The organism is Tenacibaculum maritimum NCIMB 2154 (assembly GCF_900119795.1).
Taxonomy (GTDB): domain Bacteria; phylum Bacteroidota; class Bacteroidia; order Flavobacteriales; family Flavobacteriaceae; genus Polaribacter; species Polaribacter maritimus.
The window spans coordinates 461,374-576,716 of the sequence record NZ_LT634361.1; the positions used below are offsets into that span (position 1 = coordinate 461,374).

Annotated in this window: 99 protein-coding genes, 4 tRNA genes and 3 rRNA genes (2 of these 106 only partly in view); 52 read left to right on the forward strand and 54 right to left on the reverse strand. The window is 32.7% G+C overall.

Annotation, left to right across the window (positions count from 1 at the left end; translation table 11 throughout):
* The 4 genes from MARIT_RS02160 to MARIT_RS02175 all read left to right on the forward strand — a co-directional run.
* Positions 1-2,938: the 3' portion of a hypothetical protein gene (locus MARIT_RS02160; RefSeq protein ID WP_100210636.1), read on the forward strand. It extends 464 nt beyond the left edge of the window; the window shows 2,938 of its 3,402 coding nt (coding positions 465-3,402); its start codon lies beyond the left edge, outside the window; it ends in the stop codon at positions 2,936-2,938.
* Positions 2,939-2,942: 4 nt separating this feature from the next.
* Positions 2,943-3,434: a hypothetical protein gene (locus MARIT_RS02165; protein ID WP_024742471.1), complete on the forward strand. Its 492-nt coding sequence runs from the start codon at positions 2,943-2,945 to the stop codon at positions 3,432-3,434.
* Positions 3,435-3,534: 100 nt separating this feature from the next.
* Positions 3,535-4,509 (forward strand): hypothetical protein, encoded by a 975-nt coding sequence (locus MARIT_RS02170; protein ID WP_162288601.1) that lies wholly within the window; start codon positions 3,535-3,537, stop codon positions 4,507-4,509.
* A 5-nt stretch (positions 4,510-4,514) separates the two neighbouring features.
* Positions 4,515-4,928 carry a hypothetical protein gene (locus MARIT_RS02175; protein ID WP_100210638.1) on the forward strand — a complete coding sequence of 138 codons (414 nt, stop codon included), beginning with the start codon at positions 4,515-4,517 and terminating at the stop codon, positions 4,926-4,928.
* A gap of 7 nt (positions 4,929-4,935) precedes the next feature.
* On the opposite strand, the gene MARIT_RS02180 is transcribed toward MARIT_RS02175, so the two are convergent.
* Both MARIT_RS02180 and MARIT_RS15375 read right to left on the reverse strand, forming a co-directional pair.
* Positions 4,936-5,439, reverse strand: a complete 504-nt coding sequence (locus MARIT_RS02180) for an endonuclease V (RefSeq protein ID WP_100210639.1) — start codon at positions 5,437-5,439, stop codon at positions 4,936-4,938.
* Positions 5,440-5,541: 102 nt separating this feature from the next.
* Entirely contained in the window at positions 5,542-5,685 is a 144-nt protein-coding gene (locus MARIT_RS15375) for a hypothetical protein (RefSeq protein WP_157926165.1), read from the reverse strand.
* Positions 5,686-5,911: 226 nt separating this feature from the next.
* Between MARIT_RS15375 and MARIT_RS02185 the strand changes: the two genes are divergently transcribed.
* From MARIT_RS02185 to MARIT_RS02195, 3 genes are all read left to right on the forward strand, one after another.
* On the forward strand, positions 5,912-6,160 hold the full coding sequence (locus tag MARIT_RS02185) for a hypothetical protein (RefSeq protein WP_100210640.1): 249 nt from the start codon (positions 5,912-5,914) through the stop codon (positions 6,158-6,160).
* A 226-nt stretch (positions 6,161-6,386) separates the two neighbouring features.
* Positions 6,387-6,680, forward strand: coding sequence for a hypothetical protein (locus MARIT_RS02190; RefSeq protein WP_136437419.1), 294 nt, complete (start codon positions 6,387-6,389; stop codon positions 6,678-6,680).
* Between the two features lie 2 nt (positions 6,681-6,682).
* Positions 6,683-7,135, forward strand: a complete 453-nt coding sequence (locus tag MARIT_RS02195) for a hypothetical protein (RefSeq protein WP_100210642.1) — start codon at positions 6,683-6,685, stop codon at positions 7,133-7,135.
* A 953-nt stretch (positions 7,136-8,088) separates the two neighbouring features.
* On the opposite strand, the gene MARIT_RS02205 is transcribed toward MARIT_RS02195, so the two are convergent.
* The 3 genes from MARIT_RS02205 to alaS form a co-directional block, all read right to left on the reverse strand.
* Entirely contained in the window at positions 8,089-8,991 is a 903-nt protein-coding gene (locus tag MARIT_RS02205) for an LVIVD repeat-containing protein (protein ID WP_024742431.1), read from the reverse strand.
* Positions 8,992-9,064: 73 nt separating this feature from the next.
* A complete protein-coding gene (locus tag MARIT_RS02210; protein ID WP_024742432.1) occupies positions 9,065-9,919 on the reverse strand; it encodes an AraC family transcriptional regulator in 855 nt (284 codons plus the stop codon).
* 10 nt (positions 9,920-9,929) lie between these two features.
* Positions 9,930-12,545: an alanine--tRNA ligase gene (gene alaS, locus MARIT_RS02215; RefSeq protein ID WP_100210644.1), complete on the reverse strand. Its 2,616-nt coding sequence runs from the start codon at positions 12,543-12,545 to the stop codon at positions 9,930-9,932.
* A 153-nt stretch (positions 12,546-12,698) separates the two neighbouring features.
* Between alaS and MARIT_RS02220 the strand changes: the two genes are divergently transcribed.
* From MARIT_RS02220 to MARIT_RS02245, 6 genes are all read left to right on the forward strand, one after another.
* Complete coding sequence (locus MARIT_RS02220; RefSeq protein ID WP_100210645.1) at positions 12,699-13,667, forward strand: M23 family metallopeptidase; 969 nt, start codon at positions 12,699-12,701, stop codon at positions 13,665-13,667.
* Positions 13,668-13,691: 24 nt separating this feature from the next.
* Positions 13,692-14,021, forward strand: coding sequence for a MerR family transcriptional regulator (locus tag MARIT_RS02225; protein WP_024742435.1), 330 nt, complete (start codon positions 13,692-13,694; stop codon positions 14,019-14,021).
* A 14-nt stretch (positions 14,022-14,035) separates the two neighbouring features.
* A complete protein-coding gene (locus MARIT_RS02230; protein WP_024742436.1) occupies positions 14,036-14,641 on the forward strand; it encodes a LemA family protein in 606 nt (201 codons plus the stop codon).
* A complete protein-coding gene (locus MARIT_RS02235) occupies positions 14,641-15,078 on the forward strand; it encodes a TPM domain-containing protein (protein WP_024742437.1) in 438 nt (145 codons plus the stop codon). The genes MARIT_RS02230 and MARIT_RS02235 overlap by 1 nt, the downstream gene beginning before the upstream one ends.
* A gap of 6 nt (positions 15,079-15,084) precedes the next feature.
* Positions 15,085-15,888, forward strand: coding sequence for a TPM domain-containing protein (locus MARIT_RS02240; protein WP_394364678.1), 804 nt, complete (start codon positions 15,085-15,087; stop codon positions 15,886-15,888).
* 74 nt (positions 15,889-15,962) lie between these two features.
* Entirely contained in the window at positions 15,963-16,811 is an 849-nt protein-coding gene (locus MARIT_RS02245; RefSeq protein ID WP_231975182.1) for a hypothetical protein, read from the forward strand.
* Here MARIT_RS02245 and MARIT_RS02250 read toward each other — a convergent pair.
* The 8 genes from MARIT_RS02250 to msrB (MARIT_RS02290) form a co-directional block, all read right to left on the reverse strand.
* Positions 16,808-17,173 carry a DUF423 domain-containing protein gene (locus MARIT_RS02250; RefSeq protein WP_231975183.1) on the reverse strand — a complete coding sequence of 122 codons (366 nt, stop codon included), beginning with the start codon at positions 17,171-17,173 and terminating at the stop codon, positions 16,808-16,810. The genes MARIT_RS02245 and MARIT_RS02250 overlap by 4 nt on opposite strands.
* 11 nt (positions 17,174-17,184) lie before the next feature.
* Positions 17,185-18,072 (reverse strand): mechanosensitive ion channel family protein, encoded by an 888-nt coding sequence (locus MARIT_RS02255; RefSeq protein ID WP_100210647.1) that lies wholly within the window; start codon positions 18,070-18,072, stop codon positions 17,185-17,187.
* Between the two features lie 204 nt (positions 18,073-18,276).
* Positions 18,277-21,963, reverse strand: coding sequence for a metallophosphoesterase (locus tag MARIT_RS02260; protein ID WP_100210648.1), 3,687 nt, complete (start codon positions 21,961-21,963; stop codon positions 18,277-18,279).
* 128 nt (positions 21,964-22,091) lie between these two features.
* On the reverse strand, positions 22,092-22,358 hold the full coding sequence (locus tag MARIT_RS02265; RefSeq protein WP_024742107.1) for a hypothetical protein: 267 nt from the start codon (positions 22,356-22,358) through the stop codon (positions 22,092-22,094).
* A 72-nt stretch (positions 22,359-22,430) separates the two neighbouring features.
* A complete protein-coding gene (locus MARIT_RS15815) occupies positions 22,431-22,964 on the reverse strand; it encodes an N-acetyltransferase (protein WP_231975184.1) in 534 nt (177 codons plus the stop codon).
* 11 nt (positions 22,965-22,975) lie between these two features.
* Positions 22,976-24,382: an FAD-dependent oxidoreductase gene (locus MARIT_RS02280; protein ID WP_100210649.1), complete on the reverse strand. Its 1,407-nt coding sequence runs from the start codon at positions 24,380-24,382 to the stop codon at positions 22,976-22,978.
* 8 nt (positions 24,383-24,390) lie between these two features.
* Positions 24,391-24,942, reverse strand: coding sequence for a peptide-methionine (S)-S-oxide reductase MsrA (msrA, locus tag MARIT_RS02285; RefSeq protein WP_100210650.1), 552 nt, complete (start codon positions 24,940-24,942; stop codon positions 24,391-24,393).
* Positions 24,932-25,393, reverse strand: coding sequence for a peptide-methionine (R)-S-oxide reductase MsrB (gene msrB, locus MARIT_RS02290; protein WP_100210651.1), 462 nt, complete (start codon positions 25,391-25,393; stop codon positions 24,932-24,934). Before msrB (MARIT_RS02290) ends, msrA begins: the two co-directional genes overlap by 11 nt.
* A gap of 207 nt (positions 25,394-25,600) precedes the next feature.
* On the opposite strand from msrB (MARIT_RS02290), the gene MARIT_RS02295 reads away from it, so the two are divergent.
* The 14 genes from MARIT_RS02295 (at position 25,601) to argH (ending at position 40,104) form a co-directional block, all read left to right on the forward strand.
* Entirely contained in the window at positions 25,601-26,791 is a 1,191-nt protein-coding gene (locus MARIT_RS02295) for a Pycsar system effector family protein (RefSeq protein WP_100210652.1), read from the forward strand.
* A 98-nt stretch (positions 26,792-26,889) separates the two neighbouring features.
* Positions 26,890-27,327 (forward strand): RrF2 family transcriptional regulator, encoded by a 438-nt coding sequence (locus MARIT_RS02300; protein ID WP_024742103.1) that lies wholly within the window; start codon positions 26,890-26,892, stop codon positions 27,325-27,327.
* Between the two features lie 56 nt (positions 27,328-27,383).
* Entirely contained in the window at positions 27,384-27,824 is a 441-nt protein-coding gene (locus tag MARIT_RS02305) for a hypothetical protein (protein ID WP_100210653.1), read from the forward strand.
* Positions 27,811-28,536 carry an iron-sulfur cluster repair di-iron protein gene (gene ric, locus MARIT_RS02310; protein ID WP_100211988.1) on the forward strand — a complete coding sequence of 242 codons (726 nt, stop codon included), beginning with the start codon at positions 27,811-27,813 and terminating at the stop codon, positions 28,534-28,536. The genes MARIT_RS02305 and ric overlap by 14 nt, the downstream gene beginning before the upstream one ends.
* Before the next feature lie 2 nt (positions 28,537-28,538).
* On the forward strand, positions 28,539-30,764 hold the full coding sequence (locus MARIT_RS02315; RefSeq protein ID WP_024742101.1) for a nitric-oxide reductase large subunit: 2,226 nt from the start codon (positions 28,539-28,541) through the stop codon (positions 30,762-30,764).
* Between the two features lie 476 nt (positions 30,765-31,240).
* Positions 31,241-31,855, forward strand: a complete 615-nt coding sequence (locus MARIT_RS02320) for a GNAT family N-acetyltransferase (protein WP_024742100.1) — start codon at positions 31,241-31,243, stop codon at positions 31,853-31,855.
* Positions 31,852-33,036, forward strand: a complete 1,185-nt coding sequence (locus tag MARIT_RS02325; protein ID WP_100210654.1) for an argininosuccinate synthase — start codon at positions 31,852-31,854, stop codon at positions 33,034-33,036. Before MARIT_RS02320 ends, MARIT_RS02325 begins: the two co-directional genes overlap by 4 nt.
* Positions 33,033-34,010, forward strand: coding sequence for an N-acetyl-gamma-glutamyl-phosphate reductase (argC, locus tag MARIT_RS02330; protein ID WP_100210655.1), 978 nt, complete (start codon positions 33,033-33,035; stop codon positions 34,008-34,010). Before MARIT_RS02325 ends, argC begins: the two co-directional genes overlap by 4 nt.
* Before the next feature lie 10 nt (positions 34,011-34,020).
* The gene (gene proC, locus MARIT_RS02335) at positions 34,021-34,821 is read left to right on the forward strand and encodes a pyrroline-5-carboxylate reductase (protein WP_024742097.1); all 801 of its coding nucleotides are present in this window, start codon (positions 34,021-34,023) and stop codon (positions 34,819-34,821) included.
* Between the two features lie 5 nt (positions 34,822-34,826).
* Entirely contained in the window at positions 34,827-35,951 is a 1,125-nt protein-coding gene (locus MARIT_RS02340; protein ID WP_024742096.1) for an aspartate aminotransferase family protein, read from the forward strand.
* Positions 35,951-36,886, forward strand: coding sequence for a Rossmann-fold NAD(P)-binding domain-containing protein (locus MARIT_RS02345; protein ID WP_100210656.1), 936 nt, complete (start codon positions 35,951-35,953; stop codon positions 36,884-36,886). Before MARIT_RS02340 ends, MARIT_RS02345 begins: the two co-directional genes overlap by 1 nt.
* A gap of 55 nt (positions 36,887-36,941) precedes the next feature.
* Positions 36,942-37,718 carry an acetylglutamate kinase gene (argB, locus tag MARIT_RS02350; RefSeq protein ID WP_100210657.1) on the forward strand — a complete coding sequence of 259 codons (777 nt, stop codon included), beginning with the start codon at positions 36,942-36,944 and terminating at the stop codon, positions 37,716-37,718.
* Complete coding sequence (locus MARIT_RS02355; RefSeq protein WP_038026009.1) at positions 37,715-38,791, forward strand: M20 family metallo-hydrolase; 1,077 nt, start codon at positions 37,715-37,717, stop codon at positions 38,789-38,791. Before argB ends, MARIT_RS02355 begins: the two co-directional genes overlap by 4 nt.
* Before the next feature lie 32 nt (positions 38,792-38,823).
* Complete coding sequence (gene argH, locus MARIT_RS02360; RefSeq protein WP_024742092.1) at positions 38,824-40,104, forward strand: argininosuccinate lyase; 1,281 nt, start codon at positions 38,824-38,826, stop codon at positions 40,102-40,104.
* A 30-nt stretch (positions 40,105-40,134) separates the two neighbouring features.
* On the opposite strand, the gene MARIT_RS02365 is transcribed toward argH, so the two are convergent.
* The gene (locus tag MARIT_RS02365) at positions 40,135-42,525 is read right to left on the reverse strand and encodes a hypothetical protein (protein WP_024742091.1); all 2,391 of its coding nucleotides are present in this window, start codon (positions 42,523-42,525) and stop codon (positions 40,135-40,137) included.
* Positions 42,526-42,864: 339 nt separating this feature from the next.
* On the opposite strand from MARIT_RS02365, the gene MARIT_RS02370 reads away from it, so the two are divergent.
* On the forward strand, positions 42,865-45,072 hold the full coding sequence (locus MARIT_RS02370; RefSeq protein WP_024742090.1) for a TonB-dependent receptor: 2,208 nt from the start codon (positions 42,865-42,867) through the stop codon (positions 45,070-45,072).
* An 81-nt stretch (positions 45,073-45,153) separates the two neighbouring features.
* Here MARIT_RS02370 and der read toward each other — a convergent pair whose 3' ends face one another.
* Entirely contained in the window at positions 45,154-46,464 is a 1,311-nt protein-coding gene (gene der / locus MARIT_RS02375) for a ribosome biogenesis GTPase Der (RefSeq protein WP_100210658.1), read from the reverse strand.
* A 276-nt stretch (positions 46,465-46,740) separates the two neighbouring features.
* On the opposite strand from der, the gene MARIT_RS02380 reads away from it, so the two are divergent.
* Positions 46,741-47,247: an ABC transporter ATP-binding protein gene (locus tag MARIT_RS02380; protein WP_024742088.1), complete on the forward strand. Its 507-nt coding sequence runs from the start codon at positions 46,741-46,743 to the stop codon at positions 47,245-47,247.
* 3 nt (positions 47,248-47,250) lie between these two features.
* Here MARIT_RS02380 and era read toward each other — a convergent pair whose 3' ends face one another.
* Entirely contained in the window at positions 47,251-48,132 is an 882-nt protein-coding gene (era, locus tag MARIT_RS02385) for a GTPase Era (protein ID WP_024742087.1), read from the reverse strand.
* Between the two features lie 142 nt (positions 48,133-48,274).
* Between era and MARIT_RS02390 the strand changes: the two genes are divergently transcribed.
* From MARIT_RS02390 to rrf, 6 genes are all read left to right on the forward strand, one after another.
* Positions 48,275-48,347 (forward strand) — tRNA-Met (locus tag MARIT_RS02390).
* 886 nt (positions 48,348-49,233) lie between these two features.
* A 16S ribosomal RNA gene (locus tag MARIT_RS02395) occupies positions 49,234-50,753 on the forward strand.
* A gap of 126 nt (positions 50,754-50,879) precedes the next feature.
* A tRNA-Ile gene (locus tag MARIT_RS02400) sits at positions 50,880-50,953 on the forward strand.
* A 91-nt stretch (positions 50,954-51,044) separates the two neighbouring features.
* A tRNA-Ala gene (locus tag MARIT_RS02405) sits at positions 51,045-51,118 on the forward strand.
* A 159-nt stretch (positions 51,119-51,277) separates the two neighbouring features.
* Positions 51,278-54,156: ribosomal RNA gene (locus MARIT_RS02410) — 23S ribosomal RNA — on the forward strand.
* 106 nt (positions 54,157-54,262) lie between these two features.
* A 5S ribosomal RNA gene (gene rrf, locus MARIT_RS02415) occupies positions 54,263-54,371 on the forward strand.
* The 16S, 23S and 5S rRNA genes sit together here with 2 tRNA genes alongside, the layout of an rRNA operon.
* Before the next feature lie 650 nt (positions 54,372-55,021).
* Here the strand turns inward: rrf and MARIT_RS02420 are convergent.
* From MARIT_RS02420 to MARIT_RS02515, 19 genes are all read right to left on the reverse strand, one after another.
* The gene (locus MARIT_RS02420; RefSeq protein WP_024741379.1) at positions 55,022-55,507 is read right to left on the reverse strand and encodes a hypothetical protein; all 486 of its coding nucleotides are present in this window, start codon (positions 55,505-55,507) and stop codon (positions 55,022-55,024) included.
* A 16-nt stretch (positions 55,508-55,523) separates the two neighbouring features.
* On the reverse strand, positions 55,524-55,856 hold the full coding sequence (locus MARIT_RS02425; RefSeq protein ID WP_317042283.1) for a DUF6787 family protein: 333 nt from the start codon (positions 55,854-55,856) through the stop codon (positions 55,524-55,526).
* 68 nt (positions 55,857-55,924) lie between these two features.
* Positions 55,925-57,087 (reverse strand): IS3 family transposase gene (locus MARIT_RS02430; RefSeq protein WP_100210659.1). Its coding sequence is split into 2 segments (ribosomal slippage): positions 55,925-56,847 and positions 56,847-57,087, totalling 1,164 coding nucleotides; the frame shifts between segments, so codons are not numbered across the junction.
* 106 nt (positions 57,088-57,193) lie between these two features.
* Entirely contained in the window at positions 57,194-58,315 is a 1,122-nt protein-coding gene (locus MARIT_RS02435; protein ID WP_100210660.1) for a cytochrome P460 family protein, read from the reverse strand.
* 53 nt (positions 58,316-58,368) lie between these two features.
* Positions 58,369-59,223 carry a helix-turn-helix domain-containing protein gene (locus MARIT_RS02440; RefSeq protein WP_024741376.1) on the reverse strand — a complete coding sequence of 285 codons (855 nt, stop codon included), beginning with the start codon at positions 59,221-59,223 and terminating at the stop codon, positions 58,369-58,371.
* A complete protein-coding gene (ccsA, locus tag MARIT_RS02445; RefSeq protein ID WP_162288602.1) occupies positions 59,210-62,323 on the reverse strand; it encodes a cytochrome c biogenesis protein in 3,114 nt (1,037 codons plus the stop codon). Before ccsA ends, MARIT_RS02440 begins: the two co-directional genes overlap by 14 nt.
* A 54-nt stretch (positions 62,324-62,377) precedes the next feature.
* Positions 62,378-62,878, reverse strand: coding sequence for a heme-binding domain-containing protein (locus MARIT_RS02450; RefSeq protein WP_084339874.1), 501 nt, complete (start codon positions 62,876-62,878; stop codon positions 62,378-62,380).
* Positions 62,854-63,309, reverse strand: coding sequence for a heme-binding domain-containing protein (locus MARIT_RS02455; protein WP_100210662.1), 456 nt, complete (start codon positions 63,307-63,309; stop codon positions 62,854-62,856). The genes MARIT_RS02450 and MARIT_RS02455 overlap by 25 nt, the downstream gene beginning before the upstream one ends.
* A 47-nt stretch (positions 63,310-63,356) precedes the next feature.
* Entirely contained in the window at positions 63,357-64,610 is a 1,254-nt protein-coding gene (locus MARIT_RS02460) for an acetyl-CoA C-acyltransferase (RefSeq protein WP_024741372.1), read from the reverse strand.
* Between the two features lie 529 nt (positions 64,611-65,139).
* Complete coding sequence (locus MARIT_RS02465) at positions 65,140-66,480, reverse strand: lactonase family protein (RefSeq protein ID WP_100210663.1); 1,341 nt, start codon at positions 66,478-66,480, stop codon at positions 65,140-65,142.
* 243 nt (positions 66,481-66,723) lie between these two features.
* Positions 66,724-67,599 carry a transglutaminase family protein gene (locus MARIT_RS02470; RefSeq protein WP_100210664.1) on the reverse strand — a complete coding sequence of 292 codons (876 nt, stop codon included), beginning with the start codon at positions 67,597-67,599 and terminating at the stop codon, positions 66,724-66,726.
* Between the two features lie 27 nt (positions 67,600-67,626).
* Positions 67,627-68,160 carry an N-acetyltransferase gene (locus MARIT_RS15820; RefSeq protein WP_231975185.1) on the reverse strand — a complete coding sequence of 178 codons (534 nt, stop codon included), beginning with the start codon at positions 68,158-68,160 and terminating at the stop codon, positions 67,627-67,629.
* A 2-nt stretch (positions 68,161-68,162) separates the two neighbouring features.
* Positions 68,163-68,648, reverse strand: a complete 486-nt coding sequence (locus MARIT_RS02485; protein ID WP_100210665.1) for a peroxiredoxin family protein — start codon at positions 68,646-68,648, stop codon at positions 68,163-68,165.
* Positions 68,649-68,696: 48 nt separating this feature from the next.
* Complete coding sequence (msrB, locus tag MARIT_RS02490; RefSeq protein WP_024741368.1) at positions 68,697-69,152, reverse strand: peptide-methionine (R)-S-oxide reductase MsrB; 456 nt, start codon at positions 69,150-69,152, stop codon at positions 68,697-68,699.
* 120 nt (positions 69,153-69,272) lie between these two features.
* Complete coding sequence (locus MARIT_RS02495; protein ID WP_024741367.1) at positions 69,273-70,103, reverse strand: helix-turn-helix domain-containing protein; 831 nt, start codon at positions 70,101-70,103, stop codon at positions 69,273-69,275.
* Between the two features lie 102 nt (positions 70,104-70,205).
* Positions 70,206-70,994 carry a DNA/RNA non-specific endonuclease gene (locus MARIT_RS02500; protein WP_024741366.1) on the reverse strand — a complete coding sequence of 263 codons (789 nt, stop codon included), beginning with the start codon at positions 70,992-70,994 and terminating at the stop codon, positions 70,206-70,208.
* A complete protein-coding gene (locus MARIT_RS02505; protein ID WP_024741365.1) occupies positions 70,981-71,433 on the reverse strand; it encodes an acyl-CoA thioesterase in 453 nt (150 codons plus the stop codon). Before MARIT_RS02505 ends, MARIT_RS02500 begins: the two co-directional genes overlap by 14 nt.
* A 90-nt stretch (positions 71,434-71,523) precedes the next feature.
* Entirely contained in the window at positions 71,524-72,600 is a 1,077-nt protein-coding gene (locus MARIT_RS02510) for an ABC transporter permease (RefSeq protein WP_100210666.1), read from the reverse strand.
* 6 nt (positions 72,601-72,606) lie between these two features.
* The gene (locus tag MARIT_RS02515; protein ID WP_100210667.1) at positions 72,607-73,296 is read right to left on the reverse strand and encodes a queuosine precursor transporter; all 690 of its coding nucleotides are present in this window, start codon (positions 73,294-73,296) and stop codon (positions 72,607-72,609) included.
* Positions 73,297-73,377: 81 nt separating this feature from the next.
* Here MARIT_RS02515 and fabD point away from each other — a divergent pair, with 81 nt between their 5' ends.
* Positions 73,378-74,265 (forward strand): ACP S-malonyltransferase, encoded by an 888-nt coding sequence (gene fabD, locus MARIT_RS02520; RefSeq protein ID WP_024741362.1) that lies wholly within the window; start codon positions 73,378-73,380, stop codon positions 74,263-74,265.
* 143 nt (positions 74,266-74,408) lie between these two features.
* Here fabD and galE read toward each other — a convergent pair whose 3' ends face one another.
* The 7 genes from galE to pelF form a co-directional block, all read right to left on the reverse strand.
* A complete protein-coding gene (gene galE / locus MARIT_RS02525; protein WP_024741361.1) occupies positions 74,409-75,422 on the reverse strand; it encodes a UDP-glucose 4-epimerase GalE in 1,014 nt (337 codons plus the stop codon).
* 20 nt (positions 75,423-75,442) lie between these two features.
* Positions 75,443-76,570, reverse strand: a complete 1,128-nt coding sequence (locus tag MARIT_RS02530; RefSeq protein WP_024741360.1) for a DegT/DnrJ/EryC1/StrS family aminotransferase — start codon at positions 76,568-76,570, stop codon at positions 75,443-75,445.
* Positions 76,571-76,671: 101 nt separating this feature from the next.
* Positions 76,672-80,412, reverse strand: a complete 3,741-nt coding sequence (locus tag MARIT_RS02535) for a DUF2194 domain-containing protein (protein ID WP_100210668.1) — start codon at positions 80,410-80,412, stop codon at positions 76,672-76,674.
* Positions 80,409-82,067, reverse strand: coding sequence for a hypothetical protein (locus MARIT_RS02540; protein WP_157926167.1), 1,659 nt, complete (start codon positions 82,065-82,067; stop codon positions 80,409-80,411). Before MARIT_RS02540 ends, MARIT_RS02535 begins: the two co-directional genes overlap by 4 nt.
* A 315-nt stretch (positions 82,068-82,382) precedes the next feature.
* Positions 82,383-83,165 carry an endo alpha-1,4 polygalactosaminidase gene (locus tag MARIT_RS02545; protein ID WP_024741357.1) on the reverse strand — a complete coding sequence of 261 codons (783 nt, stop codon included), beginning with the start codon at positions 83,163-83,165 and terminating at the stop codon, positions 82,383-82,385.
* Positions 83,166-83,175: 10 nt separating this feature from the next.
* Positions 83,176-84,768 carry a polysaccharide biosynthesis protein gene (locus tag MARIT_RS02550; protein ID WP_024741356.1) on the reverse strand — a complete coding sequence of 531 codons (1,593 nt, stop codon included), beginning with the start codon at positions 84,766-84,768 and terminating at the stop codon, positions 83,176-83,178.
* Positions 84,758-86,266 (reverse strand): GT4 family glycosyltransferase PelF, encoded by a 1,509-nt coding sequence (pelF, locus tag MARIT_RS02555; protein ID WP_024741355.1) that lies wholly within the window; start codon positions 86,264-86,266, stop codon positions 84,758-84,760. Before pelF ends, MARIT_RS02550 begins: the two co-directional genes overlap by 11 nt.
* Positions 86,267-86,722: 456 nt before the next feature.
* Here pelF and MARIT_RS02560 point away from each other — a divergent pair, with 456 nt between their 5' ends.
* The gene (locus tag MARIT_RS02560; protein WP_100210670.1) at positions 86,723-89,107 is read left to right on the forward strand and encodes a penicillin acylase family protein; all 2,385 of its coding nucleotides are present in this window, start codon (positions 86,723-86,725) and stop codon (positions 89,105-89,107) included.
* A gap of 77 nt (positions 89,108-89,184) precedes the next feature.
* Here MARIT_RS02560 and MARIT_RS02565 read toward each other — a convergent pair whose 3' ends face one another.
* The 5 genes from MARIT_RS02565 to MARIT_RS02585 all read right to left on the reverse strand — a co-directional run bounded on the left by MARIT_RS02565 (position 89,185) and on the right by MARIT_RS02585 (position 93,572).
* A complete protein-coding gene (locus MARIT_RS02565) occupies positions 89,185-89,925 on the reverse strand; it encodes a nitroreductase family protein (protein WP_038025616.1) in 741 nt (246 codons plus the stop codon).
* The gene (locus MARIT_RS02570) at positions 89,913-91,289 is read right to left on the reverse strand and encodes an aldehyde dehydrogenase (protein ID WP_100210671.1); all 1,377 of its coding nucleotides are present in this window, start codon (positions 91,287-91,289) and stop codon (positions 89,913-89,915) included. The genes MARIT_RS02565 and MARIT_RS02570 overlap by 13 nt, the downstream gene beginning before the upstream one ends.
* Before the next feature lie 170 nt (positions 91,290-91,459).
* Positions 91,460-92,143, reverse strand: coding sequence for an RluA family pseudouridine synthase (locus tag MARIT_RS02575; RefSeq protein WP_100210672.1), 684 nt, complete (start codon positions 92,141-92,143; stop codon positions 91,460-91,462).
* Positions 92,144-92,173: 30 nt separating this feature from the next.
* Positions 92,174-92,785 carry a ribosome biogenesis GTP-binding protein YihA/YsxC gene (gene yihA, locus MARIT_RS02580; RefSeq protein ID WP_024741350.1) on the reverse strand — a complete coding sequence of 204 codons (612 nt, stop codon included), beginning with the start codon at positions 92,783-92,785 and terminating at the stop codon, positions 92,174-92,176.
* Between the two features lie 22 nt (positions 92,786-92,807).
* Entirely contained in the window at positions 92,808-93,572 is a 765-nt protein-coding gene (locus MARIT_RS02585; RefSeq protein ID WP_100210673.1) for an alpha/beta fold hydrolase, read from the reverse strand.
* A gap of 208 nt (positions 93,573-93,780) precedes the next feature.
* On the opposite strand from MARIT_RS02585, the gene mraZ reads away from it, so the two are divergent.
* From mraZ to MARIT_RS02660, 15 genes are all read left to right on the forward strand, one after another.
* A complete protein-coding gene (gene mraZ, locus MARIT_RS02590; protein ID WP_100210674.1) occupies positions 93,781-94,248 on the forward strand; it encodes a division/cell wall cluster transcriptional repressor MraZ in 468 nt (155 codons plus the stop codon).
* Positions 94,235-95,131 carry a 16S rRNA (cytosine(1402)-N(4))-methyltransferase RsmH gene (rsmH, locus tag MARIT_RS02595; protein ID WP_100210675.1) on the forward strand — a complete coding sequence of 299 codons (897 nt, stop codon included), beginning with the start codon at positions 94,235-94,237 and terminating at the stop codon, positions 95,129-95,131. The genes mraZ and rsmH overlap by 14 nt, the downstream gene beginning before the upstream one ends.
* Before the next feature lie 12 nt (positions 95,132-95,143).
* Positions 95,144-95,464, forward strand: a complete 321-nt coding sequence (locus MARIT_RS02600; RefSeq protein WP_024741346.1) for an FtsL-like putative cell division protein — start codon at positions 95,144-95,146, stop codon at positions 95,462-95,464.
* 58 nt (positions 95,465-95,522) lie between these two features.
* The gene (locus tag MARIT_RS02605; protein WP_100211991.1) at positions 95,523-97,484 is read left to right on the forward strand and encodes a penicillin-binding protein; all 1,962 of its coding nucleotides are present in this window, start codon (positions 95,523-95,525) and stop codon (positions 97,482-97,484) included.
* Positions 97,485-98,951 carry a UDP-N-acetylmuramoyl-L-alanyl-D-glutamate--2,6-diaminopimelate ligase gene (locus MARIT_RS02610; protein ID WP_024741344.1) on the forward strand — a complete coding sequence of 489 codons (1,467 nt, stop codon included), beginning with the start codon at positions 97,485-97,487 and terminating at the stop codon, positions 98,949-98,951. It begins immediately after the preceding gene.
* Positions 98,952-98,953: 2 nt separating this feature from the next.
* Entirely contained in the window at positions 98,954-100,180 is a 1,227-nt protein-coding gene (gene mraY, locus MARIT_RS02615; protein ID WP_024741343.1) for a phospho-N-acetylmuramoyl-pentapeptide-transferase, read from the forward strand.
* A 2-nt stretch (positions 100,181-100,182) separates the two neighbouring features.
* Positions 100,183-101,517, forward strand: a complete 1,335-nt coding sequence (gene murD / locus MARIT_RS02620; RefSeq protein WP_100210676.1) for a UDP-N-acetylmuramoyl-L-alanine--D-glutamate ligase — start codon at positions 100,183-100,185, stop codon at positions 101,515-101,517.
* A gap of 29 nt (positions 101,518-101,546) precedes the next feature.
* Complete coding sequence (locus MARIT_RS02625; RefSeq protein ID WP_024741341.1) at positions 101,547-102,737, forward strand: FtsW/RodA/SpoVE family cell cycle protein; 1,191 nt, start codon at positions 101,547-101,549, stop codon at positions 102,735-102,737.
* Positions 102,738-102,791: 54 nt separating this feature from the next.
* Positions 102,792-103,886 carry an undecaprenyldiphospho-muramoylpentapeptide beta-N-acetylglucosaminyltransferase gene (murG, locus tag MARIT_RS02630; RefSeq protein WP_100210677.1) on the forward strand — a complete coding sequence of 365 codons (1,095 nt, stop codon included), beginning with the start codon at positions 102,792-102,794 and terminating at the stop codon, positions 103,884-103,886.
* Positions 103,883-105,226, forward strand: coding sequence for a UDP-N-acetylmuramate--L-alanine ligase (gene murC, locus MARIT_RS02635; protein WP_100210678.1), 1,344 nt, complete (start codon positions 103,883-103,885; stop codon positions 105,224-105,226). The genes murG and murC overlap by 4 nt, the downstream gene beginning before the upstream one ends.
* A gap of 4 nt (positions 105,227-105,230) precedes the next feature.
* Positions 105,231-105,950, forward strand: a complete 720-nt coding sequence (locus tag MARIT_RS02640) for a cell division protein FtsQ/DivIB (protein WP_024741338.1) — start codon at positions 105,231-105,233, stop codon at positions 105,948-105,950.
* A gap of 6 nt (positions 105,951-105,956) precedes the next feature.
* A complete protein-coding gene (gene ftsA, locus MARIT_RS02645; protein ID WP_100210679.1) occupies positions 105,957-107,297 on the forward strand; it encodes a cell division protein FtsA in 1,341 nt (446 codons plus the stop codon).
* A gap of 85 nt (positions 107,298-107,382) precedes the next feature.
* Positions 107,383-109,263 (forward strand): cell division protein FtsZ, encoded by a 1,881-nt coding sequence (ftsZ, locus tag MARIT_RS02650; protein WP_024741336.1) that lies wholly within the window; start codon positions 107,383-107,385, stop codon positions 109,261-109,263.
* Positions 109,264-109,347: 84 nt separating this feature from the next.
* On the forward strand, positions 109,348-109,797 hold the full coding sequence (locus MARIT_RS02655) for a GatB/YqeY domain-containing protein (RefSeq protein WP_024741335.1): 450 nt from the start codon (positions 109,348-109,350) through the stop codon (positions 109,795-109,797).
* Positions 109,798-109,805: 8 nt separating this feature from the next.
* Positions 109,806-109,879, forward strand: a tRNA-Arg gene (locus MARIT_RS02660).
* 179 nt (positions 109,880-110,058) lie between these two features.
* Here the strand turns inward: MARIT_RS02660 and MARIT_RS02665 are convergent.
* The 7 genes from MARIT_RS02665 to MARIT_RS02695 all read right to left on the reverse strand — a co-directional run.
* The gene (locus MARIT_RS02665) at positions 110,059-110,268 is read right to left on the reverse strand and encodes a hypothetical protein (RefSeq protein ID WP_100210680.1); all 210 of its coding nucleotides are present in this window, start codon (positions 110,266-110,268) and stop codon (positions 110,059-110,061) included.
* 439 nt (positions 110,269-110,707) lie between these two features.
* Entirely contained in the window at positions 110,708-110,971 is a 264-nt protein-coding gene (locus tag MARIT_RS02670) for a hypothetical protein (RefSeq protein WP_100210681.1), read from the reverse strand.
* A gap of 418 nt (positions 110,972-111,389) precedes the next feature.
* Positions 111,390-111,674: a hypothetical protein gene (locus MARIT_RS02675; RefSeq protein ID WP_100210682.1), complete on the reverse strand. Its 285-nt coding sequence runs from the start codon at positions 111,672-111,674 to the stop codon at positions 111,390-111,392.
* Positions 111,652-113,127: a hypothetical protein gene (locus MARIT_RS02680; protein ID WP_100210683.1), complete on the reverse strand. Its 1,476-nt coding sequence runs from the start codon at positions 113,125-113,127 to the stop codon at positions 111,652-111,654. The genes MARIT_RS02675 and MARIT_RS02680 overlap by 23 nt, the downstream gene beginning before the upstream one ends.
* Before the next feature lie 6 nt (positions 113,128-113,133).
* Entirely contained in the window at positions 113,134-113,400 is a 267-nt protein-coding gene (locus tag MARIT_RS02685) for a hypothetical protein (protein ID WP_159242863.1), read from the reverse strand.
* 44 nt (positions 113,401-113,444) lie between these two features.
* On the reverse strand, positions 113,445-113,723 hold the full coding sequence (locus MARIT_RS02690; protein WP_100210685.1) for a helix-turn-helix domain-containing protein: 279 nt from the start codon (positions 113,721-113,723) through the stop codon (positions 113,445-113,447).
* A gap of 962 nt (positions 113,724-114,685) precedes the next feature.
* A protein-coding gene (locus tag MARIT_RS02695) for a tyrosine-type recombinase/integrase (protein ID WP_100210686.1) crosses the window boundary here: on the reverse strand, positions 114,686-115,343 show its 3' portion. Its footprint extends 629 nt past the window's final position; the window shows 658 of its 1,287 coding nt (coding positions 630-1,287); the start codon falls outside the window, past its right edge; its stop codon occupies positions 114,686-114,688.

A 115,343-nucleotide genomic window follows, 5' to 3' on the forward strand; every position in this document is an offset into this window, starting at 1 on the left:
TGAACCCAATAATTTAATAGGAATCACCCCACGGCAATACCAGAAATCTTTGCCCGAGGGAGTATATACCTTTTGTTGGGAAGTATATGATGCGTTTACCAACGAACAATTGAATCACCCAACATTAGGCTGTTCTAATATTTATTTGCTTTTAAACGATCCTCCTTTTTTAAACGTTCCCTATAAAGGCGACCAAGTCGTGGCACAAGATCCAATGAATATTATTTTTCAATGGACGCCCAGACATGCCAATGCGAGCAATGTATCATATGAATTTGAATTACGAGAATTATGGGACACTCAAATAGCTCCGGAAGCAGCTTTTTTAACGTCCCCTAATTATTATACAGAAACCACAGCTACTACTACACTATTATACCATATTGGTAAGCCAACATTATTGCCGAACAAACGATATGGTTGGCGGGTAAGAGCGGTATCAAGAACAGGGCTAAGTAAGAACTCGGTTTTTAAAAATGATGGGTATAGTGAGATCTATTATTTTACCTATAATACGGCTTGTTACCCACCTAGATATGTACTTTCAGAAGCAGTAGGTAAAGCGCGTATTCAAATACGTTGGCAAGGGATGCCTGAACATAAAAGATACCATGTTCAGTATAAAAGAGCAGACATTCCTGATGCGGAATGGTTTGAGGTATATACTTACAATACACAGGTGCAAATTAGCAATTTACGAGCAGGCAAAACCTATGTTTTTCGAGTCGGAGGTAGTTGTAATGAGCTGAATGATTTTAACCCTTTGTATGCTTATAGTGCCATTAATGAGATTAGTCTGCCCGCTAAAAATGAAAAGAGTAGCAGCTATACTTGTGGTATTGTACCAGAAATAGAAATAAGCAATACCCAGCCTTTGCAAAATATAGGGATTAATGAAACTTTTACAGCGGGTGATTTTCCAGTAACGATCAAGCAAGTATCAGGGAGTAATGGTCGTTTTAGAGGAGTTGGTTATATTGTAGTGCCTTATTTAGCAGACACAAAATTAGCGGTAAGTTTTACTAATATTCGTATCAATACGGATTATCAATTGATAGAGGGGGTAGTAAGTACGACGTATGATGCTACTTGGGGTGATGTGGAGAGTGCAGATGAATTTATTGATGGGTTAGGAGATTTGATTGATGAAATTGAAGAAACTGTTAACACTCTTTTTGAGAATGGAGAAATAACTTCAGAGGAAAAAGAAGACGCTTTAGGTCAGTTAAATGAAGCTACAACAAACTTACAAGGAGCAGCAGAACAGCAAAACCAAGCAGATGAGAAAAAACAACAAGCAGAAAAAGCCGAAAGTCCTGAAAAAGAAAAACTACAAGAAGAAGCTGAAAAATTAGAAAAAGAAAGCAAAGAAACACAACAGGAAGTAAATAAAGCTCTTAATGAATTACAAAATAAGTTTGGAGTTAAAGGAAAAGATGGCGGTTTAGAAATAAAAACAGATGCCTTTTTTGATGGAGTTATTAGTTATGGAAAAGGGAAAAATGTTATTACCCATAAACGTTTAGATGGAAATGGAGAAATTTCTATTAATACAACTGACCCAAATAATAATATTCCTGATACAAGTGATTATAATTTTACTCATAACGGAAAACAATATAATGTTATAGTAACACATTCAAATTCTACAATTGAAGCTATAAATGATGCAAAAGATAAGGCAGTAAACCCAAGCACAGGAATTGTCATCTATTTTCATTACGATTTAGAAAAAGAAAACTTAGGTTATACTGTAAATTTTGCTCCCGATTACTTTGGTAATTTACCTAATCAAGATTTTTTAGAGGTTCAAGAATTACACAAAGAAGCTTTATTAAACTTGTTAAAGCAATTACAATCATCCGAAGATATAATTAATGTTATTTATAATAATGTTTTAGAAATTAATACTCTTTTTCAAGAGTCATTAAATAAAATACAATTACCTGAAACTATTTGGAATCCTGACGCTGAAAATTATACGAATAATGATTTCCATTTTGAGCCTTTAGAGGCAGGTCTTATAGATGGAGCTATCGAAGAAATTAAAAGTATTCCTTTACTTATTAGTTTGGTAGTAGATTATAGTACCAATCCTAAAACTAGAAAAAAAATAAACAAAGCATTTTCTGATTTTGACTTTACAAATGTTATGGATAAATGGTATGAAAGTAGAAAAGACCTTTATACCTCAGGAACAATACATAAAATTGAATATAGAACAGGAAAAGATGTTGTAGAAGTTGGAACTTTAATTGGTAGAGGTGGCCTTGCTACTTTAGGTAAAATTAAAAAAGGAACAGACCTTGTTGAAGGGGTAACGAGTGCTATTAAAAAAGTGGCTAAGGAGGGGGGGGAAGCTCTGAGTTTTCTAGAAAAATCAAAACTTTTTATAAAAGGTGAGAATGCATTGTTAAGGTATTCTCGAAAAGATGGAACTTTTTTTATGCATAAATCTCCGTCAAATCCTAATTTGACTACAGGGTATTCAAATGAACTTACCTTTAGTTTTAAATATAAAAGTGGTTCAAATGCTAATAGTAAGGATGTTTTTGGTAAAATAGGAGTAACTGATGAAGGTTATATAGTAGGTAATTTGCGAAAGCCAACAGGGATGAACAATCAACAAATTAAAGGTGTTACTGAAGATGCTATGGATATGGCATTACATCACTTTGGAAAAAATAAAGTTAAAGGGATTAAAGCACTTTGGGTTAAAAATGCAGATTTATACCCTAATATGGTAGGAAATAAATCTATAAATTTATCAAAATTTGAAAAAGCTTTAGAAACGATGGATAAAAGTAAAGCAGTTTTTCATACGGTTACAGGTACTTATGCTAAATCTCGTAATTTTACAAAGGTAATAGAAGTAAAAAAATTAGAAGAAGCAATAGATGGTGTGTATGGTTATGAAGTAATTTTTGGAACATTTTAAATAGATGAAGAATATTATAACAAACTTAGAAAGAAATAAAGAAAAGGAATATTCAGATTTCTTTATTGTACATGAATTAATCGACCCTCTTTATGATTCAATAAGAGATATCGTTGGAGAAAATATAATGATCTTGAATCAAAGTAGAATCTTAATGAGGCAGGGACATATAAGTGAAGGTATAAAAAAATATCAAAATTTTAAAGAAGGATGGACTGAATTTAGGGAAATGTTCGATAGACTAAATAAATTAGTTCCTTTGACTTTGAATAAAAATTTATCTGTTATTGAAGAATTAATAACAAATAGCACAGAACGTAATTTACTTTCTAAAATACCAGTTGCTCCGAAAAAATATCTTGAGGACGATAATTTAAACGAAACAGATTTAGATTGGATTATTGGTAAGATTAAAGATTATTGGGGTAAATATTCCCAAATATATTCCTCAAATAGATTAAATTATCTTCTTAAAATTAGTAATGTCATAATTTAATTATTACTACAAAATAAACTGAATTTTTCTTTTAGCGATAAATGCATTAATGAAAATATTATACTACATAAAATATTTGTTTTTTCTTCTGCTAATATTTTTGTTGGGAGTACAAGGTACATACTCCAAAACGGAGCTAGTTTTACTACAAAAAGAAGTTTCTTTTTCAATTGAGAAAGACCAAAGTTTTCAAAGCCTAGAAAAAGAACTACAACCTAACGTTGGCTTTTTAAAAGAAAAAGCTATGTTTGTAACTGTACAGTATAGTCATACTGTGAATTCCTATAATTTATCTAAAGGACATCTGTGTGAAGTGGCTAAGGAGGGGGGTGGGTTAATCAAACGATTAGATGAACTTAATCTTAGTGTATTAACAAAAAAGTTAGATGACTTAGGAGATGCAACTAAAGCTAAGTTTTTTGATGATTTTGCAGATGCTTCTGATGACGCTTTGATTGCGCTAAACAATAAAACGGATTTAATTAATTACTGGAAGACTAATGGTAATTTTTTTAAAAATAAAACTTATTCAGGTAGTAATGTAGATTGGGCTACAACTAAAAATGCGATAGAATCAGGAACAAATAATACTAATAAAGCAATTTTAGAAGCTATTGAAGATCGAGTTTTAATCGAGCCTTTAACAGGCTCTAAACCTGTTATGGCAGGTGCTTATTGCCCTGAATTAGGAGGGGATGTAATCGTAAAATATAATTTAACGACTGCAGAGAAAGTAACTTTTAATTATAATAACCTTGAGCCTGTAATTAAGGATCAAATCGATTATATGAATTTAATTCGTCAAGACGCATTAGATGGAGGTAATCTATATGAAAAATTATACACTGGAGTAACTAAAAATAAAATTATAGCAGCAGGTGATGCAGCTAGTCATGCTGAAGTACTTGCTTTAGATGCTTTAATTAAGGAAATGAAGATAGCAGGTATTTATAGTTCAAAAGCTGATTTAAGTAAAATATCTGTTTTGGTAAAAGGAAAAGGTTCTTGGGGAAATATGTGTAGATGTCCTCATTGTTTTCATTTAACTGATGGAGTAAATATGATTGGACATTAATAAATATGACTGAATTAGAGGTATTAAATAAGCGTTTTATATTTTATGTAAATGATTTTATGTGGTTAGCTCCCTTAAATGAAATTAGTAATGAAGCGACATTTGAAGTTTATAATAAAGAGTTAAATGTTCCTTTAGTATCCAAAATTTTGGATTTTTTAAATACTGAAAAATACCTTTCTTTAGAATTAAAAAGCAAAGATTTATTATCTAGCCTATCAACTCAATTTTGGGATAATACTCTTCTGAGCCCATTATTTCATTTTTCAGGAATTAGATTAAAGGATTTTCAAAGAGAAATAGATTTTCAAATGTTATTTCAAATGAGCTCTAATGATAATGATTTTTATGATTATGCTAATTGGATAGTAGAGGTTAAAGATTTTAGGATTGTAGGGGTTTTTAGAGAGCAACTATAAATAATATTTACTCCCTGCTTTTCTGGTCTACTAACTTTAATATACTTGGCATTCTATATTCACCGTGCATATTTAAGATGTGAAAACTAGCTTTTTCTAAATCAAAGCCAAGAGTAGTAATATATAAAGGCTTTTTACTTTGTCCTCTAAAAACTTCTTTTTTGAGTTTGTTAAGTGTGTGAAAGTTATTTTTGGCAACACCAATTACAGGAGTTTTACCTTTTAATTCGTTAAATAAATAGCCTCCAAGTCCTAGTTTTCCATCATCATCTAAAATTACATATCCATCAATCAAAAGAATATCCTCTTTAGGATTAAGATTTAGTTTGTTAATTACACTCAATAAACAAGGAAGTTCTCTTTTGTAGAAAGCCCCACTTTCATATTCTTGAATATCGGTAGTAATTTCGGTTAGTTCAAAACTAGGTGTTGCATCCCCCCAATCATTTATGCCTACCACAGCAGTATTGGCAAAATTATCGCCATAATATGTATCAAAACAATAAATCAAGAAGAGTCGTTATTATAAAATAGATTGAATTTTTCTTTTGGCAATAAAAGCATCAGTTAGCGTATAGACATAATTTTTATCTTTCTCGGTCATACGAGCTACTTATTTAATTCTATAGATTGGTTTGTCAGTCATTTCTAAATCAGTATTTCCTGCCAAATAATCCAAAGAAACCTCTAAATCTTTATGTTTTAAGTTTTTTTCTTCCTTTACTATTTTGAGTCTATTTCTAAAATTGGTATTCATAATATCTTATTTGTAGCTATTTGGCGGTAGTTTATGCAAATATATAGCATAGTTTGAGCAAAACAAATTCAAAAGCCTTACTTTTTAATCACTGGAATGTCTAGTTTTGTTGTGACGATTTTTAAAAACAGGAAAAATCACCTCCGCTACTTTTAAAGCATTGCAGAAAATACTAGCAACATTATAAAAGACGATAGTTAGCTTTGGTAAGTTTGGTAAAAAACTGTTGGTTAAAATAGACCATGTTACAGGTGAAGTTTTAGTAAAAGGGCAAAAGATAGCGCGTTTAAATAAAGAAAAACTTACCTTGTACGTCAAAGCGTTATCTGAAAGTATTGATGACAATTTACAGCCAGTAGGTCAATTAATTACTCCAGAGGGATATCTAGTAAAGCTTGATGATGGTAGAAGTATTTATGATCGTGTTTTTAATATTATTGAAGATACGAACGGAAAGTATAAAGTCAGTAGCTAAGTTGGTTAATAAAGGGAGTAGGGTTTTTTAAAAATTCCCTAAACCTATAGATTTTGGAGGTGATATAATTAAAAATACAGGTAAAAAGCTTAATATTCTTGGTCGCGCCAATCCTAAAAAAGGTTCTATTGGTACAAAGAAAATATATGACGAATTAATAGCCCAAGGTGTATCTAAAACTGAATTAACTGGATTATTTCAAACAATGCCTAGAGAATGGAATAAAATGAAAATTATCGATATGAATACCAAATATTGGAAAGAAATTAATAGGCCACATATTGATAACGTTATTGCAAATGGTGGAGACATTAGATTTATACATGACCCTAGATTATCAATAAATAAATATTCTATTATTGATGATTTACCAGAAACAAGCCTTATAGAAAAAGCTTTTAAAGCTAAAGCAAAAAGGGAAGGCCTTAAAAAAATACCTACATTTCTAAAATGGGAGTACGATTATCTCTTAAAAAGAGGTTATGTAATAAAAGATAATGGATTAATGGTTAAATTATAAAAATGGATATATCAACTTATAAAGCTTTAAAAGCTGATATCTTAAATATAGCAGGGGATGTATTGAATAATTTTAATTTAGAATACATTCTTACTAGCCAATCAGATTTAATAGAGTTTAGAAATAAGTACTTTAGTATTAGGTTTAAACTAGATTTATCTGGTTTTCCTTATTTTACACAAGTTAAGCCAATATATTTTTTTGTGTTTAATAGTGATCTAATTGAAGTTCAAGAAGATGAATTACTTAAGTTTTTGAATATTGATAAGGACGAATATGATTTGTATTTTCTTAATCATTATGAGTTAAATGAGGGTAAAATAAATGATACAGATAAAGGGGATATTTATTATTGTATTGATAAAATAAAAGATGAAATAAAAATATTTTTTCATGCTGTTTTTGCTGGAGATCTAACCTATATAGATTATAAGAACTCTTCTCAACAATCTTAATTTAATCATGTAGTTCCATATTATAAAGTATTAGAAAGTGTGTCTTTTAAACGTTTTTTAGTAATAGCTAAGCTATATCAATAATATTAAAGATAGAAGCCTTGGAATGTCTAGTTTTGTTGTGACGATCTTTAAAAACAGGAAAAATCACCTCCGCTACTTTTAAAACATTGCAGAAAATACTAGCAACATTACAAAAGACGATAGTTGGCTTTGGTAAGTTTGGTAAAAAACTGTTGGTTAAAATAGACCATACTTCCTTCATTTTTCCTCTCAAAAAATGCAGAGAAATTCACCTTATCAATCTAAAAAATCCATGATTAAGTTCGAATCTCTCTATAAGATTCCAAAAACTTCTTATAAAAAAAAGAGAGAATTATTTCAGTTAAAAAATCATAACCTATTGATATACAATGTGTATCTGTACAAACTTTTTGGAGGTGGTTGAAAAGTTTGTACAGAAAAAAGGGTAGAAAACTTGTACCAACTTTTTGGAGGTGGTTAAAAAGTTTGTACAGAAAAAAGGGTAGAAAACTTGTACCAACTTTTTAGAGGTGATGGAAAAGTTTGTACAGAAAAGAGGAAGCAAAAAACAAACGATTCTTTTTAAAATAAGAAGGATACCATAACAGTAAGAGGCTACTAAATATTTCAATAGAAAATAAAGACTCTTACTAGTTTGCGAGCAAACGCGGCAATAGTAATTCTAGTCATGGCTAATTCGATAGCATATAGAATGCTCTCCGTTAAGTATGGTGAACTAAGAAGGAATAAATAAATTAGTGTAAAGAGATACATAAATAAAAGTAGTGTTTCACTTTAAATAATAACCGATATTACTATTTGCAATAACCATAAAAAAAAAGGAGGAAACTATTTTAGTTTCCTCCATATACTTAAAAAATAAGTAGCCTTCATAGTGGTTTGTAACTGCTATAAAAAGAAAGTATGTACTACTTAACACTAATGATTGTAAGTTCACTTTCAGGAAGGTTTGGAACATATAATTTTCCGTTTAGTAGAGAAATATCCGCAGGGCCAGAAAGCTTCTTCCCTTCAGTATCAATGCTGTTTTTCTTTTGAGTAGCCATATCAATATATCCAACTTCACCCTCGTTAGCCCAATTACTAAAGTATAATTTCGATTTGTATATAGCCAATCCGTCATACATACCGGCAGTTGTAATTATTTTTTCAGGGCTAGGGGCTGCTGCTGTTATATCGTTTATTTTGTAAATGACATTATTTTCAGTAACCTTTCCATCCGCAGGAAAAGAAGCAACATATAAAGTTTTACCATCAAAAGCCAATCCATTTGCCCCTGTAACAGTAGCAACTTTAGTAAGCGTTAATGAATCAGGATTGGTAGGAGTAGCAATGTTTAACTTGTAAATAGCTCCTGTATTGGTTACAGAAATATAAGCGTAATTGTTATAGATAGCAATATCGTTTGCAAAAAGCTCGCCATCAGGAAGTGTAATAATTTTTGGACTTTCAGCTTTGTTTTTTAAATTGTAAACAACTATTTTTTGCACATCGGCAATATATAAATAATCATCAGCTATCGCCATTCCTTTAGGAGCACTTAGGTTTCCATCCGCAGGAATAAAAGGAGTTATTTGCTGGTCTGTAACTTTTACAATATACCCTTTCCCTTCATTGTTAAGTGGGCTTAGCGAATCTGTACCAAAATTAGAAACTAAAACAGAAGTATTGAGATAAGGAACACTTCCTTCGCCAAATTTCAGTCCTTCAGAAATAGTTACCACTCGCTCAACAGCTTTAGTATCGTTTTCTTTACAGCTAGTAAAAAATAAAGCAGTAGCGCCTAAGAATAATAAAAATGCTTTTTTCATGAAATGTGTTTTTTAATGTTATGACAAAATTAAACATCCAAAAAGCCAATTATATTATATATGAAGTTCAATTTTATTTCAAATTGGTTCGTATCTCACTAGGAGATTTACCAAATTTAGATTTAAACGATTTAGAAAAATGAGCATAGCTTTCAAAACCACATTCATACGCAATATCACTAATCCTTTGAGAGGTGTTTTTTACTAATAAAAATGCCTTTTCCAGTTTTTTCAAATGAATCCATTGCATAGGAGAAGCTTTAAATTCTTTAGCAAATTCTCTTTTAAACGTAGATACGCTCATATTGCACATTTTAGCCAAGGTATTTACAGTAATTTTCTTATACAGATGGTCATTAATAACAGAAGAAATAGTTCTTTTATTCGTATTGTAAACACTATACAAAAAGGAAATAGCAGTACTTTTAGTAGTAGGATCGGCAAGTAAAATATAAATAAGCTCCTTAATTTTTAAATCTAGATACTCCTTACTAAAATCATGCGTATTCCAATTAATTTTTTCAAGAGATTGGTAAAAATGAGCAATATTAATATTGTTTTTAATAATACGAATACTATGATGCCCTGTTGTATCAATTGGTTGTTCCAAATGACTAATCATATCAGCTATATGATAATGATTAAAAAAGAGCATGATACTCTTAAACGCTTTTTGAGTATCAGGTAAGTATTCAGACATCATGTAAACCCCTTTAGGAAGCATAAAAAGCTGTCCTCTTTCAATAGTATGGCTTACATTATTTATAGACACTGTTTTAGTACCATCAAAAACGTACACAATAGCATGCTCTGTTAATGTAATTTTATAGTTTTTTTCTTCAGAAGAAATATAATTAACAAGATGAAATTTACGTTTTTCAACGGTAAAAGAATGTTTGTTTTTAAGTTCTTCTGGAGCAACTGTCATCGATAAAATATTAAAGAATATACTCCTTTGCTTTTTCCAACACTTTAGGAATCCCTCCTGGATTTTTACCTCCAGCAGTAGCAAAGAAATTTTGACCACCGCCACCACCATGAATATATTTGCCAAGCTCTCTAACTACCTGACCAGCATTGTACCCTTTATCGTTAGCTAATTCTTTTGAAATATAGCAAGTAAGCATAGCCTTTTCAGAAGAAGGGGCAGTAGCAAACAAAATAAAAAGGTTTTTATATTCTCCACCTAGTTCAAATAATAAATTTTTAATACTATTTGGATCCAAATCTACCTTAGTAGCTAAAAACTGAACACCATTCACCTCTTCCAATTGCTTTTTTAAATCGCCCTTCATGTTCTTAGCCTTTTCTTTTAACAATTGTTCTACTTGCTTTTTTAGAGTAGCATTTTCATCCTGCAAATTACGAACAGATTTAGAAAGATCTTTCGGATTTTTAAGCAATTGCTTTACCTCGGTATAATTTTTTTCAATCGTTTCAAAATATTCACCAACAGCAATATTAGTAATGGCTTCCACACGTCTGATTCCAGAAGCTACAGCACTCTCAGATGTTATTTTAAAATACCAAATATCTCCTGTTTGTTGCACATGCGTTCCTCCACAAAGCTCCATTGATTGCCCAAATTTAATAGCCCGAACCGTGTCACCATACTTCTCCCCAAATAATGCCACAGCTCCCTCGTCAATAGCCTGTTGCATAGGGATATTTCTTTTTTCAATTAAAGGAAGGTTCTCACGGATACGCGCATTTACAAAAGCTTCAACTTCTTCCAGTTGATGAGCCGCTACTTTTGAAAAGTGAGAAAAATCAAAACGAAGGTAATTAGGATGCACTAAAGACCCCTTTTGTTCCACATGCGTACCTAAAACAGCACGAAGCGCCTGGTGTAATAAATGCGTAGCTGAATGATTGCTAGCAGACAAACGTCTAAATTCATCATCAACAACAGCCTTAAAAGTATCGCCTAAATTTTTAGGAAGATTTTTAGCAAAATGAATGATGACATTATTCTCTTTTTTAGTATCCAAAATATAAACCACATCACCATCAGGCATTTCCAAATACCCTTTATCACCAACCTGTCCTCCTCCTTCAGGGTAAAAAGGAGTTAAATTGAACACCAGTTGGTATTGATCACCATCTTTTTTAGTACTAACTTTTCTATAACGCGTTAGTTTAGCATCAACCCTTAATATATCATAGCCAACAAACTCCTCCACTTCGTCATCTTGTAAAACAATCCAGTCACCTGTTTCACTGGCAGAAGCAGCACGTGAACGGTCTTTTTGAGCTTTCATACTAGCATTAAATTCATCTTCATTAATAGAAAAACCTTTTTCGCGCGCAATGAGCTGCGTTAAATCCAAAGGAAACCCGTAAGTATCATATAATTCAAAAGCCTTAGCACCAGAAATTTCTTTTCCATGGGTATTTTCAATAACCTTATCTAGCAAAAGGAGCCCTTGATCTAAAGTACGTAAAAAAGAATGCTCTTCTTCCTTGATAACATTATGTGCCAATGTACTTTGTTTTCTAATTTCAGGAAAGGCATCTCCCATTTGATGTGCTAGCGTTGCTACCAGTTTATAAATAAAAGGCTCTTTTTGATTTAAAAAAGTAAATCCATAGCGAATAGCTCTACGTAAAATTCTACGAATAACATACCCAGCCCCAGTATTGCTAGGTAATTGACCATCAGCAATAGCAAAGGCTACTGCTCTTACGTGGTCAGCAATTACACGAATAGCAATATCAGCTTTTTCATTAGTACCATATGCAATTCCTGTAATGGTTTCTATTTCTCTAATTAAAGGAGTAAAAACATCAGTATCATAATTTGACTGAACATTTTGCAATACCATACACAAGCGTTCAAAGCCCATTCCGGTATCAATATGCTTAGCAGGCAACTCTTCTAAAGAACCATTCGCTTTACGATTGTATTGCATAAAAACCAAATTCCAAATTTCAACAACCTGAGGATGATCTTCATTAACCAATACCTTACCATCAACTTTGGCCTTTTCGGCAGCCGAACGGATATCTACATGAATTTCTGAGCAAGGTCCACAAGGCCCCTGTTCTCCCATTTCCCAAAAGTTATCCTTTTTATTTCCCATCAAAATACGATCTTCAGGAATAATCTCCTTCCATAAATCATAAGCTTCCTGATCCATCGTAGTCCCGTCTTTTTTATCCCCTTCAAAAACGGTTACATATAAAATGTCTTTATCTATTTTAAGAACTTCCGTTAATAATTCCCAAGCCCAAGTAATGGCTTCTTTTTTAAAATAATCACCAAAACTCCAGTTACCTAACATTTCAAACATGGTATGGTGATAAGTATCATACCCTACTTCTTCCAAATCATTGTGTTTACCAGAAACGCGTAAACATTTTTGAGAATCGGAAATTCTGTTACTTTTTGGAGTAGCATTTCCCAAGAAAAATTCTTTAAATGGTGCCATACCAGAATTGGTAAACATCAATGTTGGATCATTCTTTAACACCATAGGTGCAGACGGAACGATAGCATGTTGTTTAGATTTATAGAAGTCTAAAAACTTGGATCTTATTTCTTGAGATTTCATATGATTATTAAACGAAGTTCTGTTAAATTATAATTAAAAAACTACTAATACAAAGCAGTTGTAAAACATTTTGTAATTTTGCAGACCATCAATTGGTATGTTGTTAACCAAAACAGCCTGTATAAAAACCACAAAAATAGTACATTTAGTTGTATGACGAAAGTAAAATATTATTACGACCCAGATACCTTATCGTATCGTAAAATAAAGCCGAAGAAAAGTGAAACATACAAAAAGACCTTTATAGGAATTATGGGGGTGTTATTGATTGCTTTCTTTGGATTTATTGTATTCAGCCAATTTTTAATGTCTCCTAATGAAAGAGCGCAAAGAAGAGAACTTGAAAATTTAAGATTGCATTATGAGCTATTAAATAAACGCATAAAAGAAGGATCTCAAATATTAGAAGAGTTACAAAAAAGAGACAATTATATTTATAGAACCTATTTTGAAGCCAATCCTATACCTGATGAGCAACGAAAAGCAGGTTTTGGAGGAGTAAATAGGTACAAAAATTTAGAAGGATTTGATAATAGTGAAATGGTAAAAAATGTAACCAAAGATCTTGATATCTTATCCAAGCAAATGGTTGTACAATCCAAATCACTAGATGAAATAGTAAGTTTGGCAAAGGCAAAAGAAAAAATGTTGGCATCAATACCAGCAATACAACCTATCAAAAATCAAGACCTAAAAAGAATGGCATCAGGTTTTGGTATGCGAATGCATCCGATATTAAAATCGAGAAGAATGCATAATGGAATGGATTTTACCGCACCTACAGGAACACAAATTTATACCTCAGGAAATGGAACTGTAATTAAAGCAGCTAGAAGTTCTACCTTTGGAAATGTTGTATATATAGACCACGGATATGGATATAAAACAATTTATGCACATATGAGTAAAATTGTAGCAAGGAAAGGGCAAAAAGTAAAACGAGGAGATTTAATTGGATATGTGGGAAATACAGGAAGATCAGCAGCTCCTCATTTGCATTATGAAGTGCATAAAAATGGACGTCCTGTAAATCCTATTTATTATTATTATGGTGATTTAACACCAGAGGAGTTTTTAGCCATGCAAAAAGCCTCTCAAGAAAAAGGACAATCGTATGATTAATTGTTAAAAAAGGCGGTATTAAAAATGCATATAGATTTACCCGAAAAAAGATATTATAAAATAGGAGAGGTGGCAAAAGCCTTTGGGGTAAACTCGTCATTAATTCGCTTTTGGGAAAAAGAATTTGAAATTATAAAGCCTAAAAAGAATGCAAAAGGAAATAGGTTGTTTACTATAGAAGATATAGAAAACTTTAAACTTATTTATAGCTTAGTAAAAGAACGAGGCTTTACCTTAGAAGGAGCTAAGCAAAAATTAAAAAAAAATCCTAAAGGTATTGTTGAAAAACATGAAATAATTAGCCGTTTAGAGCTAGTAAGAGCCGAGTTGATAAAAATCAAAAATCAATTATAACAAAAATCAACATTATGAAAAAATGGTTAGTGCCTGTAATTATACTAGGAATTATCACTTTTGTAGTTTATGGGACTGTAAAAGGATTTTACAATCAGGCAATTAAATTGGAAGAAGGAATAGAAGAAGAGTGGTCAAAAGTAGAGAGCTCATACCAGCGTAGAAATGACCTGATAGGAAATTTAGTAAAAACGGTACAAGGAGCGGCTGATTTTGAAAAAAGTACTTTGGTAGGGGTTATTGAAGCAAGAGCAAAAGCAACTTCGGTAACTATCAAAGCAGCTGACTTAACTCCAGAAAAAATGGCTGAGTTTCAAGAAGCACAAGCAGGCTTAACAGGAGCATTGTCAAAACTATTAGTTTCAGTAGAACGTTATCCAGAAATCAAAGCAAACCGCAATTTCTTAGAATTGCAAAGCCAATTAGAAGGAACAGAAAATAGAATCAATATAGCTCGCGATCGTTTTAATGAAAAAGTGACGCCTTATAACAATCATATAAGACAATTTCCAGGAAATATCATGGCGGGAATATTTAATTTTGAAAAGAAGGAACGTTTTAAATCTGAGAAAGGGGCAGAAAAAGCTCCTGATATTAATTTCGATTTTAATAAAAAATAATGTCTAAAGTAGAAGATTTTCTTTCTGTAACAGAAGAACAGGAAATCGTTGCAGCTATTCAAATAGCTGAGCAAAATACTTCTGGTGAAATACGAGTACATATTGAGGCAACTACCAATAAACCTCATTACGAAAGGGCACTAGAAGTATTCTCATTGCTTAAAATGTTTGAAACGAAACAACGGAACGGGGTATTAATTTATATTGCAGTAAAGGATCATAAATTTGTGGTTTATGGAGACCAAGGAATTCATAAAGTGGTAGCTGCTGATTTTTGGGACGCGACTAAAAATACCATGCAAAAACATTTTAAAAAAGGGAAGTATAAGGAAGGACTAGTGGCGGGAATATTGAAAGCAGGAAATGCATTAAAAAAATATTTTCCGTGGACAATAGCTGATGAGAATGAATTGACTAACGAGATTTCTAAAGGCTAAATAAAATTGAAAGAAGCAATAAAAAAGATTTTTTCTTTAATCGTTATACTAATCGTGCAGCAAACTGTTGCACAAGGTTTTCAAATACCCAATACACCTAGTTTTCAAACGAGTGTGTATGATTATATAGGATTGTTGTCTGCTAATGAAAAGGCTAGTTTAGAAAAAAAATTAATACAATATGCAGATACTACCTCAACGCAAATAGTTGTTGCAATTATTAAATCTACAGAAGGAGCGTATATTAATTATTTGGCGGCTAATTGGGCGCATCAGTGGGGAATTGGAGGTAGCAAGGATAAAGACAATGGAGTGTTTATGCTTTTGGCTAAAGATGATAGAAAAATAACCATTCAAGCAGGTTATGGGGTAGAACATTTGTTAACCGACTTTGTGTCTCGTAGAATTATTGAAAGAGACATAATTCCTTATTTTAAAAAAGGACATTATTATGCTGGTTTAGATAGTGGAAGCAATGCTATTTTTAAAGCCTTAACAGGTGCTTATAAAGGAACTAGAAAGAAAAAGAGTGCTGAAGAAGGGACGGATGTAGGGCTTGTAATATTTATAGTGATTGTAATCATACTTTTTATACTGCTTAGTAGAGGAAATAGAGGTGGAGGTGGAAGCAGCCGTAGAATAGATGCTAGAAGTATTTTGGATGCTATTATTTTAAGCAATGCAGGGCGAGGTGGCTTTGGTGGCGGTGGTTTTGGAAGTAGCTCAGGTGGTGGCTTTGATGGAGGTGGCTTCGGAGGCGGTTTTGGCGGAGGCGGCTTTGGTGGCGGTGGAGCTACAGGAGATTGGTAATAGGTGTTTTGATAAAGGTAAGTATTTTAGACCTTGTACAAATAAGCAATGTTTGAATATAAATTATTAAGCATATGAAAAAAAGTTTTATTTATCTGTTATTTTTAATGTTGATAAGTTGTCATAGCTACGGACAATTGGAGGTGCTAGCAAGTTTACCAAAAGTACTAAAAGAAGTTTCAGGCTTAACAAAAGTAAATGGATCAGATTGGTTATGGATGCATAATGATAGTGGAAATAGAAGCATCATTTATGGGGTGAATATTGAAGGAGAAATCATGGAGGAAATGGATATAAATGCTAAAAATAACGACTGGGAAGATATGACTTCAGATCCATATGGAAACGTATATATAGCAGATATAGGAAATAATAAAAATAAACGTAAAGATTTAGCAATTCTAAAAATTTCACATCAAGATTTTATAGAAAAAGAACGAGTAGATGTAGAGCGCATAACATTTACCTATCCAGACCAAGTAAAATTTCCACCTCCAAAAAAGCAACGTCTTTTTGATGCAGAATCTATATTATATGCAAACGGAAATATATACCTATTTACAAAGTCGAGAGTAAAAGGGCATTTTGGAAAAACAAACTTGTATAAAGTACCAGCAAAAAAAGGCAATTACAAGGCTGCATTTATTTCAACTTTCGAAACGTGTAGTAATTTTGGTTGTTGGATTACTTCAGCAGCAATTTCACCTGATGGAAAAACAGTGGCTTTGCTCAATGAGCGTGCCGTTTTAATTTTTACAGATTTTTTTGAAGATGATTTTTTTAGTGGTCAAGTAAGAAATATTCCTTTAGGGTTTCTTTCTCAAAAAGAAGGAGTTGCTTTTAAAGACAATAATACCTTGTATATCACCGATGAAAAATCTCGTGGAAAAGGAGGGAAGCTTTATCAGCTTAGTTTACATTAAACCCCCTGTATAAATTCCCATATTAAAGTAGCCCAGCCCAGAATTAGCAAGCCTCCTCCTAACGGAGTAACGGGGCCTAAAAGCGTTATTTTTTTTCCCTTGTAATCAGAAAGAATCAGACCGTAAATACTAAAAGAGAATAAAAAAATTCCTATCATAAAACAGCAAGCCATGGTTTGGTTAGGCTCAGAAAATTGATTGCCTATAAATAACAATACAAGCGCATGGTACATTTGATACTTTACGCCAGTTTCAAATGATTTTAATTGTGTTTCTGATAACACTTTTTTTAAGGCATGAGCGCCAAAGGCACCAAAAATAACAGCAAGCATTCCAAAAATAGCAGCTGAAATAAGGATCATTTTCGAAGTCATTATTTTTTTAATTCAATAGGGTTATCAAAAATATTTACACCTCCTTTTACGCCAAAATCAAGCGTTTGTACAGGATAAGCAATACTAATTTGTTCTTCTTCAAAACGTTTTTTTATACGCATAATGGCTTCGCTCATAGCATTTAAATAATCGGTGTTTTTATAAAATCGAATCCAAAATCGAACTTCAAAATTATATGCAGATCCTCCAATAGAAGTAAAGTAAAAGTCAATTTCTTCATTCTTTAATAAACGATCTATTTGATGAATTTCATTTAAGGTAACCTTTTTAACCAGTTCCAAATCATCACCATAAGAAACACCGCTTTGTAAAATAATACGGCGTTTTTTAAAGGTAGAATAATTTATAAAAGAATTGTTGTAAATTAGTTGATTAGGAACAAAAACTTCTTGGCCGCTAACCGTTTTAATAGAAGTGGTAATCCAACCAATTTCTTTTATCACTCCAAAATTATCATTTAAATTAACCCAATCACCTTGCTTAAAAGGCTTTTGCATGTTTACCAAAAAACCAGCAAAAGCATTAGAGGCAATATCTTTAAAAGCAAATCCCGCTACAATTCCTACAATTCCAGCACCAGCAAGTAACTTTGTAAGTAAGCCTTCTAGTTCAAGAATTTCAAGTGCTAGGAAAATACCTGAAAGCATTAAGAGCATATAAATACCCAAAGATATAAATAGAGCAATGTCTTTGCTTCTTGTAAAAATTTTGGAATAAAATTTTAAAGAATATGTTTTTACAGCTTTTGCTAAGTAGTAAAAGGCTAAAAAAACAATTAAGGCCAAAAAAACCTTAGGAAGGTAAGCAACAATATCTTCTCCCCATTTTTTGATAAGTACGTAACTTGATCCAAAATATTTTTCCATGTTTATTTAATTACTCAAGCGATTTAAACTTTTTGTTTTGAAGCGAAAATTTAAGGTTTTTTGCCCTAATACGTCTTTTTTGAGTAACATAGTTCTAGCTATGTTGTAAGAAAAAGCTAAAATTAGGGTAAAATAAGACCAATTTGCAGGCATAAGAAAAAGTTTAAACACTTCACTGTGTAAAAGTATGATAAAATACGAATTTTAAAAAGAAAAACCAATACCAAAAGCAACTCGATTTTCATTATTATTTCCTTGAAAAATAGAAATATTAGCAGTAAATAAATCAATACCACTTACCCAAATACTGCCCCCGTAACTAGTATGCCATTTGTTATTTTGAATATTGGGCATCCAAACCTTACCATAATCAAAACCGCCTGTGATACCTAGTTTTATAGGAATGATGCCTGTTTTAATACGACCTAAACGCAAACGTATATCGCTACTATGATAAAAACTTTCTTTTCCTGTAAATCGTTCACGACTAAAACCGCGTAAACTAGTATCACCACCCAAAGTAGCAGCATGGTAAATTTGGAATTGATTTCCAATATTAATTTGTGTTCCTATTTCTGAAGCAAAAATAAGTGAACGATTTTGCACTAGGTTTTGATAAAAAGCAAGACTACTCTTTAAATAAGCAAATTTATTGTTAAAATTATTAGCAAGAGTTTTTCCTCCTATAGCAGTTTTAAAATGAAGTCCTTTTGTAGGGAAACTAGGATTATCTACATTATGATGGCGAAAACTTATTTCACTCCCTAAAAAGTAGTTTCTGTTAAAAATAGTTGTTGCAACAGGTAAAGCACCAATAAATCTATCAGGCGTATTTTGTACTTTCAATCCCTCAATACTAGTAGAAATCTTAACAATACTTCCCCCTCTAAGCCTTTTTAATAAGGAAGGTGTAATACTTAACTCTTCTTTTCTGACTCTATAATAATTAGCATCAAATAATTGTTGGTTAAACGAAGTAGCATTTCCCCAGCCAAAAAAGTTAAACGCATACTTGTTACTTGTTATTTTAGCCTTTACCTCTAAGCTCCAGTTACCTATAAATTCACTGAATTCACTGTTGTAAGTCATATCATATCCATGAGTAGCAGAGTAATAGTTAGCCATTACAGTATGTTGGCTTCCAAAAGGCTGTTTTTTAAATCCCTGTCGAGTGTATGTTAGTTTAGCTCCAAAGAAAAAACCATCATCAGGATTATTTCCTAAGTTAGGAGAAACTAAGGTAGTATTATTATGAATATCATGATGATTATAGGTGTTTTTAAAATAATTTTCAGATCGTTTATCAGCCGTTTCTGAGTTTGGATTTAGCGTATTTTTTTTTGAGGTATAATCATAGACCTTTGTTTTTTTGCTCCATCCAGTTACGTGAGAAGTATCTGTATAAGTATCATGATCTTGTCCACCAATAAGTCTAAGTAAAACACCTTTGTCAACATTGCCAGAAACTAAGAAAGTATCCTTACCGTTTAAACCATATAGTTGTACTTCATCTGTTTCCTTATTGCTTATCATACGGCTGTAAATGGTATCGTTTTTTTGACGTATGTTAATGTTAGTTGTAGTATCATTAAGCCTTTCAATAGTAAAAACATCATTTTTATCAGTACCAGTAATATAAATAGTTTTTGCATATTTTTTATAGTAGCGATTAGCAATGTTTTTTAACTTATTTCTACGAGACTTAATTTTTTTTATAATGGTTTCTCCATCTAAATTATAAATAGCTTTTGGAAGTTGTTGAATGGCATTTTCTATAATACTATCTGTTAGGTGTTTCTGAATATAATCAGCTTGTTGGTACCAATCATTTAATGTAAGTTCATTTAAAAACTCCGCATCAAAAAAGCGAGGGTAATTGTTGTACCATTTCATATTGCTAATGTCATTTTCAAAAGTCTGCATATTTTTTACCAAAGGAGCAAATTGCTTAAATAAAGGAATCATAATTCCATCAAACTTAGAAAAAGGTTGGTCTCTATCTCTAGGAATAGGGCGGTAGTATCTCTTACCAGATTTTGCTTTAAAAGAAGCCCATCTCCATTGATCTTCATGTCTATCCCAATCACCTATCACCATATCAAATAATCGAGAACGAACTACCCAATTTTGTGCAATTTTGTGCCTGCCATTTTTACGGATTTTTTCAAGAACATCAAAAGTGCTAATTATTTTTTTAGAGTTTCCAAAATTATCAAGTTCCTGTCTATTTCCAGCAGGGCGCTCTTCAAGCAAATACAAACCACCTCCAAAAGCATCGTTATATTTGCCAAGAGCAGGTTGTTTAGGCATATAATATAATTGAGGATTGGTATGGTAAATATTTACAGCCTTTGCCATTGTAGGAATTACAAAAGCAGCATATGGGTGTGACATGGTAAAGATATCTTGAACCACATCTATAAGGATGGTTCCTTTTAAGATACCTCCCATAATTCTATTAGCATCTTTTACCATAGAGCGTAAAACGTATTGCTTACCATTGGAGTTTTCCAAACGTAAAGAATTTGTTTGGTTTCCACCTCCGCGTCGGATAGGGGTTAATCCCCCGTAAACGTTTTCTAGTTCTAAAACAGGTACTTTAATTTTTTGACCATATTTTTTTCGATGTAAATCACCCCATAAAAAAGCATGGAATTTACTTACCTCAGTATCTTTAGGAGCATAAATAGAAGTATTTACAAACTTTTTATGAGCATTGTATTCCGTAAAATCAAAAGAAGCCTTTTTCTTTTTGGGAGCTATGATTTCGGTACTATACAATAAAGTATTGCCATCTTTAATATTAGCGCTGTAAAACTCTACGATGGCAGCCCCGTCAGTATAATAATTTAGTTTTGCGTATCCGTGATTTCCATAGGTGAATAAAGCGCCATATTTAGCCAAAGCAGCGGACTTCTTAGATCCTGATCCACTAATAATTTGTTTGTATTTACCATAGTTTACATTATTTTCATTAACAGGATTCTCCTCAATATATTGTAAGTTATGTTCATGTCCAGAAACAAAAACAATATGTTCTCTAAAATCGCCAGCAGCAGTTTGTAGTTGTTTGATAAACTCCGCATAATTTTTATTAAAAATATCTGTTTGTATTCCTGCATGTGCACGCAATCCATTTTTTAAAGTACCTAGTATAGGAATTGGGCTCATGTGGTCTTTAAAAGAAAAGCTACCACCATGAGGTCCATTTGAAAACATTGGGTGGTGCATTGCTACAACTACATTTTTATACCTGTTTTTTTTAAACAAACTAGTAATATCGTTGATAAAACGTTCGCGAGTTTTTATTTCACAATTTTCATTAATAGTAGGGTGTTCATTCCAGTCTGTAATAAACCACCTACTATCTATGATAACAAGCATTAAATCATCAGTAATAGCAAGCTTTTTTAACCCGCAGCCATTCTCTGGTAAAAAAGCACCTTTACCCAATGCTTTTTCTATGAGCTTTTCTTGGCGTTTTAATCCCTTAACCCCATTATACCAATCGTGATTTCCAGGAATAAAAATAGGGGTACCTTTAAAATTAGCAACAGCATCAATTTGCGTTTGTAGTCGATGCTCAGCTAAAGCCCTTTGGAAATGTCCTTTTTGAGGCATTCCGTAAGGATAAATATTGTCGCCAAGAAAAAGAGCCGTAGTATTTTTAGGAGCTTTTGATAACGCTTCTTTAAAGTAAGTTAGTGAAGGGATTGTTTCTCCCATCTTTGCATTACCCGCATCGCCAATTAAATAAAAAGAATGTAAAAGTTCTTTTTGTGAAGTAACAGTTTTTGGTGCATTTTTATCGGCATAGCTTGCTTTATAAGTAGCACATCCAATGAATAAAATACCGATACTGAGATATAAAAATGATTTTACTGAATTCATAATGCGATTGATGATTAAGTTTCAAAATTACCAAAAGAAATACAGTTAGGAAGTCTTTTAAAAAAATAGTTCCTAACTGTATTGAAAATAAAAGGCTTAGTGTTGTTATAGCCCTAATTGTAAGTGAATTATTTGTGAGATATTTTACATGTTTCACAAATTAAAATATCTTCTTTAAGAGTGATTTTGTCTAACTTTTGAGCTACTTCATTAATAAAACTATTATACGTATTATGCTCGGGGGTAATGTTATTTACTTTAATTTTCGTGTAATATTCACCATCCCATTCTTGTTTTCCCCAACAATTAGGGCAAATACCTTCAGGAGCTTTTAAAGTTTTATCACCTTCAGATTTTTTTTTGAAATAGTTTTTAAGATTTGTTATAATGTTCATGTTTCGTAAGTATTTATGGAACTTATTTTAAGAGTATAAATTATTATAATTGCGCTAAAAGTAAGCATTTATTTATTCAATAATATCTTTCCATTCATCGCTTTCTAAAGCAACTCTTTTTATAAAGCTACAAATGGCCACAGCTTTATAGCCTTCAGCAGTTAATTTTTCAAAAGTTTTTTGAACTAGCACTTTACCAATACCTCTTCCTCTTAGGTTATGAGGAACCTCAGAGTAAACAAGGCGCATTTTATTATCTTTTAGTTCATAAGTTACTTTAGCAACCTCGTCATTTATATTTAAAATAAATTGTTGCTGTTTTTTATCGTGTTTAATTTCCAAAATTTCAGGTATTAATAGTTGAATCCATTTTTGTAAATCTCTATCAGAAGGATTGCGTAGTTTTTTATTTCCAATGGTAATTGTAGGAAAATTTAGCTTTTTATTTTCATAAAGGCTTCGCAGCTCTTCTGCATGAGCTTCATGTTCTTTTACATCTAAAAACTCATAAGTTAAATCATTGTTTTTAAAAAACTCTTTATAATATACAGTTTTATGACAGTGTTTGGTACCATAAAGCTTTATAATAGGGAGAGGCATATACATTAATTAGGTGTTTATTTTAAGTAATCTTTGATACCATAGCTAGCTAAAACTCCTTCACCTGTAGCAGCAGCCACTTGCGCAATAGCACCTTCTCTACAGTCACCTGCAGCAAAAATTCCTTCAACAGAAGTTTGAGCAAGCCCAGTGGTTTGGATAAAGCCTCTAGAGTTTAAGGCTACTAACTTTTTAAAGGCTTGTGTATTAGGAATTAACCCAATAAAAATAAAAGTGCCATCTGCCTCTATAAGGTGTTCATTATTAGTAGCGTTATCTCGAACCGTTAATCCCTTGAAAAGACCGTTATCATCCGCAACAAATTCAAGAGCAGTTTGATTCATATGAGTAGAGATGTTATTAATTTCTTTAAGCTTTTCAACGTAAGTTTCCGAGGCTGAAAATGTTTCGGAACGATGCACTATTTTAACACTCTTACAAAAACCAGCAAGAAAAATACCTTCTTCTAAGGCAGAATTCCCCCCTCCAATTACAATAATATCTTTATCTCTATAAAAAGCACCATCACAAGTAGCACAAAAATGTATTCCAGACCCGATTAAATTCTCTTCATTAGGAATTCCTAATTTTTTATATGTTGATCCTGTAGATAGCACAACAGATTTTCCTAAGTAGGTAGCTCCTTTTGTTTGTATAGAAAAATGGTTTTTAAGTTTTTCAATTGCAACCACCTCTTCGCCTGTTTTAATAACAGCTCCATAAGTTATAGCTTGCTCTTCCATTTTTTCCATTAATTGGGGGCCCGATATAGACTGAAAACCTGGATAGTTTTCAATTTTTTCTGTTAAAAAAGCATTTCCACCAATAGTAGATTTTTCTAAAATTAAGGTGTCAAAGCGATCTCTTTGTGCATAAATAGAAGTTGTTAACCCAGCAGCACCACCACCAATTATAATGGTGTCAAACATTTTACGTTCTTTTTTAATATTGATAGAAAGAAGTGCTGTAAGCTTAATATTATCAGGGTTTGTGTATGGTTTTCCGTCAATTAATATGGTTGGGATAATCCTCTTTCCGTTATTAATCTCCTCTACTTTTTCTGTAGCCCATTTGTATGTATCAACATCAATAAATTCAAAATGAATATTGTTGTCTCTTAAAAAGCTTTTTGCTCTTCTGCAATCAGGACACCAATCAGCACCATATAATTGTACTCTCCCTACTTCATTAATACCTAATACAGAAGCAAGCGTTATATTATCAGGATTTGTATATGATTTTTCTTTGATTATAAGTGTAGGAATAATTCTTTTCCCATTATTAATAGCTTCAACTTTTTCTGTAGCCTTTTCATCTAAATCTACATCAATAAAAGTAAAAGGGATGTTGTTTTCCGTTAAATATGTTTTTGCTCTTCTACAGTCAGGACACCAATCAGCGCCATATAATAAAATATTGTTCATAAGTTTTGTTATGGTTTAGTTGTTTTTAATTTGTCTGCATGAAGCTTACGTAATTTAGTGAGCTTTGGAGTAATTACAAGATGGCAATAGGGTTGCTCTTGATTTCTTTCGTAATAATTTTGATGAGTTTGTTCTGCATCATAAAAATTGATTAAAGAGCTAATTTCAGTTACTATAGGGAGGCTATAATAAGGGCTAATTTCTTTTAAAACGACTTGTGCTATTTCTTCTTGCGCTTCGTTATGATAATAAATAACAGAACGGTATTGGGTTCCTTTATCTGCCCCTTGCTGATTAAGAGTAGTAGGATCATGCGTAGTCATAAAAATAACTAGAAGCTCTTCATACGAAATAATGTTAGAATCAAAAGTAAGTTGTATCACTTCGGCATGCCCTGTCAATCCTGAACAAATTTCGCGGTATGTTGGATGACCAGGAACATTTCCGCCAGAATACCCAGCGATTACTTTTTTGACTCCTTTTACTTCTTTGAAAATAGCCTCAGTACACCAAAAGCATCCTCCACCAAAAGTAGCAACCTGTATGTTGTTAGTGTTCATCTTTAGCTCCTTTCTCCAATTGCATGGAAATAGAGTTAATACAATAGCGTAGGCCACTAGGCTCAGGACCATCAGGAAAAACATGACCTAAATGCGCATCACAAGTATTGCATAAAACCTCTACACGAACCATTCCATGTGTAGTATCTTTTTGATATTGAATAGCATGTTCCGCAATAGGTTGTGTAAAACTGGGCCAACCAGAACTTGAATTAAATTTTATTGTAGCATCAAATAAAGGGGTATTACAACATACACAATTGTATTGTCCTTCATCATAAATAGTACATAATTCCCCTGAAAAAGGGCGTTCCGTACCTTTTAATCTTGTAATTTTAAATTGTTCGGGAGATAATAAACTTTCCCATTCTTTTTGGGTTTTTTCAACCCTTTTTTGAGGACTAGGATTCCCAGTAGTGGCAAAATGAATAATATTTTTCCATGTTAGCATAAAAAATTCCTTTCTTTATTAAATTATTTCTAAAGATATTAAAATTAGTATAAAAAATATAGTACACTCTCTCTCGTGTTAGAAGAGGAATGTACCATATTGAACTTTTAATTACTCACTGAGTCGTAAGAGTAATTAATATCTTACAAAACCGACCTTAATCGAATACTGGTAAATAATTTATAATTTAGCAAAAATATATTCTTTATGGAAAACTTGATAGTAGCGGCAGAAACTTATGTAATAGAATTTCTTAATGAAGGTTTAAAAAAATCTTTTATATATCATAATATAGCTCATACGCAGCGAGTAGTTGAAAAAGCAGAAGAACTTTTAAAGGAAGAAAATATTGAAGAAATAACAAAAGAAAACGTATTGTTAGCTGCTTGGTTTCATGATGTAGGATATGTTGAAAAAGAAGCAGGTCATGAAGAAGAAAGTATTCGAATAGCAACTACATTTTTGAAGGAAAAAGGAATAGAAGCAACTAGGATCAGAGAAATTTCAAAATTAATAGCAGTCACTAAAATAGGTATAAAGCCAACTACTGATTCAGAAAAAATATTAAAAGATGCTGATTGCGCTCATATTGGAAGTAAGAACTTTGAAGAATATACAGCATTATTACGAAAAGAATGGGAATTAGCTAAAGGGAAGGAACTGTCTGATGAAAATTGGCTAGAAGAAAATATTGATTTTTTAACGAATACACATCGTTTTTATAGTAAAGCAGCTTCTAAAAAATGGGGAAAGCAAAAAGGTAGAAATTTAGCAAAACTGCTAAAGCTAGAGGCCAAAACAAAACAAGAAACCGCTAAGCTAAAACAAAAGAAAGAAGCTTTAGACTTAAAAAAAAATAAAGTAGAATTACCGGAGAGAGGTATAGAAACAATGTTTCGTGTAGCATTGCGAAACCATATTACATTAAGTGATATTGCTGATACTAAAGCAAATATTTTACTATCAGTAAATGCCATTATTATTTCTATGACTTTATCTACGTTGATACCAAAATTAGACAATCCATCTAATGGTTATTTGTTAGTTCCATCAATTGTTTTTATAAGTTTTACCGTAGCCTCTATTGTCTTATCCGTGATGGCTACTAGGCCCAATGTTACGGAAGGAAAGTTTAGTAAAGAAGACGTGGCAAATAAGAAGGTAAATCTATTGTTCTTTGGGAATTTTCATAAAATGGAATTGCCAGATTTTGAATGGGCAATGGAAGAAATGATGCAGGATAAAGATTATTTGTATGGATCATTAACCAAAGATTTATATTTTTTAGGATTGGTGTTAAACAGAAAGTATAAGCTTTTAAGAATTACCTATACCGTTTTTATGATTGGAATTATTGTAAGCGTACTCGTATTTGCACTGGCATTTAAAATGCAGTAAAAAAATAACGGTGTTGGTTAATAATATAGGAAATGTTTTATAAAAGATATTTTTGTCTTTTATAAAAATAACATACCTTTGCGAGGTAAAATTAAAATATGTTTTCGAAATCTTGTGAATACGGATTAAGAGCTGCTATTTATATAGCAGAAAAATCTATACTAAAAGAAAAGGTAGGTCTGAAGGCTATAGCAAATGCAATAGACTCACCAGAAGCATTTACGGGCAAAATTTTGCAAATTCTAACGAAAAATAATATTGTGACCTCTGTAAAAGGTCCTTATGGAGGTTTTTTTATAGAAACATCAGATTTAAAAAAGATTCAACTAAGCACTATTGTAAGGGTGCTAGATGGAGAAAAAATTTATAAAGGCTGCGGTTTAGGGCTTAAACAATGCAATGAAAAATCACCTTGCCCACTACATTATAAATTTATTGAAATAAGAGAGCGTTTAAGAACTATGCTAGAACAAAATACACTATACGATGTTTTATATACAAACGAAATTAAAAATACCTTCTGGTTAAAAGTATAAAAATTTAATACAATAAAAGATAAAAATATCTTTTTATCTTTTATCAATAAAAATACATGAAAAATAATATAAAAATCGCTGTAATCTATTTATGGATTGGTTTCGTAATAGCCATTAGTTTTATGGAGGCGTGGATTAAGTTTAGGGCAGAAGGGGTAACATTACCCATTGGTTTGGCAATAGGAAGTTTGGTGTTTTGGGCTTTGAATAAAGTTGAAATTGTTTTGGCAGTTATTCTAGTATCAGTTTTTTGGCATGCTGAGGATGTAAAATTTAATGAAAAGCATCTATATAGGTTAATAGTTCCCTTGGTTATTTTACTAGTACAAACATTGTATTTACTACCAGTATTAGAAGAAAGAGCTCAGTTAATTATTCAGAGTAAAGAAGTAGCTAAAAGCTATATGCATTTGACTTATGTAGTATTGGAAGTTATAAAAGTAGGAACTCTTTTTATTGTAGGAATTGAAATTATTAAAAAAAATGGATATAAATAATAACACGATCATTGCTGATATTGTAACGTATAATTATAAAACAGCAGCAATTCTTAAAAAATATAAAATAGATTTTTGCTGTCATGGAAATAGGACATTAGCAGAAGCTTCTGAGGAAAAAAGAATAGATTTAAGAGCTTTAATAGAGGAGGTGCCTGGTGTAGAAGATAGTGTAGCCTTTTCTATAAATTACCAAGATTGGGATCTCGATTTTATGAGTGATTACATTTATGATAATCATCATGCTTATATAGAGAAGCAAATTCCTGAAATATTACATTATTTGAATAAAATATGTAGGGTGCATAGAGTAAAACATCCTGAATTGTTAGAAATAAGGAGCTTATTCAAACAAAGCTCAGATGAATTAACCAAACATATGAAGAAAGAGGAACTGATACTGTTTCCATTTATAAAAAAAATAGCCATTGCAGAAAGAACTGGGGGGCAATTAAAAAAAGTTCCTTTTGGCAGTATAAAAACTCTTATTGATATGATGCATACAGATCATGATAAAGAAGGAAACCGCTTTAGAAAAATAGCTGAGTTTTCCAATAATTATACCCCGCCAAATGATAGTTGTAATTCCTACAAGATAGCTTTTTCGCTTTTAAAAGATTTTGAAGAAGATTTACATAAACATATTCATTTAGAGAATAATATTTTATTCAAAAGAGCAATAGCAACAGAAATTAAACTAAATAAGCAGTAGTAATGAAAAAAATTTGGGTAGGATTTATAGGAGTTGTGATACTTTCTTTCATCGTATTAATTTGGGTAGGAACAGAAATTTATCAAAAACAACCGCCAATACCTCGTTTTGTAAAAGTGAGAAATACAAAAGAGGTGGTTTTTACTAAAGAAGATATACAAATAGGGCAAAATGTATGGGAGTCTATTGGAGGCATGGAAGTAGGATCTATTTGGGGGCACGGTAGCTATGTAGCTCCTGATTGGTCTGCTGATTGGATTCATAAAGAAGCATTGTATTTATTGAACTATTGGTCAGAAAGAGATTTTAAGAAAGCATATGATTTTTTAAATGAAGAGGAAAAAGCAGCTTTAAAAGCAAGATTAATTAAAGAAGTAAAAACAAATACCTATGATGAAGAAAGTAAAACAATAGTAATTTCAGAAGAGCGATTAAGAGCGATTCAAGAAAATTCAAAATATTATGCTGCTATTTTTTCAGAAGGACATGAAAAATATGCAATACCGAAAAGGGCTTTAATAGATAAGGATAAATTGGCTAAATTAAATGCTTTTTTATTTTGGACTTCTTGGGCAGCGAGTACAAATCGGATAGGGAAGGAATATACATATACTTCCAATTGGCCACACGAACCTTTAATAAATAATACAATTACACCTGATTCACAAATATGGTCAGGGGTTTCAATCATCTTATTGATCTTGTTTATAGGTATTTTATCTTATTATTATATTAGAAATCATGAAAAGGGAGAAGCAGTTGTAAAACCAAGTGCAGATCCATTGCTAAACTTAACTATGTTTAGTTCTCAAAGGGCAGTGCTAAAGTATTTCTTCGTTATTTCATTGCTTATTGTTTTACAGGTGGTTTTAGGAATCATAACAGTGCATTATACTGTTGAAGGACAGGGGTTTTTTGGGTTTGATTTAGCAGCGTTTTTGCCATATTCAGTAACTAGAACATGGCATACGCAATTGGCTGTTTTTTGGATAGCAGCTACTTGGCTTGCCACTGGGTTGTTTCTAGCACCAATGATTAGTGGTAGAGAAATGAAATATCAAATAGGAGGAATTAATTTCTTATTTGGAGCGTTGCTAGTAATTGTATTGGGTTCTATGCTCGGAGAGTGGCTAGGAATACATCAGTTTTTAGATTTGACAACAAATTTCTTTTTTGGGCATCAAGGGTATGAATACATGGATTTGGGTAGGTTTTGGCAGTTATTATTGGCGGTTGGATTAATCTTATGGATGGTAATGGTAGGAAGACACGTATGGTATGGAATTAAAAAAAATGAAGATGCTAAACATCTGCTTATTATTTTATTAATTTCTGTGATGGCAATAGGGATGTTTTTTTTCTCGGGATTGATGTATGGAGAAAATAGTACCTTACCAGTAATTAACTATTGGCGTTGGTGGTTAGTGCATCTGTGGGTTGAGGGTTTCTTTGAAGTATTTGCTACAGTTATTATTGCTTATATTTTTTCTAGGATGAAAATCATATCTATAAAAACCGCAGGAAAGGCGTCCATAGCTTCCGCAACTATTTTTTTAGCAGGAGGAATAATAGGTACTCTTCATCATTTATATTATTCTGGCACTCCGGTACAAGCAATTGCTTTAGGAGCTACATTTAGCGCCTTGGAGGTGGTTCCTTTAACTCTAATGGGATTTGAAATAAGAGAAAATTGGAATTTATTAAAAAGACATAAATGGGTACAACGCTATAAATGGCCTATATACTTTTTTATATCAGTTGCATTTTGGAATATGCTAGGAGCAGGAGTATTTGGTTTTTTGATAAATCCACCCATAGCATTATATTATATTCAAGGATTAAATACAACAGCGGTGCATGCACATACTGCTTTGTTTGGGGTTTATGGAATGCTAGGAATGGGCTTTATTCTCATTTGTTTACGTTTTTATTCAAATAAACTATGGAATGAAAAGTTAATTAAAAATTCTTTTTGGCTACTCAATATAGGACTAATATTGATGGTATTGCTGAGCTTATTACCTATAGGAATCATACAAGCTTATACTTCTATAACCAAAGGGTATTCTTTTGCTAGAGATGCAGCGTTATTATATAGTCCAACAGTACAAACATTAAAATGGCTCAGAATAATAGGCGATGTAGTTTTTTCAATAGGAATCGTATATTTCTGTTGGTTTGTTGTAGTACTAACACTGAACTCACTATCCTTAAAAAGGAAAAAATAATTAATGATTATAGATTGTTGGGGGACAACTATAATTGAAAAGAGTCTTTGCACATTCATTGTGCAAAGGCTTTTGTATAAAAAACGTACACGCTTGGTTCATACGAATAAAAAAATGGTGTAAAATGTTTATTGTATTAAAATAATGTATATGTTTGTAGTATGAATCTTATGAAGGATAACATATTATGTATCGTCACCCACATTGCGTTCTAGCAATCGACGTTGCTAATACTTAACATTTAGTTGGCGTATTAGTATATTCATATTTTATTCTTTTTATTTTTGTTACATACCATTTACATATCAGTTTTAGTAAAGTTCGTTATTTTAAATAATAACCGAATTGCTATACCTTCTTCTTTCCGCCGTCGCCCCTAAGGGCATTGCATATTTATTTAGAACTTAGGTGTGTCCGGTTCTCTTCTTTCAAATTTAGATCACATATTAAATATACCAGAGTAAAATATCAATACAATGAACATTGTTATTGCAAACAAATCACATACGGTTTATGCAACTATTATTAGTGAAACCATAGCAAATGCAGCTTCGGATAGAGGAACAGGAATAGCAAAGCGAACTCCAGAGTATATCACTGCTAAAATAATTGCAGGAAATGCGGTAATTGCTTTACAAGGAGATGTTTTTGCAGGCTTCTGTTATATTGAAGCTTGGAGTCATGGGAAGTTCGTTGCAAATTCAGGATTAATCGTTCATCCAGAATTTAGAGGTATAGGATTGGCAAAAAAAATAAAGAGAAGAATATTTGAACATTCTAGAGCAAAATTTCCAAATTCAAAAATATTCAGTATTACAACGGGATTGGCTGTAATGAAAATGAATTACGAATTAGGATACCAACCTGTAACGTTTTCTGAATTAACAAATGATGATAGTTTTTGGAAAGGATGCCAAACTTGTAAAAACTATGACGTGCTAATACGAACCAGTAGAAAGATGTGCCTTTGTACAGGAATGCTGTACGATACTTCAGAAAAAAAATCTGCAAAACACTCTTACAACATAAAAGTTTTAAGAAGATTAAAAAATATCAAACAATTATTATTTCTAAAAAAAAATAACAGATGAAAAAATTAGTAATAGCCTATAGTGGAGGTTTAGACACATCGTATTGTGCTGTAAGCTTATCTGAAAGAGGATATGACGTTCATGCGGTAAGCGTCAATACAGGAGGATTTTCAGAAAAAGAGATTAAAGAAATAGAGATAAATGCTTATAAAATGGGAGTTTCAACTTATAAGAGTATCAATGCAATTCATACTTATTACACTAGAGTGGTGAAGTACTTAATTTATGGAAATGTATTAAAGAATAATAGCTATCCATTGTCTGTAAGTGCAGAAAGAATTGTTCAAGCCATTGAAATTATTTCCTATGCTAAGAAAATAGGAGCAAAATATATAGCACATGGAAGTACTGGAGCAGGAAATGATCAGGTTCGCTTCGATATGATTTTTCAAACACTAGCTCCAGAAATAAAAATTATTACTCCAATAAGAGATCTGAAATTAACAAGGCAAGAGGAAATAGATTACCTAAAAAAGAAAGGGATTGATATAACATGGGAAAAAGCAAAGTATTCTATTAATAAAGGGCTTTGGGGAACAAGTATTGGGGGAGAAGAGACATTATCTTCTGAAAAAGCATTGCCAGAGTTAGCATATCCATCTCAATTAAAAAAAGAGGGAGAAGAATCACTAAAATTAAGATTTAAAAAAGGAGAATTAGTAGGGATAAATGAGGTTTTAGATACTCCAGAAAAAAATATAGAAAAATTGAATAATCTAGCAGCAGCTTATGCTATAGGTAGAGATATTCATGTGGGCGATACTATCGTAGGTATAAAAGGAAGAGTAGGTTTTGAAGCAGCTGCGGCATTAATTATTATAAAAGCGCATCATTTACTAGAAAAACACACGCTTACAAAATGGCAAATGCAGCACAAAGAGTATCTGGCAAGTTTTTATGGAATGCATTTACATGAAGGGCAGTACTTAGATCCTGTAATGAGAAATATAGAAGCTTTCTTAAAAAATAGCCAAGAGCAGGTTTCAGGAACGGTCATGCTAACGCTAAAACCATATCATTTTATATTGAATGGAATTAATTCTAAGCATGATTTAATGAATGTGAAGTATGGAAGTTATGGTGAAGAGAATAAAGGATGGACAGCAGCAGAGGCAAAAGGGTTTATTAAAATTTTCGGAAACCAAAATAAAATATATCAACAAGTAAACAAAGTAATATGATACAAGTAGGAGTTGTAGGAGGGGCAGGCTATACTGCTGGAGAATTGATACGGTTATTACATTCACATACAAAGGTTCAGTTGAGCTTTGTATATAGTACTTCGTATGCAGGGAATCAAATTAGCGAAGTTCATCAAGATTTAATAGGAGATTTAGATAAAAAATTTGTGCGTAAAATAGATAAAAAGGTCGATGTCGTTTTTTTGTGTTTGGGACATGGTAAGTCGAAAACTTTTTTAAAAGAACATATTTTTTCAGAAACTACTAAAATTATTGACTTGAGCAATGATTTTAGATTGGAAAAGGAGAAGCTTTTTAAAGAGAAGAGTTTTATATATGGTTTGCCAGAATTGTCAGTTAAAGCAATTGGAAAAGCTAATTATATAGCAAATCCAGGTTGTTTTGCAACGGCAATACAATTGGCAATCTTACCATTAGCAATAAATAAACTGTTAAAGGATGACCTTCATATAAACGCTGTGACAGGAGCAACAGGAGCAGGCACTTCGTTATCTAAAACCACGCATTTTGCATGGAGAGATAATAATTTTTCATATTACAAGCCTTTTACACATCAACATTTAGGAGAAATAGAACAGACTATAGGAAAATTACAAGGAGATTTTGAAGGAGAAATAATGTTTATCCCGAATAGAGGGAATTTTTCAAGAGGAATCTTTACAAGCTTATACACTTCTTTTGATGGAACCATAGAAGAGGCCATTTCAATATATAAAGCGTTTTATAAAGAAGCTCCGTTTACATTTATTTCAGATAAAGAAATTCATTTGAAACAGGTGGTCAATACGAATAAATGTTTACTTCATTTACAAAAACATAAAAATAAATTGTTGATATCTAGCGCAATAGATAATTTGCTGAAAGGAGCTTCTGGACAAGCGATACAAAACATGAATTTATTGTTTGGTTTTGAAGAAACAGAAGGACTACAATTAAAAGCTAACTTTTTTTAAAAATAATATTATGAGAATCGCAATTATAGGAACAGGGAACTTAGGGAGTTCTATAGCAAAAGGATTACTAGCAAGCAATGTCATTACAAGGCTGTACTTAACGAAGAGAAATACAGCAACATTATCAGAATTTAGTGGTTATAAAAATGTCATTTTAACCAATGATAATCAGGAAGCGATACAAAATTCAGATTGTGTCATTTTTGCTGTTCAACCAGCACATTTGGAAAAAATATTGGTAGCTATTAAAAAGTCCTTAAAAGAAAATCATGTTTTAATATCAACAATAACAGGCTTTTCTATTGCAAAAATGGAAGCTATCGTAGGAAAAAATAGGTTTTTAATAAGGGCCATGCCAAATACTGCAATTGCTGTAGGGAAATCAATGACCTGTTTGTGTGGAAATGTAGCAGGAGAAAAAAGAATTGAAATAGCAGAAACTATATTTAATAAGGTAGGAGCTTCTATTGTAATTCCAGAAAATCAAATGCAAGCAGCAACCGTAATTTGTGCAAGTGGAGTTGCCTTTTGGATGCGATTGATTAGAGCAACGACACAGGCTGCAATTCAATTAGGATTTGATGCTAAAGAGGCTCAAAAACTTGCAATGTTTACTAGTGAGGGAGCAGCGAGTTTGTTAATAAAAACGGGGAATCACCCAGAGCAAGAGATTGATAAGGTAACTACTCCAAAAGGTTGTACCATAGAAGGATTGAATGAAATGGAGCATAAAGGATTAAGTTCTTCTTTGATACAGGGAATGGTAGCCTCATTTGATAAAATTAATAGTATAAAATCAGATCAATTGTAAAAGAAATGAAGCTATTTGAAACTTATTCATTGTTCGATATCACTCCAGAAAGAGGAGAAGGAAATTATATTTTTGATGAAGAAGGAGTTAAGTATTTGGACTTATATGGAGGGCATGCTGTTATTTCTATAGGGCATTCGCATCCAAAATATGTTGAGAATATAAAGAATCAGGTAAGTCGATTAGGGTTCTACAGCAATGCTATTCAAAACCCTTTGCAAAAAGAATTGGCATTGAAATTAGGAAGGATTTCTCAATGTAGTACATACAATTTGTTTTTGTGTAATTCTGGTGCAGAAGCAAATGAAAACGCATTGAAGTTGGCTTCCTTTTATACAGGAAAGAAAAAAGTGATTGCTTTTAAAAACGGATTTCATGGAAGAACGTCTGCAGCTGTTGCCGTAACGGATAATTCAAAAATAATAGCTCCGATTAATGCGCAACAAGAAGTCGAACTTTTAAAACTTGGAGATATAGAATCGGTGGAGAAGTCATTTGCTAATCATGATGTTTGTGCTGTAATTTTTGAAATTATTCAGGGAGTTGGAGGTTTGGATGAGGCACCAACATGGTTTTATCAGAGGGTAGAAAAGTTATGTGAAAAATACGGGGTAATCCTTATTGTAGATGAGGTGCAATGTGGATTTGGAAGAACGGGAGATTTTTTTGCTTTTCAAAAGCATGGATTAACACCGGATATTATTTCTATGGCGAAAGGAATGGGGAATGGTTTTCCTATTGGAGGGGTTTTAATTCACCCAAAGATAAAAGCATCTTATGGAATGTTAGGAACTACCTTCGGAGGAAATCATTTGGCTTGTGCTGCTTCATTAGCTGTTTTAGAAGTGTTAGAAAAGGAGAAGTTGCTAGAACGAATAAAAGATACTGCTGACTTTTTTAAAAGGGAATTACGAGACGTAACCGAGATAAAAGCGGTGAAGGGAAGAGGATTGATGCTGGGGTTGGTATTTGATTTTCCGATAGAGGAATTGAGAAAAAAATTGCTTTTTAAGCATCATATTTTTACAGGGAATGCTAAAAACCCGAAGGTATTAAGAATATTACCTCCACTAACTATTACTAAGCGTGATTTAAGCGTTTTTATAAAAGCGTTAAAAGAAGAATTATGATGAAGAAATATACAAGTTTAAATGATATAGAAGATGTATCAGCACTTATTCAAAAAGCTATTTGTTTAAAAAAGAACCCTTTTGCTTATAAGTCTTTAGGAAGAGATAAAACATTAGTTATGCTGTTTTTTAATTCGAGTTTAAGAACCCGTTTGAGTACCGAAAAGGCGGCGAAAAATTTAGGGATGGAAGTCATGACCTTAAATATAAATAATGCTTGGGGTTTAGAATTTGAAGAGCACGTAATTATGAATTTTGATAAAGCAGAGCATATTAAAGAAGCAGCTAAAGTTATTTCTCAATATGCAACGATTATTGGAATAAGAGCTTTTCCTAATTTAAAAGATAGGAATCGAGATGCGTCAGAATATGTTTTAAATGGATTCCAGAAATATGCAAGTGTCCCTATTGTTAATCTGGAAAGTGCTACAAGACATCCTTTGCAAGCGTTGGCGGATGCAATTACTATTGAGGAGTTAAAAACAAAAGAAAAACCGAAAGTAGTGCTGTCTTGGGCACCACACCCCAAAGCATTGCCGCAATCTGTAGTGAATTCATTTATAAAGATGATGCGTCGAGTAGGGGCTGATTTTACGATAACACATCCGCAAGGTTACGAACTCAATAGCAAAATAATTAGAGGGTTTTCAGTCAATTATAATCAGAAAGAAGCTTTGAAGAATGCAGATTTTGTGTATGTAAAGAATTGGAGTAGTTATACGGATTATGGAAAGGTATTAAATACCAATACTGATTGGATGCTAACAAAGGAAAAAATAGGGACAGCTAAATTAATGCATTGCTTACCTGTAAGAAGAAATGTGGTTATAGAAGATGCTGTTTTAGATGGAGAAAATGCAATAGTTATCCAGCAAGCAAATAACAGAACTTACGCAGCTCAAATAGTTTTAAAAGAATTGTTGGAAAATTTATAGAGCCCTTTTTGAGAGCGATTAAAAAGAAAGAAGATAAACTTAACAAGGAAGTTTAATGGAAGCGATAAAAATAATTAAAGTAGGAGGAGATATCATTGATGATGCTGTTAAATTAGAGGAGTTTTTAACATTGTTTTCCAACATAAAGTCACCTAAAGTATTAGTGCATGGAGGCGGAAAGTCAGCTACGGAATTAGCAACTAAAATGAACGTACCTGTTCAAATGATTGGAGGAAGACGTATTACAGATTCGGCTAATTTAGAAATCATCACAATGTTATATGCAGGAAAGATTAATAAAAATATCGTTGCTAGGCTACAAGCCTTGAACTGTAACGCAATAGGGATGTCAGGTGCTGATGGAAATACCATAGTAGCGCATAAACGATCTGTAGAGGATATAAATTTTGGATTTGTTGGAGATATAAATTTTGTAAATACGGCTTCTCTTAAGTTGTTTTTAAAAAATGGTATGGTACCTGTTTTTTGTGCAATAACACATAATGAATTAGGGCAGTTGTTAAACACAAATGCAGATACTATTGCTTCGGAGTTAGCAATAGCTTTAGCAAAGGAATTTAGAATAAGTTTATACTATTGTTTTGAAAAAGAGGGCGTTTTAGAAAATATTAAAGATGGAAGTACCGTCATAAAAAAACTCAATACCAATACATATTTACAATTAATTGAAAAAGGAGTGATTGTTGGAGGTATGCTACCAAAGTTAGAAAATAGTTTTCGAGCTGTGAATAATCAAGTAGTAAAAGTATGTATAGGAAACCCCGCAATGCTAATAGGATCTAATGTGAATTATACAACTATAGAAAGATGAAGATAGAGGAGCAACTGACAGAAAAAGCAATTAATTTGCTCAAAAAGCTTATAGAAGAGCCTTCCTTTTCATCAGAAGAAGCAGGTACGGCAGCTCTTATTGAGAAGTGGTTTGATAAAGAGTGCATAGCTTTTAAAAGAACGAAACATAATATTTGGGCAATTAATAAATATTTTGATAAGAAAAAACCTACGTTGCTTCTAAATTCTCATCATGATACCGTGAAGCCTAGTAAAGGATATACTAAAAACCCTTTTAAAGCAATAGAAGAAGATGGGAAATTGTATGGTTTGGGAAGTAATGACGCGGGAGGCTGTTTGGTTTCTTTAATGGCAACATTTAGTTATTTTTATTCGGTTAGAAACTTAAATTATAATATTGTTATAGTGGCTTCTGCAGAAGAAGAAAGTAGTGGTGCAAATGGATTGAATTCCATGTTGTCCGTCATACCTAACATAGCGGTAGCAATTGTAGGAGAACCTACGCTAATGAATTTAGCAATAGCAGAAAAAGGGCTGGTGGTATTGGATGCAAAAGTAAAAGGAACTCCTAGCCATACAGCGCACCCAAATAAAAATAATGCGATTTATAATAGCATTGAGTTCCTGTCTTGGTGCAGAGATTTTACATTTGATAGAAAGTCAGAGATGCTTGGAGATGTGAAGTTAACAGTGTCTCAGATAAATGGAGGTGTACAGCATAACGCAGTACCCTCTGAAGTACATTTAGTGATTGATGTACGTGTGAATGATCAATATACAAATCAAGAAATTATGGATACCTTAAAGGAAAAAGCTCCTTGTTCAGAAATTCGCGCGAGGAGCTTACGATTAAACTCATCTTCAATTTCAAAGGAGCATCCTTTAGTAAAAGCAGGAATTCAAATGGGGAGAGAAACTTATGGCTCACCAACGCTTTCAGATCAAGCTGTTTTAAGTTGTCCATCTTTAAAATTAGGACCAGGAGATAGTAAGCGTTCTCATACTGCAGATGAGTTCATTTATCTTTCGGAAATAGCGGAGGGTATTACGATTTATATTGAGTTATTAAAAAGAGTACTAATAAAAAAATGAGGTTGAGTAAACCTAAACTAAAATAAAAATAGATGAAACTTTGGGATAAAGGATTGACAATCGATCAAAAAATAGAGCAATTTACTGTAGGAAATGATAGGGAAGTGGACTTATACATCGCAAAATATGACGTACAAGCATCATTGGCGCATGCAAAAATGTTATATGAGGTGAATATTCTTTCAAGAAAGGAATTAACGATGTTAGAAACAGGCTTAAAAAAACTAGCAATTCAAATTAAGGAAGGCACATTTGTTATTGAACCTATGTTTGAAGACGTACATTCTAAAATAGAATTTGAATTAACAAAGGAATTTGGAGAGGTAGGTAAGAAAATACATACAGCACGTTCAAGAAATGATCAGGTTTTGGTAGCATTACAGCTTTATTACAAAGAAAGTTTGCTAGAAATAAAGAAAGAAGTGAATATTCTTTTTAATACCCTTTTGTTAATAGCTGAAAAATATAAAAATAATCTAATTCCTGGTTATACGCATTTGCAGGTAGCAATGCCTTCGTCTATAGGCTTGTGGGTTTCAGCATATGCAGAGTTGCTCATTGATGATGTTAGTATGTTAAATGCAGCTATCAAAATTATAGATCAAAACCCCTTGGGTTCAGCCGCAGGTTATGGCAGTTCTTTTCCTATTGATAGAAACTTTACAACTAGATGTTTACAGTTCGAAACTTTAAAATATAATGTTATAGCAGCACAACTAAGTAGAGGTAAAAATGAGCGTTTTATAACGGGTGTTTTAGGAGGAATATGCAATACATTATCGCGTTTTGCGATGGATATTTGCTTGTATAATTCTCAAAATTTCAACTTTATTTCATTTCCTGAAGAATTAACAACAGGAAGTAGCATTATGCCGCATAAAAAAAATCCAGATGTATTTGAATTGATTCGAGGAAAGTGTAATAAAATACAAGCATTGCAAACGGAAATATTGCTAGTAACAAATAATTTGCCAAGCGGATATCATAGAGATTTTCAATTATTAAAAGAAAATATGATTTTAGCAGTAGCGGAAGTAAAAAGTATCTTAACCATTTTTACGTATGCTATTCAGCAAATGATCATAAAAGAAGTTGATTTGAATGAAGAAAAATACCAGCACTTATTTACTGTTGATAGTATTAATAATTTAGTAATGGAGGGGATGCCGTTTAGAGAAGCATATCAAAAAATAGGAAAGGAGGTAAAAAACAATACCTATGAACCAAATACAAATAAAAAACATACTCATATAGGCAGTGTACATAATTTATGTTTGGATAAAATTAAGATCAAAATGAAAGGAGTGCTTTAGTTGAAGCACCCTTTTTTGAAATTTCTGATATTATTTCTTAATTTCCTCAATTAAATCTTGAAAGGTAATGGTTGCTTCTTCTCTAAAATTGGTATTGTAAATAACTGTAACCCGAAGCGCTTTTAGTCCAGAAACTCCTTGTAGGTCTTCTAAATCTAGTTTTTCAATATCGCCCAGTTGGTTTTTAGATTGTAAGTAATATATATATTTTAAGTATTCGTTAGCATCTTTGTCTTGAGTATATACGATGGCAATCTTCCCAGGAGCAGTCAACCGCTCATTAGTTCCTTTAATACGAGCTTTATCCACTCTCTTTTTTATAATTTCATAACGAATATTATAAGCACCATCAACATCAAACTGCTTTTCATCCATTCTAAATCTAATAGTTAAAGATGAGCTATGTACCAAAATAAGAGAAGCAACTCGTAAATCATGTTCCATAGAATTACGAGCAGTATTTGCTACATTTTCCATTTCGCACATAATCTGTAACTGCCACAAGCGTAAGTTATACAAATATAAAAGGTCAAATTTCTTTTCTTTAGTTAAAGATTGTCCTATATACATATTGTATTCTACACCATCCGTTTTGTACCGTTCAAAATAATGAGGAAACATAGCTTGTGCCTCTTCTTGTTTGCCATCAATAAACTGAGTTAATCTATTATTTAAAAGGGTAACACTATGTTCATACGCCTTTCGTTTCTCATATACAACATGCAAATTATCATCGAGTCGATTAGTATATGTTTTAACGAGGTCGAATAATGTAGCATTGATTTCTTTTATATGGTTAAAAACAGGATAGATGTCTTTTTTAAGAAAATCGAGAATTGTTATTTCGTCTCCTGCCTTTAGTCCATTATTAACCTTACTCAAGTATCCAGAAACGCGGAATCTCAATTCATCATAAATAGGAATTCTTTCCGTATCACAAGCTTCTTTTAATACAGAAATAGCCAAGGTAAGTTGCGTTGTTAAGTCTTCCTTTATAGCATTATTTCTAGCAGTAGAAGACCCTTTGATATCTAATTGCCCGTAAAGAGGATATACCTCTTTAAAAATAATTTCAGAAATTTTAACAGCTGGTTTTTTTTCAAAAATAGCTTTTTGATAAGTTTCAGCCGCTTCATAAAAGCGCCATTTTACAGAAGGGTGAATAGAAGTATAATGTTCTTGAATAGTTGCTTCTAAGATATTGAAATATTCTTCAGAATTCCTTTCCGCAGCAGCTTCAAAAACAGGAATAATATCTTTGAGTTTTTCTTGGTTTACAGAATTCAATTCATAAGCTCTAGGAGAAGCTACTTCTAATAAAAATAAATCATTGCTATTGTTAGGAGGCTTAATAGGAATGAGCAAAATACTACCCACATTTTTCTTTTTTAATTGCTGGTAGAAAGGATTTTCTCCGGAGGTTTTTCTATAAGCATCAATATCAGAAATAGCAACATTTTCTACCTCGTTAAAAACTTTATTCAAAATATGTTCACAGAAAAAGGTATTGCAAAACACAGTTTTTTTACCATCCAATAAAATACTTTCAGCTTTTTTTATTCGAGCAGATAGTTCAAGGTTAGAAATGTCAAAAACAGAAAACCCAATACTTAAATCTTTAATATTGAAAAAGTCACTTAAATCACGTTGGAGTTTTTCTATAATATTTCCATCATCTTTTTTTAAGAGATTATTACTAATAGAAGAAATAATTTCATCAGAAGTAACATCAAATAAATTCATAATACCAAAACCTTTAAAAAGATAAGAATTTGGAGGAAATTTTTCTTTCCATATCTTAATATCATCAAAGTTATCTAATAAAAGTTTAATATCATTATGGGTAATCTTAGGAGCATTTTTTGTAGGAGAAATTTGCATAAAGTCTCCATTAAAAGCAACACGATAATGTTTAGTAATTCCTAGAGTCTTATCAGGGATGTCAAAGAAAAAAGGACGTTTTAAATCCACAAAATAATTGTAAACAAGTCTTAAAATCAAGGTGCAAGCATAAATGTACATAACATTTTCTTGAAAATTACGAACTTCTAAAAGATAATCGTCACCAGCATTTGCAAGAATTTTTTTAAATCGATTGGTAAATTTAAAAGAGGTAAAAGTAAAAGGAATAGTTGCGGCTTTAATTTCATTGTCAGATAAAATTTCAGGAAATAAGGTATCTAGTAATATATCAATAATCTCATGGTGTTTTTCTAATAAAGAAAGATCAGAAAATCCAGTAATGAACTCAGGGTGTTTTTCTACTTTTCTGAGCATTATTTTGGAAGATTTATGAAAAGGATGCTCCTTAAAATCAGCATGAGCATATTTTTCAAATAGAGAAATTATTTTTTCAAAACTAATATTTAGTTGAACAGGTAACTCTATAGGGTTATATACGCTAGATCGCTTAATTTCCATAATGTTCTCCTTTTAAGGACTACAAAAATACAAAATTGTACACAGATCGGTAAGGAGGTAGTTAATCTATGTGTTGTTTAGTTAAGTGTTTGTTTATTAGTGTTTTGTGTGGGAGTTGTAAAGTTGCAATGAAAAAGTCACTTTTTACAATATGTAAGATAATAATTATATAAAGAAAAAAGTGAGTTATAGAATATTTTAAAATGAATATTACAGTTAATTACTCGTTAAATTTTGAGGATTCAGTCAAAAATAATAGTTAAAAGTATAATTTCGCTGCTTAGTTAATTAATATTAATTCAGAATAAATCATAATCAAATAAAATAGTAGTTATTAGAATGAAGCATTTAATCACTATTTGCTGTGTAATATTTACACAGCATTTTTTTGCACAAACTTTAAAAGGAAAAGTAATCTCTTATAGCAATACTCCCATTGCAGGAGCTAATATTTTAAACAGGAGCGATACGCATCATACGCACAGTAACAAAAGAGGAGATTTTATATTACAGCAGGTAACTTTAGGAGATACTTTAGTTATTAGCCATATCAATTATAAAAAGAAAATAGTAGTAGTAGGTAAGCTTTCTGAAATCACGATTAACCTAGAAGAAAATTTTGTGTCTTTGGAAGAAATAGCTATCAATGAAAAAATAAATGCGTTAAATATAATAACAACAATAGATATACAAACGAATCCAGTAAATTCTTCTCAAGAAATCTTACAAAAAGTACCAGGGTTGTTTATAGGTCAGCATGCAGGAGGAGGAAAGGCAGAGCAAATTTTTCTTCGTGGTTTTGATATAGATCACGGAACAGACATCGCCATTTCTGCTGATGGAATCCCCGTTAATATGGTATCGCATGCACATGGGCAAGGGTATGCTGATTTGCATTTTGTGATTCCTGAGACAGTAGATAAAATAGATTTTGGAAAAGGAGCATATTATGCTGATAAAGGAAATTTCAATACTGCCGGATATGCTAACTTTAAGACAAAAAGAAGTCTAAGATCGAGCCTTTTAAAACTAGAAGCTGGTCAGTTTAATACACAACGTTTGTTAGGGATGTTTAATTTGTTAGATGATCATAAACAACATGCTTACATTGCTACAGAATATATACTAACTGATGGTTACTTTGAAAGCTCGCAACATTTTAATCGATTAAACCTTTTTGGAAAATATACAGGAAATATAACTAATACAGATGAAGTAGGAGTAACGCTATCTCATTTTACTAGTAAATGGGACGCGTCTGGGCAAATTCCTCAAAGAGCGGTAAGTAATGGTTTGATCACGCGTTTTGGAGCGATAGATGATACTGAAGGAGGAGCAACAAGCCGTACAAATATATTAGCAACTTATAATAAAACTATTTCAGACAATGCATCGATAAAGAATAAGCTTTATTATAATACATATGATTTTGAATTGTTTTCAAACTTTACTTTTTTCTTAGATGACCCTATAAACGGAGATCAGATAAAGCAAAAAGAAACGCGTAATACTTTCGGCTTTATAACTGATTTTAAGCACAATTTTAATCAAATGGATGGGAGTTTTTTAGCAGGAATTAGTATAAGAAATGATCAGAGTTTTAGAAATGAGTTAACCCATACTGCAAACCGAAAGGAGGTATTGAATAGAATTCAGTTTGGAAATATTAATGAAACTAATTTTGGTGCTTACGCAAGTGCAAATTTTAATCTAGAAAAATTCATAATCAATCCAACATTACGTCTTGATTATTTTAATTTTGAATATAATAACCATTTAGATACTAATTATAAAACGCAATCTCAAACAAAAAGTATTGTGAGCCCTAAATTAAATATATTTTATAATTATGACAAAGACCTACAGTTATATGTAAAAGCAGGAAAAGGGTTTCATTCTAATGACACTCGTGTTGTAGTGGCACAAAAAGGAAATAATATTTTACCAGCTTCTTATGGCTTTGATACAGGGCTAATATGGAAACCGACACCAAAATTATTTATAAATACAGGATATTGGTACTTGTTTTTAGAACAGGAATTTGTGTATGTAGGAGATGCAGGTATTGTGGAACCTAGTGGGGAAACAGGCCGACAAGGAATTGATTTAAGTGTAAGATATGAGCCTGTAAGTCAGCTTTATTTTAATATAGATGCTAACTATACTTATGCTAGAGCTAAAGGCGTGATAAAAGGTCAAAATTTTATTCCTTTAGCTCCAGATTTTACATTAGCAACTGGTTTGAATTATAAAAGTGAATTTGGATTTTATGGAGGATTTCAGTTAAGGCATATAAATGATAGGCCAGCAAATGAAGACAATTCTATTGTGGCAGAAGGATACACTGTAACGGATTTTAATATTGGTTATGATTTTAAGAATGTTACATTAGGGGTACACATCCAGAATCTTTTTGATGTAGCTTGGAATGAAACGCAGTTTGCTACAGAATCTCGTCTAAAAAATGAAGTTAATCCCGTAGAAGAAATTCATTTTACACCAGGTACTCCATTCTTTTTAAAAGGAATGATTACGATCAACTTTTAACGTGATAAAGAAATAAACAACAAATTAAAAAAGGGAACAATAACTACTATTGCTCCCTTTTTTAATTTGTTGTTTAAACTTTTACTTTTGCCTAAAATAAATAGACATAGGTACTCCCGTAAAGTTATAAAGTTCTCTTAATTTATTTTCAATAAACCTTTTATATGGATCTCGTACATATTGAGGTAAGTTGGCAAAAAATGCAAACTGAGGTGTTTTCGTTGGCAATTGCATACAATACTTAATTTTAATAAATTTTCCCTTAGTTGCCGGTGGTGGGTAATGTTCAATAATTTCAAGCATTGCTTCATTAAACTTGCTAGTTTGAATACGTCTTTTTCTATTTTCGAAAACTTCAACAGCAGTCTCTATGGCTTTAAAAAGACGCTGTTTGGTTAAAGCGGAAATAAACACAATAGGGACATCTGTAAAAGGAGCGATCTCTTTTCTGATATTAGCTTCAAAATCACGCATAGTATTTGTTTCCTTTTCAATCAAATCCCATTTATTAATAAGGATTACCACTCCTTTTCTATTTTTTTCTGCTAACCAAAATATATTTTGGTCTTGTTTTTCAAATCCTCTTGTAGCATCAACAACAAGAATTGCAACATCTGAATATTCAATGCTTCTTACAGCTCGCATTACAGAATAAAATTCAAGGTCTTCTTTTACCTTTGATTTCTTTCTAATACCAGCAGTATCTACCAAGTTAAAATCAAATCCAAAACGATTGTATTTCGTATCAATAGAATCACGAGTCGTTCCCGCAATATTTGTAACAATGTTTCTGTCTTCTCCTATCAAAGCATTTATAAAGGACGATTTTCCGGCATTAGGCCTTCCTACAACAGCAAAACGAGGAAGCTCTTCTTTTTCTAAATCTACCTCTTTAGGTGCTGGCATTTCTGCTGCAATAGCATCCAATAAATCGCCAGTACCACTTCCATTGATAGAAGAAATAGTGGTGTACTCCCCTAAACCAAGATTATAAAATTCTACAGCATCAGCATCACGCATTGCGTTATCTACTTTATTAACAGCTGTAAAAATAGGTTTTTTAACTTTGCGAAGAAGTTTTGCAACCTCGTTATCCATTGGAGTAATCCCTTGCTCAACATCTACTACAAAAACAATAATATCAGCTTCGTCAATTGCAAGTTGTACCTGTTTTCTAATTTCCCCTTCAAAAATATCGTCAGAACCAACAATATATCCTCCCGTATCAATTACCGAAAATTCTTTTCCGTTCCAGTCAGACTTACCGTAATGTCTATCACGGGTTACTCCACTAACAGAGTCAACAATAGCTTCTCTACGTTGAACTAAACGATTAAATAAAGTTGATTTTCCTACATTTGGTCTTCCTACAATGGCAACAATGCTATTCATCCTTGTTATAAATAATTGAATTATAAAATTAGTATATGACTAAAATTTCATGCAAAGATACAATATACTGCATGATTATTGATGGTAAATTTAAATACTTATAAAAAACGCAGCATAAACATGAGGTCTTTTGTTATTTTCCGCTACAGCACATGAAGTCTTTTCAAAGTGCTTTTTATTCGTTATAAACAGAAGTTAATTTTAAAAGAAGAGAAAATTAATTTTTTTTTATTTACCAATAAAAAAGTATCTTGTAGTTTTATAACCCCCTCAATTATGGAAGAATACAAGAACAACGCTCTTTTTTTAAGACCTAGATTTTCATTAGAACTAAAAGAAAGTCAACAAAAACTGATAGAAAAATTTAAGAAAAAGCTTGAAGAAAGCAGTTATAAATCCTGTAGCAAGGTGATAGACGAGCATATTGTTATTGATATACCGAAAGAGGAAAATCATTTTTGGTCACCTCAATTACATCTTGAAGTTGAAGAGAGAGGAGGAGAAGTTACTTTAAAAGGACTCTTTGGTCCTAAACCCCAAGTATGGACATTGTTTATGTTTATTCACTTTATCATTGCTACTGCGTTCATTTCTTTTGCTATTATGGTATATGTGGAGATGTCTTTAGGGAAAGATATTACATTTCCATTAGTAATGTTAGTACTACTTCCTATTGTTTGGATAGTTCTCTACTTTTTAGGACAATTAGGAAAAGAAACTGGGAAGGTACAGATGGAGAGGTTGCAGCGTTTTATGTTAGAATTGATAGAGCACAAGGAGTAACAACTACTCCTTATATCCAAATCTTTTTAATTGATTTTTATTGCTTCTCCAGTTCTTATTAACTTTAACATATAGCTCCATAAAAACTTTTTTATCGAAGAAGAATTCTAAATCTTTTCTAGCTTCTGTACCAACTCTTTTTATGGCACTTCCTTTATGACCAATAATAATCCCTTTTTGAGTATCTCGTTCCACCATAATAACAGCACGGATCTTTATAATTTCTTTTTCTTCGATAAAAGATTCTGTTTCAACTTCTACTGAATAAGGAATTTCTTTTTTGTAATGCGTTAATATTTTTTCTCTGATTTTTTCATTAACAAAAAAACGTTCTGGTTTATCGGTTAATTGGTCTTTTGGATAAAAAGGAGGAGATATGGGAAGTAGCTCTGTGATTTTAGAAAAAACAGCTTCAATATTAAACTTTTCTAAAGCTGAAATGACATACACAAAGGCATTTGGAACCTTATTTCTCCAGTAGGCTATTTTTTCTTCAACTTCGCCTTGAGTAGATTTATCTATTTTGTTTAATAATAAAATAACAGGAATCTTACTATTGATTATTTTTTTAAAGAAAGCTTCGTTTTTCAATTCTTTCTCTGCAATTTCTACCATATAAATTAATATGTCAGCATCATTAAAAGCAGATTTTACAAAATCCATCATAGATGCCTGTAGCTCGTATGCTGGATTTAAGATACCTGGAGTGTCAGAAAAAATGATCTGATGATTTTCACCGTTAACAATTCCTAGAATTCGATGTCTAGTCGTTTGTGCCTTCGGAGTAATAATTGAAAGTTTTTCGCCAACCAAGGCATTCATTAGAGTAGATTTTCCTACGTTAGGGTTTCCTATAATATTTACAAATCCTGCTTTATGTGTCATTTTGCAAAGGTAAGGCGTTTTTGATTAGTATTTTGTTTTTTTTATAAGGTTGTTAATGTGTGTGTTATGATGTTTTTTTTGAAAAAAGTGTTTTTTTGTTTGGCTAAAAAGAATAAAAAGACATATCTTTGCAGCAGCAAATCGCGGGATAGAGCAGTAGGTAGCTCGTCGGGCTCATAACCCGAAGGTCACTGGTTCGAGTCCAGTTCCCGCTACTAAAAATGAAAAGGCTTTCAGGAAACTGAAAGCCTTTTTTACGTTTCAAAAACAGGTAATAATATGGGTTAGTAAATGTTTCTATGTTTGATAGAAACTGAAAAGTAAGAACACATAATAATTGAGAACAGCTATTGAAATATTTCCTTTATTAAAAGTAAAGAAAAGCACTTGGGTTAAGATGTATGGAAATTTTGACGAATAAAAGAGGGAATATAGAGGTAAGTGCGTATAAAGAGATGTTTTCAAAGATGAGAAGACGCTCTAAAAAGAAGAAGAAATAGCTAGTAAATGTAATTTTTACAAGATAGGAATAAAGAACAATAAAAAACTTTGCTTCTATAAGGTGTTGTTTTCTATGAAGTTGCGTTGTATTGCATAAAAAAGGGCAAAAAAAGGCTTGTTATTGTATAAATAGTTTCTATATTTGCAGCCGCTAACGGGCAAATAAGCAAAGTTAGCAAAGATCATTGAGAGATTGGGTTTGTAGATGTTTAAATAAAAGTTAAAAAACGTTTGTTTCGAGAGATTTAAAAGTTTTATATTTGCGCTTGTTTAATAACGAGGAGTTGATTTTTTAGCTTTTAAAATTCAAAAAAAAACTTTTTCAAAAAAAAAGTTTGTCAGTTTTAAAAAAGGTTATACATTTGCAACCGCTTTCTAAAAGAGAGTGACGTTCAAGAAAATTTGGAAGATTTTGAATAAAAAAATCAGTTAGTTCGAGTCTAACATTTCTACAAGAGATTATTTTAGTTTGCATAAAGATTAGAATAATAAGTTCATTGAAAATATTGAAATTGACAGCGTAAACAAAGAGTAGAATAACCACTTTATATAATAAAGTAATTCTTTTGAAACTTATTCATTCATAATATTAAAGATTATACAATGAAGAGTTTGATCCTGGCTCAGGATGAACGCTAGCGGCAGGCTTAACACATGCAAGTCGAGGGGTAACATTGTAGCTTGCTACAGATGACGACCGGCGCACGGGTGCGTAACGCGTATAGAATCTGCCTTCTACAGAGGGATAGCCTTTAGAAATGAAGATTAATACCTCATAACACTTTGGAGTGGCATCGTTTTAAAGTTAAAGATTTATCGGTAGAAGATGACTATGCGTCCTATTAGCTAGATGGTGAGGTAACGGCTTACCATGGCAACGATAGGTAGGGGTCCTGAGAGGGAGATCCCCCACACTGGTACTGAGACACGGACCAGACTCCTACGGGAGGCAGCAGTGAGGAATATTGGGCAATGGAGGAAACTCTGACCCAGCCATGCCGCGTGCAGGAAGACTGCCCTATGGGTTGTAAACTGCTTTTATACAGGAAGAAACGTACCTACGAGTAGGTATTTGACGGTACTGTAAGAATAAGGACCGGCTAACTCCGTGCCAGCAGCCGCGGTAATACGGAGGGTCCGAGCGTTATCCGGAATCATTGGGTTTAAAGGGTCCGCAGGCGGTCGATTAAGTCAGAGGTGAAATCCCATAGCTTAACTATGGAACTGCCTTTGATACTGGTTGACTTGAGTAATACGGAAGTAGATAGAATATGTAGTGTAGCGGTGAAATGCATAGATATTACATAGAATACCGATTGCGAAGGCAGTCTACTACGTATTTACTGACGCTCATGGACGAAAGCGTGGGGAGCGAACAGGATTAGATACCCTGGTAGTCCACGCCGTAAACGATGGACACTAGTTGTTGGGAAATGTCTCAGTGACTAAGCGAAAGTGATAAGTGTCCCACCTGGGGAGTACGATCGCAAGATTGAAACTCAAAGGAATTGACGGGGGCCCGCACAAGCGGTGGAGCATGTGGTTTAATTCGATGATACGCGAGGAACCTTACCAGGGCTTAAATGTGGAATGACAGGGCTAGAGATAGCTTTTTCTTCGGACATTTCACAAGGTGCTGCATGGTTGTCGTCAGCTCGTGCCGTGAGGTGTCAGGTTAAGTCCTATAACGAGCGCAACCCCTATTGTTAGTTGCTAGCAGGTAAAGCTGAGGACTCTAGCGAGACTGCCGGTGCAAACCGTGAGGAAGGTGGGGATGACGTCAAATCATCACGGCCCTTACGTCCTGGGCTACACACGTGCTACAATGGTATGGACAATGAGCAGCCATCTGGCAACAGAGAGCGAATCTACAAACCATATCACAGTTCGGATCGGAGTCTGCAACTCGACTCCGTGAAGCTGGAATCGCTAGTAATCGGATATCAGCCATGATCCGGTGAATACGTTCCCGGGCCTTGTACACACCGCCCGTCAAGCCATGGAAGCTGGGGGTGCCTGAAGTCGGTCACCGCAAGGAGCCGCCTAGGGTAAAACTGGTAACTAGGGCTAAGTCGTAACAAGGTAGCCGTACCGGAAGGTGCGGCTGGAACACCTCCTTTCTAGAGAAAGATGGTGAGTTACAAAAGGAAGTTTTACTCTTTGCTGTTAATTTTAAAATATAGACTAAGATCTTAAAAAAAAAGAGAATGATTTAAGTGTATTTATATGCTTAAGCTGTCTTAGACAGTCTCGTAGCTCAGCTGGTTAGAGCGCTACACTGATAATGTAGAGGTCGGCAGTTCGAGTCTGCCCGAGACTACAAAATTAAGACTTAGAAAAAAAAAGGAAATTCTGGAAGTTAGAGGATTCAACATTACAAGATTGAGGATTTTATAATCTAAATTTCATATGGGGGATTAGCTCAGCTGGCTAGAGCGCTTGCCTTGCACGCAAGAGGTCATCGGTTCGACTCCGATATTCTCCACAATCAGATGTAAATCTGAAAACGTTCATTGACATATTGGTAAAATGATATCGTAAAGAATCAAGATAGAGTGTTAATCTTAAGATTAACAAGATATTTTTATAAAAAAATAAATAAATATAAAGAGCTCGTTCTAGTGTAATCACTAGAGCAAAAGAACAATAAGCTAAATAAGGGCGTATGGCGGATGCCTAGGCTCTCAGAGACGATGAAGGACGTGATAAGCTGCGAAAAGTTGCGGGGAGAAGCACATATTTTAAGATCCGCAAATATCCGAATGGGGCAACCCGTCATGTTGAAGACATGTCACCTAGCAATAGGGGTAAACCCGGTGAACTGAAACATCTAAGTAACCGGAGGAAGAGAAAACAAAAGTGATTCCGTTAGTAGTGGCGAGCGAACGCGGATTAGCCCAAACCATTGTTGTTACGGCAATAATGGGGTTGTAGGACCACAATATTGATTATTAATTGAATTAGAATAGTTTGGAAAGACTAACCAAAGAAGGTGATAGTCCTGTATAGGTAAGATTAATAATTATAGTGGTATCCTGAGTAGTGCGGGACACGAGTAATCCTGTATGAATCTGCCGGGACCATCCGGTAAGGCTAAATACTCCTGAGAGACCGATAGTGAACTAGTACCGTGAGGGAAAGGTGAAAAGAACCCTAAGTAAGGGAGTGAAAGAGAACCTGAAACCGTACGCCTACAAGCGGTCGGAGCACATTAACTGTGTGACGGCGTGCCTTTTGCATAATGAGCCTACGAGTTACTGTTTCTAGCAAGGTTAAGTATTTCAGATACGGAGCCGAAGCGAAAGCGAGTCTGAATAGGGCGCATAGTTAGTAGTAGTAGACGCGAAACCGAGTGATCTACCCATGGGCAGGTTGAAGCTGTGGTAACACATAGTGGAGGACCGAACCAGTTGACGTTGAAAAGTCTTTGGATGACCTGTGGGTAGGGGTGAAAGGCCAATCAAACTCGGAAATAGCTCGTACTCCCCGAAATGCATTTAGGTGCAGCGTTGAATAAAAGTTTTATAGAGGTAGAGCTACTGATTGGATGCGGGGGCTTCACCGCCTACCAATTCCTGACAAACTCCGAATGCTATAAAATGTTTTTCAGCAGTGAGGGCATGGGTGCTAAGGTCCATGTCCGAGAGGGAAAGAACCCAGACCATCAGCTAAGGTCCCCAAATATATACTAAGTTGAATAAACGAGGTGGAACTGCTTAGACAGCTAGGATGTTGGCTTGGAAGCAGCCATTCATTTAAAGAGTGCGTAACAGCTCACTAGTCGAGCGGTTCTGCATGGATAATAATCGGGCATAAGTATATTACCGAAGCTATGGATTTTATATAATATATAAAGTGGTAGGGGAGCATTCTATATGCGTAGAAGCATAATTGTAAGATAGCGTGGAGCGTATAGAAAAGAAAATGTAGGCATAAGTAACGATAAAGGGGGCGAGAACCCCCCTCACCGAAAGACTAAGGTTTCCTCAGCGATGCTAATCAGCTGAGGGTTAGTCGGGACCTAAGGCGAATCCGAATGGAGTAGTCGATGGACAACAGGTTAATATTCCTGTACTTGTTATAATTGCGATGGGGTGACGGAGTGATGAAAGCACCGCGAACTGACGGAATAGTTCGTTGAAACATTTAGGTATTGGACCCATAGGAAAAACCGTGGATCTAGCTGAGATGTGAAAGTACAACAAGTCTTCGGATGCGTTGATAGTGTGCCTAAGGGCTTCCAAGAAAAACCTCTAAGCTTCAGATTATAAGAACCCGTACCGTAAACCGACACAGGTAGTTGGGATGAGAATTCTAAGGTGCTCGAGAGATTCATGGCTAAGGAACTAGGCAAAATAGACCCGTAACTTCGGGAGAAGGGTCGCCCTCAGTAATGAGGGCCGCAGTGAAAAGGTCCAGGCGACTGTTTATCAAAAACACAGGGCTTTGCTAAATTGAAAGATGATGTATAAGGCCTGACACCTGCCCGGTGCTGGAAGGTTAAGTGGAGTTGTTAGCATTTGCGAAGCAATGAAATGAAGCCCCAGTAAACGGCGGCCGTAACTATAACGGTCCTAAGGTAGCGAAATTCCTTGTCGGGTAAGTTCCGACCTGCACGAATGGTGCAACGATCTGGACACTGTCTCAGCCATGAGCTCGGTGAAATTGTAGTATCGGTGAAGATGCCGATTACCCGCAGCGGGACGAAAAGACCCCGTGAACCTTTACTATAGCTTAGTATTGTGTTTGGATAAGTAATGTGTAGGATAGGTGGGAGACAAAGAAGCGGCCTCGCTAGGGGTTGTGGAGTCATCGTTGAAATACCACCCTTTGCTTATCTAGATTCTAACTCAGCAATGAGGACAGTGCTTGGTGGGTAGTTTGACTGGGGTGGTCGCCTCCAAAAGAGTAACGGAGGCTTCTAAAGGTTCCCTCAGCACGCTTGGTAACCGTGCGAAGAGTGCAATGGCATAAGGGAGCTTGACTGAGAGACATACAGGTCGATCAGGTACGAAAGTAGAGCATAGTGATCCGGTGGTTCCGCATGGAAGGGCCATCGCTCAAAGGATAAAAGGTACTCCGGGGATAACAGGCTGATCTCCCCCAAGAGCTCACATCGACGGGGGGGTTTGGCACCTCGATGTCGGCTCGTCACATCCTGGGGCTGGAGAAGGTCCCAAGGGTTGGGCTGTTCGCCCATTAAAGTGGCACGCGAGCTGGGTTCAGAACGTCGTGAGACAGTTCGGTCTCTATCTGCTGTGGGCGTTAGAAATTTGCGTAGATCTGACTCTAGTACGAGAGGACCGAGTTGGACTGACCTCTAGTGTACCAGTTGTTCCGCCAGGAGCACTGCTGGGTAGCTACGTCGGGAAGGGATAAGCGCTGAAAGCATATAAGCGCGAAACCCACTACAAGATGAGATTTCTTTAAAGGGTCGTTGGAGATTACAACGTTGATAGGCTATAGGTGTAAAGGCAGTAATGTCATAGCCGAGTAGTACTAATAACCCATAGGCTTATGTATGGTCTTCCCCTCCATGTGAGGGGAGGATAGACTCTTTATAATGATTTGATTAGGATATTTTTTTACTAATATGTTAACTTTTACAGTTGGAATATACTGAACGATTTAAGGTGATTATAGCGATGGGGCTCACCTCTTACCATTCCGAACAGAGAAGTTAAGCCCATTAGCGCCGATGGTACTGCCACAGGTGGGAGAGTAGGTCGTTGCCTTGCTTTTAAAGCTCTTAGTTAAAAAACTAAGAGCTTTTTTTATGGAATTTATTTCCAAAAGGAATGCACTAGATATAAGGGCTTTTTAAGTTTTAAACTAGGCTAACTCCTTTGAATTATATTAAAGGCTGGTAGCCCTTTTTATAGGGCTGACAAGCATATCTAAAGAAGATTAAGAGAATTAGTTTGCGATAAGCTATAGGAAGGTGCTGCAAAAACGATAAAATTGTTATGATTTATTAAAAAGAGATCTAATGGAATTGATAGAGTTTGATTAGGTCAATTTTAAGTTATTAGATGAAGTACTATGATTTAATGTGAGTTCGATGTAATACTTAATGAATATTCGTTAGCTTATTCGTTTTAAGCTGTACTAACCAATCAGTTTTCATGGTAAAACAGATCTTATAAAAAAACATAATCATCTGATTAATAGTTAGCAGATAGAAAGAATGTGAAATAAGCTATTGCTATTAATCAATGTTTCAGATTATTTTCTTAGGTCGAACTTACGTTAATTGAAGCTAGAATTTGCAATGGATGAAAGAGAAAATAAAGAAGAAGCTGCCTAGAAATAGGGCAACTTCTCTTAATAAGCAAATTTCTAAATAGTTGAAGCGAGTCAATAAGGAGTCGTTTCAAAATTAGAGTTATTAAAATTCATAACTAAAATGCCACCCTCCAAAAAATCTGAACTCCTTGCTGATCAAACTTCCTACAGTAGGACCTAAATGTAGCTGGCCTATATGAAAAGCAAATTCAGACTCTAAATAGGCTGAAATTTCAGTGTCTTTATGTGTATTAGGCAATCCAATGCTAGGACCAAAGTTGAGAGTTAAAAAAGACCAAGGTTTATGACTTACCAAGCCAGCTATTTCATGGCCGATAGTTTCATGGCTTTCAAAAATAGCAGAATAGCCAATTCCATAAGCCCATTTATGAGAATTCCAATAAGTGAGATGAGCTTCTATTGCGGGATTCCAAATTTCATGTTTTGGAGTGTAAATTGAGAGTCCTGATAAAACAATTTCCCAACCAGGCTCTTTAATATTTTCTGCACGGTGTTCATTGCTATGCTCTTGAGCAAATAGCGTATGGAATGAACAAGCAAGAAAAAGAATTGTTAGTTGTTTTTTCATAAGAGTTACTATATTGTTAAGATGATTGAATAACTTGTTTCATTTTTTTAAGAATCCCCATAATACCGAGTCTGTTTAACATTCTTTTTTCCATACTCCAGAAAAAAAGATATTGTCCGAATAAAGTGCCTATAATGACTAATAGTAGTTGATAAAGCACAAACATGACTAGTATTCTTAGGGTGAGAAATAAAATTGGATTTAAATGAGTAGCATTGATACCTAAGAATTGTAAGATAGGTTTAGCCAACCAAACTGACAAGGAACCATTGATGGAAAAGACGAGTAGAATGATTAGTAGTTGAAAGTTGGAAGTGATTCCCCATTTTTTCTTTAGTTTTTGAATCATATTTTTTATTAGATATTTCAAAAAAATAAGGCTAAGTGGACTACCTAATAAATTTGGGACTAATTTGATCAAGCCGCTTTGTTAAAATTCATTCTTATTTTGACTTCCATTTCTAAAGGGGAAATATACCCTAGGCTAGAGTGAAGTCTTTCGTTATTATACCAATTTATGTAATCTTCAATACTGCTGAATAATTGTTTGTAAGAACTATATTTAAAACGGTATAACCATTGGTGCTTAATTGTCTTAAAAAAGGATTCAGCTACAGCATTATCCCAACAGTTTCCCTTTCTACTCATACTCTGTGTTATTTTTCTATTAAAAGAAAATAAGTTAGTTATTTTATTAGAAGCATACTGCACTCCTCTGTCTGAATGAAAGATAAACTTATTTGTAATAGCTCTATTATTACTTGCTAAATTCCACGCCTTCATTATTGTATTTTCAGTGGTCATATCTTTACTTAAAGACCATCCAACTACCCTTTTATCTGCTAAATCTATTATTGTTGTTAAATAATTCCAATGATCATTTACACGTATATAAGTAATATCAGAAACCCATTTTTCTCCTAATTTTAAACTTGTAAAATTTCTATCTAATTCGTTTTTAGCAATCGATAAATTATGATTGGAATTAGTAGTCGCTACATATTTCCTTTTTAGAATACTTTTTAGTCCTAGTTCTTTCATTATTAGCCCAATGTAAGAACGTGCATAAACTAAACCTTCTCTTTCCAACATTTTTTGAATACGATAGCTTCCGTAAATTTCTCTACTTTGTTCGAAATGAAATTTAATTCTCTCTTTGAGTAAAACCTTAGAGGGTAGTACTTTTATTACATCCTTGTGTTTTAACCAATAGTAATAAGCATTTTTTCTAACTTTCATACATTTACACATCTTCTCAACAGGATATACACTTACATTTTTTAAAATGAATTGATATCTCATTTGTCGCTCTTGGAGAAGATGCTCACTGCCTTTTTTAATATATCGCGTTCTAACTTAACCTCTCTAAGTTCTTTCTTTAGAGCTTTTAATTCTTGCGCTTCTACCGATAACTCACGTTTCTTAGAGAAATCTCCAGATTTAGCTTCATACTCACGTTTCCAACGTCTTATGACTCCGTCATTAACACCGTATTCTTCACTAAGAGATTTTGCTTTTCTTCCTGATTTTAAAAGCTCTACTAGCATTACTTTAAAATCATTATCATACTTTTTTGCCATAATTCAAATATACTATTTATGGACTCAATTAATTCGTCTCAACAAATGTAGACATTCCAAAGGTTTATGATAAAATCTTAGCCTTATAAAGAATTGGCTTTATTTTTTATGATTTGAAAGGAAATTCAGCTCTTACCATATCTTTTCCAATGGCATGACATGATACACAACCTTTTACACCATTTCCGAGTGCAGCTTTCTTAGAGATGTCTTTATTATCTGTGACTTCATACCAAAACCATCCATTACCGCCATCGGTTTTATTTCCTGTTTTGGCCATTACGGACCATCCATAAGGGGTACCATCTTCTTTGTATTGTTCTTTTACAGCGTAAGATCCGAGGGGATGCTCTGTGTTTCCTGCTTTTAAGGAATTAGCTAATTCATCACTCATAAATGTTCTTACGGTTTCATGAGGGCCTGATGATGTATGAGTTCCTTTCTCTTTATTTTTTAATTGCTTATACTTTCCGCTTTGTAAAAAGGCAAATAATTCCTTTTCGCCCAAAGGAATTCCTATGGTTACCTTTGGAGTAGGAGCAGTAGGATCCCAAATACCAACTTTTTTGGTTCCTTCATGGGCAGAAGCAGTTCTTTTGGCGGCATTTTCAGGGTTTACATTAGCACCAATACCTTTAGCAGCTCTTAATACTGGATAGTATTGTGTAAAAATATAATCATCAGCAGCATTGACTTCATGACAAGCCACACATTTTTCTGCAGGTAAATGTTTGGTCGCAGCTTTTAAAATACCTGTTTCTTCGTTGGTAAAACTATAAATAGTCCAGTTACCAGGTTCATTAGGAAATCTTTTTTTATCTTTTAATTCAGCTTCAAGGCCAATAAAATCACCTTCAAAATATCCTTTTCCACTAACAGCACTTGTAGCTCCTACGCTAACTAATTCTTTAACGATTATTGTTTTGTCTCTAAATTCACCCGTTTGCTTCCAGTGTTGGTAGCTAACAGGATCAATATAAACATTGTGCATTTCGGGGAAAGGAGCTTTTCCTCCATTCAAGTCATTAGGAGTAACTGGAGTTCCAACGAATACCCAGCTTCTATAATCAGTTGGTCTTATAAGCTCATTTTCGTTATTGAATGAATAAAAAACTTTGTCTTTCATGTCTGAAGAAGCCGTTTGAGTACTATTATCTCCACAGGAAATAAAGGTAATAGCAAATAGTGCTAAAATAAATTTTGTTAATAATTTGTGTTTTTGTAGCATAATTTAATGTAGATTAATGATGTTTTTTTAACAAATTTACTAGGGATATCTTATTAAAGAATTGGACTTTTTTCATTATTTATATATTTTTGGAAGTAATTCCTAAACTCTAGGGCGGTTACCCCTGTGTTTTTTTTGAAAAATCTAGAGAAGTAAGCAGGGTCTTCAATGCCTATTTCATAGCCAATCTGATTGATGTTTCTATTAGTGGAGGCAAGTAGGTGTTTGGCTTCTTTTAAAAGCTTAGATTTGATAATACTACTTGGTTTGGCATAGCCTTTTCTATTGAATATTTCCAATAGTTTTTTAGGAGGTATGACCATTTGTTTAGCATAGTCGGTTACTTGGTGTTGTTGTTTGTATTGTTGGTTTACTAATGTTGTAAAAAGTTCAATTTCTTTATTGTAGTCTAAAATTTTTAAGCACACGCATTCTAAGATAATTTGATTGATTAAAGTACTAATTGTTTGTTTTTGTTCTTGATTGATATTTTGATGTTCAAAGAGTATTTTTAAGGAGGTGAAGTAACTTTCAACATTGTTGTTATCAAAAGTAATTATTTGAGAGGAGTTGATATCTCCGTACACATTCATTCTATTATTAAAAAGAAGAGAAACAAGCCTAATGGGATCTTTTTTATTGCTTTTCCTTATGGTTAATTGTGCTACTTTATTAATTCTTCCCTCTGAAATAATAATGTCGTCAGGCGTTGAAAAAACTAAAGAATTTCCAGTAATATTTACTTTATTATAGTTGATGTAAACTTTATCTGTAGGTGTAAAAAACCAAAATAGACGATGTGTTTCCATATCGTTTATCAAGTTGATTGGTTTGCCTTGAATTAGAGAGAAACTTAAATCATTATAATGATACATAGTATTTTTTTGAGTATTTTTAAATGTTTTCATTCTTTTTTACTCGTGTTTGTTTTTTGTTAATTAAAATGGCAAATAAGCTTATAGTAATAGAAAAAAGGAGCCAGCAGATAATTTCTGTAGGAATAGGAGCAGCGTGTCCAGCAGCATAAGAGTGAAGCCCTGATAAAAGGTGGTTTACTCCTAAGTAAGTCATAAGAATACTTGCAAAAGCAAATATTGATGCAATACTAAAAGATAATGTTCCTCTTAAAGTAGGAACAAATTTCATGTGTAATACGAACGCATATACCATAATGCTAATAAGAGCCCATGTTTCTTTAGGATCCCAGCCCCAGTATCTTCCCCAACTTTCGTTAGCCCACATACCTCCCAAAAAATTACCGATGGTAAGCAATACTAAACCTAGTGTAAGTGATAGTTCATTGATAATGGAAAGCTCTGTAATTTGTTTTGAAATTTTTGAATCATTTTTGGGTGTTTTTATTAAATATAGCAATACAGTTAAGGTGCCTAAAATCATTCCAATGGCAAAAGGTCCATAACTGGCAACGATAATGGCTACATGAATCATTAACCAATAAGAGTTTAAAACAGGAACAAGGTTTCCAATAGAAGGATCCATCCAGTTCCAATGTGCAATCATCAAAATGTTAGCTGTTACAAAGGCGGTAGCAGTTAAGGTTAAAGTAGATTTTCGTCCTAATAAAAAGCCAAAAAGCAACGTTGCCCAAGCTACATAAATCATTGATTCATATCCGTTACTCCAAGGAGCATGCTCCGAAATATACCACCTTACTATTAAGCCTAAACTGTGGTATAGAAAAAGGAGAAAAAGAATGCCTTTTCCTGTACGGATTAGGAACTGAATGATTTTTGAGGTGGTTTTAAAAAGTTGTAATACAAGAAATATCAATAAAAAAAAGGAGGTTGACAAGTATTGCCAAAACAAGTTTTTAAAAACATCATAGGTATTGTATAGAATTTCTAAACTTATTTTTTTCTTAGAAGGCATTATGTTAGCACCATTAATAATTTGATATTCTTTTAGAGAGGCTAATAAATTACTTGCTTTTTGGTAATTTGTATCATTAACAGCTTTTTGGTATGCTTGAACTTTTTCAACTATTTCAAGAGGTTCTTTAGAAGCCATCAAATTATTTAAAGAATGCCAAGTATTATTTCCATTTTTTTGTGATGGAAATAGCGTAAATAAATCACCGCGAAGTGCTAGAAATAGTAAGCTAGCTCTGCCATCCACATTCAAAATACTTTGCTCATATTTGGTTTTTATTTTTTTCTTATGAGCTTTTTCTACCTCTTTTAATAGTTTGTAATTTCCTTGTTCGTTAAAAAAATCGTTCAACTGTGCATATTTTTGTGTATGCGGAATTCCTAGAAGATCACGGACTTTGGTATTCTCTTTTTTTATATATATGATAGGGATATTGTACCATAAAGAAGGTTGTGTAAAAATAGAAAGGACTACCTGGCTGGTAGTTAATTTTTGAAAGTGGTCTTTCTTACTGATTTTTCGTAATAACTCTGAGCCAAAGGTATGAATAGGTTTCATCCTTCCATCACTATCCTGAATAACCAGTTGGCTAAATGAAGTGGCATGTTCCAAATTCAATTGGATTGTTAAAGGAACGCTATTTTTTACAGGCATATTTTGCCCCCAAATAGAAGAGGAAGAAGTACCAATAATAAAGGGAATCCATAATAAATTTGTTACTTTAAGTTTCTTCAATCGCTTTCTAAGCTTTCCAAATTGTGTTTTAGGCGAAATTAACAGTCCAATTAAACTAGCAAACAACAATAAATACCCCAAATAAGTAGTAAATGTGCCTAAACGATCTTTATTTACAGACAAGTAGGTTCTTTCAGTTGTAGAAGAAATGTCGTAGCTTGATTGAAAAAAACGGAACCCTTTATGATCGAGTACATTGTTTAAAAAAATTCTAAAATCAAATGTAGTATCCTTGTCAATAAGCGTTAATTCACTAGCATACGATTTAGGGCTATTTGATCCTGGATATCTTTCTAGTTGAAAATCATTTAGTTTTATAGAGAAAGGGAGCTTTATTTGTTCTGCTCCATATTTAAGTTGAAATGTAAGATTGTTAACGATTATACTTTTAGGAGTTCCACTAAAAAAAGTCTTTCCAAATACAGGTACTTCCTTTGTTTCACTACCAGAAGATACTTTTAGTAGCAGCATGTCTTCTGTATAAGTATTTGAAGCTGCTTTTTGAAATGTTTTTTGCCCTTTTATTAGTGCTTCAGGAACTACAAATTGAAAGTTACCCACACTGTATAGCGTTTTCAGTAAGAGTTTTTGAGGAGTATTAGGAGGAACGATTCCTTCCTCATGTGAGCTCATTACGGTATAATGTAATGGGAGGTGCGTTTTTAAAAATAAGGTTCCTTCCTTTTCAAAAATAGAGATGATTCCATTTTTATTAAGGTTAAAAGCAATGGTAGTACGTTGTAAGTTTAATGAGCTCCCTGGTTTTAGATAGTGGTCATTTCTAATATTATTTGATGATTCTACAAGATGTAAAAAAGGAGTGCCATAAGGACTTTTTTTAAAAATAGCTTTGGCATTAGGAACGTATTTTAGCAAAGAAATTTTAAAGGGAGTTTGTACTAATGTACTGTTAATTTCCACATTATTTCCTCCCTTTAACCAAAATAGAAACTGTGTTATTTTACCAATGAAGCCGTTTGAGTTCTTTGGATTTTCAGAAAGGAGTAGTTCTTTTTTAAAACTGCGTTCCTTTTGGTTGTTATGAACCTTAACATGAAGGTATGATTTTTCAGAAAAAACACTGCTGGAGGTTTCTCCCTCATAGATAGGCATTAAAGCTTCGTAACTAATGTAGCGTGTAATTCCGGCTCCTATAATTATGAATATAAAAGCTAGGTGTACCATAAGCGTACAAAGTTTTTCTTTTTTCCATAATTGATAGCGTTGAATATTACCTATAAAATTGAAGACAAATAGAATGATAATTAATTCAAACCACCAAGTAGTATATATTAATGATCTGGCGGTGTTTGTATGGAATTCATTTTCAATAAAAGTAGCGATACCCATACAAAACCCAAAGAGTATAAATAGGGATGCCATAAGTTTTGTTGAATAGATATAGGATAAGACTTTGTTTATTAATTTCATGAAATGTTACTTGCTAATGGTTTTATAATCGTAGGAATTATCAAATCTGTTTACGGACTCTAGCCATTGAATGATACGGTTTTTTTCAAGGGGGGATAAGGCTGCATCAGGATGGAATTTTAAATAAGCTTTAGTAGGCATTCTTCCTGTTCTTATATCATGGGCGCTAGCAGAGAGAAATGAGAGCCTTCTCCATGTATCCAAATTTTTCCATTCCGAAAAATTTAGAGAGAACTTAGCCCTTTCAATTTTAAGGTCAACCCACCAAGAAATAGGAGCTATATTGTCAAACCATTTGTAATCTGTGTTATTAGAATGACAATCATAGCAAGCCCTTTTTATAAGAGTTCCAACTTCTTTAGGAGGTGCCACTATTTCTAAAAAGTCATGTTCTTTTATAAAACCAGCGTCATTTTTTTTAGGTCTGTATAATTGTATTAAAATGAAAGAGGAAAACAAGATTGCTAAAAATCGCTGTATTATTACTCTACTAAAGAGTTGATCCATTGAGTTATTTTATTTTGTTGTTTTTTACTGAGATTAGCTGTTGGATGCATTCTTAAATATTCTTGAAGAGGCATTTTTCCGTCATAAACTTCAAACATGATCTTTCCAGACAAATCGAGTTTTTTTGAAAAGGAATAAAGTTCCCATTCTGAAAAGTTAAGAGCTTCTCTTCCTGCTATAATATGTTTCTTAACAAGCCATGAAACAGGAGCGATTTCACTATACCAATAGGTTTTACTTTCGTAAGAATGACAATCATAACAGGCTGTTTTTAGTAAGTTTGAAACTTCTGTTGGTGGTTGGTTATTCAAAATAATGTCATACTCTAATGAAGTACTAGTCGGTTTCAGTACTTTATAAGGTGTGTAAAATTGGATGCCTATAAAAAGGATAAAAAAGAATAGCAGGAGAGCTTTTTTAAGAAGGGTCATAAACTAAAGGTTTATATATAATTTAATAATACGATTCATTACGGTTCTTATGTTTTAATTAATACAACTGTTCCAAGCCCGCCATCGGCGCATATACTGATAACAGCAGTTTTGTGTTTACCTAATAATGTTATTTGCTTTATAGTTTGGCTAAGTATTCTTGCGCCAGTAGCTCCAAAAGGATGTCCAATAGCAATACTGCTTCCATTTATATTTAATTTATTCATAGGGAATTTTCCAAAATTGAACGAGCTTCCTACTTTTTGCAAGTGATGAGGGTTTTCAAGATTGGTGATAGTTGCCAATACTTGAGAAGCAAAAGCTTCGTGAATTTCCCATAAGTCTATTGCGTCATAGGTCAAGCCATGACGTTCAAGCAATCGAGGAATAGCAAAGCTAGGAGACATCAAAATGCCTTCTTCTTCAATAGTTACCCCTGCCATTTCCCAGTCTATGAGTTGCGCCTTATAAGGAGTGTTTAGTTCATCAATCCGTTTTTCACCAGCAAGCCAAACGCCAGCAGCTCCATCTGTAAAAAGAGAAGAATTTCCAGCAGTCAAAGTGCCTTTTCCTGATTTTTTATCGAAGACAGGTTGCAAGGATGTTAATTTTTCAAGAGTAGTATTTTTTCTAGGGATCAGGTCTTCAATAACTCCAAAAGCAGGAAAAATAAGATCGTTGTAAAACTTGTTAGTTTTTGCACTAAAATAATTTTGATGACTCTTTAAAGCAAGTGTATCTTGAGATGTTTTAGGAATATGGAGCCTTTGCGCAGTTATTTCAGCATGCTCCCCCATACTTTTTCCTGTTTTTACGTTTACTCCGGGAGGAATATAGAGTTTGAATGTGAAAATTTTAGAAAGCCATTTGAATTGGTTAAGTAATCCTTTGACTTTTGGTAGTACGCGTAGCCATTTAGAAGTTTGGTCAGAAAGTCCTAATTGTACGTTTGACATACTTTCAACTCCTCCAGCTATTGCTAGCTCGTTGTCCTTTATCATAGCGGCTAATTGAATAGCTCCTAATAAGCTAGTACCACATGCCATTGTGGTAGTAAAGGCAACAGTTTCTTCTTTTAGTTCAGAATTTAAGACAGCTTCTCTAGCAATATTGCTGTGTTTTAGATGAGGAATTACTGAACCCCAGCTAACATAATCAGGGTTGACTTGGGCAGTATTTCTCATTTTATTTAATACAGCAACAGATAAATCCAGCGCACTGATATCTTTATACTCTTTATTCTCTTTAACAAAAGGAGTCCGTAAGCCTGAAGCTAACCAAATTGGATTATTTCTATTCATGTCAAATAATTTAGGTTGAGAAATGATGGTTTTTACTTAATTGATCTTTAATGAAGGGACTACAAAACTATGCTCTTATGGAGCTTTGAGTAATAGATATATAACCTTATAAATTGTATATTTTGCTTAACCTCAATAAAAAGCAAAATCTATTTATAATACAATCCATGTTAATAGAACCAGCTTGTGAGTCCCCCATATACCAGCTTCTTTTTAGATGATTCTACAAAGTAGTTTCAACTTCTTACATTAAAATCATTATTAAACCAATGTTTAAAAGAGTTTTTTTTCTGTTTTAGTAGTTTTATTAGTAACTTTATAAATTAGATTGCTATGCTTATTCATTCTTTTACTCTTTGATTTTATATAGTGTCAAAGCTAATTTGTATTTATAAGAAGGTATTGTACTTTTTTCTTTTTTTTAGTAAGTGCTTGTATGAAGCTCTTGCAGAAATGATCTTTAAAAATTTTTCCTACCTATCTAATAGATAAAAGAAGTTTGTTTTACGATTAAGAACGTTAAATCAGCTTATTCAACTACGGTAAGTCCAAAGGTGCCAATAGGAACCATATTTCCTGATTGTGTTACTTTTTTTAGTTTATTATTAGTAATATCAATAACTAGTATTTGTCCTTTGTTACCAATTAGTTGGTTTAAAAATCTTCCTTTTTTAGAAATAGCCAAATCGCTAAAAAAGATAGTTTCAGTAGAATCTTTATAAGCAGTTGCATCGTTAAGAATAATTTCTCCATTAGGTTTGATAGCGTAGGTTGAGATAGAACTAGAAAGTGCATTTGCAGTGTATAAGGTATTTCCATCAGAACTAATTTCTACCCAGCAATTGGCAATTTGACCACCTTCGGAGGCATTTCCTGTTTTTATATCCCCTGAAATTAATTTGATCATTCCTTCAGGATCTATTGAAAAAGAAGATGTAGAACCCGTTTGCCAAGAATATTTAGGCGATTGAGGAACTATATTGGCTTCTTCTCTTAAGGTTCCGTTAGGAGTTAAAAATCGAGCTTCAGAAACGAGAACAATACTATTGTTTCCTTTTTCTACTATATCAAAACCAACAGGAATAGGCAACCATCTACCAGGTTCAGAGTTGTTAGGGCATTGTGCTTTTGAAAGAGGTTCTTTTGACAGCTGCCCATCGCTATGCACACCATAAACTTTTACAAGTCCGCTAACCAGTTCATTTACAATTAGGAACTTTCCGTCATTTGAAAAGGCAGCGCAAGAAGGTCTAGCGTTAAGAGCTCTTATAGAATTAGGTATGGCGGTAAGTTTACCATCTTTAGAAACTTTAAAACCTTTTAAGTTTCCTTTAAAAGGGGGAGGAGTATCAGATCCAGAAGAACTTGCAACATATACTAAGTTATTGTGTGACGCAATGCTATTAGGGTGGAGATGCCCTGCCTTTTGGGTATCCGTTAAGGTTAATGATTTGTCTTTATGAATAGTAAAGGCGCTAATACTACCATCACCAGGGTTGCATACTAAAAGGTGCTTGTTATTTTGAGTTTTGGTAAGCGCGTAGGCAGATATCAATGGATCTATACCATCTTTTAAAGGGTGTGTAGGGTCATATCCCCAGTCAAAAATTTCGATATTTCCGCTTCCCTTTCCTCCAGAAACATATTCATTTATAAAATTTAGAGTTCCGTCTTCATTCTGAGTATAAGCATATATAGAATTTTGTTGTATTTTATTAGAAGCTACGTAAATAGCGGTTTGAGTAGTGGTACTTATGATAGGATCCTTTTTTTTATCACTACTATTTTTTACAGAATTGCAAGAAAGAAAAAGAGCTAAGCTCAGTAAGGTAGATATTAATTTTTTGTTGCTTCGAATATTTGTTTTCATATAGTTATCATTTAATTCTAGCGAAAAATTAGAGAAATCAAAATAGTTTTAATTGCATTTTTTTCTTTTTATAAGATTGGTCAAGCTCGTTCTTAAGGAAAACATCTCTTCCTTTTATTTTAAGGAGAGGTGTTAGAAGGAGATTTTATAACTAGTTTGGTACTTAGGTGTATATAGTATAATTCAGTTTATTTTTATTCTATTATTATCAGTATGATACCATTTTGGTACTTTTAAAAATAGTTATAGAAGGTCATTAATACTTACGAGTTTATTTGCCGTAGTCTTTTCTCCTGAAATAAATAAAGCATAGGTTAAATTATTGATTACCCTTTTTACAATGGCAATATTATTAGCAGATAAATATTTTTTATTGGCTAATTTATAAGGTACTTGTTCCAACCAATAATCAAAATCATCAGGTTGTATTGTTTTGCCATTATTAAAAGGATCTACATAAAAATTTATATGTTCCATAACGCTGCCGTCTTCAATATTTTCTGAGGAAACATTTCTTGAGCTATAACCTAAAATAAAATGACCAGGAGCATTGATGCCTACTAAAGGAATGTTTAAAGCACTAGCAATCATCAAATAAATGATAGACAATCCGATAGGGTTACTGATTTTAGTTTCAATAATTTTATTAATAAAAGAATTGTTCATACCAGAGTCATTACGAGTATTTCCATTGAAACCAAAGTCATACAATAAAACTTGGTTTAGAATATGAACGATTTCTTCAGGATCCTTACCTTTAATTTTAGGTTGAATGGTTTGGATGATCTGGTCAATAACATCATGTATTTTTTGTTCATTTAAAGTAGGATCCCCATATTTTGCAATGGAAATTAATCCGGCGAGTAAATCATTGCTGTTTATGTGAAGCCAATCAGAAAGATCTTCACGAAGCTTTTTTATTTTTAGTTCGCTTAAGATGACAGTAATTCGCGCTTTTTGCAGTTCGCTATTACTCGTGTCAAAAGCTTTTTGCAAAGGGATGATACCCTCAACATCGAGTGCAATAATGGTTTTTTGAATTTCGTTAAAAATGATTTCGTTAGGATCTTCTAATAAGCTTATCAGTGCTATAATACTAGAGTGATCTAAGGTTTTCATAAGATGGTTTCCTTTCTTGTTTATGTGTTATTCAATGATGTTTTTCCAGCAGGTGTTTTTGTTTTTTACAGCCTTTATATAAGAGCATACAGCTACTGCTTTATGCCCTTCTTCAGTTAATTTTTCAAAGGTTTTCAAAACCAATTCTTTTCCAATACCTTTTCCTCTTAGAGGATAGGGAATCTCAGCGTGTACTAAATACATTTTCTTATTTTTAAGTATATAGCTTACTTTGGCTATTTCTCCATTAATATTTAATGTATATTCTTTTTCTTTTGCATCATGCTGTAATATTAGCATACTAGGAATTAATTTATGCATCCATTTCAAGATGTCTTCTTTATATGGATTTCTTAATTTTTTATGCCCAATGGTAATGGTAGGAAAATTAAGTTTTTTATTAATATAAAGGTTTCGAAGCTCTTCTGCATATGCCTGATTTTCTTCTACATCTAAAAAACGATAAGGAAGCCCTATTTCATCGAGAACGAGTTGGTAATAGTGTGTTTTATGACAATGATCGGCTCCATATAGTTTTATTTCAGGAATATTTCTTAACATTTTTATTGTACGTTTTTTAAGATTTCAATAGCAGCGTCAACATTCAAATGGAAGTCTGCAAAAACAACATTCTCATTTTGATCAATGAATATAAACCAAGGAGTTCCTCCCGTTTGGTAGTTTTTCATGATATTAGAACGAGATGCATTGTCTGCTCCAGCATCATGACCAAAAGGAATTTTTAAATCGTATTTCTTTTGAGTTTCCAACATCTTTTCATAAGTATTTGCATGAAAGCCCTCAAAGACTGTTTGTATAGCTAAGAAGGTAACCTTTTTGTTGTCTTTTAATTCGGTTACCATTTTTTGTAAGTTAGGCAATCCTACACTATGACATCCAGGACACCAACTCTGGAAGCAGTACAGTACTTTGAAAGTACCATTAAAATCTGATAATTTTAGTTGTTTGGTTTTATTTCCATTAGCATCTACCCAGTGTTTTACGTCGAATTCAGGAGCTTTAAATATTTTTTGCGTTGTTGTGTTCATTTATAAATAAAGTTGTTTTTTAAATAATTTTTAGGAATCGATAGTTTACTATTTGTCTATACCTGTTTGCAGTACCATAGATGCTGAATTAATACAGTAACGTAATCCGCTTGGAGTTGGACCATCAGGGAAAACATGTCCTAAATGAGCGTCACAGGTATTACACATTACCTCTATTCGAACCATTCCAAAAGAGTTATCCTTTTCATATTTAATAGCGTTTTCTTTAATTGGTTGGGTAAAGCTAGGCCATCCAGTGCCAGAATTAAATTTGATTGTAGCATCAAATAAAGGAGTGCCACAACATACGCAATTGTATTTTCCAGCTTCGTAAGTGCTACATAAGGCTCCCGTATGCGGTGCTTCTGTTCCTTTTTGTCGGGTAATTCTAAATTGTTCGGGAGTTAATATTTCTTTCCATTCCAGCACTGTTTTCTCTATGCGCTTGTTTGGAGTGGGGTTACCTTTTACAGTAAAATTGATTACATCTTTCCACGTTAATATGTTTTCATTCATAATTTTATGTCTTTTTTGTTGACTACAAATTTATGACTGATACCTTATTTTTAGCGTAATGATATTACCTGTTCTTTTGTACTTTTTACTCAAAGTACATGAGGTTTTTTATTTTGAGTTTTTATACTGTTTAGGAGAAAGACCAACTTGATTTTTAAAGAACTTAGAGAAATGAGCAGCTTCTTCAAAACCTAAATCATAGGCTATTTTATTAATGCTACTATCAGAAAAGTCTAGTAGTTGCTTGCTTTCTAGTATGATGCGTTCGGTAATTACCTTCAGAGGAGATTTGTTATAGTATCTAGCAAATAAGTTGGATAAAGATTTTGGCGTAAGATGCATTAAAGAAGCATAATCGCTTACTTTATGTTTTTCTCTAAAGTGCATTTCTACCAATAAGTTAAATTTTCTAATAGTGTCTAATTTAGCTTGAGGCATATCGCTAACAGGAAGTGTTTTTCGAGCAATTCTAACTGATTTTATAAGAAGTCGTTTAAGAAGAACTAAAAGCATTTCTCCTTGGATATGATCTTTTGTTTCAAACTCTTCAATAAAAAATTCATAAATAAGATGGAAGCTTTTTTGCTCTTGCTCGTCTAGTATTACAGTAATTGGTGATGAAGATCCTAAAAATAGAAAACCATTACAAGATACTTCACTATCATGATCTCTGATACAGTAAAACTCTCTGTTAAAAACAAAAATAAGTATTTCTTTATGTGCTACTTCAAAATCCAATAAGTTTAAAGGAGAGCAAAATAACATCTGATTCTTTTTTAAAAAGACTTTATAGCCATCAACTTGAACAGTAATCTCATCATTTTTAGCCCATATAATTTTATAGCAATCTCCTCGCATTTTAGAGGAAACATACTTTAGTGCTGAGGTATCTATTAAATCAAATATGCCCCCATTGCTATTTTTATAATTGAATTGCATTTGAATTAGTTTTAAAACTTTAATATAAGTATTATTTTTAAAAAAAGAAGGAGAATTACTTTCAAATGGAAGTACATTATATAGTAATAAACTCGCTTTTGTTTATCTAAAACTCCAATTCTTATAATTACTGGAAGCTTCTAGCTTTTGTTCGAGATCATCAGGCAGGTTTGGGAAAAAGTCAATCCCTGTTTTTGCTTCTAGTTCGTCAATCTTAACTACAAATTCATACAAAGGGCGTTTGCTCTCTTTATGAGGAATGAGGAAAGCAATGACTTTGATTTCGGGAAGGGTATAATCAAGTAAAATTTTATAAAAATGAGTAGGGACTGCTATTTTTTCGTGACCTATTGTAGGTAGATTTTCAGATAAGATACCACCAGTAACAACATACAAAGAATTATATTTTTTAGCCCAATACCTTGTTTTTTGTTCTAGTTTATTCCAAATACCAGCATTAAATAGGTGGTTTTGAGGAGTAATATTAGAGGTGTAAAAGGTTTCGTCATGAGCTTGTTTTGAAAAGCGTCGATCTCCAGCTGGGCATAGATGCCCACGATCGTACCCTGATTTTTTATAGTTTCTGTAATTAGCAGATTTTGTCTTGATTTTAGGATCTTCGATAAAAAAAGGACGCTTATGGTTTGTATATACTACGTCCTCTTTTTTTAATTCATAAGCTACCCACTCTGCTTGCTCGTGAGGTTCACTATAAGATAAGCTATAATATTGGTGTTTAATTATTTGACCTGTTGTAGAAGTAGGTAAATAATTGAAGCTCGAATGATTTATTATAACAGAGGACGTTTCACTATTTTTTTGTGTATAGTGGGTAATAATCAATGCTATGACTAGAATAATAGCGGAAACTATTTTTCTAATTTTTTTCATTTTTAATAGGAATTTCCTGAAAATCTTCTGTTTTTTCTAATTGAGTAAATAAAAAACGGAATTTTTCAGAAGGACTTGTTAGTTTACGTTTAACGGTGTCAATCCACGCTCCATATACATTAATCTCAGCAGATAATTTTCCTGCATCATTAAATACTTGATGGCGGATTTTCCAACGTTCTCCATTTTTAGATAGTCCAGTTAATTGTATGCTTACTGTAATGTCTTGACCTAGGTATATTTCTTTAAAAAATTTAATGTTTTCTTCAAATAAAATAGGCCCTATTTTTTCTTTAGCAAAATCTTGGACAGTAACATTAAACTTTTTAAAGTATCGTAAACGAGATTCAGCGGCATAATCATTGTAAGCTGTGTGTCTCATGTGAATATTGGCATCAAAATCTGCCCATCGGGTAGTGAAATTTACGGAAAAACTCATTGTAAAATTAAATAATAAAAGGTAAATAAAATTTTAGGCAAATATAAATAAGAATATTTACTATTGGATTATTTATGGAATTTATACGTTTTAATTTTTTACATCAAGTGCATCACGGAGCGCATTTCCTACTAGCATAAAAGCCATTACTAAGCTCATAATAGCCATTCCAGGAATTATGGCCAAATAAGGTTTTCCTAAAATAATATAGTTATAGTGGTTTTTAATCATGGCTCCCCATGAAGGAGTAGGGGGCTGGGCTCCTATGCCAAGAAAACTCAAACCGCTTTCTATTAAAATAGCTCCCGCAAAATTAGCAGCAGAAATTACAATAATAGGGGCTACAATATTGGGCAGAATATGTTTAAAGATAATTCTAAGGTTAGAAAATCCTAAAGCTTTAGCAGCTTCTACATATTGTTGTTGTTTGGTGGTAATTACTTGTCCTCTTACTACACGAGCAACCTCTACCCACATTGTTAAACCAACAGCAATAAAAACTTGCCAAAAACCTTTTCCAAGAGCCAAGGTTATGGCAATTACGAGTAAGAGAGTAGGGATAGACCAAGTGATGTTGATAATCCACATGATAAAGGCATCTGTTTTTCCTCCAAAGTAGCCAGCAATAGCACCTATTGGAATACCAATAAGTAAGGAAATAAAAACGGCAATAAAACCTATAAAAAAAGAAATTCTTGTGCCAACTAATAACCTGCTTAGCAAGTCTCTTCCGTATTTATCAGTTCCCAAGTAAAAAGTTTTTTCCTTGATATATTTAGTAGGATTTTGATGAAGGGCACTTAGCGGATATGTTTTGGTTAAATGATCTGAAAATGTTACAATCTCAAGAGTATTTCCTTTAATGTTGTATGATTTTATAGGGATTTCCAAATCATTATGTTGGGTACCATTTAGTAAAATAGAAAAGAAAGATTCATTTTTCTTTTCTTTGGAAGGGATGCTAAGCATTTGAATAGAAAATCCAGGAGGTTTAGAATGAATTTCTAAATGCATTTGGTTAGAAGCATAACTATTGTCTGGTGCTAATAGATAGCAGAAAATTCCTATAAATCCACAAAAAATAATAAATAGTAAGCTAATAGTTCCCATAGTATTCTGAAGGAATTTTTTAAAAGCTAACTGACTGAGAGAGTTTGAGGAAATCATATCGTATTAAAAACTGGTAAATTCTTCATTTGTTTTTAAACCAAATCTTTTTCTAAACCAATAGATAACTAGGTATAAAATAGGAGTATCTAAAGCAGCAATGATGATTTTGAATAAGAAACCACTTAGTAGTAAGCTGGTAAAAATGCTCCAAGGTAGTACTTTAAAAGAGCATAATAAGAATAGTACGGTAAAGGTATCTATGAATTGAGAAGCAAAGGTAGAAAAATTATTACGTAGCCATAAATGTTTTCCTTTAGTGAGGTTTTTCCAATAATGGAAAATGCGAATATCAATAAATTGAGCAAATAAATAGGCAATCATAGAAGCAAATACAGCAAGGGGAGATAACCCAAATACTTTAGAGAAAATTTTAGTATCTATTGGAGAGTTGTCAATAGCAGGGGCGTGATTAGCAACTATGAGAATAAGCATTGAAAAGAAGGAGGCAAAAATACCAGCGATGACGACTTGATTGGCTTTCTTTTTTCCATAAATTTCAGAGAGAATATCGGTAATTAAGAAAGTAATGGGGTAGGGTAATATGCCTACAGAAATTTCAAAACGATATACACCAAAAGGATTCCAATAAAAGAATTTTTGAAAAATTAAATTAGAGGTAACCAATGAGGCTATAAAAAGAGCGGCTAGCACTAAATAGGTTAGTTGTGCTTGAGATTTTTGTTGCGCAGTCATGGGCACGAAAATAACAATTATTTGTCAGATTAAAATTCCTTATTTTTGCTAATTAACAAAAGAAGAACAAATCAATACTATATGAAAGCATATATATTTCCAGGTCAAGGTGCTCAATTCCCAGGAATGGGGTTAGACTTGTATGAACAATCACCATTAGCGCAAGGTTTTTTTGAAAAAGCAAATAGTATTTTAGGGTTTAGTATTACTGATATTATGTTTGAAGGTACTGCTGAAGAGCTAAAGCAAACTAAAGTAACCCAACCAGCTATTTTTTTACATTCAGTAATTTTGTCTAAAGTATTGGGCAATGATTTTAAGCCAGAAATGGTAGCAGGACATTCCTTGGGGGAATTATCAGCTTTAGTAGCGAATGGAGCATTATCTTTTGAAGATGGATTAAAATTAGTTTCTAAAAGAGCTTTGGCAATGCAAAAAGCATGTGAAGCGAAACCTTCTACAATGGCGGCAGTTTTAGGGTTAGAAGATAAGGTTGTAGAAGAGGTTTGCAATGATATTGAAGGAATAGTTGTGGCAGCTAATTATAATTGTCCAGGGCAATTGGTCATTTCAGGAGAAATAGAAGCTATAAATAAGGCTTGTGAAGCGTTAAAAGAAAAAGGAGCAAAGAGGGCATTGGTTTTGCCTGTTGGAGGAGCGTTTCATTCACCTATGATGGAGCCAGCAAGAGAAGAGTTGGCAGCGGCTATAGAAGCTACAGAGTTTACTACTCCAAGTTGCCCTATATATCAGAATGTAGTAGCGAAAGCAGTTACTGACCCTGTTGAAATTAAAGAAAACTTAATAATGCAATTAACAGCACCAGTTCGTTGGACGCAGTCAATTCAGCAAATGATAGCTGATGGGGGAACTGAGTTTATAGAGATAGGACCAGGAAAAGTATTGCAAGGATTAATGCGTAAAATAGATAGAAGCGTTACCGCAAATGGAGTTTCTGTGGAGCAATAGATATTAGATAAAGGAAGGAGTTTTACAAGCTCTTTCTTTTTTGATAAAATTAATACGCCTTTTAAATCATTATACAAAGAAGCTTAGCTTAAAAAAAATAGATTTGATTAAATATCAAATCTATTTTTTTTAGTATAAAAGTTTTAAGCTTGTTGTTGCATTTGCCATTTCCAAGCATCGGCTAAGGCTTCTTCAAGTGTTTTTTCAGTTTTCCAGTTAAGCTCTTTATTGGCAATTGTTGTATCAGCATAAGCAGCTGTAATGTCGCCCGCACGACGCGCAACGATTTTATAATTTAGAGGCTTTCCAGAGGCTTTTTCAAATGCTTTGATGACTTCTAGTACAGTGCTTCCAACTCCGGTGCCTACATTAAAAAATTCAAACTTTTGTTTGTTTTTTTTATCTAATAGACGTTGTAGTGCAGCAATATGGGCTTTGGCTAAATCAACTACATGAATATAATCTCTAATAGCAGTTCCGTCTGAAGTAGGATAGTCATTTCCAAAAACGGAAAGTTCTTCTCTAATTCCAGCGGCAGTTTGTGTAACAAAAGGAATTAAGTTTTGAGGAACCCCCAAAGGAAGTTCTCCTATTTTAACGCTTTCGTGGGCACCAATAGGATTGAAATAACGTAGTGCAATTGCATTTTTATTATTTGCAATGCAATTTTCTCGTATAATTTCTTCACCAATTTGCTTCGTATTTCCATAAGGAGATTCCGCAGGCTTTATAGGCGCATTTTCAGTAATAGGTAGCTTGTCAGCTTGTCCGTAAACAGTACAAGAAGAACTAAAAATAAAATTATCAATATTTCTTTTTTTCATTTCTTGCAGTAAATATACAAGAGTACCTATATTATTTTCATAATAATCTAATGGCTTTTCTACGCTTTCGCCTACAGCTTTTGAAGCAGCAAAATGAATAATGCCATCTATAGGGTTGTTTTCAAAAAATGTGGCTACATCATCTTTGATTCGTAAATCTAGTTGATGAAAATCGGGTTTGATTCCTGTTATGGCAGTAATATTATCTAAAACACTAAGCCTAGTATTGGATAAATTATCGATTATAATAACATCAAAGCCTGCTTTTTGTAACTCGACAACGGTATGGGAACCTATGAATCCTAAGCCGCCTGTTACTAAAATTTTTTTCATATTGAAGGGGTTTTTTTAAGTTACTTTATAAAATCTAAAACAGTTTTAGTAATAAACATTAATTGATCTTCATCAAGTTCAGTGTGCATTGGTAAAGAAATTACCTCATCAATTAATTGGTTTGTTACAGGAAAATTAGTTTCAGTATAACGCTTGTCTTGGTATGCCTTTTGAGCATGCAAAGGAACTGGATAGTAAATAGCGTTAGGAATATTGTTTTCTAATAGATATTGGTGTAGCTCATTACGTTTTCCGTTAGTAATACGCAAGGTATATTGATGGAAAACATGAGAGGTAAAACTACTAGTTATTGGGGTAATGATATGAGGATTATCTTTAAAAGCATTTGTGTAATAATCAGCCGCTTTTCTACGAGCGTCACAATAGCTATCTAATAAAGGGAGTTTTGTTTTTAAAACGGCTGCTTGAATACTATCTAAACGAGAGTTTACACCAACTACGTCATGATAATAGCGTTTATACATTCCATGGTTTACAATTCCGCGGAGCGTATGAGCAAGCTCATCATCATTGGTGAAAATAGCGCCACCATCACCGTAGCAGCCGAGGTTTTTAGATGGAAAAAAAGAAGTTGTTCCAACATTTCCCATAGTTCCAGCTTTCTTTTTAGTACCATCTGAAAAAGTATAGTCAGCTCCTATTGCCTGAGCGTTGTCTTCAATGACGAATAGCCCATGCTCTTTAGCAATTTCTAAAATGCGCTCCATATTAGCGCATTGCCCAAATAAATGAACAGGCACAATGGCTTTGGTCTTAGGGGTAATGGCTTTTTTTAACGCGTCAATGCTTATATTATAGGTATCTGGTTCAACATCTACTAATACAGGGGTGAATTTTAATAATCCAATTACTTCTACAGTAGCTGCAAAAGTAAAGTCAGCAGTAATAACTTCATCCCCTTCTTCTAAACCGAGTCCCATCATTGCTATTTGTAAAGCGTCTGTGCCATTAGCACATGGAATCACATGTTTTACACCCAAGTATTTTTCTAGGTCGGTCTGAAATTCTTTAACGTACGGTCCGTTTATATAAGTGGCAGAGTCAAGTACTTCTTGTATGCAAGCATCTACCGTACTTTTTATATGTTGGTATTGACCAGGAAGGTCAACCATTTGTATTTTTCTCATAAAATATGATTTTAAAGAAGGTCAAAAATACGAACAATCTTCGATTGATTTTATATGATTAGGGAAATTAATTAAAGCAATGATCTTTTAATGAAATATTGTTATTTTATATGATATGTTACGCCAATATTTAATGAGTTGGAATGATATAATTTATTGTTGAATAATTCTCCATTGAGATGTAAGAAATAATATTTTAAAAACTGTAAATTGATTTGAGCTCTAAACCTAGAGAAGCCTCCTGAGTAACTGTCAGCAAAATACATTCCATCTAGAGAAATATTAGTACTATTATCTTTATTTCTAAAGAGATAATTAACCCCTCCTCCTCCAAAAGATTGATTTTTGATCATAAAATAAGGAAATCCATTAACTCTATCAGCAGAACCTAGACTTGTAGATGCTTCTAAAGCAGCACCAAATTGATGATTTCCAAATAGATAAATTGGTTTGTTAGCAGAAGCTCCAAAAGTGAGATCTGTTTCGTGGTCTGTATAATAATTAGCTTCTGAATATATGCGGAAGTTAGTTTTGTTTTTAAAGTTTCTTTCTACATAAAGGCCTAATTGATTTCTATAGATATCTTTACGATATGCAATTTCATTTTTTACAGGGTATAAGTCGTAATTTAATGAAATAAAGGAATTTCTTATATTGTAATTACCTTTTAAGGCCAATTGGTAATAATAGCGACTTTTATTTGTTTCAGCTCTTAATCTAGCAGCATAATTAATTTTATTGCCTCCTGTTTTTGAGTTTTTAAATTCATATTGGAGCCCATATAAGGTTTGTTCTGTATGATTAAACTCAGAGGTAATTAATGTGCTTGTAGCTGAAATATTATGAGTTGCTAATTTTTCAGTTACCAAACTATAGGTCATTGATCTATCAAAATAATCAATATTACTTTTGTTAGTGTTGATAAATCCATGAAGGTTAATAGCATCCCCGCTTTCAATGGTAACTAGAACTTGTTCTTTTTCTTTGTTTAAAAGATATGTTCCGTGATTAATAAGAATGTCTTTTCTCAAGGGAAGTTCTTGGTAGCTAAAAACTTTATTTAATTCTTTCTGTGTTTTATCATAGTCTTTATAATCATTATTTATTGTAGAAGCAATTAACCAAGATTCTTTGAATTTATTTCTAGTTAAATAAATATCACTCATTGTTTTCTTAGCTAGGTCATCATTAGGGTGCTCTTTAATATGCTGAGCATAAAACTCTTTAAGCTCGTCATAAAGTTTGGCGTTGAATAACCAATATAACTTAGTATCAATGGTTATTTTGTCAGTAAGTTTTGCCCATGCTATTGCTTTCTGAATTTGTTCTTTTTCATAGAAAAACCAAGCAATGCTTTCTGCTATTTCTTTATAGTCATCAGAAGGTTCTAATATTTCCAATACGGCAAGTGTTTCTGGTAAGTTATTCCACAGTAAATTTGAAATGTAAGAAGTTTTGTTTGCTACAGTAGGTTCTAATTCAGCAATTAGTTTTAGTTTACTAGTAATGGCTATACTATTATTTTCTGTATTAAAGTTCTTTACATATGCTTTTAGTAATAAGAGCTTTATTTCGGGGTTATTGGTTGTTAATATTTGTCGCTCAAGCCATTTTTCATTGTCTCCTTCGGTAATGTACCAAATTAATTTAGCAAGTTCTTTCGATAGGGCAGCTGTTTCGTAGTTTTGATTTATATAATAATAGTTTTCCAAATCAATCCAAAATTGCATTTCTCTTTTTAACCAACCAGCATATTTAGCATATAATTTCCATTTTTCTAAATCTATTGTTTTACTTAATAATAGTTCTTTACGAAGCGCTTTAATTTTTTCAGTAACCATAGTGTCAGAAAAACTTATTGTACTTCTAAAAGTAAGATCTTCTTGGTATTCTGAAGAGATTTTTTCAAAATCAACGATTTTTTTAGAAACTTTAGCTAACGGTATTTTGATAGATTGTTTTGCTGTTTTGACGTTGAACAAAGTTCCTTTTTGGAATGGAAGTGTGGTAAAGGGTATTTTGTTTTCTTTGAGGTATTTAGAAATTTCCTTTGTCCTTTTTTCTGAAATATACACAAACCAGTTTTGTGCTTCTAGATTATCGTTGAGGTTTTTTACACGGTAAAAGTCATGATCCTTATAGTGTTCAAAGTTGCTATTGCGGATATTCGCTACTCTAGTTCCTCCAGCTCTAACATCAAGGAATTCTGTAAAAGGATAATTTTTTCTATGCGTAGCTAAAATACTATCCATTGTTTGAAACATTCCTTTTAATCCTTTCGAATTTTTGGATCTCCAGTTAAGCGAAAGTTCATTTCTATATTTAAAGTGTCCTCTAACCTTATCATTATCCTTATTAGGAAATTGATATACATCATCGGGGTGTACAAAATGAGACCAAATTCCAGTGAATAAGTACACTGACTCTTTAATAAACCTTTTAGGGTCTTTTAAATAATATCCAGAGGTTGTTCTAGGCATCCCAAACATGTAATCAGAGTAAGGTTCAGGGTTGTATTCCCTATCACCTCCCTTTGTAAAAGTTCCTTCGTAACTACTACACATATATTTTATAGAAGGAAGGAACTTACTTAAAGACTCAATACCCATTTTATCAATATAGTTAGATGGAGGAATGTAGGAAGCAGGTAACCTTTCGTATTCATTCAATACCCATTTTTTCTTTACAGATAAAAGCGCGATATCAATATTTTTAGGATTCCAATCCCTTTTAAGTAAAGAGACGTGATTGTAGCCATGAATTCCAAGCTCATGTTTTTTTGCTAAAAAATCTTTAGTAATTAGGTGAGGAACAGACGCATTATGGTGCCTTGTTCTTTCCCATTCTCTAAAGAAAAATGGAGGATGCGTGTTTTCTTCATAATTAAAAATTATAGTAGCAGTATATATAATATTGTGTTTTTTTGCCAAGGTAACCATATCTGGCCACCAAATATCGTTTACAAATTCTTGATTGGTAATATTGTATTCTGTTGATATAGGTTCTTTCCTGAAAGAATATATGGGACTAGGAAAATCATCTAAGAAAAAAGCAGCTACACTAGCTATAGGGTATGGAACTCCTTCTAATGTAGATAAGAGAGATGCGAACAATATACCTCTTTCATGTTTTGCTATTACCACTCCAGAGTTATAAAAAATTACTTTTCCTAAACCAACTTTATTCTGAATGATGACAGGATATTTTTTTTCATTTGCTGCATATGCTAGTACCTCAATATCTTTTTTAAAACTTTTTAAATCAAGACCGTAATGAATGTTTTTTTTATGGGAAATTACATTATTTATATTAGGGATAAAGTTTTTTTGATACTTGATTCCTTTTGCGGTAGTATTGTAAGTATATTTTGATTCGTCTTTATCTAAACCAATTAAGTAGCCAAATCGCCTGTCTTCAATAAAATTGGGGATTATCAAGTTTCCTCCATTAGCAACAAATTTTAAAATTTTTTGAATAGCTTTCTCAGATATTTTTTTAGTATCATCAATACAAATAGCTTTGAGTGAAGTAGGAATGATGTATTTTTCATCATTTAAATCTGTAAGTTTTATTGTAGCAAATGGAATTTTGGTATAATCACATACTATTTTTGCGCTTTCATAAGGCCAATTCACAATGGTGTCTTTTTCATTGATTAGATAACCGATTAAAGGAGTAGTGCTTTTTAAGAAATAGTCACTTGTCGTATATTTCTTTCTTGAAGTATCTTTTTGAGAATCGGTTACTCCCAGCTTTTTATCTGAAAATATATTCCCATTTAATACTAAAAACATTAATAGTAAACTCGCTGATATTTGTATAATTAAAAAGCCTTTTTTCATAATCTTTTATCTAAGAAGAGCATTTCATTAATATGACTGCTACTCTTTTTGTTAATGATTTCATAGATAATCAACTTATCTGTTTTGGTGTATAAGTTGATTTTTCTACCCCTCTTTTTTAATGTAGTTATTATATGATTATTTGTTTTGAGTTGATCAGAACTAGTAATTTTTAAAGCTTCATTAAAGTTTTTATCAGTACCCAAAATTTCAAATAAGAAAATACTGTTTGGTAAAATTATGCTGGGATTATTTTTCATAAAATCATCGTCTTTAATGTTTTTATGATAAATAGAATCCCTTTGCAAGTATTCAGTATTAAATTCATGGTAATTGAGAAAAAGATGTTTGTTTTTACTAAAATCTATCATTTTTCCGTTTCCAACTACAGCATAGGTATAGGGGAGGTGTTCTGTAGTTATATTATTGTATATTTTTAGAAATTGTCTATTGGTTTCATTTAAAGCTTTAATATCCTCAAAAATACCTTTTTGAGTACTAGGAAGATATACCAAGCATAAAAAGGCGGCAGCATATGTAATGATTGTTTTTATTTTAAAAGCTTTTGTTCGTATAAGGCTAATAAGGTTATGAAGATTTAACCCAATGATTATTGGAGTAAATATTTTAAAAGTTAATAGAAGTGAATTTTCATTAATTAAATAGTGATTTACTCGGTATAATAATATATAAAAAAGATATAGTGCAGAGACTAATAAAAGAATGTTGTTTTTTCTTATGAAACTACTTGTTATTCCAATAAAACAGAAGAATATAGACCATTTTATGATGGTTAGATATGCAGTACTGATATCGGATATTTTAACGAAATCAGAGGCATTGATAAAACTGTTTTTAATGAAAAATAATGGATCAAAATACTCATGTTCATATAATAGAAAATGAGATACAATGATGCATATAGCAGGAAATAAGAAAGATAAGGTTAATACTGTTTTCTCTTTGATTTTTTTCTCAGAGTTATAAAGGATTGTAAATAATAAGAAAGGGAAAAATATGATTAAAAAATCAGAAAATGAAATTAAAAAGCAAGCTGTAGAAATAAGGCTTGTATAAATTATAATTGATTTAGCACTTCGATAAAAAGGGTTATTGTTTGTTAAAAGAATCAAAAGAGGAAATGATATAGACAATACCGATAAAATAGAATGGTGCTTGAGTATAAAATGTATGCTAGATGGAGATATGCTTACCGTTCCTATAAAAATAATGGCTGTAAAAATAGGAATGATGAGTCTTTCTTTTACATTGGATTTTTTTACAATCCAGTAGGCTAAAACAGAAAGAAGAATTGTTTGGATAATTCCAAAAGTTTGTAGTGCAATTTCAGGACCTACTTTTAGTGTTTTGCTATACAGGTCAACAAGAGCAAATTCTCCTGTTTCTGTATGGTCTAAATTAAACCATTTTTGATCAGATATTGAAAGTAATTTTTCTAGATCGTAAAACCAATCTTCAGAAAATAAATACGCATCATTCGTATAAAAGGTAACTCTTGAAAAAAGAGCTGTAATAATTATAAAAACAACAGCCAGTAAATCATGAGTCTCTTGTTGAGAGAGTTTTTTGTCTGAAAAATACAACTTTATAGAGTGCCATTTATGAGGTTCTTCTATAAAACCAATAGCTTTCAATGTTAATGTATCAAAGTTGCTCTTTAAAGATTGGTAAATTTGAGCAGGTCCGACAAAATTATGTATATCGAAAATAAAGAAAATGAAAATCAGAAAAATATAATTAAAAAAAGCATAGTTTTCAAGGTGGACCAAAAAAAATATAATGATTACACTTATACTAGTATATTTACTAATGTTAATAGCCAAAAAATCAGAAAAAAATCTTTCTTTTTTTTGATTTATATTCTTACTGAAAAAATAAAATAGTATTCCTATTAACGTAAATCTCATTACACTAAGGAATAAACTAGTTTGGAGAGATGTCATTTTACTTTAATTAAATGTTGGTTTTCTTTGTAGGTCAATTTGACCTATAAATAAATTCCAGTTATGTCTTTTTAGTTTTCTTTTGATTTTTCTATACTTTCTTTTATTATTGGTATATTCTATTAGTAAAAAAGGGATTTTATATTCGCATTCTATTTTTTGTAAAGCTTTTATAATTCTCTTTCTTTCTCTTCTTTTTCGAAATTTATATTCTTTATGTTGAAAATCGTAGTTTGTTATTACTGATTCTATAGCAACAGAATTCACATAAGGATGTGTGTATTCAACAAGAGGGAGCCCTGCGTTTTGCATTAAATAAATGGTAGGGAAATTACTCTTGATTGTAGCTAAAAACTCAACTAATTTTTTTTGAAGATGTTTCTGTTTTCCATAAGGTCCATAGTTGTCAATATTGTCAAGAAAGAGCCCGTCGAATCCTTTTCTCAACTTTTCTTGAATATTTTGTAAAAGAATATGTTGAAGAGGTTTTTGTTCTAGATCAAGATAATAGCTATTCCAAGTAGTATTTTTACCTTGCAATGTATATTTTTTGGCTTCTTTATAAAAAGACACATATTGATGAACCTCTCCAAGAGAAATATAGCATAAAACGTTGTCGTTTTTCTTTTTTATTTCAGAAACTTCTTCTTTGGTATAATGAGCTTCTTCAAGGATTACGTATTTAAAATCAACTATTTGTTGCACAGGTACTTTCCCGTAACACAGAAAAATGTTGTCCTTTCCAGAATTAGAAAAAATCTTTGATGATAATAAAAAGGTAATAGACAAAATCGAGTATTTAATAAGACGTATAATAATCAATGTTTTTTAAAATGTTTATATTTTCTTTGAATGTTAGGCCAGCAAAGAGTATTGCTCCTATTAGTAGGCCGTAAACGCTATCTTCGTAATAAAAAAATCTACTTAAAAAGAAGCCAGAAATAATATTAGTAATACAGGCTATAAAAAGTATTTTTACAACAGTCCGTTGTTTTTTTAAGAATGTTAAATAAGAAGTGTTTAATATACCCCAGCACACAAAAAAGTAGGCAATGGTACTTATTTGTGCTATTTTTATGTTAATAGCTTCTATCGGCTCCGCAAAATAATGATTATACCCCCATTCTCCATAAATTATATATTGCACAAAAATGTAAAAAGGAATTGAAGTAAGTATTAGCAAACCAATATTTCTTAAGTAAATTTTGTAAATACTTTTTTGATAAGATTTGATATCAATAAATTTTGTATGATGCCTTGTTTTATTCAGCTTTGTGATAAAAAAAGTATTGCTATATTCTATGGATCCTGCTAGTAAAAAAAAGAAAATAATAGAAATATCCATACCTATTTCATAATCTTTTTCATATAAAACAGGAAAGAAAAAATTACTTGTTTTATAGTTAGACCATGCTACTATTCGATCAATGAAAAAGAATAGGTTAATGAGTGAGCCATACAAAAAGAAATAAATATTATTATAAAAAAGTGCTCCTTTGGTATATCTTTTTCTCTTTGTTTTTTGAATTTTTTTAGACTTAAAATAAAAGAAAATAAAACCAAGTACCATAGTTATAGCTAGTAATAAACCAATGAAATGGATTTGATATATACTTACATGCTGCCTTTTGGCTAAATAAATACCTAAAAGAGTAGGGAAAGTTATTGATATAAATATAACAATACGGCTTTTTAATACATGGAGAGGCGCAAAAACTAAAAACAATACACCAATTAGAAAAGCGTAAATTGATGTAAAAAATACCATAGAAAAAGGATATATAGGTACTAACAGATTAAATATAATGATTATAGAGAGGCAAGTTGCTAAAAATAAAACTCCTTGCTTTATAAGAAAAAAAGTCATTCTTCTTACCATTTCAAAATCTTTCAAATAATAATGTTTGGAAACCTCGCTACCTACTACTTGTATGATACCGCCGCTTAATACCATCCCTAATATAATGCCTAAAATAACAGCCGTTGATTGTAGTTGATTAAAGCCAACAAAAGCATAAAGAGATAGTCCAAATATTATAATAGTTGCCAGTTGAATAACTAAAGTAAGTAAAGAAGAGGTATTTGATAAATAAGATTTAACGAAGAGTATTACCTCATGCAAAAAACCTTCCTTTTCTTTTTTTACGTTTGAATCTTTTCGAATTTCTTCTTGATTTTTTAGGTCTTTATAAAGATCAGATCTTAGCTCTTTAAAAATTTTAGTAGCGAGTTCTCTAATATCTTTAAAATCATATTCAACAGGAATATTTTTATCCTTTAATCCAAAAGATTCAATAATAGCAACCACAACATCAATAGAAACAGGTTTTCCTATCCTACTTCGTATTTGATCAAAAAGTTCGTTATAGTTTTCCGTGTAATTATTCAGCATAAGACTCAACCTTTTTCACAACCATTGAAGCGCTTTGTAAATTTAGGTATAGATCTTCATATGTTCTCATAATCTTATCTATAGTGAAATGCTCAAGAACCCTTTTTCTTGCATTTTGCCCCATTTGAAGCCTTATTTCTTTATTTTGTAATAGATAGATTACCTTATTTCCTAAATCTTCAAACTTTTTGGGCTGGCATATAAAACCAGTAGTATCTGTAATGGCCTCACTCACACCACCAACATCTGTTGCCACAACAGGAACTCCACAACTCATGGATTCTATTACTGTATAAGGGAAACCCTCTGAAATAGAGGTTAATATAGAAATGTCACCTTCTAAGAAAGCCTTATTAGGAGCACTATGATGCCCAGCAAGAATAAAACTATCTGTAAGTTCGAGCTCTTTAATGAGTTTATTACACTCTAAAGTGTATTCAGGAACGGCATTCTTATCTCCATACACGAGAAAACGTATATCTGGGATGGTCTTTTTTACATGACCACATGTCCTAATCATGGTAAGAATATCTTTTAAAGCAAATATTCTAGCAATGGCTACTACTGTGGGAGTGTCTTTAAGATGTTCTGGTTTTTTTCCACATGAAAATTTATGTTCATCTACTCCATTATAAATGATTTCAGATCTATCTTCTGATAAACCAAATTTAAATTCCCACGTGGTATTAAATATATTAACGGAAGTAACTTTATCAGATTTTGTAAAAGCTAATTTAGTAATTGTAGTAGAGCATCTAATCATTAAGTTTTTAATGAAAAATGAAAAAGGAGCACTATTTGCATAAATCATATGCTCTCTTATAAAGATACCATGTTCAGTACCCAAAACCAAGCTGCCATGTTCTTTTTTAGCAATTAAAGCAGGAATGACAGGAAACCCTGTAAGAGTAATATGAGCAATGTCAACTTCAGGAACGGGTATAGATAATGTCATTAACATTTTACTAAGCCATCTTAAAGAAAAAGAAATATCTTCTAACGTTATCTTTTCAATTTCTTCTAAAGAAGCGTCTATTAAAATAGTTTTAAACTCTTTCCAAACGGGCAAACTTTTTAATGTTTTATCATAATCGTGTTTTTTAAAATAGTCATAAAGATTGTAAACAGTCTGCTCTAAATGATCTAAATTAGGATGGTCAGCAATTAAGTTTTTAATAAGTATTCGAAAAAGAGGTATAAATTGTTGATTGATGACAAAATCAGTAGTGTTTAATTTTTTTTCAATAACTTCTTTATAGGAAATATTATAGTCTATGAGGTCAAAAGGGTGATCATACGCCCAAAGTGGGAGTTGAGTAACGCTTTTAATATTTTTACCAAGAAGATATCTAGGTTGACGCTCAAACTCTGAATTTAGTGAATATAAATGAAAATCAATGCCTCTAGTTAAGTTGCATAAAGTATGTGACCAACTAGATACACCTCCATAGTTATATGGATAGGTTCCCTCTGTTATAAGTAATACCCTTTTATTCATGCGAATATTTTTATAAATAATAAATAATTGATCGGGGGGAAATAAAGAGGGGAAGTATAAAAGTAAGTGAAAAAGAGCCCGTATGAAGGGCTGCTATTTTTGGTACTTTTTTTACTTCCAGTTTGCAAATCTAGCTTATGTTTGAATACTTTGAAATACCCAAAAGTACTGAAATATAATAGAGGATAACTACTTTTTTTTATAAGTATTTATACGTTACTATATGTGCGTATAAGTACGTTTTTATAGTGTAGGTGGTTTGTTTTTAGCTTCTTATGTTTTAAAAAAAAGGTGTAAATGATAGTTTTTAAAGGGGGGGGTGTTGAGTAATTTTAACGTATTGTTAAGATTTTTATTGGTTTTTTTTAAGGAAATGTAAAGACGAAAAACTTCTCGCGTAGCTTCTTTTTTTTTAGAAATACGTAAAACTACTATCTTTGGTTAAAAACGAATGATATGAAATATGTAATAAGATTTCTGTTTATGTTAATTGCTTTATTGTTGATTATTGGTTGGGGAATATCTGAATGGTTTGAGCCAAAATATAAGGGGGAGTTGCTACTTGAAGGAATATCAAAGCAAATTGAAGTGTATTATGATGAAGTAGGGGTTCCTCATATCAATGCATTTAATCAGAAAGATGCTTATGTAGCTTTAGGGTATGTGCATGCGCAAGATAGATTATGGCAAATGGAGTTGGTAAGAAGAATTTCGGCAGGGCGGTTGTCAGAAATTTTTGGAAAGGAATTACTAAAGGTAGATATGTTTTTCTCAGGATTAGGTATTGAAGAGGCTTCAGAGAAAACAATACTTAATTTAGATAAAGATTCTGATGCTTATGTCTTGGCTAAAGCATATTTAAAAGGGATAAACCAGTTTATAGAGGAGGGAAGAACGCCTTTAGAGTTTTATTTATTGGGGATTGAAAAAGAGAAATATACAATGAAAGATATTTATAACGTATTTGGTTATATGGCTTTTAGTTTTGCGGCAGCTCATAAAACGGATCCATTATTGACGGAAGTTAAAGAAAAATTAGGAGCGAAGTATTTTAGAGAGTTGTTAGGTGGAGATTATGAAAATTTAACCTTGATAAAATCTAATAGCAAATATAAAAGGATTAAAGAGGAATATGTGAGTATGGTAAATATGCTTTATGAAAAATTGCCAATATCTCCTTTTATAGGAAGTAATTCATGGGTGATTGGAGCAGATAAAACAAGGAATGGAAAAGTGATTTTTGCGAATGATCCTCATATAGGCTTTTCACAACCCTCCGTTTGGTATCAATCACATATAAAAACGCCCAATTATGAAATGTATGGTTTTAATTTAGCATTAACTCCTTTTCCTTTGTTAGGTCATAATAGAAAATACGCCTATGGCTTAACAATGTTGGAAAATGACGATATAGACTTTTATTATGAAGAGAATAATCCAAATAATGATTTAGAATATAAGTTTGTTAATGAGTTTTTAAAATATGATTTGGTTGAGAAACGCATTGAGATAAAGGGAGAGAGAGATACGGTATATCAGCTGAAAGTAAGTAAACATGGTCCTGTGGTTAATGAGATGATAGATCAGTTAAATAATAGAAAACCAGTAGCGATGCAATGGATTTATACGGGGTTAGAAAATAAGTTATTAGAAGTGGGGTATGAAATATCGCATGCAACGTCGTTGCTAGAGTTTAAAGAAGGAGTAGGTAAGTTGCATGCTCCAGGGTTGAATATTATGTATGGAGACGCAGAGGGTAATATAGCTTGGTTTGCATCGGCAAAATTGTATCAGTATAGGGATTCATTATACACAAAAACTTTTTTAAATGGTGCTTCTGGGGAAGATGAAATTTTAAGATATTTAGATTTTAAGGAGAATCCAGAAGCAATAAATCCTAGTTGGAATTATGTGTATTCGGCTAATAATCAGTTTGATTCTGTTAAGGGAGAACTGTATCCGGGGTATTATTTAGTGGGGAGTAGAGCGAGGAGAATTGTTACATTGTTGGAGGAGAAAAATGATTTTACGAAGCAAGATGTTGGTAAGATGTTAAACGATGCTGTTTCTCCAGTAGTTTTAGAAATTGTAGATGAATTTATGAAAGTTTTAAAGAAGGAATCGTTTTCTGCTAGTGAAAAAAAAGCGATCTATATGCTTGATTCTTGGAGTGGTTACTATGGGGTGGATGAAGTAGGTCCTGTTGTTTATAATAGACTCGTTTATGAGTTTCAGAAAAATACTTTTCAAGATGAAATTGGGGCTGCTTTTTCTCAATTTGAAAACACTCCTTTTATGGAAAAAGTGCTGCCGGTACAGATAAAAAGAGGAAAATCTATTTGGTGGGATGATGTTACTACTAAAGATAAAGTTGAAAGTAAGGATGAGATTATAGTAAAATCGTTTAAAAAAGCGTTTTCTTTTCTTAAAAATCAATTAGGAGGAAATGTTGAAGATTGGAAATGGAAAAGGGTTGCTTTTGTAGAGCATGAGCATGTTATAGGAAAGGCAGGAGGCTTCTTAAAGAAATTGTTTAACGTTGGGCCTTTTAGAACAAATGGAGGAGATCAAGTGATTAATAACCAGATCTATAATATAGATAGTACGGGGTACTATAAAATTCATGCAGGGCCTTCTACGAGAAGAGTTGTTGACTTTTCAGATATAGATAATAGTTGGGGGATTTTACCTACAGGACAATCGGGGAATGTTTTTAGTAAATATTATAAAAATCAAGCAGAAGTGTATTTAAAGGGAGGGTTTGTGAAGATGAAGTTAAATCAAAAAGAAATAGAACAATCAAAAAATGTACTGCTTTTGAATCCGGTAGAAATTAAATAAAAAATATAAGAGAAAATGCAATGGACGTTTGGTGGTGCCCATTGCATTTTATGAGGTGATTTAAAGAGGTGGTTCTTTTAAATCTCTTTGTATATTTCGTTGAAAGGAATTCTAAAGCGATTTCCATAGACTCCTTCAGGCTTCCGAACGCCACAACTGATAATCATGTTTACCTCAGCTCCGTAAGGTAGTTTTAAGACTTGTTTTACACGTAACGAGTCAAAACCTTCCATAGGACAGGTATCATAGCCAACCGCTGCCATACTTGTCATAAAGTTTTGAGCGGCTAAAGCAGTACTTTTATGAGCAACAACTCTCATGTCTTTTGAACGGACTTGTCTATAAGTAGGTTTGAATAACCCTGTAGTTGAAACAAGTAAGTATTTAAGCCACCCGAAAATTCCTAAAAAATCGAAATAAGCAAAAGGGATGACTTTTTCGTAGTAATTTCGCGCAAATTTCTCCCTACGACTTTGTTGATTATCAGGTGTTTTAGGGAATAAATCGTCTATGTATGTCAGGTTTGCCTTGATACGTTTACGCCATAAATCTTTCCTGACAACAAAAACAACTAATTGCTGCGCTGTTTTTGCTGCATTTTGATTAAAGCAAAGAGGGGCTATTTGGTCAATGACCTCTTTGGAAGTAATGTGTAGAAATTCCCAAAGTTGCATATTGCTGCTGTTAGGAGAAAGACTAGCTTGTTTTATACAGTTTTTAACTACAGTGCTATCAAGTTTTTTTTCCGGGTCATAGATTCTAACGGAACGTCTATAATTGATGGCTTCTGAAACTGTTTTTTCTTTTATGTGGTCCATTTTAGTAATGTTTTTAATTGTTTTAGTTTTCCTTTATAAGGAGCATATTTAGTTGAAATATCTAGCCAATTTCCTCGTGTAACAACTCCTTTTTTATGTGAAAAAGAATCAAAAGAGTATTTTCCATGATAGCCCCCAATACCGCTTTCTCCAACACCTCCAAAAGGTATTCTATGATTCGCAAAATGAACGGCGGTGTCATTAATTGTTCCTCCTCCAAAAGAATATTTTGCAATCATTTTTTTAGCAAATGGCTTTTCTTGTGTAAATATATATAGTGCTAGTGGCTTATCATATTTGCTAAGAATGGTGTTAATATCTTGTTCGTTTTTATAGGAAATTAAAGGAAGTATTGGTCCGAATATTTCTTCTTTCATTACTTCACTATCAAGGCTAGGTTCATCGATTAAAGTCGGGGCTATATATCTATTATCTCTGTTTGTTTCTCCTCCAATTAAAATTGTTTGATTTTTTAGCATAGAAACTAGTCGATCAAAATTTCTAGTATTGATAATTTGAAGATAATCCTCTGACTTTTCAGGGTGTTCTCCGTAGGCATTGGAGAGTTCTTCTTTAAAGTGTTTGATAAAATCTTTTTTAACAGATTGATGCACCAATAAATAATCGGGGGCAATACAGGTTTGCCCACAGTTAATGAGTTTACCCCATATTAAGCGTTTTGCTGCTAGTTTGATGTTGGCGGTTTTATCAATAATACAAGGGCTCTTACCTCCTAGTTCTAAGGTGGTAGGGGTAATGTGTTCAGCAGCAGCTTTAGCTACAATTCTTCCTACAGAAACGCTGCCTGTAAAGAAGATGTAATCCCAGCGTAGAGCTAATAATTCTTGGGCTGCAGAAACGCCGCCTTCTACTACTGCAACATGATTTTTGTTAAAAACCGACTCAATGATTTCTTTAGTGATTTTACTTGTATGTGGGGTTAATTCTGAAGGTTTCAAAACAACGGTATTCCCCGCTGCAATAGCGCCAACTAAAGGAGCAAAAGCCAGTTGATATGGGTAGTTCCAAGGAGAAATGATTAAAACAGCGCCATATGGTTCCTTGTAAATTTTAGCAGAAGAAGGAAAATTGAGTAGAGAAGGTAAAACACGTTGGGGTTTTGACCAAGAATGAAGATTCTTAATAAGTAGCTTCAGTTCAGCTAGTACGATAGATGTTTCTGTGAGTATCCCTTCATATTTTGGTTTTTTGAAATCTTTATAAAGTGCTTCCAAAATATCATCTTCGCGTTTGATGAGTTCTTTTTGTAGTTTTTTTAAAGATGCTTTCCTAAAAGAAGTATCCTTTGTTTGTTGAGAAGCAAAATACTTCTTTTGTGATTGTACAAGTTTTACGATATCCATAAGATTAAATTTCTTGTAATATTTATTCGATATACCAAACTTTACTAGATAGGGGAATATAGTTGCCTGGCAGTAATTAATAATTTAAAAAGAGGTAACTGATAGAAGCACATTTAAGTTTTTCTATTTTTCAGAAGTTCTTTTTTAACAAGCTTTAAAGATACAAATTCTTAGCAAGCATCCCAAACCGGATCTTTAGGAAGAGGAGCTTCTATTTCTAGAGTTTCTTTGCTTACGGGGTGTGTGAATTGAATTTTTTTTGCGTGAAGATGGATGCTTCCATTTTTGTTACTTCTGCTGAAGCCGTATTTTAAGTCTCCTTTTATGGGAGATCCAATAGATGATAGTTGCGCTCTTATTTGGTGATGTCTTCCCGTTTCTAGGTCAATCTCTAATAAAGAATAATTGTCTAATTTTTTAATAACTCTATAGTGTAATATTGCTTTTTTACTACCGTTGATCTCTTTGATATAAGGAGTAGATTTATTGTTTTTTGGGTTCTTTTTTAGAAAATGGATTAAAGTGTTTGCTTCTTTAGAGGGGTTTTCTTTGGTAATAGCCCAATATGTTTTATGAATTGTTTTGTCTCGTAGCATTTTGTTTAAGCGTTCTAAGGCTTTTGAAGTACGGGCAAAAATAACAATTCCAGAGGTGGGTCTGTCTAGTCTGTGTACCACTCCGATAAATACATTCCCAGGTTTGTTGTATTTATCTTTGATGTATTCCTTAACAACTTCGCTTAAAGGTTTGTCTCCTGTTTTATCTCCTTGAATAATATCTCCAGCACGTTTATTTACAATAATGATATGATTATCTTCAAACAAAACATGTAGATTATTCTTCGTAGAATGCATTTTTAGAGCTTTTAGTTGTGGCTAGAATGATTATTTGAAATTGTCACGAACATCTTGGTTTACAGAATCGATAAAATCTAGAAATTCTTTACGTCCAAATCCGGTAGAAGAAGAAGTGATGAAAGAAGTAGGTAAGCTTTCCCAAAAATTTAATAACTTCTTTTTATAAGAGGTAATTTGTTTGTTTAGCTTAGAGCTCCCTAGTTTGTCAGATTTTGTAAAAACAATACAAAAAGGAATTTGATTTTCTCCTAAGAATTTCATGAATTCCAAGTCGATTTTTTGAGGATCATGTCTGCTGTCTATTAAAACGAATGTGCAAACTAATTGTTTTCTCTCTTTGAAATAGTTCTCAATAAAATATTGGAAAATAGTTCTTTTCTTTTTTGAAACCTGAGCATAACCATACCCTGGTAAATCAACTAAAAACCATTCTTCATTCACTTTGAAATGATTTATTAGTTGTGTTTTTCCAGGCTTTCCTGATGTTTTTGCAAGATCCTTTCGTTCCATTAACATATTAATTAATGAAGATTTACCCACATTAGATCTACCAATAAATGCGTACTCTGGTATGTTATCCTTGGGAGCCTTGGTAACATTGCTGTTACTCATAATGAATTCAGCAGATTTTATTTTCACGGATATGAGGTGTTTAGAGGTGTTAGATATTTCTTGAAGTAAACCAGTTTTCCAGAATCTGATTGAACTCTTCGGGTCTTTCCATCATTGCAGCATGACCGCATTTGTCAATCCAAAATAAATCAGAATCAGGTAGTAACTTGTTAAAGTCGTCAGCAACTTCAGGAGGAGTTACATTGTCTTGTTTGCCCCAGATTAAGCAGGTAGGTTGTTTCATTTCAGGAAGATCTTTTGCCATATTATGTCGAATAGCGCTTTTGGCTATGGCAAGAGTTCTTATAAGTGTGCTACGATTATTGATTACATTATAAACTTCGTCTATTAAGTCATTTGTAACAATTTCTGGATCGTAAAAAACATCACGTGTTTTATTAGCAACATACTCTTTGTCTCCGCGTTTAGGGTAGCTATCTCCCATTGAGTTTTCATACAAACCAGAGCTTCCCGTAAGTACTAGTGCTCCTACATCGTTTTTATGGTGTTTTGTATAATATAAACCTATATGTCCGCCAAGGGAGTTTCCTAGTAGAACAACATTTTTTAATTGTTTAAAAGTAATGAAATCGTGAAGGAACTTGGCTAAGTTCTTTACGTTTGTTTTTAATAAAGGAAGTGTGTATAAAGGTAATTCAGGGATTAAAACTTTGTACCCTTTTTGAGAAAAGTGATGAAAAGTTTTGTCAAAATTACTCAAAGCTCCCATTAATCCGTGTAATACGATGATTGGTTGCCCTTCACCTGCTTCTGCGTATGTAAATTTGCCTTCTGTCTTTAAATGTTCAGTCATGTATTTTCTAAGTTAGACTTAACGACAAATGTAGTTTTTTTTTGGAACATTTCCAGTTTTATTATTTAACAAGCTGTTTTGCTCTTTATTTATCGTATTTGTGGGAGAGCTCTTGAAAGGGTAAAACTTATTAACAAAGTGGGGTTAAGTGGTAAAAAGTGGTAATTTTTTTCTATTTTTGATTGATTGAAATAATATGAGCTAACCGTTGATAAATCTAATAGGAACATATGAATGTAAGATAGATGCTAAGGGCAGAATGATGTTTTCTTCGGCTTTTAAGAAGCAGTTGTCTGCTGTGTTGCAAGACGGGTTTGTTTTGAAAAGAGCGGTTTTTCAACCTTGTTTGGAGTTGTATCCAATGAGTGAATGGCAGTTGATGATGGCAAAAATAAATAAGTTAAATCGTTTTGTGAAGAGAAATAACGATTTTATAAGAAGGTTTACGGCAGGAGTGAAGTTGGTGGAGTTAGATGTTTCTGGGAGGATTTTGATTCCGAAAGATTTGTGTCAGTTCGCAGGGATTCAAAAAGAGATAGTGTTGTCATCTTCGGTGAATATTGTAGAGGTGTGGGATAAGGAAAAGTACGAGAAAGTAATAGATGAAGCAGCGTTAGATTTTGCAGATTTAGCAGAAGAAGTAATGGGAAATATAGAAGCAGATGAATTATCATAATCCAGTATTGTTGAAGGAAAGTGTGGATGCGCTCCATATAAAAGAAGATGGTGTGTATGTGGATGTAACTTTTGGAGGAGGGGGGCATTCTAGAGAGATTTTAAATAGATTGGGAGAAAAAGGAAGGTTGTTTGCTTTTGATCAGGATCCGGATGCTTATCAGAATAAAATAGAAGATGAGCGTTTTGTGTTGATAGGTGAAAACTTTAGATATATATCTAGGTTTTTACGATTTTATGGTGTTAAAAAAGTAGATGGTGTTCTGGCTGATTTAGGAGTTTCTTCTCATCAGTTTGATGCTGCTGAAAGAGGGTTTTCAACTCGGTTTGATGCAGAGTTGGATATGAGGATGGATCAGAAATCAATGCTTTCAGGTAGCAAGGTGATTAATGAATATGAGGAAAAGGAGCTAGCGGATGTGTTGTTTTTATATGGAGAATTAAGGAATGCGAGGGGGTTGGCTAAAACGATTGTGTTGGCTAGAAAGGAAGGGGCTGTGGAAACTAGTTTTCAGTTGAAAGAAGTATTGAAGCGTTTTTTACCTAAGTCAAAAGAGCATAAAATACTAGCGCAGATTTTTCAAGCAATTCGTATAGAAGTGAATCAAGAGTTGGAGGTGTTGAAGGAGTTTTTGGAGCAAGTCCCAGAGTTATTGAATAGAGAAGGGCGTTTGAGTGTAATATCATATCATTCTTTAGAAGATAGGTTGGTAAAGCGTTTTATACGAACAGGATTGTTTAGTGGAGAACCAGAAAAAGATGTTTTTGGAAATGTAGATGTTCCTTTGAAAAAAATAGGGAAGTTGATTGTGCCGACAATTGAGGAGATTAAAGAGAATAATCGAGCACGTAGTGCTAAATTGAGGATAGCAACATTGAAATAATAAGAGGAGGTAGTGAAAAGGAGTGTATATGATATTCTGAGAGGAGGGTTTCTTACAGATGAGTCGGCTTTTAAGAATTGGAGGATTATCATTTTTGTTGTGTTGCTTTTGTTGATTATGATTTCAAGTGCGCATAGGGCAGATGAGAAAGTGGTAGAGATTTCAGAGCTGAATAAAAAGCAAAGAGAGTTAAGGGCTGAATATGTTGATACGGGTACTATTTTAATGAGAATGAAGATGGAAAGTAGTATTCGGAGTAAATTGAAAGAAAAGGGATTGGCTCCTTCAAAAACGCCGCCACAAAAGATTAAAGTAACTTATAAAAAAGATTAGAATAGTAATGGTGTTAAAAAAAAGCATATTAAATAAGCTCTATGTGGTTGCAGTTTTAATGTCGCTTTTTTTTCTAGTGATAGTGTTTAGAATATTTAATATACAATATGTGCAAGGAGATAAGTATCGGAAACTATCAGAGGAAAGAACTGTAAGAAATGATACCATTTTTGCAAATAGAGGTAATGTATATGCGGCAGATGGTAATTTGTTAGCAACCTCAATGTCAAAGTTTACTATAAGAATGGATGTGGTAGCTGTTGATGATAATGTTTTTGAAAAAAACCTCACTAAATTATCAGAAGCACTTTCTGAATTGTTAGGGAAGCCTTCTAGGTATTATAAACAGAAAATTAGGCAAGCTAAAAAAAGAAGAAACAGGTATTTGTTAATAGCGAGAAATGTAGGGTACAATGATTATGTAAAAATGAAGGCGTTTCCTATATTTAAATTAGGTGTTTATAGAGGTGGTTTTATAGCGGAACAAAAAACAGTAAGGGCACATCCGATAGGTAAAATAGCAGAAAGAACAGTAGGGTATGATGACCATAGAGGAGGTGCTGGTATAGAAGGAGCTTTTGCAGAGTATATGGAAGGGGAAAATGGTTGGAGATTGAAGCAAAAAATAGCAAAAGGACAATGGAAACCAATTAATGATGTAAATGAAAAAGAACCAATTGATGGGCATGATGTAATTACAACGATAGATGTTAATATACAGGATATTACGCATCATGCATTGCTAAGACAATTAGAAGAGTTTGAGGCAGATCATGGCTGCGCAGTGGTTATGGAAACAAAAACAGGAGAGATCAAGGCAATTTCAAATTTAGGGAGAACTTCTAAAGGGAAGTATTATGAGAAGAGAAATTATGCGGTTTGGGAAAGCCATGAACCAGGTTCTACGTTTAAGTTGGCAAGCCTAATGGCAGGGCTAGAAGATAAGGTTATTGATACTTCAACAGTTGTAGATACCGAAAAAGGAAGGTTTTTTGTAAATAGAGAAAAAGTAGAAGATTCTCGTTATGGAGGGTATGGAGAAATATCAGCAGCTAGGGTGTTTGAAGTATCTTCTAATGTAGGAATTGTAAAGCTAATCAAAAAGCATTATGACCATCGTCCTAAAAAGTTTACTGATAAGATGAAAGCATTTGGGTTAGGGATGCAAACAGGAGTGAAAATAAAAGGAGAAGGAAAACCTTATATTCCAAGCCCTTCTGAAAAAACGTGGAGCCCTATATCATTAGAATGGATGGCTTGGGGGTATGGAGTTTCTTTAACACCGCTTCAAATACTAACTTTTTATAATACGGTGGCTAATAATGGAGAAATGGTGAAGCCCAGATTTATTAAAGAGTTACGAGTAGGGAATAAGATCGAGAAAGTTTTTGAAAAGGTTGTTGTTAAGAAAAAGATAGCTTCGCAAAGAACAATTAATAAAGTAAGGAAGGTGATGGAAAATGTTGTTAAAAAGGGAACGGCAGATAATATATATTCTCCAAACTTTTCAATGGCAGGTAAAACAGGAACGGCTAAAAAGTATATACCAAGGCATAAAAATGAGAAGGGAGAAGTTATAAAAGGATACTATTCTAATAAGAGGTATGTAGCGTCATTTGCTGGTTTTTTTCCCGCTGATACTCCTAAGTATTCTTGTATAGTAGTAATACACGATCCTAAAAAAGAGAAAGGTTATTATGGGGCTACGGTAGCTGCACCTGTTTTTAAAGAGATAGCTCAAAAAATATATACAACAACTCCTATAGATAACCAATCAGTATCAGATACTCCTAAATTTTCCGCAATAGATAAAAGTTATAAAGATTATTATAAGAAATTGCGTAAAACAAAAACTAAAATGCCGGATGTGAAAGGAATGAGTGGTATGGATGCGGTTTCATTACTTGAAAATATAGGGTTGAAAGTGAAATTTTCTGGAACGGGTAGAGTAATGGAGCAGTCTATAGAAAAAGGAGTGTACATAAAGAAGGGAAGAACAATTATTTTAAAATTATCATAATTGAAAAAATTAAACGAAATATTACATAAAGTAGCAGTACGTTCTATATTTGGAACTACTGATACCATGGTGGCTAATATTGTTTTTGATTCGAGAAGGGTTAAAGAAGGAGATGTTTTTATAGCGCAAAGAGGAACGTTTGTAGATGGTCATAAGTATATAGAGAAAGCAATTTCTTTAGGGGCAATAGCGGTTGTTTGCGAGGAGGTTCCCTTGGATAAAAAAGAAACGGTAGTTTATATAGAGGTTGAAGATTCTAGTAAGGCATTGGCTATTATGGCTTCGAATTATTATGAAAATCCTTCTTCGAAATTAATATTAATTGGAGTAACAGGAACTAATGGAAAAACAACGATAGCAACCTTGCTATCTCAATTGTTTAAAAAGGCAGGCCATAAAGTAGGGTTGCTCTCCACAGTAAAGGTACTTGTAGGGGAAAAAGAGTATAAAGCAACTCATACAACGCCAGATTCATTAAGTATCAATCGCTATTTAAAAGAAATGGTTCATGAAAAGGTAGCATACTGCTTTATGGAAGTAAGTTCGCATGGAATTCATCAAAAAAGAACGGAAGGGTTAGTGTTTTCGGGAGGTGTTTTTACGAATTTGTCTCACGATCATTTAGATTACCATAAAACATTTTCAGAATATAGAGATGTTAAAAAGAAATTCTTTGATGCGTTGCCTCAAAAAGCATTTGCTTTAGTTAATTTAGATGATAAGAATGGAACCATAATGCTTCAAAATACAAAAGCTCAGAAGAAAACTTATGCATTAAAAACAATAGGAGATTTTAAAGGTAAAATTTTAGAAAAAAGGTTAACAGGAACATTATTGACAATTAATGGAGTTGAAATTTGGACTAGACTAATAGGAACTTTTAATGCATATAATTTATTAGCAATTGTAGGAGTAGCAGAATTGCTTGGGCTGGAAAAACTAGAAGTATTAAGGCTGGTTAGTGAACTGGAAAGTGTAAGTGGCCGTTTTCAATATACAATATCTGATGATGGAGTTACAGGGATTGTAGATTATGCTCATACGCCAGACGCGCTGAAAAATGTGCTGGAAACAATAGGGGATATACGAACTGGTAATGAACAAGTAATTACAGTAGTAGGATGTGGTGGAGATCGAGATAAAACGAAAAGGCCTAAAATGGCACATATTGCTTCTCAATTAAGTAACCAAGCAATATTTACTTCAGATAATCCAAGAACAGAAAATCCTCAAACTATTTTAGAAGAAATGGAAGAAGGGGTGTCTGCGGAAAATTACAGAAAAATAATATCTATTTTAGATAGGAAGCAAGCAATCAAAACAGCATGTAAATTATCTAAAAGAGGAGATATCATATTGATTGCAGGGAAAGGTCATGAAGATTATCAAGAGATTAATGGAGAGCGAATTCATTTTGATGATCTAGAGGTGGTGAAAGATTGTTTTAATCAAATTAATAACAAATAAGAATGCTGTATTATTTATTTCAATATTTAGAAGGGCAATTTAATTTAACAGGAGCGAGTGTATTTCAATTTATTACATTTCGAGCTGCAACGGCATTTATAGTGTCATTGTTGATATCGACAGTTTTTGGTAAAAGAATTATCAATTATCTAAGAAAACAGCAAGTAGGAGAAACGATAAGAGATCTTGGATTAGAAGGGCAAGTACAAAAATCGGGAACCCCAACAATGGGAGGGGTAATTATTATTTTGGCAACTTTAGTTCCAGTACTGTTATTAGCAAAACTGGAAAATATATATATAGTTATTCTACTGATAACCACCTTGTGGATGGGGATGATTGGGTTTGCTGATGATTATATAAAGGTGTTTAAAAAAGATAAAGGAGGGTTAAAAGGAAAGTTTAAGGTGCTAGGACAAGTTGGGTTAGGGATTATTGTAGGATCAATGCTTTATTTTCACCCAGATGTAACGATGAAAGAACAGTTGCCTGTTGCGGAACAAGTTGTTCAAAAAGATGGTAAGAAGAAAATGTTTGGAGAAGCTCATAAATCAACAAAAACAACCGTTCCGTTTTTAAAAGGAAATGAGTTAGATTATGCAAAAGCATTAAGCTTTTTAGGAGAGAATTATAGAAGCTATGGGTGGATCGTGTTTATTTTCGTAGTAGTATTTATTGTAACGGGAATTTCAAATGGAGCAAATTTAACAGATGGAATTGATGGTTTAGCAGCTGGAACATCTGCAATAATGGTCATGGCGTTGGCTATTTTTGCATGGGTGTCTGGAAATATCATTTTTGCGGATTATTTAGATGTAATGTATATTCCTAGTTCTGGAGAAATGACCGTCTTTATTCTAGCATTTGCAGGGGCTTTGATAGGGTTTTTATGGTATAATACATATCCAGCACAAGTTTTTATGGGAGATACGGGAAGTTTAACTATTGGAGGTATCATTGCAGTAATTGCAATAGCTATTCGAAAAGAGTTGCTGTTGCCGATTTTAGCAGGAGTTTTTGTGGTAGAAAATTTATCTGTAATGTTACAAGTATCTTATTTTAAATATACCAAAAAGAAATTTGGAGAAGGGCGACGTATTTTTAAAATGTCTCCTTTGCATCATCATTATCAGAAATTAAATTACCATGAGAGTAAAATTGTAACCCGTTTTTGGATTGTAGGAATTCTTTTGGCTGTATTTGCAATTGTAACCCTAAAATTGAGATAATAATGAAGCGATTGGTAATTCTTGGAGGTGGAGAAAGTGGTGTTGGAACAGCTATTTTAGGGAAAGAGAAGGGATATGATGTTTTTGTTTCAGATACAGGAAGAATATCGAGTAATTACAAAGAAGAACTCTTGGAAAGAGAGATAGACTTTGAAGAGAACCAGCATTCAGAAAGTAAAATTTTTAATGCTGATATTGTAATGAAAAGTCCAGGGATTCCAGAAAAAGTAGCAATTGTACAACAGGTAGCCTTAAGAGGAATAAAAATAGTATCGGAAATAGAGTTTGCATCGCAATTTACCAATGCAACTATCGTAGGGATTACGGGATCAAATGGGAAAACTACAACCACGATGTTGGTACATTATATACTAAGAAAAGCAGGTTTGAATGTAGGAGTAGGTGGTAATATCGGAGATAGTTTTGCGCAGCAAGTGGCAGAAAGAAAATATGATAATTATGTATTAGAATTAAGTAGCTTTCAGTTAGATGGCATTGAAAACTTTAACTCTCATATAGCAATACTTACTAATATCTCTCCTGATCATTTAGATAGATATGATTATGATTATAAAAAATATATTCATTCAAAATTTAGGATTACAAAAAATCAATCGATACATGATTTTTTGATCTATGATGCAGATGATGAAGCAATAAATAGCTGGCTAAAAGAAAATCCAATAAAAGCTCAATTAGTCCCTTTTTCAGTAGAGAAAGAATTAGCATATGGGGCATTTTTAAAAGAAGATAAAATAATAACGAGACTAAATACAGAAGAATTTACAATGAGTATTTCTAAATTAACATTACAAGGTAAACATAATACTAAGAATGCGATGGCAGCTACTATGGCAGCACGATTATTAAAGGTTAGAAAACAAACAATAGCGGAAAGTTTGTCTGACTTTGAGGGAGTTGAACATCGCTTAGAAAATGTGCAAAAAATAAAAGGAGTACAGTATATTAATGATAGCAAGGCGACAAATGTAAATGCTACATTTTACGCTTTGGAATGTATGGATACCCCTACTGTTTGGATTGTAGGAGGAGTGGATAAAGGAAATGATTATACTGATTTGATGCCTCTAGTAAGAGAAAAAGTGAAGGGAATTGTATGTTTAGGTGTTGATAATCAGAAAATAATAGAGGTGTTTGGTGATGTGGTTGATGTTTTGGTAGAAACAGCAGGAGCGGAAGAGGCAGTGAAAGTAGCAGATAAAATAGCTAAACAAGGAGATACTGTATTGCTATCGCCAGCATGTGCAAGTTTTGATTTGTTTGAGAGTTATGAAGATAGAGGAGATAAATTTAAGCAGGCGGTAAGAAACCTATAAGAAAGTATAGCGTAACGTAAAATAATATTTTGAAAACCATTTTTGAACATATAAAAGGAGATAAAACAATTTGGGCAATTGTTACTGCATTGGCTATTTTCTCGTTTATGCCAGTGTATAGTGCTAGTACAAATTTAGTGTATGTTGTAGGATCAGGTTCAACAATAGGGTATTTAATAAAGCATGTTGTTTTATTAATAATGGGCTTTGGAATTATTTATGGGGTGCATAAAATTCCATATAGATATTTTAGTGGAGGTTCTGTATTAATGCTTCCGATAGTTATTTTATTATTGATTTATACCTTGTCGCAAGGCAAAACAATTGGAGGAGCAAATGCAAGTCGGTGGATTAGGATTCCGTTTGTAGGAGTAGGGTTTCAAACATCAACTTTAGCAGGATTGGTATTGATGTCTTTTGTAGCTAGATACCTAGCTAGAAATAAAGAAAAACAAATTCTTTTTAAGGAAAGCTTGTGGCAGTTATGGATGCCTGTAGGAATTACTTTAATGCTTATTTTGCCTGCAAATTTTTCAACAACAGCGATATTGTTTAGTATGATTGTATTGCTTACTTTTTTAGGAGGGTATCCAGCAAAGTATATAGGGTATATACTAGGGATGGGTTTTTTAAGTTTGGCATTTTTTATACTAGCAGCCAAAGCATTTCCAGAAGCAATGCCCAATCGTGTAAATACTTGGCAAAGCAGGATAGAAAATTTTTCATCCAAAGAAGGAAAGGAGAATTATCAAGTAGAAAAGGCTAAGATAGCTATTGCAACTGGAGGGTTAACAGGAAAAGGGCCAGGTAAGAGTGTACAAAAAAATTTTTTACCGCAATCATCATCTGACTTTATCTATGCAATTATAGTTGAAGAGTATGGTTTGATAGGTGCATTGATTGTGGTGTTTATTTATTTTTTATTGCTCTTTAGAATATTAATAGCAGCTAAGAAAGCAACAACTATTTTTGCTACCTTATTGGTAATAGGGGTTGGTTTGCCTATTATTTTTCAATCTATTATAAACATGGCGGTGGCAATTAATTTGTTTCCTGTAACAGGGCAAACATTGCCGTTAATTAGTAGTGGAGGTACCTCTATTTGGATGACTTGTTTTGCATTGGGTATGATTTTAAGTGTAAGTGCATCAAAAAATGATACAGAAGCAACAATACTTGACGATAATCCGTTAGATATTTTGCATGAAACCATAGAGTAGAATAAAAGCTATTGCAAGTAACAAGGTTAATTAGATGAAGTAATAGAAGTTTGTATGAAGCAGTCAATAAATATTATTATTAGTGGAGGAGGAACAGGAGGACATATTTATCCTGCAATAGCAATTGCAAATGAATTGAAATCAAGATACCCCCATGCAAAATTTTTATTTGTAGGAGCTAAGGATAAAATGGAGATGGAGAAGGTGCCAGAAGCAGGTTATGAAATTGAAGGGTTATGGATTTCAGGAATTCAAAGAAAGCTAACATTAAAAAATATAATGTTTCCTTTGAAGTTGATTTGTAGCTTATGGAAAGCAAATGGCATAGTAAATAGATTTAAACCTGATATTGCAATTGGTACAGGAGGATTTGCAAGTGGGCCTACTTTAATGATGGCAAATAAAAAAGGAATTCCTACGTTGATACAAGAACAAAACTCATATCCGGGAATAACGAACAAATTATTGGGTAAAAAAGCAAAAAAAATATGTGTTGCTTATGATAATCTGGAGCGTTTTTTTGGAAAGGGTAAAATAGTGAAAACAGGAAACCCTGTACGACAGGATTTGCTGGCTGTTGACACAAAAAAAGAAGAGGGAAAGGCTTTTTTTAAATTTAAAAAGGATCAAAAGATTGCCTTGATTTTAGGAGGAAGTTTGGGAGCGAGAAGAATCAATGAATTGGTAGAAGAAAACCTGCCTTTTTTTAAAGAACAGAAGGTGGTGTTGATATGGCAGTGTGGAAAATTATACTTTGAAACGTATAAAAAATATAATGATATGGAAGATGTGCAGGTATATCCGTTTTTGAATAGAATGGATTTGGCGTATGCATCTGCTGATGTTATCATATCTCGTGCAGGAGCTAGTTCTGTTTCAGAATTGTGTATTGTAGGAAAACCAACGATTTTTATTCCTTCTCCTAATGTTGCTGAAGACCATCAAACAAAGAATGCCAAGTTTATAGCGGATAAGCATGGAGCTATTTTAATAAAAGAAAAAGATTTGGAAAGCTTTCCTATGGTATTTGAAACGTTGATGAATGATAAAGGGAAGCAAAAAAAATTAAGTGAAAATATAAATGAACTGGCATTACCAAATGCAACGAGTAGCATTGTAAACGAAGTAGAGAAATTAATTAATAAGTGAATTTAAAGAAGATACATAATATTTATTTTATAGGTATTGGAGGCATTGGTATGAGCGCCATTGCTCGTTATTTTTCAGCAAATGGAAAAATGGTAGTTGGTTATGACAAAACTCCTACCCCAATTACAAGTGCCTTACAAAAACTAGGAATTGATATTCATTTTGAAGATGCAGTAGAAAATATTCCTATATCATTTTTAGATGCTGAAAAAACGTTGGTAGTATATACACCAGCAATTTCTAAAAACCATTCAGAATTGAGTTATTTTATAGAAAATGGTTTTACAGTATTGAAAAGAGCAGAAATATTAGGACAAATAACCCAAGATACATTTTGTTTGGCGGTAGCAGGAACTCATGGAAAAACAACAACTTCATCTATTTTAGGACATATCGTAGCGCCTTATAAAGCAACTTCTTTTTTAGGGGGAATTGCAGAGAATTATAATTCAAACTTAATTTTAGGAGAGGATAAGGTTTCTGTAGTGGAAGCAGATGAATTTGATCGTTCTTTTTTGCAATTATCACCAGATATAGCTTGTGTAACATCTATGGATGCGGATCATTTAGATATTTATGGAGATCCAGATGCACTGCAACAATCATTTAAGGATTTTGCAGGAAAGGTGTCGAATACTTTAATTGTAGCAAAAGGATTGCCATTAGAAGGACTGACCTATGCTATTGATGAAGAGGCTGATTACAAAGCATTTAATTTAAGGGTGGCTCAAGGAACGTATATTTTTGATGTAAAAACACCTTTTTCAGAAATAACGAACATCGAGTTAAATCTCCCTGGAAACCACAATGTAATGAATGCTTTGGCAGCGTTAGCTATAGCGGATGTATATGGAATTTCATTAGAAAAGATAAAAGAACAATTGCGTACTTTTAAGGGGGTGAAAAGGAGGTTTACCTATAAGATAAAAACAGAGGATTTGGTTTTGATTGATGATTATGCACATCATCCAACAGAAATTAATGCTGTAGAAAAATCTGTAAGACAGATGTATCCGGATGAAAAGGTACTAGTTGTTTTTCAACCACATTTGTTTAGTAGAACACAAGATTTTGCGGATGATTTTGCAGAAGCATTGTCTAAGTTTGATGAAGTGATTTTACTAGATATTTACCCAGCAAGAGAATTGCCTATTGAAGGTATAGATTCTCATTGGTTATTAAAAAAAATTAATAAGAAGCATAAGGTAGTATCGTTGCAAAAAGATTTGATAAGGCGTATAAAAGAATCTTCAGCAAAAATTGTAACAATGCTAGGGGCTGGAGATATTGGCATTATGGTTGATAAGGTTAGAGAAGAGTTGAAAAATAATAAAAAGTAACATAATGAGAAAATATGTGTCGTATATTATATTTTCTACATTACTAGGTTGTTTATTTTTTTTGTATGGTTTTTCTTCTGAAAGAAATAGCAAGAAAAAGATAACAAAAGTAGAGGTTGAGTTTACAGCAGGGAGCAACGAGTTCTTAACTCATGAGATGGTTGATAAATTGTTAATACAAAAAGGTAAAAGCATAAAGAAACAAACGAAAAGAGTTTTAGATTTACATAGTTTGGAAGAAAGGGTTTTATCGAATCCATATATAGAAGAAGCTACTGTTTTTTTAACAATTAATGGAGTGCTAAAAACGAAGATAAAGCAACGAGAACCTATAGCTAGGATTATAGATGAAAATAAATCATATTATCTTGATAAATATAGTGTTGAAATACCATTGTCATCTAATTATTCAGCAAGAGTTCCATTAATTTCAGGAATTCAATCTAAAGAAGATATAAAGGAAATTACGAACTTAGTAAATAGGATCTTAGAAGACGACTTTTTAATGAAAGAAGTAGTGGGGATTCAAAAAACAGTTGCTGACGAGTATGTTTTTAATGTTCGTAGTGGAGATTACAAAATTGATTTCGGAAAATTTACGAATATCGATGTAAAATTTAAAAAGTTAAAAGCGTTTTATAACAAAGCTTATGCAGATAAAACGATAAAAAACTATACAATAATAAATGTTAAATATCACAATCAAGTTGTGTGCACAAAATAAAAAATCATGGAAAACAATAAAATAGCTGTTGGTTTAGATATAGGAACAACAAAAATTGTTGCTATGATTGGTTGTAAGAATGAATATGGTAAACTTGAAGTTTTAGGAATAGGTAAGGCCAAAAGTTTAGGAGTAAAGCGAGGAGTAGTCAGTAATATAACACAAACAATTCAGTCAATTCAGCAAGCTGTAGATGAAGCAGAAAGTGTTTCAGGACAAAGAATAGAAGATGTTGTAGTAGGTATTGCTGGGCAGCATATCCGTAGTTTACATCATAGTGATTACATAACAAGAACGAATGCAGATGAGGTAATTGATGATAGTGATATAGATGATTTGGTAAATCAAGTTCATAAACTGGTAATGTTACCAGGAGAAGAAATTATTCACGTACTTCCTCAAGAGTTTAAAGTAGATAGCCAAGCAGATATCAAAGAACCAATAGGAATGTATGGAGGTCGTTTGGAAGCAAATTTTCATGTAGTAGTAGGTCAGGTATCTTCTATTAGAAACATAGGGCGTTGTGTAAAAAGTGCTAGTTTAGATTTATCGCATATTACTTTAGAACCCTTGGCTTCTGCATCAGCAGTATTGAGTCAAGAAGAAAAGGAGGCAGGGGTTGCGTTGATAGATATAGGAGGAGGAACTACAGATTTGGCTATTTTTAAAGATGGTATTATACGGCATACAGCGGTAATTCCTTTTGGAGGAAATGTAATTACTGAAGATATTAAAGAAGGATGTGCTATCATAGAAAAGCAGGCTGAATTATTGAAAATAAAATTCGGTTCAGCATGGCCAGGTGAAAATAAAGAAACAGAAATAGTTTCTATACCAGGATTGAGGGGAAGAGAGCCTAAGGAAATTACATTGAAAAACCTTTCGAAGATAATTCATGCAAGGGTTCAGGAAATAATAGAACATGTGTATTTAGAAATTAAAAACTATGGACACGAAACGCAAAAAGGAAAGCTCATTGCAGGGATTGTACTAACAGGAGGAGGTTCTCAGTTAAAGCATTTACGTCAATTAGTAGAATATATTACAGGAATGGATGCTAGAATAGGATATCCGAATGAGCACCTAGCAGGTAACTCAGATGATGTTTTGTCAAGTCCATCTTATGCAACGGCCGTAGGGTTATTAATGGAGGGGTTAGAAAGGCAGTCAAAAGAAGTGGACGTTTCTATAGAGGAAGATGTTAGTATAGAGGAACTTGCTAAGGAAGAAGAGTCTTTGGAAGAAGAAGTGTTTAAAGAGATCGTAGAGAAGCCAGTAGAAAAACGAAAATCATTTTTTGAAAAATTTACAGAAAGATTTAAAGAGTTTTTAGATAACGCTGAGTAATTTAATTACTTTTGCGCCCCCCAAATCCTAAAAGAGTAAAAAATAAAGAGAGAAATTAATTATAAAAAAATAAAGAAAAGTTATTATGGGTGCAGAATTTGATAACATTTCGTTTGATATGCCAAAAACTCAATCAAATGCCATCAAGGTAATTGGAGTTGGAGGAGGAGGTAGCAATGCTGTAAATCACATGTTTCAGCAAAATATTAAAGGAGTAGATTTTGTAATTTGCAATACAGATTCTCAAGCTTTAGAAAATAGTGCTATCCCTAATAAAATTCAATTAGGGGTAAATTTAACATCAGGATTGGGAGCAGGAGCAAATCCTGAAGTTGGTGCACAGGCAGCAAATGAAAGTATGCAAGAAATACAGCAAATGTTAAATACCCAAACAAAAATGGTATTTATTACTGCTGGTATGGGAGGTGGAACGGGTACAGGAGCGGCCCCTATTATAGCTAAAATAGCTAAAGATATGGATATTTTAACGGTAGGTATCGTTACAATGCCATTTCAGTTTGAAGGAAGAATGCGCTCTAAACAAGCTCAATTAGGAATTGATACGTTACGTAAAAACGTAGATTCGTTGATTGTAATTAATAATAATAAGCTTCGTGAAGTTTATGGTAATTTAGGGTTTAAAGCAGGTTTCTCAAAAGCAGATGAAGTATTATCTACTGCTGCAAAAGGAATAGCAGAAGTAATAACGCATCATTATAAGCAAAATATAGATTTACATGATGCAAAAACAGTGTTATCGAATAGTGGAACAGCAATTATGGGGTCTGCTAAAGAAACAGGAACAAATCGAGCTAAAAACGCAATTGTTAAGGCATTAGATTCACCTTTATTGAATGATAATAAAATTACGGGCGCTAAGAATGTATTATTATTAATTGTATCAGGAACAAGTGAGGTTACTCTTGATGAGATAGGAGAAATTAATGATTATATTCAAACGGAAGCAGGTTATGATGCTAATATCATCATGGGAATAGGAGAGGATGAAGCATTGGAAGATGGCATTGCTGTTACCGTAGTAGCAACTGGTTTTGCTGCTGATCAACAGAATACAATAACAAATACGGAAGTAAAAAAAATAGTTCACACGTTAGAGGATGAACAAAAAGCCACTTATGACTTCTCTGAAAAAAAGATTTCTAAAACACCAACGATAAACGAACCTTTAGCACCAAAAGTAGCACAAAAAATTGTACATGTTTTAGAGGATGAGGTAGAAGAACGAAAAGAGAGAATAATTCCGACTACAGATTTTATAAAGAATCTAACGGTATCATATGACGAGATAGCAACGGAAAATATACAAGAAGAAGACTTTATTATTACTAATATTACAAGTTCAATAGAGGAAGAAACTCCAAAAACAGATTTATCAAGTAGAAATCCTGATTCTTTATTTGATTTGCCTTTAGATAGTTATGATGAAGTTCAGCCAGAAAGAACTCTTTTTGATTTGAATAACGATGTTGAAACGAATACTCCCAAAGAAATACCCCCTAAGAGAGAGGAAGTTGTTGAGAGACGTTATGTATTGGAAGATTTTGATGCAAAGCCAACGATAGGGAAAAGTTCAACGCCAATAAAAGGAAACCCAAAAGCGGATGATGAATCGTTGCAGTTTCAAGTAAGAAATAGAACTCAAGAAGAAATTAATGAAATAAATACAACTAGTGAAGAAGTTTCTCCTTTAAGTTTGACGATTTCTGAATTACAAAAAAGAGCTGAAGAAAGGCGTGAAAAAATGAAAGGATTTAACTATAAATTTGCAGACCAAGTAAGTAAAAATATAGATGAAATAGAGCGCCAACCAGCTTATAAAAGATTAGGGGTAGATTTAGATACAGATAGAGAGATTAGTAAAACAAAAACTTCTTTAAAAAAGAATGATAATGATGATATTCAGTTACGCTCAAATAATTCTTTTTTACATGATAACGTAGATTAAGCCTTTTAGGCAAAAGTAAAAATTCCTGTTTTTCAGGAATTTTTTTTATACGTATATTTGTTTCCCTTTTTAAAAAGAAAAAATATGAGTTTGGAAAAACAAGTAATGGAACAAATGAAAGTCGCTATGAAGTCTAAGAATACGGTTGCTTTAACGGCTTTGAGGTCTTTGAAGTCAGCCTTTTTATTGGCTAAAACAGAAGCAGGGGCAAGCGAAGAGCTTAGTGAAGAGCAAGAATTGAAAATTGTTCAGAAACAGGTAAAGCAGCGTAAAGATAGTGCGGCTTTATTTTTAGAGCAGAAGAGGCAAGATTTGGCTGAGCCAGAATTGGCTGAAGTAGCTGTTTTAGAGCAGTTCTTACCAGAAGCTTTAGGAGAGGATGAAATTGAAAAAGTGGTAAAAGAAACTATTACAGAAGAGGGGGCATTAGGGATGAAAGACATGGGAAAAGTCATGGGGATAGTATCTAAAAAGTTAGCAGGACAAGCAGAAGGAAAAGTGATTTCTAAAATTGTAAAGAAAAATTTAATATAAATAAGAATGGCTGCGTAGTTCAACTGGATAGAATATCAGATTTCGGCTCTGAGGGTTGGGGGTTCGAATCCCTTCGCGGTCACTGTCTAAGTGCTCTAAATGCTTGAAATACAGCGTTTAGGGTTTTTTTTATATTGCTATTATTCCGAAATGATTCCTAAAATACAGTTAAGTTTTGAATTTTAGCCTTTTTTTACAACTGAACTATAAAGTAAAAAACCTCACTTAAAAAGTGAGGTTTAAATATTGTTTAAATGTAATTTAATTTTTAACGGGGTTTTGTTTTATATACTCTTTGTATTTGTCAAAGTACCCACACTCTAATATAAAAAAATAGGCTTGATTCTTACAACTCATTTCAACGTTAAATAGCTTTTGATACTGTTTTAACTGTATTTGTAATTTTTCAGTTAATTGTATTTGTTGACTTAATAAATTTTGTTCTTTGTGTAATCCTTTGTGCTTACTCATAATAATTGCTTTTTAGGAATAAAAAAGCCCGTTACGGTTTAGGTGTCCTATACTGCAATTAAGAGTATTGCGGGGCTTTCGCACACCGCCACCATACCGCACGGGCAAAATGCTTGTTTCTTAATTTCATATTAATTGCTTTTAGGAGCGGCGTCTCCACAAATAAAAAACCTCATCGGGTTAGGATGAGGTTAAAATAATACCTTTTCACTATGATAAATTAATATTTTATAACTATAAAATACCATCTTACAACATACTTACTGGGTTTTATTCGAAAATATGTTAATTATATTAACACACAATTAACGTAAAATTGCTATAAACAAGCTTTAAAACCCCGTTTTTGTGTTTTGATAGTTTTATAATTTAAAAAGATTGCTAATACTAGCCAAAAACAACAAAAACCCTGTATATTTAACCTAGGCTATTCCGTATTTTATTTTGTTTCTATTATTTCAATATCTTCAAAAACTGGTAACAAGTTTTTTGCTACTTCCAAAACATTTGTAACATTATAAGAGTTTGATCCTATCAATATATCATTTTCATGATCGTTTAACTCATTTACAAATAATTCTTTTCTTGCACTTATTGAAGATTGGCAAACGCTTATTAAATCGTAAACCGTATTTAAACACTCTTTCCAACTTTTAAACTCTACTTTTGGTAATTCTACCGCTTTTAACTCTTTGGTACTCATATTCTTTGATTTTAGGATAATATAAAGCCCGTACAGCTTAGGCGTCCTACACTCAAAGAAGCGTTGCGATTGTTTCCAATACCGCCACCATACCACACGGGCAAAAGTCTTTTTTATTGTCATTATTCTTTGATTTAGGAGCTGTAAAGGTAGGTAAAATAAAAAATACCTCCGTTAAGAAGTGCTAAAACATAATAAAAAAGTAATTTATTTATACTAAACAGACTTTTAAATAGTAGTTTTAAGCAACTTTTGAAGCATATAGGTAACAATGTATGTTTGTATGGTAATAATGCCATTACAAAAAAGTAGTTAACTAGTAATAAATAGTAATTAATGTACTTTTTATATTTTCTATGAAAACCAACCAAAAAACTCCATACGCCTTATTTTTATTGGGTTTTTTAGCTAAAATATATTAGTTATGTATTGTACTTTTCTTTTTAAGCCCCATATCTTGGGTTTTTTTAAACTTTTTATTAAATTCATTTTTTCCAATACCTCCCAAGGCATCGGTAACAGAATTAAAGCCTAAGGACAAAGCAAAATTATATTTTTGTGTGTAAGTATCTTCAAATTTTATATTTTCTCTTTGCCGTGTTATTACGTCTTTTTGTCTGCAATATGCAGCACAATATTTAGCTCCTCTCTTTTTGTGTGAAATATCTGTGCTACACACTTTACAAAGTCGCTTTTTTCCCATTTCTCAAATTTTTATCATTAATCAATTTTATTAGTTTTCTAGCCCTGTAACTCGTTAGCTTTATCGGTGGGGCTTTTTTTCGGTATTCGGTTACTAATACTTTTTGTACTGAACGCACCCAATCGCTCGTTGTTGCTATTTCGTGTTGGTGCAAAGTATCGGTATAAATACCGTCACTGGCTTTATATGAAATCATAATCCATATTTTGCCTTTATCAATTAGCAAAATTAATTTTTCGAGGTTTTTTATTTCGGCATATCTTTTTTGTTGCCTTTTTTTAGTTCTCATTTTTCCGTTGTGGTTGTTATTACATTTCTTATTACAATATTTAGCTCCTCTCTTTTTGTGTGAAATATCTGTGCTACACACTTTGCAAACTCCTTTTTTAGTGGTTATAATTGGTAATAAAATCAGCCCTCTTTTTGGGGTGGTTTTCGGTAAAATATTTATTGTTTTTTTTAGGGTGGTTTTGTCCACCTTATACCCGTCTATACTAACGGGTAAAAGGTGGACACTTTGTGTCTGTTGAATCTTCTTTTTAGGGTGGGTAAAAGGTGGACACTTTTCTGCTGTCAATTCGTTCCACTTATTCAAAATAATAATACTAATATCTTTTTGAGTTGTTGAACCGTATAAACTCATTAATTCATTAAATCTTTTCTTTATCCTTGTTCGCTGTCTTTTTCCTAATTCAACCCAGTGGCGAGGTGCTGCACTATATACAATACGCCTCCGTTCTTGTTCGTTCTTTAAATGTTTTATATTTATACTTTTATCGTAGTATATAACATTATCCCACCTATTTACAATTTCTTGTATTAATGGTTTTACCTTTCTTAATTCCGTTAAGTCTGACACCGCTACGATATTGTATTTCTTTAAATCGTGCATTTTATTATAATGCATTTCTATTCTCAATAAATCAGAAACATTTTTTAACCTACTTTGTTTTCCTTTATCGTAAATTTTTAGTCTATGTTTTTCAGCTACAATTTGTTTACCAATACTATTTTTATCTTCTGATAATGTTTTGAAAAAGAAAGTTTTAAAAGCTACTAAGTTTTTTAACAGTTCCGTTACGGTTAAAGGTATTTTAACATTTACGCCAAATTCTAAATTATGTATTGTTGAAGTATTAGGGTTTATATAAAATCTATTCTCTAATTCTTTTATTGTTTCGGTTAAATCATAAAAAGTAAAATTATTATAATTATGTTTTCCTTTATTCCAGTATTTATGTAACGATCCAGTAATTTGCAAACGCACAATATTTGTATGTGTATTATCTTTATAAAAAATTGTAAATGTTAAACCTTGGTATTTTGCTATAAGTTTATTTTTTGATATTTCGCCAGTACTATAATACACATCAATAGTAAATTTTAAATACGGGTTATTTAGCCACTTTTCAGCAACCGTACTACTTACATATATTTTAACACCATCAACCAATTAAAACTATCTTACAGCTTTTAATTCATCAACCAACAAAGACAAAGTATTTTCTAAATTGACGTGTATAATATTAAAACCCTCTTTTAAACTCATGTATTCTAATACTGACAATTTACAAGCGTTTCGCGCATTACTAACAAAAAGATAACACGCTAAAATATCTTTGTTTTTTAGCTCCTTTTTAGGTTTTGGATAACTACCAAGTACATCAATAATATTTTGTAGCGTGCCTTTTTGCTCTTTAGGCTTTAGGTTTTCTATTCCTGCCAACAAGTCTAAACAATCAGTTATAATTCCCTTTATCATTGTTACCCCTATTTAGCATTCACAACCTGTAACGCCTCTATTATTTCACTTTCTTTATATCTTATTTTATTACCTATTCTATACGCTTTAATTGTACCCTTTTTAGTCCAATTCCATAAGGTAACTAAACTTACTTGCAAAATTTCCGCGGTTTGCTTTCGTGTTAAAAGTTTATCCTTTTTTGGAGGCTCTGAACTTCTTTTTATCAATATAAGTTCCGTGTGTAATTTTTGAAATTGCGTTAGTAGGTCTGCTGCTTCAATCCCCTCAATTTGTGTTATTTTCAATTTTTCTAATTTTAAGTTATTTTAATCAAATTGATACATTTTTTAAGAATATGATAATACCCAAAAAACTGTATTTTATTAACCTTAACTTAAAGGTAGTCGATTATTTACTAAAAACAAATAGCAAAATTTACGCTTTTTAAAATCTCGTATCAAAATTGTGTTTTCAAATTAAAAAGTACATTTTCTTAAAACAAAAAGTACATTTTTAGTTTAGGGGGACACTTAAAAAAACACAAAAAACTAAAAATCAAAATATTAACAAAAATACAGTATAAAAAAAATGTACTTTTTATTTCAAGAAAAAACAACCCTAAAACACTAACAAACAACAACTTAAACGCTTAAACAACAATTAAAAACCAATAGAATCATCAAAGCAACCAAAAAAAAAGCCTGAAACCCTTATTAATAAAGGTTAAATTCAAATTATCACACAAGAAAATTGATTTTTTTTACTAAAAAAACAAGATTACAAACAACTCAAAAACAAATAGTTAAAAACTTAAACACTATTTAAACGCTATTTAAACGCTATTTAAAAATTATTGCTTTTTTCACAATTAGGGACTCAATCTAATATTTAAAAAAAAATAAAAAAAAATTTAGTTTGCCTACTTTCAACTTAGCAATTCTTATTTAACCTATCAAAGAAAAGCTTTTATAAGCTTCAAAAACAAAAAAAATATAAAATGTTAAATTATGCTAAATTAATACGAATATAATAAAACCACTTAATCAATGTAAACCCATTTTAAATAAAAAAAACCTAATAATTTAATATTAGACTTTCTATTTAATTGATATTTAAAACTGTTTTAATTACGATTTGCGCTTAATCCTTTTACGATTACATACACCCCAAACGGGACAGACACAAAAATACTTAGCAGATAATAAAAACCTAAAACGCCATAAATTAAAAAGATCCCTAAAAATACTTTTATTTTTTGCATTGTACATTATTTAGCTATTCGCATAGGCACTTTTTCAGTTCCTTTGTTTTCTTTTTCTTGCTGCTTATAATATTCTTGTAAATTTTCAGCGTGTTGCTTAGGTGTTATTTTTATATATTTTAAAAACTCCTTTTCTGTACGATGCCCAGTTATTCCCATTATAGTGCTATTACTTATTTTCCCATACAAATTAGAAGCAAAAGAACGCCTGCAAGTGTGCGAGGTTATCAACTCGCATTTAGGAAACTTGCCAAACTCTTTACGTTTTGTTTGTGGATTCTGTTTGCCACCCTCAACAATTTGCGTTATACCTACTTTTAAACATATTTCTTTAATGTAATCGTTAAATCGTTGATCTGATATAGAACGCGGGAATTTACCGCTATTTTGAACTAAAATTATTTTTATTTGCGGGTGCAATGGTATAACTATGGTAGCCCCTGTCTTTTGGGTTTTTATGGTTATCATATTGCCGTTAATATTGCTTTTATCCAGTCGCATAATATCCGAAACCCTTAAACCTGTGCGAGCCCCAATAACTAACAAATTACGCGCATTTAGCAAACGTAAATCACCGTTAAAGTTATAACTAAATATTTTATTTATTTCGTCATCTGTCAAATAAACATCTTTTGTTTCGTTGGTCATCGTTTTAAAGTCCGAT

Coding starts and splice junctions, on each gene's coding strand:
- mraY (WP_024741343.1), top strand. CDS start 98,954: ATGCTGTATTATTTATTTCAATATTTAGAAGGGCAATTTAATTTAACA.
- MARIT_RS02320 (WP_024742100.1), top strand. CDS start 31,241: ATGAACATTGTTATTGCAAACAAATCACATACGGTTTATGCAACTATT.
- MARIT_RS02585 (WP_100210673.1), bottom strand. CDS start 93,572: ATGACTGAACATTTAAAGACAGAAGGCAAATTTACATACGCAGAAGCA.
- MARIT_RS02575 (WP_100210672.1), bottom strand. CDS start 92,143: ATGCATTCTACGAAGAATAATCTACATGTTTTGTTTGAAGATAATCAT.
- MARIT_RS02670 (WP_100210681.1), bottom strand. CDS start 110,971: ATGAGTACCAAAGAGTTAAAAGCGGTAGAATTACCAAAAGTAGAGTTT.
- MARIT_RS02265 (WP_024742107.1), bottom strand. CDS start 22,358: ATGAACATTATAACAAATCTTAAAAACTATTTCAAAAAAAAATCTGAA.
- ric (WP_100211988.1), top strand. CDS start 27,811: ATGGATATAAATAATAACACGATCATTGCTGATATTGTAACGTATAAT.
- murD (WP_100210676.1), top strand. CDS start 100,183: ATGAAGCGATTGGTAATTCTTGGAGGTGGAGAAAGTGGTGTTGGAACA.
- MARIT_RS02235 (WP_024742437.1), top strand. CDS start 14,641: ATGTCTAAAGTAGAAGATTTTCTTTCTGTAACAGAAGAACAGGAAATC.
- MARIT_RS02435 (WP_100210660.1), bottom strand. CDS start 58,315: ATGCTACAAAAACACAAATTATTAACAAAATTTATTTTAGCACTATTT.
- MARIT_RS02470 (WP_100210664.1), bottom strand. CDS start 67,599: ATGAAAACCTTAGATCACTCTAGTATTATAGCACTGATAAGCTTATTA.
- MARIT_RS02210 (WP_024742432.1), bottom strand. CDS start 9,919: ATGACAGTTGCTCCAGAAGAACTTAAAAACAAACATTCTTTTACCGTT.
- MARIT_RS02230 (WP_024742436.1), top strand. CDS start 14,036: ATGAAAAAATGGTTAGTGCCTGTAATTATACTAGGAATTATCACTTTT.
- MARIT_RS02205 (WP_024742431.1), bottom strand. CDS start 8,991: ATGAAAAAAGCATTTTTATTATTCTTAGGCGCTACTGCTTTATTTTTT.
- MARIT_RS02190 (WP_136437419.1), top strand. CDS start 6,387: ATGAAAATTATCGATATGAATACCAAATATTGGAAAGAAATTAATAGG.
- MARIT_RS02365 (WP_024742091.1), bottom strand. CDS start 42,525: ATGGAAATTAAGCGATCTAGCGTATATAACCCTATAGAGTTACCTGTT.
- MARIT_RS02380 (WP_024742088.1), top strand. CDS start 46,741: ATGGAAGAATACAAGAACAACGCTCTTTTTTTAAGACCTAGATTTTCA.
- MARIT_RS02455 (WP_100210662.1), bottom strand. CDS start 63,309: ATGACCCTTCTTAAAAAAGCTCTCCTGCTATTCTTTTTTATCCTTTTT.
- MARIT_RS02535 (WP_100210668.1), bottom strand. CDS start 80,412: ATGAAAAAAGGCTTTTTAATTATACAAATATCAGCGAGTTTACTATTA.
- MARIT_RS02460 (WP_024741372.1), bottom strand. CDS start 64,610: ATGAATAGAAATAATCCAATTTGGTTAGCTTCAGGCTTACGGACTCCT.
- argB (WP_100210657.1), top strand. CDS start 36,942: ATGGAAGCGATAAAAATAATTAAAGTAGGAGGAGATATCATTGATGAT.
- MARIT_RS02510 (WP_100210666.1), bottom strand. CDS start 72,600: ATGATTTCCTCAAACTCTCTCAGTCAGTTAGCTTTTAAAAAATTCCTT.
- MARIT_RS02530 (WP_024741360.1), bottom strand. CDS start 76,570: ATGAGAAAAATACAAATGGTTGACCTTCCTGGTCAATACCAACATATA.
- MARIT_RS02485 (WP_100210665.1), bottom strand. CDS start 68,648: ATGAACACAACAACGCAAAAAATATTTAAAGCTCCTGAATTCGACGTA.
- argC (WP_100210655.1), top strand. CDS start 33,033: ATGATACAAGTAGGAGTTGTAGGAGGGGCAGGCTATACTGCTGGAGAA.
- MARIT_RS02165 (WP_024742471.1), top strand. CDS start 2,943: ATGAAGAATATTATAACAAACTTAGAAAGAAATAAAGAAAAGGAATAT.
- MARIT_RS02560 (WP_100210670.1), top strand. CDS start 86,723: ATGAAATATGTAATAAGATTTCTGTTTATGTTAATTGCTTTATTGTTG.
- MARIT_RS02565 (WP_038025616.1), bottom strand. CDS start 89,925: ATGGACCACATAAAAGAAAAAACAGTTTCAGAAGCCATCAATTATAGA.
- msrB (WP_100210651.1), bottom strand. CDS start 25,393: ATGCTAACATGGAAAAATATTATTCATTTTGCCACTACTGGGAATCCT.
- MARIT_RS02515 (WP_100210667.1), bottom strand. CDS start 73,296: ATGACTGCGCAACAAAAATCTCAAGCACAACTAACCTATTTAGTGCTA.
- MARIT_RS02665 (WP_100210680.1), bottom strand. CDS start 110,268: ATGAGTAAGCACAAAGGATTACACAAAGAACAAAATTTATTAAGTCAA.
- pelF (WP_024741355.1), bottom strand. CDS start 86,266: ATGAATAAAAGGGTATTACTTATAACAGAGGGAACCTATCCATATAAC.
- MARIT_RS02250 (WP_231975183.1), bottom strand. CDS start 17,173: ATGATCCTTATTTCAGCTGCTATTTTTGGAATGCTTGCTGTTATTTTT.
- murG (WP_100210677.1), top strand. CDS start 102,792: ATGAAGCAGTCAATAAATATTATTATTAGTGGAGGAGGAACAGGAGGA.
- MARIT_RS02255 (WP_100210647.1), bottom strand. CDS start 18,072: ATGGAAAAATATTTTGGATCAAGTTACGTACTTATCAAAAAATGGGGA.
- ftsA (WP_100210679.1), top strand. CDS start 105,957: ATGGAAAACAATAAAATAGCTGTTGGTTTAGATATAGGAACAACAAAA.
- alaS (WP_100210644.1), bottom strand. CDS start 12,545: ATGAAATCTCAAGAAATAAGATCCAAGTTTTTAGACTTCTATAAATCT.
- MARIT_RS02420 (WP_024741379.1), bottom strand. CDS start 55,507: ATGAAAAAACAACTAACAATTCTTTTTCTTGCTTGTTCATTCCATACG.
- msrA (WP_100210650.1), bottom strand. CDS start 24,942: ATGAACACTAACAACATACAGGTTGCTACTTTTGGTGGAGGATGCTTT.
- MARIT_RS02220 (WP_100210645.1), top strand. CDS start 12,699: ATGACGAAAGTAAAATATTATTACGACCCAGATACCTTATCGTATCGT.
- MARIT_RS02675 (WP_100210682.1), bottom strand. CDS start 111,674: ATGGGAAAAAAGCGACTTTGTAAAGTGTGTAGCACAGATATTTCACAC.
- MARIT_RS02465 (WP_100210663.1), bottom strand. CDS start 66,480: ATGAAAACAAATATTCGAAGCAACAAAAAATTAATATCTACCTTACTG.
- MARIT_RS02550 (WP_024741356.1), bottom strand. CDS start 84,768: ATGCTGAATAATTACACGGAAAACTATAACGAACTTTTTGATCAAATA.
- MARIT_RS02345 (WP_100210656.1), top strand. CDS start 35,951: ATGAAGAAATATACAAGTTTAAATGATATAGAAGATGTATCAGCACTT.
- MARIT_RS02640 (WP_024741338.1), top strand. CDS start 105,231: ATGAGAAAATATGTGTCGTATATTATATTTTCTACATTACTAGGTTGT.
- galE (WP_024741361.1), bottom strand. CDS start 75,422: ATGAAAAAAATTTTAGTAACAGGCGGCTTAGGATTCATAGGTTCCCAT.
- MARIT_RS02655 (WP_024741335.1), top strand. CDS start 109,348: ATGAGTTTGGAAAAACAAGTAATGGAACAAATGAAAGTCGCTATGAAG.
- MARIT_RS15375 (WP_157926165.1), bottom strand. CDS start 5,685: ATGAATACCAATTTTAGAAATAGACTCAAAATAGTAAAGGAAGAAAAA.
- rsmH (WP_100210675.1), top strand. CDS start 94,235: ATGAATTATCATAATCCAGTATTGTTGAAGGAAAGTGTGGATGCGCTC.
- era (WP_024742087.1), bottom strand. CDS start 48,132: ATGACACATAAAGCAGGATTTGTAAATATTATAGGAAACCCTAACGTA.
- MARIT_RS02500 (WP_024741366.1), bottom strand. CDS start 70,994: ATGAAAAAAATTAGAAAAATAGTTTCCGCTATTATTCTAGTCATAGCA.
- der (WP_100210658.1), bottom strand. CDS start 46,464: ATGAATAGCATTGTTGCCATTGTAGGAAGACCAAATGTAGGAAAATCA.
- MARIT_RS02280 (WP_100210649.1), bottom strand. CDS start 24,382: ATGAACAATATTTTATTATATGGCGCTGATTGGTGTCCTGACTGTAGA.
- MARIT_RS15815 (WP_231975184.1), bottom strand. CDS start 22,964: ATGTATATGCCTCTCCCTATTATAAAGCTTTATGGTACCAAACACTGT.
- MARIT_RS02295 (WP_100210652.1), top strand. CDS start 25,601: ATGGAAAACTTGATAGTAGCGGCAGAAACTTATGTAATAGAATTTCTT.
- MARIT_RS02305 (WP_100210653.1), top strand. CDS start 27,384: ATGAAAAATAATATAAAAATCGCTGTAATCTATTTATGGATTGGTTTC.
- MARIT_RS02225 (WP_024742435.1), top strand. CDS start 13,692: ATGCATATAGATTTACCCGAAAAAAGATATTATAAAATAGGAGAGGTG.
- MARIT_RS02440 (WP_024741376.1), bottom strand. CDS start 59,223: ATGAAAACATTTAAAAATACTCAAAAAAATACTATGTATCATTATAAT.
- MARIT_RS02495 (WP_024741367.1), bottom strand. CDS start 70,103: ATGCAATTCAATTATAAAAATAGCAATGGGGGCATATTTGATTTAATA.
- MARIT_RS02245 (WP_231975182.1), top strand. CDS start 15,963: ATGAAAAAAAGTTTTATTTATCTGTTATTTTTAATGTTGATAAGTTGT.
- fabD (WP_024741362.1), top strand. CDS start 73,378: ATGAAAGCATATATATTTCCAGGTCAAGGTGCTCAATTCCCAGGAATG.
- proC (WP_024742097.1), top strand. CDS start 34,021: ATGAGAATCGCAATTATAGGAACAGGGAACTTAGGGAGTTCTATAGCA.
- MARIT_RS02570 (WP_100210671.1), bottom strand. CDS start 91,289: ATGGATATCGTAAAACTTGTACAATCACAAAAGAAGTATTTTGCTTCT.
- MARIT_RS02370 (WP_024742090.1), top strand. CDS start 42,865: ATGAAGCATTTAATCACTATTTGCTGTGTAATATTTACACAGCATTTT.
- MARIT_RS02195 (WP_100210642.1), top strand. CDS start 6,683: ATGGATATATCAACTTATAAAGCTTTAAAAGCTGATATCTTAAATATA.
- argH (WP_024742092.1), top strand. CDS start 38,824: ATGAAACTTTGGGATAAAGGATTGACAATCGATCAAAAAATAGAGCAA.
- MARIT_RS02605 (WP_100211991.1), top strand. CDS start 95,523: ATGTCGCTTTTTTTTCTAGTGATAGTGTTTAGAATATTTAATATACAA.
- MARIT_RS02300 (WP_024742103.1), top strand. CDS start 26,890: ATGTTTTCGAAATCTTGTGAATACGGATTAAGAGCTGCTATTTATATA.
- MARIT_RS02340 (WP_024742096.1), top strand. CDS start 34,827: ATGAAGCTATTTGAAACTTATTCATTGTTCGATATCACTCCAGAAAGA.
- MARIT_RS02355 (WP_038026009.1), top strand. CDS start 37,715: ATGAAGATAGAGGAGCAACTGACAGAAAAAGCAATTAATTTGCTCAAA.
- MARIT_RS02315 (WP_024742101.1), top strand. CDS start 28,539: ATGAAAAAAATTTGGGTAGGATTTATAGGAGTTGTGATACTTTCTTTC.
- ccsA (WP_162288602.1), bottom strand. CDS start 62,323: ATGGCATCCCTATTTATACTCTTTGGGTTTTGTATGGGTATCGCTACT.
- MARIT_RS02260 (WP_100210648.1), bottom strand. CDS start 21,963: ATGAATTCAGTAAAATCATTTTTATATCTCAGTATCGGTATTTTATTC.
- MARIT_RS02450 (WP_084339874.1), bottom strand. CDS start 62,878: ATGGATCAACTCTTTAGTAGAGTAATAATACAGCGATTTTTAGCAATC.
- ftsZ (WP_024741336.1), top strand. CDS start 107,383: ATGGGTGCAGAATTTGATAACATTTCGTTTGATATGCCAAAAACTCAA.
- MARIT_RS02425 (WP_317042283.1), bottom strand. CDS start 55,856: ATGATTCAAAAACTAAAGAAAAAATGGGGAATCACTTCCAACTTTCAA.
- MARIT_RS02505 (WP_024741365.1), bottom strand. CDS start 71,433: ATGAGTTTTTCCGTAAATTTCACTACCCGATGGGCAGATTTTGATGCC.
- MARIT_RS02175 (WP_100210638.1), top strand. CDS start 4,515: ATGACTGAATTAGAGGTATTAAATAAGCGTTTTATATTTTATGTAAAT.
- MARIT_RS15820 (WP_231975185.1), bottom strand. CDS start 68,160: ATGTTAAGAAATATTCCTGAAATAAAACTATATGGAGCCGATCATTGT.
- MARIT_RS02325 (WP_100210654.1), top strand. CDS start 31,852: ATGAAAAAATTAGTAATAGCCTATAGTGGAGGTTTAGACACATCGTAT.